Below are 115343 nucleotides of genomic sequence, written 5' to 3' on the forward strand. Positions count from 1 at the left end.
ATATGTAAAATATGTTCCATAACTTTCATCCCTTTCTATACATTTATATTGACTAAGCTATTCCGCTTCCGATAAACTAGAATGCAGGAATAAAAGTCGAATGTTCAAAGCAGCAGTTCGAGACATTGTTTCGGACGGCTGTTTCTTTTCTTTTTAATAAGCAAGGTTGCAACGTTGTAGTCTTGTCGGATGATCCGGCCAATAACAACATGGAATAGGAACAGGTGATACACATGTGTAACAGCGCGTACCGCGTGCTTTTATATTATAAGTTCGTGAAGATTGAAGACCCTGAAACGTTTACGCAAGAGCATCTGCAATACTGTAAGGACCTGGGGGTAAAAGGCCGTATTCTGATTGCCTCGGAAGGCATCAACGGTACTGTATCCGGTACACCAGAGCAAACCGAACAGTATATGAAGGATATGCATGCCAACCCGCTGTTCAGCGATATGGTATTTAAGATTGATGATGTCGAAGAGCATGCGTTCAAAAAAATATTTGTTCGTCACAAAGCCGAGCTGGTTACGTTCCGTGTGGACGAAGAATTGGACCCGAACGTCATTAGCGGTAAACGGTTGTCCCCAAAAGAATTTTACGAGCATCTTCAACAGGAGGATGTTATTGTAATTGACGGCCGTAATGACTACGAGTACGAAATTGGTCATTTCCGAGGTGCGATTCGTCCGGACGTTGAGTCGTTCCGCGAGTTTCCGGAATGGATTCGGGAGAACCTGGGTGACATGAAGGACAAAAAGATCATTACCTACTGTACTGGCGGCATCCGTTGTGAGAAGCTGACTGGGTTCATGATTAACGAAGGTTTCCAGGACGTGGCACAACTTGATGGCGGAATTGTTACCTATGGTAAGGACGATGAGGTACAAGGTCGTCTGTTTGATGGCAAATGTTATGTATTTGACGAGCGTATTTCCGTGCCGATTAACCGGACGGATGAAGATATCGTGATTGCTAGCTGTTATCACTGTGGAACGACACATGACCGTTATATTAATTGTCCAACCTGCAACCTGCAGCATGTATGCTGTGAGGATTGCGAAGAGACGCATAACCGCTTTTGCTCGGATGCCTGCCGGGAGGCAGCACCGGTAACCGCATAAGCAGGGAGAGCAGGTGCTGAACGTGAAGCGCGAAGAGGAACGAACGACGCGTGAACGGATTTTGTTCATGCTGAAGCAGCAAGGCACAATGACCGCAAGGGAAATGACAGCTGAGCTTGGTCTGACCGGCATGGCGATTCGCCGTCACCTCACGGCACTGGAGCAGGATGGATGGATAGAAGTTCGGGAAGCCAGAGCGACAGCAGGACGTCCATCGGCTGTGTACCATCTGACGGTACGCGGGGATAGCTTTTTCCCAAAATCATATTCATCACTAACCCTGGAGCTGCTGGAGGAACTGTCGGATTCAGCGGGCAGCGGTGTCGTGGATGCATTGTTCGAGAGCCGTCGGGACAAGCTGCTTCGCAGCGGACAGCCGCAGATGGAAGGTCAGGATCTGGCCGGACGTGTCGAGGAACTCGCGCGTATACAGAATGCAAACGGATATATGGCGGATGCCTCCAAGGAAGAGGATGGCACCTATGTGCTTACCGAGCTGAACTGCCCCATTGTGCAGGTAGCGAGTGTCTATAAACAGGCTTGCCGTTGTGAACTGGAGCTGTTCCGTTCATTGCTACAGGCTGATGTGGAACGCACCGAATGTTATGCAGAGGGCGGCAAAAAATGCACGTACCAGATTCGCGAAGCGGCTGGGAATTAGCATGTATGGAGATTGTTTCGATCACTCGGAACAGTCTCTTTTTTTGACCAAAAATTACGTAAATACGCTAATTTTATATGGCGATGCGTGTTATAATGAGCTAACATCTAGTTTATGTTCGCATCCTTATATTTGCTAATACTTCAGCAGATATATCCTGTTCATTTTGCACGTAGGAGTGAATAATGATGACAGAGTTGCTTGATCCCAAGAACGATTATGTATTCAAACGAATTTTTGGAAGTGAAGAGAATAAGGATGTGCTTTTGGCTTTTCTGAATCACACCTTCAAAAATGCAGGTGAATCCTTACTGACCGACATTGTGTTGATCAACCCTTATTTGGACAAGGATACCCCGAGAGATAAACAGTCCATTCTGGACATACGGGCCAAAACAGATCAAGGTGAGCTAATTAATGTTGAAATGCAGTTGTTTAATCAGTATGATTTAGAGAAGAGGACTTTGTTCTATTGGGGTAAACAATACTCCGGACAATTACTTGAGGGACAGAGATATAGCCAACTCAAAAAATGCGTTGCGATAAACATTGTTAATTTCAAAATGCTTGCTAATGACCAGTACCACAACGTATTTCATTTAAGAGAAGACCATACCAATATTCCTTTGACGGATGTTATAGAGATTCATTTTATGGAAATACCTAAGCTGAATGATGAAAATATTCTAATGAAGAATGGATTGGTGCGCTGGCTGTTATTTTTGAAAGGAATGACTAGATCAAGCTGGGAGGCGTTATTGATGCACGAACCGGAACCGGCGTTGAAAAAAGCCATGAGTGTATTGGAGTTTCTGAGCCAGGATGAGCAAGCACGTCAACAATATATTGACCGTCAGAAATTTCTGTGGGATGAAGTTTCCATGATTGAGGGCGCGCGAGAAGAGGGGCTCAAGAAAGGCATGGAGGAAGGTATCCAAAAAGGAATCCAAAAAGGAATCCAAAAAGGAATCGAAGAAGGCATCAAAGAAGGCATCAAAGAAGGAATTAAAGAAGGTGAAGCTGAGAGCAAGCGGAAAATCGCAATGAATATGCTCAATTTGGGGCTTGATCAAGATACCATTATCAAAGCTACCGGGCTAACCTCATCTGAATTAGAGGAACTGCAAAAAGAAAAGGAATAAGCACTCTGGAGCTATCTTTTGATTGATATAAGGCGACCATACCCAAAGTACATTGGGAGGGACGCCTCTTTTTATTGAAAATTTTAAATATGAAAAATCTCATCCCGGATGTACACTTGACACATGAATCCACTCATAATAACATACGTTATATAACATATGTTATTAACAAGGGGAGGAGACAGAAATGCCACCCAAATCCGACATTACGCAGGACAAAGTATTATCTGCCGCCTTTGAGCTTGTACGGACCCAAGGCTTGGAGGCGCTAACTGCACGAAACGTTGCTCAGGCGCTCCATTGTTCCACCCAACCGATCTATAGTCTCTATAATAACATCGAAGAGTTGAAATCAAACGTGTATGACAAGGCTGCCGAATTTGCCCGTCACAGTATGGTGGAGTATAAGGACGATGCGAATTCCCCTGCGTTGAACCTGACCATCGGTTTCCTGTACTTTGCACAGAACGAGAAGCAGCTATTTCGAGCCTTGTATCTATCAGGTTATCGGCAATATAACCCTCACACAGATCAGTTTCTGGGCGAAGAGTTAACTACGTTCTATATGCGATATAGCAGACGGTTACAGAATGTATCTGTCGAGCAACTCAAGCGCATTTTCTTAAAGCTCATGATCTATTTAATCGGCATCGGAACACTTCTGAACTCGCACACCTTGGAGCTGGACATAAAGGAAGCGATTGAAATGATCCGGGAAATGTACGAGATGTTGCTGCATAAGGAAGGTCTCACTTAGTAAATCCGTTGAAGGGGTGAGCAGCATGGTCCATAGGCTTGGCCACAAAATTGGTGAAGGTGGATGTGCGGAGGTGTTCGAATGGGAAGATGGAAGCAAGATCGTCAAGCTGGCGAAGCCCAATACCGTTACGGCTGCATTGGAGGCCGAACTTCATCACTGTCGAATAGCTTCCTCGTGTGGGCTGCCGGTTCCCCAGCCATATGACCTGGTGACTGTTGAGGGACGATCAGGTATTGTATTTGAACGGATTGATGGCGAGACGATCATGAAGCGTTTTGTAGACAGATCAGTAGAGCAGTACCGTATGCAGCAGCCTTTGGATATCAGGGAGGACTTTGTAAATGCCCGAATTACAGCACAGCTCTTTCACCAGATTCATTCGCATTCGGTTGCCCATATGCCGAGTCAGCGGGAAAATTTCAAGCATAATATTCTAGCAGCACAATATCTGACTGAAACGGAGAAGGCTGCCGTGATTGACCAATTGGATCGATTACCAATGAAGCAGCAGCTATGTCACGGTGATCCCAATCCGGGTAACATACTTCTTAGGGACAATGATGCAGTCATTATCGACTGGAACAATGCCTCTACCGGAAATCCCGAAGCTGACTTGGCCGAATATATCATTATGATTCGATACGCCATACTGCCACCTCATCTGCCACATGAGGCGATGGTTGCTCTTGATGCTACGAGAGAGGCAAGTATCCACATATTTATGGAAGAATATGAGAATCTTTCCGGTATTGGTTACGCAGACATTGAACCCTGGATTGCTCCTGTTGCAGCGCGTAAACTGATTGCGGATGGGATATCCGATGCGGAGAAAAAAATGCTCATAGATGAAATTAGAAGAAGACTCGATACTCCATATCCATGAATAATAGCCTATCTATTAGCTTTGCCAACGGTACCATCTACAGAACGTTGTGGGTGGTTTTTTGTTTTATGTAATGTTTTCTCTCACGTATCTGCAATGAATCCAAATTGGAAGCGGTTCAACCATTGACGGGAAACATGTCGCACCTTAATATTAGGGAAACAATAAAATACCAACACGAGTCATGGACTTCAGTCGCATGAGAAAAGTCTATATTTGTCTGCTTTTGTCGATCAAAGCAACAATGCGTTGAAGCGTTCGTTTTGTCCCGCCCTATCGTGTCACTTGGATAACGATGAGGGCATCAACATTTTAGAAGATGGAGAGGGGTTCTCACACATGAAAAAGAAATTCTTAATGTCTCTGATGATGGTTGCATCTATGATCGTAGCGGCAGGTTGCGGAAATAACAGCGGCGGTAGCACAACGACCGAGGGATCAGGCAGCACAACAGATGAAGGTACGGCAGAAAAATCGTATCGCATTGCGATCTCGCAAATCGTCGAGCATCCATCGCTGGATGCCACACGTGAAGGATTCATTGCAGCGCTGAAGGATGCTGGTCTTGAAGAGAACAAGAATCTGACGATTGACTACAATAACGCTCAAGGCGATTCAACGAACAACCTGTCCATTGCCCAGAAGATTGCCGGGGATTCCAAAAATGATTTGATCCTGGGGATTGCAACACCATCCGCACTGGCTCTGGCTCAACAAGTGAAGGATAAGCCATTGCTGTTCGCGGCAGTGACGGACCCGCTGGGTGCCAAACTGGTGAGTGACATGGACAAGCCAGGCGGCAATGTAACAGGTGCATCGGATACGAACCCGGAGGCGATTGTGCAATTGGCTGATTTTATCGCCAAATATTTGCCGGATGTGAAGACGGTAGGACTGGTTATTAACGAGGGCGAACCGAATGCGGTTGTGATGGCGAACAATGCAGAAAAAGCACTGGCTACACATAATATCAAGCTGGTCAAAGCACCAGTTACGAACACATCCGAAGTAAAACAGGCAACCGATTCTCTGGTTGGCAAAGTAGATGCCTTCTATATCACACTGGATAACTCGGTAGTTAGCGCAGTGGATACAATCATCCAGACAGCGAACAAAAATAAAATTCCGTTCTTCTCTAGTGACCGGGATACCGTGGAAAAAGGAGCTTTCGCAACTGTAGGTTTCAAATACTACGATCACGGATACCAAGTGGGTGAAATGGCTGCGGACATTTTGAAAAATGGTACGAAACCCGGTGACATGAAAGTCACCGTGCCGGACAAGCTGGATTTGATTCTGAACCTGAAAGCGGCTGAAGCTCAAGGCATTACCGTTACGGATGAGATGAAGGCAGAAGTGAAGGACCAGGATACCAACATTATTCAATAATCTGGCCGGAGATCCTCCGGCAGTAGGGATTCGAGGCGGACGTGCAGACGGGTTCGCCTCATTCTTTTCGATAGACAGGGAGGAAGCAATGTGAATTTGACTTGGGGTTCAATTGAAGGGGCAATCGAGCTTGGATTGTTGTATGCACTGATGGCACTGGGTGTATATATTACATTCCGCATACTGGACTTCCCCGATCTCACCGTAGACGGAAGTTTTACAACTGGAGGCGCAATCGCGGCGGTCATGATATCCAACGACTTCTCTCCTTGGCTCGCTTGCTTGGCAGCAATGGCTGGAGGAATGGTGGCTGGCGCCTGTACGGGTCTGCTGCACACCAAAGGCAAAATTAACGGGCTGTTATCCGGTATTCTGATGATGATTGCCTTGTATTCGATTAATATGCGTATTCTTGGTGCACCTAATAAATCCATTATGGGCATGGATAATCCCTTCTCGGGAGAGCATGTCATGATTATCATTATCGTGGTTGTGCTGGTATTCAAAATCATGCTGGATCTATTCATGAAAACCGATATCGGACTGGCACTGCGTGCTACAGGTGACAACAAACGCATGATTCGCAGCTTCGGCGCGAATACGGATGTGACCACCATCGTTGGTGTCAGTCTGTCCAACGGACTTGTTGCGCTGTCTGGGGCATTTATTGCACAGCAATCCGGTTTTGCAGACATTACGATGGGAATTGGGATGATCGTTATCGGACTGGCCTCCGTTATTATCGGGGAAGCCATTCTGGGTGCAAGAACCGTATTCTGGGCCACGCTTGCGGCCGTCGTCGGTTCAATTATTTACCGGATTGTGGTCGCGATCGCACTCCAGGTCGAATGGTTTGACACATCCGATCTGAAGCTGATCACCGCGGTGATCGTTATTATCGCACTTGTTTTCCCAACTATGCAGCGCTCCATGAAGCAGAAAAGTCTGGCTCGCAAACGAACCGAAGAGCTGATGGGCTCGTCGAGCCAACAGGCGAAGGGAGGCATGTGATCATGCTTGAGATTACACAAGTAACCAAACTGTTTAATCCGGGAACGACGGACGAGAAGACCGCACTGGTTGGTGTAAATCTGACCATGAATCCGGGGGATTTCGTGACGGTGATTGGCAGTAACGGCGCAGGAAAATCAACGTTGATGAACATTATCTCAGGCGTCATGAAGCCCGACATGGGCGATGTGCTGATCAATGACCGTTCTATCAAAAGCCTGCCTGAGCATAAACGCAGCAGTTGGATTGGCCGTGTGTTTCAGGACCCGATGGCGGGTACAGCACCGCATATGTCCATTGAGGAGAATATGGCGATGGCGTACAAACGCGGCAAGGGCCGTGGACTGGGCTTTGGAGTGACCCGTGCCAGACGGGAGATTTTCAACGCTCAATTGGAGAAACTCGGCATTGGACTCGACAAACGCCCCAATGCCAAAGTGGGCCTTCTATCTGGCGGTGAGCGCCAGGCGCTCAGCCTGCTGATGGCAACATTCACCCAGCCGCAAATTTTGCTGCTAGACGAGCATACGGCTGCGCTTGATCCTTCTCGTGCGGAGCTGATCACAGAGCTGACAGAGACGCTTGTACGTGAGATGAGACTCACAACGTTGATGGTCACACACAATATGGAGCAGGCCATACGTTTGGGCAATCGTCTAATTATGATGGACAAAGGCCGGATTATTTTGGACGTTAGTGAAGAGCGCAAGCGCACACTTACCGTACCTGAGCTATTGGGTGAGTTTGAACGTATCAGTGGTAAAAAAATGGCCGATGATCGCGTGGTGCTGGGTTAAATCAAGGAGCATCTTGCGATCAACCAAGAGAGCCAGTACATCTCAGTACAGAAACCTTTTGCGTTCTCGCAAAGGGTTTTTGTGGTATGTTGAACAGAATAAGGACTACAAGTAGTAAGCATACATAGGAGGGCCGAGCATGTCGTTACAATTCGATGAAGGAACATACACCGTAACCCGGCGTACCGATTCGATTCGCCTGCTGGCGAAGGAATTTGCACTGCTGCATTTTTTGTATGAAAACAAGGAAAAAGCCTTTACTCGCAGCCAACTGCTGGACCGGGTATGGCCCCTGGAATATCCGGTTGAACGCACCGTGGACGACCATGTGTATCGACTGCGCAAGAAGCTGAAATGTTGGGAAGAAATTGCACTGGAGACCGTGCGTGGTTATGGTTACCGGCTTAACATTCGATCGAATGTTGCGATATTGCCTTCTAACCCTTCCGCCCAAGATCAGGAGATGCGAGAAGTGATACATGGATTGTTCCGCAAATACCATCTGTATGGGCAGGGCAAATCGATGCTCACGCTGCTGGATCAGCAAGAAGCGCTGGGTATTGAGATTGATCCATTTTATCAGTTGTATATCCACTTTATTCAGGGAGATCTGGAATGGCTGATTACCACAACGGAAATTCCCTTCGAGGAACGTTTGTACTGGCTGCTGATTTTTACACATACCCTGATTGAACCATCGGAGAGCTTGCCCTTGTACGAAAAGGCTCTGAATTCATCCGCATTGTCTGCCGAACAGCTTCGAGAACTTCGTATTCTGAACATTGTTGAAGTCTACGCAGAGGTGGGCCAGTATGAACGAGCCAAAGCTCGACTTATTGAAACGTATCATGTGATGGAACAAGATGAACTGATCCATTTCAGACTTCCGGTAAAACTCTCAGCGTTGTATGTGGAACTGTGGGGTGGCAGCGGAGAAGCGGTAGAGGATAAGATGGCTGCTCTGCGTTCCGGGTTGAAAGATGCGCCATACTTGCGGGAAATCGGACGCTTTCAAGTTATGGAAGGCCTATGGCTGCTTAGACAAGGGAGGATCCGAGAGGCAGAGCCGAGAATGGACGATGGTCTGGACGTATTGAAAATGACATTGAACGCACCGCTATATCTCAATTCGGCCTACCAGATATTGTTGTTCATGGCACACCATCGCATAGAGGGGCGTCTTCGAACTAAATACCGTCAAGTCTATGCGGATATCTCCAAAAGTTACGGCGTGCCTGTTTATGGACAGCAAATTGTGGATGAAATCCGCACATTTTTATCCCCGTTTGCTCCATCCTCTGATCTTCCTCTGATATAACACCCTTATGATTACAGCCAAGGAACATATAAGCCAGCAACAAGGCTGTAATCAGGGGAGGAAGTATAACGTATGACCGTCATTTCAAATGAACCCAATCCATCATCCATTTCGTCCAATGGCTCCTCCAAAAGCCTATGGGCCAACTTCCGCTTTATGCGGATGTTTATTGCGTATTCACTCGCGACATTTGGAGATTGGTTTGACGCGCTCGCCATCCAGGTAATGGTCGCTTATCGTTGGGGTGCTGATCCGCTGATCATTGCCCTTATTCCGGTATGTATGGCTGTTCCGGGTATCGTACTTGGATCGGTGGCAGGTGCATTGGCTGATCGTTTGCAGAAGGTGAACATCATGATGATATGTGATGGGATCACCGTTGTATTAACGGTTGCCATTCTGTTCGCGCCAAGTGCGGCTTGGCTGCTGCCGCTTCTTGCTTTACGAGCGATGATGGGGGTATTCCATGTTCCTGCGCAGCAGGCACTTACGCGCCAAGTGGTAGCAGAGCAGCATTTGTTCCAGGCATCGTCACTGAACGGTTTTGTGAACCAATGCTCCAAAGTAGCGGGGCCGCTGTTAGGTGCAGTCATTGTGGCCGTATTTTCACCACAAGTCTGTATTTTAATCAATGCTTGTACACGTCTGTTGTCCGGAGCCGTATTATGGCCTTTACGGCGTCTAACAGAGAATCCAGAATCATCTTCATCGGACGGAGGTCCTTTGGAAACGGGGGAGACCACGGAATCCCTATTCACTCAATGGCAGAAGGGTTGGCGTTTTATCCAGAGCAGCCGCACCCTTCTGAGTACGATTCTGTTTGGTTGCTTTGGATTAATGGCGATCCTGATGATCGATTACCAGTTTACGACGCTGTTTCGTGAGATCAAGCCGGGCAACGAAGCCCTGATCGGCTGGCTGGGATCATCCGCTGGGGCAGGTGCGGTTGTGATCATTCTACTGTTGAATCGACTTCCCCGAATCGGATATGGCTGGGGGCTGGGTGGAGGATATGTACTGATTGGTGCCGGAATCGCTGCGCTTGGCTGGGTCAGTTCCCAAACGTCCGAGTTCTGGATCATCATCTGGGGCTTATGCATCGGAGTGGGTAATGGCCTGTTTATGGTGACGTTAAATTACTTGCTGCAAAAGGAAACCCCTCCTACCTATGTAGGTCGTGTATTCGGTATTCAAAACTCGCTTTCCAGTGTCGTGCTGGTCGTAGCTCCACTTGCAGGCGGTGCCTTGATTCGGAGCGTGGGACCGAGTCCCACATTTCAATATATCGGAATGGCGACACTGGCTATTGGTTTGGCAGGCATGCTGCTGCAACGAATCTTATGGGAGGGGAAACAACCGCATCCGGCGGAGTCAACTGGAGAACTTGGGCAGAAGTCAGTCTGACAGCCATGATTACCATCGTTACGGTAAAAAGAATATAAACGATCAACAGCCGCTACGGACTTATCCGTAAGCGGCTATTTCGATCGAATAGGGCAGTACATCATACTTCCCACCAGGAGAAATAGGAGGTGGAGGCCATTAGTCCCCCAACAGTGAGGGAACCACTAACGGATAGGTTAATGGACTGACCGGGAGGAATTACGTAGCGTCCTAGTTCATTGGATAAAAAAGGACCTACCTGCAAAGGCATAGCCAATAAGGTTGTGCTACCCGTGGGGGCAGCTGCGGAGAATCGTACTGTTGCAATACTGGTGTTACTGCTTGATAAATTATTGTTTACGGGTGTTAGAGTGGTTGGTGATGTTATCGTTCCGTTTGTGCTTAGACTCATACTGCCGCTAAAGGAAGAGAGCAGATTTAGTGCGATGGTTATTCCGCCGGAGAGCCGTGATATATATACAGTTTTACCGCTCCCGGCGGGGTTTGTCAGTTGTACAGTAGCAATAACACTGCCACCCAGCAATCCTAGTGTCGTGGAGTTGGTTGAACCTGCATTATACAGATTTCCCGTACTGCCGGCATTTGTCTCAGGCGGAGCGACAATGCCGGGTGAAGTAAACGTGTTTGTGATGGAAGTATAGACAGGGCTGTTCTGCGGGTTGAATACGTTATGATTCGGCATTGTACATACACCGCCCTTTCTTCAATATACCATTCAGAATTCCCACCAGGAAAGATTGATTGCCGCGGTTTGGGAACCCGTTCCCACACTAATGGTTAACGTCTGCCCTGGAGGGACGATGATTGAGCCGTTCAGGTTTAACATATAGATGCCTGCCGTAAGGGGGATGCTGATCAGGCTTGTGAATGTTCCCGTTAACGTTCCTGTATTTTGTCTCGTTGTCATTACACTTGTATTGGCATTACCTAGCAATGTGTTGACCGGAGCAGATGTAGTGCCGCCCGTTATGGTTCCACCGGAGTAGACAATAAGCGTTGCCGCTGCCGTTGTGCCTCCGCTAATCCGGGAGACGTAAAGTGTGCGCCCGCTGCCCGTTGCATTCACTACCTGTAACAGGAGATTTAGTCCAGCTCCCACGCTGACACTGCCTGTTGTTAGTGTAAAAGAGCTGCCTGCCGCTGCCGCTCCTCCCTCTGGAGAGGACTCAATGCCGGGGGCGGAGAATGTATTGGTCAGTTGAGTATATAAAGGATCGTTGGATTGATTAAATACATTGGAATTGGTCAACTAATCCACCTCCAATCTGCATGAATAAAGATAACCAAAGCGAATTTTGGAATGGGCTGCTTTTATGGAAATTTTGAAATAGGAACGTGAAGAGGTTGTACTTACAGTGTATGTGGGGGATGAGGTAAGGGTTTGGGATACAAACAGTAAATCCTCAAATAACGGCGTATGCCGTGCCCGTATTTTACATGCAGGCATACGATGCGGAAGCACATTTTTTAAGGGGAAATCGATATGAGTCGAACAGCGAAGCGTAGCAAGAAGAGAACGAACCAACCAACTAAATATGTCAGCCGTCGCCAAACCCGTCGTTCCTGCCGCGCTAAATTGCTGAAACCTCCTTGTTCTCGGATTACTCGTCCCCGGTTCAAGCAGGGTACTTCCTCACGTACGACACTCCCTGGTGCTACTCACTGTTTTACAGAGCATACGTATGTCGGAGCCGAGACAAACGGTAGTATGAATTCTCTTCCGGCTCAAGACACCTCATCGCTCAGTATGTACACATATGGCATTGTAAATCGGGGCGAACATCCGGCTCTTGTGCAGATTCAGATCAGCCCTAATGCCAGGGACTATGCTGTGGACAGCCAGGAGGTGATCGCCGGAGGCCAGACCAAAGCGCTGGTGCCGCTGCGATTCCTGCGTTATACCCGGCTGGTTATCCAATCGGTTGAACCGGATCAGCCGACCCGGCTCGATGTTTATTTTCAGGCGCAGCGTATGCCGTAAGAACGTGGAATACAACTGATTTGACCAGGGAGGAGGACGAGGCATATGCCTAACTTTACAACGTTTAATACGAATCCGGATAATCTCAGAACCTTGATTTTTGGTCAAGATAGTACAGGCACAGCCCAGCCGGTTCACACCGATACAAGCGGTAACGTAATCGGAATTATTTTGGATGGTACGATCAGTAATATATCAGGTCTCACTACCGTTACCATTAATGCCGGAACCATCACAAATATTCTGAACGGAACGATTACCAGCGTCCTCGGAGCAACGATCACGGCGGGTACAATTAACAGCGTGCTTGGCGCAACCATCACAGCTGGAACATTGACGAACCTGCTCAATGGTACGATCACCAGTGTTTTGGGAGCCACCATTACTGCCGGAACGATCACGAGTGTACTCGGGGCAACCGTGACGGCGGGCACATTAACGAACCTGCTCAATGGTACCATCACCAGCGTGCTTGGAGCTACAATCACCGCAGGAACGTTGACCAACTTGTTGAATGGTACCATCACGAGTGTACTCGGAGCGACGATTACCGCAGGAACGATCACCAGCGTGCTTGGAGCCACGGTGACCGCAGGAACGCTGACGAACTTGCTGAACGGTACCATCACGAGTGTACTCGGAGCGACGATTACCGCAGGAACGATCACCAGCGTGCTTGGAGCCACGGTGACCGCAGGAACGCTGACGAACTTGCTGAATGGTACCATCACGAGTGTACTCGGAGCGACGATTACCGCAGGGACGATCACGAGTGTGCTTGGGGCTACGGTGACTGCAGGAACGCTGACGAACTTGCTGAATGGTACCATCACGAGTGTACTCGGAGCGACAATCACAGCCGGAACGATCACGAGTGTGCTTGGAGCAACAATCACTGCGGGTACAATCACCAGTGTCCTGGGAGCTACCGTGACAGCGGGAACGTTAACGAATTTGCTGAACGGTACGATTACCAGTGTACTCGGAGCCACGATTACAGCGGGTACACTCAGCAGCGTAACGTCCATCTCGCAAAAGAGCTTTCAGGAATCACAGCTTCTTAGCACGCCGACGGCAAACACGTTTACACCTCTTCCGGCGGTCACGACGAGTGTGTTTGGCACTTATTCTTTCTTTGTATATAACAGGGGTCCGGGGCTTAACCGGGTTGATGCCCGCGTCGAAATCAGTGCTAACGGTACCAACTGGTACGATGATGTGGACACGGTGACCGGGATTTTGCCAGGTTCGGTGGATGTTCTGGTGCCGCAGCGTTTTCTCAAATATACACGTCTTTCCTACCGCTCCAGTCTGCTGGGAGCACCCAGCACGATTGACGTGTTCTTCAATGGACAAGGCACATAACCAGGTTTATCGTCATATAGGTACATGGAGTCCCTTTGGTGGGCTTCATGTACTTTTTTTTTGCATTGGAGGTGGCTGCATATGCAGAACAGGTTACTCGGAATTCATATGATTGTGCAAAATGAAGAACATCAACTTGCCCGCTGTCTCGACAGCTTCAAGCCGATTGGCAGCGAATGCTTCATTACAGATACCGGCTCAACAGATCGTACACCGGAGATCGCCAGACATTATGGAGCAACGGTGCTTCACGCCCGTTGGGAAGATGATTTTGCACATGCCAGAAATATAAGTTTGCCTCTCGCGGGCACGGAATGGATTCTGTGTCTGGACGCCGATGAGTATGTCATACAGGGATTGGAAGAGCTTTTGGATTATCTACCGAAGGTCCATAAGAGCGTTTCGAGACTGCGGATTACGATAGAGAACCAAATTGGCGAGGGAGCGGGAGAGAGTGTGGTCTTCCAACCTGTGCGTCTTTTTCGCGCCCATCAAGGATATCGGTATGCGGGGCGTATCCATGAGCAATTGGTTCGTGGAGGAGCAAAGGATGATGGCAAACAAGAAGAAGGCGATCCGGACATAAACGACTTCTTTACCCGTGAAGAAGGCTGGATTGCTGAGCATGAACCCCTGGCTCCACTGCGTTTGGTCCATGATGGTTATCTGCCGTCCACGATTGCTCAAGGACATAAACCATTGCGTAATCTAAAGCTTTTGCAGCGGGAATTAGCCGATCATCCGGGGCAGCCTTTCCACCTCTATAATGTGGGGGTGACGTACTGCCAGCTAGGTCATATCAAACAGGCAGCAGAAGCCTTTACTGAATCCTTTCTTCATACACCGCTGCACGCGCCGTATCGCTCCACCCTGGTTCGGGACTACGCCAAGGTTCTTCTGGCGATGGGACGCTATGACGAAGCTCATGGGCTGTTGGCGGGAGAAATACAGCGTTATGCGGAGTATGCCGACCTGCATCTGATATATGGAGAGATTTTGGAGCAACAGGGTCTAGAGGAGAGGGCCTACAAATCCTATGCAAGAGCAACAGATTGCCGGGAGGGCTTCGATGGAGCTGATCTCAAGGGCGAAAGCAAGGCAGAGATTCGAGGCATACATCAGCAGGCAATTGAGCAAACAGGTAAACCGGATAGCGTTGAATTACGTGAGGGCAAGTCCTTTGATGAAGTCCAACAAGAACCGGCCCAAATGGAAAGACATTACGTAACGGACGTAGGTTGCGATAGCTACAAAGCCTATACATCCATGGGAAGGCTTGCACAGAAAAGAGGCTTTCTACAGGAGTCTGCTCATCTGTACAGCCTGGCTCTGAGCAGCGAGATCACGTATGCTCCTGCATGGACAGGGTTAGCCGATGTATTGCAGCAATGCGGAGAGACGGATGAGAGCATAGCAGAGACTTTACTTGCACACTGGAAAGAGCATTCAAAGAAAGAGGGCTCAAAGAAAGAGGATTCAGATCCGAGCGTAATAACATACGAGGATGATCTGGCGCTTGTGGTTTACGCACTTGCCTCCAGCGGTGCATATGGGCAGGCATTGAACTTGCTACATGGAGATGCCCGAAATACGCGTATAGAACATGAAGATTATCTGTATTGGATGTTATGTGCCAACAGGGTTTCAGATGCGCTGCAGTATGTGCAGAATCAGTGGAGTGAGGAGCATCGTGCGGGTGTAAACCTCCAGCCTGAGCAACGATTGGATTTGGCATTGACCTATTGGGCAAATGAGTTATCTGTATCCGAATCATTTATGGCAGCAGCAGAACCACAGGAGAGGGAAGGCTGGAGACTGCTGAATGACCTGTTGGATACGGGGAAAAGGGTGCATGTCGAGGATGACAGAGATGGAAAAATAGTTCACCAGACGCTCCAGGCTGCAACGGAGCTAAGTAAGAACATATGGATTCGGGCAGTGCAGACGGGGCAACTGGCGTTTGCCAGGATGCTGTATGAGAAGGTGGCTGCTATTAACCCTGAACACCACGAAAATGGTGTTCATAGCCGATGGCTGGCCGCGGCTCTTTACCGCCAGGGATACACCATGGCGGCTGCAGAGCTGCTGATTCAATCTATGTCACAAGGCGATATGGATGCGGACAGCCTCTTCTACCTAGGGGAAGCCGTTTATGCCAAAGGGCACTATGATCAGGCCTTAATTCTTTTCCAGCAGGCATTGGAGAAGGATTCAGAACAGCGGCAGGCGAGTGCTGGAGCTGCTGTCTGTTATATGCAGCTGGCGCTGGGGGTTATCAGACAGGAACGAACTCGATCTCCCGCTGATAAGGTGCTTATGGCACAACAGACTGTTTTGGAGCAGCAACTACGCACCGCAGAGGGTATCCCTTGGCGCACGGTGTTCTGTGCAAGGGAGAGGAGGAACCAGCTTGCCGACCAAGCACATTTCATTATGCATGATCGTGAAGGATGAAGAAGAACTGCTGCCTCATTGTCTCGAAAGTGTCCGCGGGGCGGTGGACGAGATTATTGTTGTGGACACCGGTTCGTTGGACCGAAGTGCTGCCATTGCCAGGGAATATGGGGCAGTGGTTGTGCCTTTTAAGTGGAGCGACGATTTTGCCGCGGCACGGAACGCTGGCCTGGAGCGAGCATCGGGCGAATGGATTCTTTTTCTGGATGCGGACGAGGCGCTGGATGAGATTGCACGGGAGCAGATCAGAAGCTGGACGGCAGCCAGCGGATGTGACGGATTGTTTTTAAATATCCATAACTATACAGGTTCGGGTCAGCAAGGGGTGACGGTAAATCCGGTATTGCGCCTCTTCAGGAACGAGCCGGAGCATCGGTTCGAGGGTCGGATTCATGAGCAGATAGCGGTGGCAATCTGTCGGAAGAATCCTCAGGCTGCTTTTCACGTGACAGACATGATCATTCACCATTACGGGTATCAGACAGCCATCGTGGAGCTCAAGGATAAGGTGAACCGGAATTTGCGTTTGCTTCAACAGGCGGTGGAGGAAGAGCCGGAGCAGCCGTTCCATCACTATAACCTGGGCGTCGAGTATCTGCGGATGGGGGAAACGGAACAGGCGCTGAAGACGTTTGGCGTAGCTAAAGCGGGAATTGATCCCACCCTGACAAGTTATGCACATCTGTTGTTCAAATATGAGATTCGCTGTTTCCAGCATTTGAGTCGCTGGCAGGAAGCATTGGATCACATCCATGCTGCTCTTGAACTCTTCCCAGAATACACGGACCTGATGCATCATCGCGGAGTATGTGAGGAAGCGTTGGGCGAGACCGAAAAGGCAGAGCTATCGCTGCGTGAAGCAGTTCGTATGGGACCGCCACCACCCATATTTCATACAGAAGAAGGAATCGGAACCTATCAAACCTGGTATACGCTGGGGAGGCTGCTGGAAGGTCGGGCGGACCTTGAAGGCGCAGTGGATGCTTATGTGGAAGCAGTCCGTGCCAAATCGAGCCTGCTGCCGCCGTTGTACCGGATTTTTCGGATCATGCGGATTTCGGGTCAAGAGCAACATCTGGTGGAGCTGATTAAGGAGCGATTTGCAATCACTTCAGAAGAGGCGATCCAGAAAGTATTGGGCATTCTGGAGCAGTGCCGTTGCTATGATACAGCTGTGCAGTTGTTGCCAGACATGTCTTCACATCCTTCAGCGGAGATGAGGGGGAGGTTATCCATGGCTGAGGCTCTGCTCCAGATTCAACAGGGGAAATGGAACAAGGCACGCCTTAAGCTGGATACGGTACGGCGAAAAAAAGGAGAGCTTTCTGTACCAGCTGCCCATTGGATGGAGCGACTAAACTGGATTGAAGGAAGACCAATAGAGGGGAAAGATCAACTGACTGCGTGGCTGTATCGTCAATCGCAACCGGGTAGGAAGTCGGAGCGATATCAACAGACAGAACGAATCGGGAGTTCACAAGCCGTTGCCCAAAATGACGACTCAAACGTGGCTGCTGGAACAGCGTATAATGGCTGGCAGGCAATAGGACTGATGATGGAGGGGTGTGTGCAATCCGGGAAATGGGGTGTACTGCATGCGCTGGTTCAGCTTGCTCAGGGACAGTTGGCAGAAGGAGTGTCTCCATTGGTGGAAGGCAATCGGCAGGAAGCGGGAGAGCTCTTTGTCGGAGCCTCCGATTCACGTGTGGGAACCAGCTGGCTGGTGAAAGGGCTTGTCAGTGCTGCCGATCATCACCTGGAGGCGTTCGCTCAAGGGACAGAAGGTCAGCGACATCGTTGTTGGCCTGTGGTTCAGCAGATTAGACTGGATTTACCGGGGCCGGATGGTTTTGAGTTTTGAGGGTTGAATGAAAGAGAGCAGAACCCCGTATAGGAAGGACGGAGGATGAACATGCAGACAGGAATCAGCCTGTGCATGATCGTGAAGGATGAGGCCCGGTCGCTTCAGCGGTGTCTGGATGCCATTCAGGATGTTGTGGATGAGATCATCATCGTGGATACGGGATCAACGGACGAGACGATCGACATTGCCCGTCGTTATGGTGCGATTGTCATTAATGCAGCATGGACCGGAGATTTTAGCGCTGCTCGTAACCGGTCCCTTGCCGCTGCGACTCATCCTTGGATTCTGGTACTGGATGCAGATGAAGTCTGGATGCAGACCGAGTACAATCTGGCGGAGATGAAGCGGCTGCTGACCTCAAGTCAGGAAGACGTATGGGGATACTGGATACAGGTCACAAGTTTGCTCGGAATGTCTGGAGAAGAGCGTGTGACGGATGCGGTGTGTCGATTATTTCGGAATGACCCCCGAATTGCTTTTCAAGGGATGATTCATGAAGAAGTGGCATCTTCGATTCTGTCCTTCGCTCCGTGGGGTGTGGTCGATTCCGGGCTTGAGATTATTCATGATGGATATCTGGAGCACGTTATTGTTGGCAAAAATAAACCTGAGCGGAATATGCGGCTGATTCGTTCCGCTCTCCAGCAGTCACCGGATCAACCGGAACTGTTATATGCGATGGCCGCCGAGTGGTTTCAGCAAGCGAGATACGATGAAGCGCTCAGGTTGCTGCAGCCTTTGCTGGCAAAGCTTACGCCGGATTGCGGATATCATTCGGATCTGGTACTCAAAACGGCTTATGCCTGGCGGGAATGCAGCCGCCCAGAGAGAGCATTCGCTATCGTTGAGGAATGGAGGCCGGTGTATGCTGACTTCCCCGATCTGCTGGAGCTTGGTGCTGTGTTGGAGCAGGATCAGGGTCGGGATGCTGCGGCGCTCGACTGGCTCAAGCAGGCCAAAGCGGCAGCTTCCACTGCCAGTCGATATACGTCCGTTTCCGGTGCCGGAACGTATCGCAGCCTGACTTTGGAAGGCATGGCCCATGAACGGCTGGGCTGCGGGCAGGAGGCAGCTAGGGCCTATACCGCTGCGCTCGCCGTACAGCCCGGCAGCTTGCCAGCGTGGCAGCGGCTGTTGCTGCTGGCCGCAGCTACTGGGCGGCCGTATGCCATCGCAAGCGCAGCCCAGCGGATAAGCCTGCCGCCTGCGGCCTGGCAGGCGCTGATCCCGGCCGCGCTGGATGCGCATCGGCCGGAATGGCTGCTGCGCCACGCGGCATCGCTGCCCGCCGCGCTGCGGGCGCAGCCCCTCGCCGCCGGGCTGGCGCTGGCCCAGCTCGGCGAGGACGCCGCTGCCCGGGCGGCTTTGCAGCCCTGGGCGACGCATGCGCAGCACGGGCCAGAGGCGGCGCTGGCGCTGTGGGCGCTCGGCCACAAGCAGCCCGGCGAGCATCGCGCCAGTGCAGCGGCGGGCTCAGCGCAAGGCTTCGCACTGGCGCCAGCGGCGTGGCGTAAGGCGCGCCAGCAGGCAGCCGCGCCCGCCGCAGCCCGCGCAGCCGATGCGCTGCTGCGCGGCGCCACGGCCAGCAGCGCCGCGCCAGCGCCGCAGGCCGTGCACGCCGCGGCGCTGGCGCTCGCGCGCGTAGGCGCCTGGGCCGCATGGCTGCGCCTGCTGCAGGCCCAGGCGCCCGGCCAAGCGCCGGCGCTGCTCGCGGCGCTTCCGCCTGCGGCCCGCTGCGGGCTGCTGCGCGCGCCCGCAAGCGTGCGTGAAGGGCTTCTTGCGCTGTTCGGCACGCCGCATGGCATGCAGCAGCCCTTCACGCACGAAGTGCCCGCCATGGTACTGGCGGGCACGCTCGCTTTGCTCGCCGGGCGGCGGCGCACTGCGCGTGATTGGGCCGAATTGGCCCAAGTCACTGCACGGCAACCTGCCGCCTCCGGCAGCCCGGCGACAATCCCGCCGGGCCTGCACACCCTGCTGCGCCTGACATCACCCGGCGCAGCATCCGCCGAAGCGTACGTAAACCAGTGCAGCATGCTGCTGGTTTATCTCTAACGCTTAGGCAATCCAAGGGGTTTAAGGATTTAAGGATATAGAGTTAATCTCAATCCATGCCCTCATCCGTGATCCCGTTTATTCATCCCAATTACTCCTTACGAATAACAGCACGAAAACAACGGATTACTGGGCCATACATGTCAGACCAGATGGCATCCTCCGGTTCTTTCACGCTTAGCTTGCCCTCGATCGTCAGTCCGGTGACAGCCATAATGGTCTCCAGCAGGTCCGGACGCATCTCGGGCACATCAAACGTGGCGATCAACCGTCCGTCTGGCTTCAGCACCCTGGCGAATTCGCGAAAGGCCCGCAGCATCGTGCCTGTATCCAGATGCTCCAGCACAGAGATACAGAATACGCTGTCAAACATCTCGGATTCATACGGAAGCTGAGCCAGGTTGGCCTGCGCAAGATGCAGTCGGTCCAGGCTCGATTCCGGCAGGTCGCGTGCGGCCTGCTCGCCAAAATCAGAAGCGATATCCAGCCTGATCGCTTCTCTGGACAAAATACGCTCATCCCAATCACAGGCATAAACTTCCCGGCAGTGCTCTGCCAGCCAAAATTTGAATGGATGGGATATACCACAGGCAGCGTCGAGTACGACGTCCTCCTGCTGCGCAAACTGGCGTGCCCATTCGTACTCGTACGGACGGCTCCACCACGCAGGATGCAGTGGAAAAACCAATGTATCCGTTTTGGGATCACCCTCCCGAATGTATCTTGATTCCATGAAATCCGTTGCATTTGGCGTATCCCTCATCCCCGAATTCCCTCCTTTAATCCTGCTTCTGCCAAAAAAGATTCCAATACCGAACTCCACCTGCGCCGCCAGTGGGATATGTCGTAGGACAGCGCTGTCTCGCGGGCATAGATACCCAGCCGCTCCCGTTCGGCCCTATCTTGAACGAGACGCACCAGCGCGGCGGTCAGCGCTTCTTCCCCTGGAGGCACCAGCAGTCCGTTGAAGCCATCCTGAATCAAATCATTCAGTCCGCCAACATTGGAAGCAACAACCGGAAGCCCACAGCTCATCGCCTCCAGACAAGCGTAGGACGTTCCTTCCGAGAAGACGGTCGGGATCACGGCGATATCTGCCTGATGGTAGGCCTCGCGGATATCCCGAAAATCATACGTGCGATGTTTGATTCGATCTGCATGGGGGTGCGTGCGATGCCAATACCGGAAGGAGCGGCCCACCGTGCTGCCTTCAACCAGCTCTCCAGCAAATTCGACCTCCAGATCGGGAAAGGCACCAAGCAGTCGGTCAGCTGCCAGCATCATCGGAATAATGCCCCGTTCCATGCTGATCCGACGCGGATATAAAATACGCAGTGGACGCGAAGGGCTCACTTGAATCGCAGTTGTTACATCTTCATCCTGCTCCTTCAAATAATCATCCGATAGATCATTTGGCTGCCGACCAGCTAGCCCCTGTCTAATATTTGCCGAGTCCAGTTCTTCAGCGATTACTGTCACCTCGGATCTGTCCGCCCGCACCATGCCGTTTCCAACGTTTCTTTCCCCCACGGATGACGCAGCATTCAACCCCGAGATGGCAGCTTCAGCATGCTCTTCATGGCCTGCAAGATCTTTCTTCCATGCTGCCAGCCATTCTTCTTCCTGTTCATGCTCGAACGTACGCCTTGGCGGAGCAGGTGTGAAGTAGGAGGTATCCACTGCATTGGGAATGAGCACGACCTGACCTGGATCGGCAAACGTACAAGCAGCACGGCAAAAGGTCTGAAAATGTGAATCCACCGACACGATGCGTACAAGTCCATCCAGTGCCAGTTGAATATGCTCCGCGACTTGCTGCTTGGTCCCCAGCGGCAGCGCGGGACGATCCCAGTTAATCCCGTGGCAGATGCCGAGGCTGCCCGGCTTGTAGGCAATGGGCTGCCACAGGCAGCTTGCATAGATCACAGGCCCTCGCGCTGCGGCAGCCATTCGGGCAAAAGCTTCGGGCACATCATTCATATCGTAGGCATACCCGTATACATCGATCTGTTCCGTACGAGTCTGAAAAGCTTCAAAATAGGACAACTGATGGACCTCGGGGATGTGTCCCAATCCGCGGATTACACTGCACAAATCCAGGACGTAACGCTCCAGACCGCCCCCGAACACCCGGCTGAATTCCCGGTTATATCCGTCGGTGAAGCTGTGTGTCAATATGCTGACCACGCCCATCTCACTGCTCCTCCTTCCACGGAATCAGCCTTGGCTCCGGATCAAGAATCGATTCATAGTGTTCCAGGCTGCCCCACTCGCCGTGTGGATCAATTCGTTTATAACGCAAATATTTCCGAACCCGATCCTCCAGACTTCCTGCCCAGCCAAGATGCTGGACTTTCAATTCCGTGCTGATTCCGGGCAATACAGTGCAGGGCAAGGGAAGGCGAGGCACATGATGATTTTGCTGCGGGTAAAAGTAAGGGTAACCCGGCATATATCGGACCAGGGAAGCGGTATGACGTCGGTGAAGCCCCCAAAGGTCATCCTCCCGATAGTGGGTTCGTCCGCCCCACATATCGTAGAAACGGAAAGCGATCCAGTCCGCATGGTCCTGGTTAATCAGAGCGCGTATCGCTTTCTTCGCATCTGTGCTGTATAGCTCATCAGCATCAACCGATAGCAGCCAATCCGGCGAGGTACCTGCTGCTGCTTGCCATAGAGCGTTACGTAATCGCCATTCCTCCGCAAATAACGGCTTCTCCAGCACTTCCAGACGAACAACCTTTGGATAGGCTCTGCATATATCGGGTGTTCCATCTGTGCTGGCATCGTCCACAATGACGATCTCATCCACAAATTCACTTAAATCGTCCAGCACCTCCTCCAGATACCGCCCGCGCTCGTTGCGTACCTGAAGCATGGCGGTCAGTTTATTGCCCTGACTTTTACGAACGCGACGAACGGAAAACGGCTCTCTGAATTGGCCTATATCTCTGTGCTTTACAGCATCCTGGTCCCCTGGGTGCTCTGTGCTATATCTTTGATGGGTTTCACTTCGGATATCCAACGGACTCAGCGCATTTTCCAGATGCTTATCGCCAGTTTCCAGTGGCTCAGCGTGTGGTGATTCCGGCGCTTCCGTTAGAGTATGAGTTGTTTCGGATCGTATATCCTTATGCACCATCGGTCCATTCACATGTTGTCTGCGCTTCTTCGGGTCCAGCATCATGGCACCTCCCCCAGCAATTGCTGGACGGCTTGATCCAACAGCTCCATCTCGACGATTCGCGCAAGAACATCTTCATCCTCCAGTGCCGTCTCCAGAAATTGTCTCACCGCCCCGTGACGTTCTCCGCGCAGAGCCAGAGCTAGACCTGATAATTGCCGATAATCCTGTCGGCTGGGGCTATCCTGAATATCCACTGCATGCACCAAATCTAATGCATCTTCCACACGTCCAGTCTCCTGAAAGATACGAAATTTCCAATGCCGTGCCGTTTCGCCTCCGAGTTCATCCAGAATGCGCAATGCGTTTCCATAATCATCATTCAGACGCAGCAGTTCTGCCCGGACAAGCTGTTCCTCCCCGGCCTCCAGCCAGCGACAGAGTTGTTCATAATGGTGCCGTTCCTGCTCGTTACCTGCGCTGATTCCATACACCTGCAGCGCGTTCTCGATTTCCCCGGCCCTTGCATGAATCGCGGAGAGGAATCGATAGTGGGAGCTTACACAATCATTGCGCCCGTTTAATACCGCGTGGGAGAAGGCCTCCTTGAGTGAAGCGGCCGCTCTGGAATCCTCTAGCACATATTCATAGGCTGCCAGCAAAAAGGAAATCGTCTCATGCGCTCCAGCTTTGGACCGAAGCTGACGATAGAAGTCGGCCCGCACACTGCATTGCAGCTGGGTGACCGTATCCTGAACACCCGAGAGGGTCTGTCGCAGCGCATGCAGGAATAGCAGTTCATAGTCCCGGAGAGGGACTTCGAGGTTATCCTTTTGCATGACGCCAGCAGGGGAGGAATCCTCTCCATTCAGCCAGATGGCACGTACACCCTGGAATACCAGCTTCATGTAGCGTGTTTCTGAAGTAGTGCCCACCAGATCGGCGATACCGACCAGTCTTGAAATACAGCTCTCCCATAAGGGGGACTCGGCTTCTTCACCAACCGGCTCGGGAAGAAGTACAATACAGAGCTCCGGATGGAGCGAGGCTGTGGCGGTAAGCCAGTAGGGATGAGCAACCACAGCAACCGTATGGGGCTCCTGCAGCAATTGTTCTGCTTCGGGAAGCGTGATGACGGTGATATTCGCAGGCATTTCCTCGGAGCGCTCCAGACTGCTGACATAGTAGACAGGTCCTTCCGCAACCATCAGAGCAGCGATGTCTGGATAAGGAAAAGCAGACCATCCTCCCTTCCGGGGAAAAAGAATATAACGAAAGGCAGGCAGGTCCGTACTTGGCTGTTCTGCATCTACCCCTTGATGAGGCTCCGGGTCCGGGATCGGAGACAGCTCTTCCATCGATGAATCACCTCACTTGATTTGCATTTTTGTCCGTTCATGGATTGAAGCAGCACTATCTGATGAATATCGGATTGGCGCTGCTTTGAATGATATCAATGAATCGATTGATTCAATATGTAATGCCCATTTTGGCCAGCGTATTTTATGCCTGACACTAACATATGGGCGTTCCGTCCCAAACATGAGCATCTTCCGTGAATAGACGAAGCTGGCAAGCCCAAAGATTAGGTTTAATTTTTTCTATTGTGTGACCATCGTCACTTTTTTTTGCTGTCATGGCAGGGTTTGTGATAATTGTCACATGTATAAAATAGTCTATCTGGCACAATACGTTCATCAATACGTGTTTGGCTGACAGAAACGGAAGAAGGGGCTTCAATGCCAAATACGAAAACTGCGATATGAACAGAAAGAAGGGGTAACGGTATGGATCCGATTATGTTATCGCGTATCCAATATGCGCTCACAACGATTTTCCATTTCTTTTTTGTGCCGCTGTCCATCGGTCTTGTGCTGCTGGTAGCGATTATGGAGACGTTGTACGTAGTGAAGGGTAAGGAAGTTTACAAAACGATGGCCAAATTCTGGGGCAAACTGTTCCTGATTAACTTCGCCGTTGGTGTAGTCACAGGCATTCTGCAAGAATTCCAGTTCGGCATGAACTGGTCGGAGTACTCCCGTTTTGTCGGGGATGTATTTGGTGCGCCACTGGCTGTGGAAGCCTTATTGGCGTTTTTTATGGAGTCTACCTTTATTGGACTCTGGATTTTCGGATGGGATCGTTTGTCCAAAAAAGTGCACCTAGCTTGTATCTGGCTGGTATTTGTCGGCACATTCCTGTCTGCGCTCTGGATTCTGGCAGCCAATTCATTCATGCAGCATCCGGTTGGCTTCGAGATTAATAATGGCCGCGCCGAGATGAATGATTTCTTTGCACTGATTACGAATGGTCAACTGCTGGTAGAGTTCCCGCATACGATTTTTGGTGCCCTGATGACAGGTGCATTCGTCGTAACCGGGATTAGTGCCTACAAGTTGATGAAGAAGCAGGATGTGGAAATATTCCGCAAATCGTTCAACATTGCCATCATTATTGGCCTGGTTTCCTCGCTGGGGGTTGCCTTCTCGGGTCACTTCCAGGCGCAATATCTAGTGGAGACGCAGCCAATGAAAATGGCAGCCAGTGAAGGAACATGGACGACGACGGAAGACCCTGCACCATGGACCGTGGTAGCCTTTATCGACCCGAACAAACAGGAGAATTCCAGAGAAATCAAAATCCCTGGATTGCTCAGTTATCTGTCCTATAGCAAGTTCTCTGGCAGTGTCAAAGGCATGAAGGAGCTGCAAGCGGAGTATGAGCAAACGTATGGACCAGGGGACTATATTCCACCAGTACGGACGACGTTCTGGAGCTTCCGCATTATGATTGCTGCGGGCGGATTGATGATTTTGCTAGCGATATACGGTACATTCCTGGCGATGCGCCGCAAATTGGAGGGAGCAGGCAAGTGGTTTATGCGTCTGATGGTGTTTGCCATTTCCCTTCCGTTTATCGCTAATACGTCGGGCTGGATTATGACAGAGGTGGGAAGGCAGCCGTGGACGGTATTTGGTTATATGACAACTTCAGCCGGGGTATCCCCGAACGTAAGCGCAGGCCAGATTTTGTTCTCCACCATTGCTTTTACAGCAGCGTATACGGTTCTCGGCATTGTGATGGTCTACCTGTTCGTTCGTGAAATCAAGGCAGGGCCATATGCAGTCGAAAAGCCGGAGGAGCATGATGAATCGGCCGATCCGTTCGGCGTGGATGGGGGTTATTCTGTTGTCACTAAGTGAGTTGTGGTTTTTGCTGATTGCCGTCTTGTTTGTTGGTTTTTTCTTTCTGGAAGGTTTTGATTTTGGTGTGGGCATGTCTACTGCAATGATTGGCAAAACGGATCGTGAACGTCGTACCCTGATCAACTCGATCGGTCCGTTCTGGGATGGCAATGAAGTATGGCTGATTACGGCAGGGGGTGCAATGTTTGCAGCCTTCCCGCACTGGTATGCCACGCTGTTTAGCGGGTTTTATCTGCCGCTGGTCGTCGTGCTGCTGGCCTTGATCGGACGCGGAGTTGCCTTTGAATTCCGCAGCAAAATGAGACATGAACGCTGGCGCAAAACATGGGACATCATCATTATAGTCTCCAGTGCGTTACTACCATTCTTGTTCGGCGTTGTTTTCGCTACCTTGATGAAAGGCCTGCCTATTGATGCGCAGATGCAGCTTCGTCCCGGCTTCCTGGACATCGTCAATCCGTATACGGTGGTAGGTGGGTTGAGCGTGACGTTGTTGTGTCTGGTGCATGGTCTGCTGTTTGCTTCCTTGCGGACCGTGGGAGATCTTAGAGAACGTGCCCTGAATTTGGCCCAAAAACTGATGCTGCCGCTCGCCGCGATCCTCGCGATCTACGCTGTGATGACATACTTCATGACCGATGTGTTCGCCGTACGCGGCTGGGCTCTCTGGATTATGGTTGTTCTGGGTGCTGCTTCATTGGGTCTGGCGGCTTACTTCGTGCGTCAGAAACGAGAAGCCTGGGCCTTCGGCATGACGGGAGCTGTAATTGCAATCGCGTTTGCCTCCGTATTTATCGGTCTGTTCCCAAGGGTCATGGTGAGTTCAATGGGTTCGGCGTTTGACCTGACGGTCTACAATGCTTCATCCGGTGCATATTCGCTCAAAGTGATGACGATTGTGGCTTGTACGCTGCTTCCGTTTGTACTCGGCTATCAGATCTGGAGTTATTACATTTTCCGCAAACGTCTGAACGATCACCATCACCTGGAGTACTGACATGGGACGGGGGCTGTTGAAGCTGCCGGGCATCCGGCCAGTACTTGCGCTGACCTCAGCGCTTGTACTGTTGCAGGCGATGACGATTATCATGCAGGCGAAATGGCTGGCACAAGCGATTACGGCATTATTTGAAGGTTCACCCGTAACAGAGCAGTACTCGGTACTGCTGTTGTTCCTGGCCGCTTTTGCCGCCCGCTATGCCCTATCGTTCTGGTTGCAGCTCATCGCTTCGCGGTACGCGGAGAAGACAGGAAACGATCTGCGCAGACAGATGGTGGAGCAGTGGTTCCGGCTGGGACCGCGTTTTGCCAAAACGGAAGGAACAGGGCACCTGGTAACCTTGGCACGCGAAGGAACAGCCCAGTATAAGACGTATCTTGAACTGTTTATTCCCCGAATGCTGGGGATGGCGTTAACGCCAATCGTTATTCTGTTCTATGTCTTCAAGCTGGATATGATGTCCGGGATTGTTTTGACACTGACGCTGCCGATCCTGATCGTGTTTATGATTTTGGTGGGGCTGGCTGCACAACGCAAGATCGATGGACAGTTCAAGTCCTACAAAGCGCTGGCGAACCATTTCGTAGATACGCTCCGTGGACTGGAAACACTCAGAACACTGGGACAGAGCGGCAGGCATGGAGAAACAATCATTCGGGTTAGTCAGCGTTATCGCAAGGCTACGATGTCTACGCTGCGTATGGCTTTTCTGTCCTCCTTCGCACTTGATTTCTTCACCATGCTGTCGGTGGCTTCGGTGGCGGTTGGTTTGGGTCTGCGCCTGACGGAAGGGCATATGCTGCTTGGACCAGCGCTGACCGTACTCATTCTTGCGCCGGAGTACTTTCTGCCTGTACGAATGGTAGGCGCAGATTACCACGCCACACTGGATGGCAAAGAGGCCGGGGAAGCGATCAGCCAGATGATTGAGCGAGGGAAAACGGCCGAACGTAAGCAAAAGGAAGCATACACGAGTGCTGTTATACATGGTGTGTCAGAAAAGAACGGAGAATTCTCTTCGCCTGAGCCTACTTTTGGGCAAGGTGACGTGTCCGCATCCACCATACGGGTGGTTTTACGTGAGGTAAATGCCCGAAGTGGCATGGCTGCTTCCTCATCGAAACCCTCTTGGGAGGCGACGAGTAGACTGGCGCTTACCAACGTACAGGTACGACATCAGGAAGACGGGCCATGCTCGCTGAATGATGTGACGTTTCAGGTTTCTGGTCTTGGCAAAGTAGGGATTATCGGAGCGAGCGGAGCAGGGAAATCAACCCTGATTGATGTACTTGCAGGTTTTCAGCAGCTTACTTCAGGTCAGATTTTATATAACGGCCAGCCCTTATCTCCAGAGATGATGGAAGATTGGAGACAACAAACGGCGGCGATTCCGCAGCATCCAACTATTTTCAGTGGCAGCTTGGCGGATAATGTTCGGTTCTATATTCCTGAAGCTTCGGATGCGGAGGTGGCTGACGCCATTCACGCAGCCGGTTTGCATAAGCTTGCTGCCTCGTTGCCGAACGGGATGCAGGAGTTCATTGGTGCCGGGGGAAGGCAGCTTAGTGGAGGACAGGAGCAGCGGGTGGCTTTGGCGAGGGCCTTGCTTAGCGCGCGCCCGATCCTGCTGCTGGATGAGCCGACTGCGCATCTGGATGTGGAGACCGAGTATGAATTGAAACAGACCATGTTACCGCTGTTTGAGGGTAAGCTGGTTTTTCTGGCAACACATCGACTGCATTGGATGCCCCATATGGATCGCATTATTGTGATGGATGGCGGCACGGTTGCAGAGACAGGAACACATGAGGAATTGTTGGCCCGACAAGGCGTATATTACCAGATGATTCAGGCCCAGATGGAGGCGGTGTAAGATGAAAGCCGGATACGAGCAGACAGAAACAGCCCGGAGCGGGAGCCAAAAGAATAGCTGGATCACTCCGTACGTGGCACAGTACCGCTGGAGACTCGTGGCAGTCATTGCGCTGGGGATATGCGCTACGCTATGTGCCGTTTTGCTGCTCTTCACCTCCGGGTTTCTGATCTCCAAGTCAGCGCTCCGTCCTGAAAATATTTTGATGGTATATGTACCTATCGTGGGTGTTCGTGCATTTGGGATTTTCCGTGCCGTATTCCGGTATGTCGAACGTCTGGCTGGACATGATGTGGTTTTGCGCATACTCGCGGATCAGCGTGTGAAGCTGTATCGGATTTTGGAGCCGCAGGCACTGTTCCTGCGCTCTCGCATGCAGACGGGAGACGTACTTGGTGCTCTCGCAGAGGACGTAGAGAGACTGCAGGATATTTATCTGCGTACGGTATTTCCGGCGTTTACAGCTCTCATGATGTACGGTGGAGCTGTTGTGGCCTTTGGCAGCGTTGATCTGGGATTTGCACTGTGGATAGGGTTGTATATGCTGTTTCTGGTTGCTGTGCTTCCTGTCATTTCCCTCCGAGTGACGTGGAAGTTGCGGGTGCGGCTGAAGCGGGAAAATGCCAAGTTGTACACTCGTCTGACCGATGGTGTGCTTGGCCTCGGGGATTGGATAGCGAGTGGACGAGCTGAAGAATTTATGCGTCGGCAGGATGAGGCTGAAGGTCAGGCAGATATGATTCGACTTCGCTTGCGGCAATGGACGCGCTGGCGTGATCTGGTTGCGCAGTGCGTGATTGGACTAATGGTGGTATCCGTGACCTTATGGGCGGGAAGTGCGGCTTCTGCCGGACAGCTGCCTGCGGTTATGATTGCAGCATTTGTGCTGGTGTTGTTTCCACTCACGGAAGCGCTGCTGCCCGTAGGAGATGCGGTGGAGCATATCCCGCAGTATCGTGAATCGCTGGAACGCTTGCAGAACTTGGAAGGTGGAGAGATTAAACCAGAACAGTCTGGAACCGAAGAAGCGAATGCAGCGGCTGGAGCCAAAGAGGACATGAACTTAGGTGTATCAGGCAGCAATTTGGTAGCTGGACAACAGCGGGGTTCTCTGGAACGTAAGGAAAAAGCTTCGGACCGACGTATCCGCCTGCGCATTCCGCCCAGGCTGCGAGCCGACATTCAGATCGATCAGGTGAGTTATCGTTATACGCCTGATGCTCCGTATGCGGTGCAGGAGGTGTCCCTACATCTTCCTCAGGGTAAACGCTTGGCTGTACTCGGTCGCAGCGGCGGTGGGAAATCAACCCTCATGAAGCTCATTCAGGGAGCGTTACTCCCATCCGCCGGGAATGTATTCATCAATGATCTTCCGGTACAAACGATGGGTGAAAATATAACGGATGTCATTGCGGTGCTGAACCAAAGTCCACATCTATTCGATACTACGGTAGCCAACAATCTGCGGATCGGCCGTCCGAATGCCACAGACGAAGAAATCCAGCGAGTGGCTGCGCAAGTAGGTTTATCCGATCTCATTGAATCTTTGCCGCAGGGTTATCATACCCCGATGCTGGAGACAGGACTTCGTTTCTCTGGTGGAGAAAGACAGCGAATTGCATTAGCCCGGGTGCTTCTTCGCGAAACACCTGTCGTTATTTTCGATGAACCGACGGTAGGACTTGATCCTGTGACGGAACGAGCGCTGATGCGAACCATTCTGGACAGCATGCAGGGCAAAACAATGATCTGGGTCACCCATCACCTGATGGGAGCGGAACGGATGGACGAACTTATTTTTATGGAAAATGGACAGATCACCATGCAGGGTTCTCACGCACAATTGCTGGCCCGGGAAGAGCGTTATCGCCGTCTGCTCGAACTGGATCGACCGGGATGGTCTGATGGGCAGCAACCTGTGGTCCCGCTACCACCTGTAGCCTCCAGATAAATAGCGAATATAAGGTGCAGGTGCAGGCAGGGGCGAGTATCGGAAGGGTATGGGGCGTTTGCAGAGGCTTGTGTACGACATGGTAGCTGTTACCCTCTTATAATGTTAGTTCGATTCATCAGCGGCATAGCAAAGAGACGAGCCACAGGATCAGTAGGCTCGTCTCTTTTTTGCACCTTTTGTTGAAACGTTTGTTTCTAATATTACAGCTCCACCAGCATCAGAATGATGGAGGACAGACAGAGGCAGGTGCTGACGAGGTATAGCACACCGACCACCTGATTTTGATTCAGACCAGCACGCAATAGTCGATAATGAGCCTGACTCGCATCGGCTTGGTAGATCGCTTTGCCTTGAATGAAGCGTTTGATGACCACAAAAATGTTGTCGAAGATCGGCACACCGAGCGCCAGAATCGGGATGAAAATAGACAACATGGTCGCTTGTTTGAAAGCACCATCCAGGGCGATGACCGCCAGGATGAAGCCGAGAAACGTCGCTCCTGCGTCGCCCATGAACACCTTGGCGGGAGCTTTATTATATTTCAGATAACCGAGGGTTACCCCGACCAGAATGATCGACATGAGTGCAGAATCACTTTGACCTTTGGCCAAGGCCACGATGAACAAGGTAATAGCCGAGATGGCCGATAATCCGCCAGCCAGTCCGTCCATGCCGTCCGTGAAGTTAATGACTGTCGTTACACCGAAGATCCACAGGATCGTCAAAATGAATTGCAGCCAGATCGGAAGCATGACATATTCCGCGTTGAAGGGATTCACAAATCCGTTGAACGCAATGCCAGAAGTAAATACGAGCACTGCGGCAGAGACCTGTACGAGCATCTTGGGCAAGGCAGGAAAATCTTTACCTTTCGTTTTGTACCAGTCATCGACTGTACCAATCGTTAATAGAAGCATTCCGCCGGCGACCAGGGCCGCCGTTTCCCATGAAATTTCTTTCGTAAGAGCAATGTATGTCAGGAAGAATCCAGTAAATATCGCGTAACTTGCCGTCAGTGGGATGGGCTGCCTGTGCAGCTTACGCTCCACATCTTCTCGGGGCTTGTCCACAAAATCCAGCCGATGTGCCAGTCGACCAAGCGGCGGAATAAGCAGAACCACGACAGCAAAAGACAGCATAAAAGCCAGTATGTATACCATAACTTCGCTTGATTCACTCCTATCTACCAATTTCCCCCTATTATACGAGCTAAACAGGAAATCTGTCGATGTCATTATTGTAACCTAAGCTTCTTCCCAGGTAGTTTAGTATGTTCTCCCCTTTGTGAAAAACCAACCACCGGCCACGAACACGATGAAAAGCACAAGATTAAATCCAACACCCTTGAGTAGTGAGCTGTTGAATAACAATGCTTCAAAAAAAGAAACAACATGAACGCGTAGCGCAGGAATCGCTGTTCCGGTTGGAATCGCCACAATGAATAGCACCCACAGCAGCCAACCAACAAGGTGGTGGTAGCCGGAGATCAGCATGCTTAGGAGCGCCATCGTCATCAAATAAAAAATGGTTTGATAGAGGAAAGAACCTACAACGCCAAATTCATTCCAATGAAACGCTTCAATAAGATTTACGGTGTTTTTATGGAGTACATTCACTTCAAGCATAGACCATAAAGAATTGAATAAAGCGATGGCCACTGCCCACACGGTATAAACGAATTGAAGCCCGAAAAAATATTGTTTCCGGCTTGCTCCTAAATGTACGATGCGGTTGTAATAGCTAAGCGGAAGTGCGATTGCGAAAATGAGCAAAATAAGCAGCAGCAGGTTGCCATCCGCGATTCCTGTGTTTTGACTGCTGTCTATAAAGAGGCCAACAATGAATTCCGCCAACCTGCCAAGGAGGATTAAAGTAATGACCATCCATATATAAATCCTCATTTGCAAATAGGTCGCCTTTAAATGAACGGTCAATGCACCCAATTTAACGACCTCCTTCGATCAAATACGAAAAAAACTTCTGAAGCGTCAAATTTTCAATAGTTATGTCTAGTTTGCGTGCCTGAAGCCTGTCCTCATCGTTAAATTTTTCGTAGATGGCGGCAAGCTTTCCGTGGCCGTAAGATTCTGTATGTAATACTCGCTTTCCTTTTGTGAACAAAGCTACGGCATCTGAATTTCCACGAATCAAATAAGCTGCCATCCGTATCCGATTCATCTCGTCATGAAGCAGGAGAGAGCCCTCATCAATGATATAGACTCTTTCTGCGATTGGGGCGATTTCATCAATCAAATGCGTAGAAAGTAAAATCGTACGAGGATGATTGGCGTAATCCTCCAAAAGCTCCTTGTAAAACCTTTCCCGCATCAATACATCAAGTCCAAGCAACGGTTCGTCAAATAATGTCAACGACGATCGGCTAGACAGACCGATGATGTTTCCTACGAGTGATTCTGTGCCTCTTGAGAGTTGTTTGATTTTTCTGTTGGGATCAAGCTCAAACGTTTGAAGAAGCTTATGAGCAAACGTCCAGTCCCAATTGGGATAGAAATTTGCAGCGAACTGCAAAATCTCAATCAATCGAGCTCCGCCAAATAGCTTGTTATTCTCCCGTACGAAACAGCAATCTTCCGGTAGGGCTCCTTTACCCAACTTTTTACCTCTTATCTCAATGGTGCCGTCATTCGCGAAGAGTCCACCTGCTATGATGTTTAGCAAGGTTGTTTTGCCTGCGCCGTTTCGTCCGAGCAAGCCATAAATAACGTTTTCCTCGAGCTGTATATCCAGATCCCGTAATGCGTAGGTTCGACCATATTTCTTATTCAATTTGTCGCAACTCACCAAGATGCTCACAATGAATTCATTCCTTCCTTAATTGTTTAATCATCTCAATGATATCCTCGGTTGCCAGTTCAAGTTTGTCAGCTTCACAAATGAGATTGGACAGCAATTCCTTATAAAAACGATTTCTTCGCTTATTCTTAATCTTTTGTTTGGCATCAGACGAGACATACATGCCAAGCCCTCTTTTTTTATACAATATTTCTTCATTTACGAGCAGGCCAATTCCCTTCACAACAGTCGCTGGATTGATTTGAAAGAGCTGAGAAAACTGAGCAACGGAAAGAATTTGCTCGTCCTCTCGGTAAGTTCCGTTGAGAATATCGTCCTCAATGATATCTGCTACTTGTTGAAAAATTGGCTGCTTTTCGTCGAAAGTGACGCTCATTACCTCACCACTCAGCATTGTAGTTTGTTACACATCTAGCAGGAAAACATAACTTATATGCGAAAATTTGTCAATAAACAATTCGGTAGGAGTAGATGATGATTTTTTTTACACGGAGTCCAGTTATTGACAATTTGTTGCGGTGGAATTATAGTATGCTACATGAGTGACATACTCATACACTAACATACTTACATAAATAAAAATATACTTGCCAAAGGGAGCACCAGAAGTATGACAAATAGATAACGGGGAGAGAAGAATTTATGAAAACATTAATCGAATTTAAAAGCGTAACGAAAGAATACAAAATTGGTGAAGTGCCGATCAAAGCGCTGAACGGTGTTGACTTTACCATTAACGAGGGTGAATTCGTTGTTGTTCTAGGTGCAAGCGGAGCCGGTAAAAGCACGATTCTCAATATACTTGGTGGCATGGATACAGCAACCTCGGGTAAAGTGACTGTTGGCGATAAGGATATTACTAGCTTCAACGAAAAGAAGCTTACGGGATATCGCGCCGAGAAGGTAGGTTTTGTCTTTCAATTCTATAACTTAATCCCCAATTTGAATGCCTTAGAGAACGTTGAATTCGCCACTGAAGTATGCAAAGACCATTTGGATGCCAAAGAGATATTAAATAAAGTCGGCTTGAAGAATCGGATAAAAAACTTCCCGTCTCAGCTCTCCGGAGGAGAACAGCAGCGAGTTGCAATAGCACGTGCTGTTGCAAAGAACCCTCTGCTATTGCTATGCGATGAGCCCACTGGTGCGTTGGATTATGTAACTGGCAAGTCGGTTTTGAAGCTGCTTCAGGATTTGAATACGGAAACGAAAAAATGTGTTGTGCTGGTCACGCATAACTCTGCGATTGTGCCGATGGCGGATAAAATCATTCGGGTGAAAAGCGGAAAAATTGAAAGCGTAACGGTCAATGAGCATAAACAAAGCGTTGAAGGGATTGAGTGGTGATGAAATTATTCAAAAAATTGATAAGGGATATCAAGCAATCCATCGGTCAATTTCTGGCCTTTGTGTTGGTTATCACCATAGGCGCTTTTTTCTACACGGGGCTGGTAACGTTAAGTGATAACCTTAGCTCTTATTCAAAGAATTACTTTCAAACTCATAATTTAAGTGACTTAAACGTTTACTACGACCAAGTATCCAAGCAGGATATGTCGAAGTTGAGTGGAATTGAAGGGATAAAGAAGGTGGAGGGACGGTATACCTTTGATGCGACGCAATCATTTGGCGATACGAAAGCAACTTTAAAGATCCACTCCATCCCCGAAATCAATAGCATTAATACGCCTACTATAATTGAGGGCAACATTCCGTCTCGCCAGGATCAAATCTTGCTTGATTCCCATTACGCCAAGGAGCACCAGTACAGAGTCGGGGATCAAATGAAGTTAAGCGTCAATAACGAGAATGTGGTATTCACCATTAGCGGCTTGGGCGAAAATGTGGAATATGCCAAAAAGAACGAAACCCAGGATCATAAAACTTCGGGATTTGCATATATGGCTGAAGCGGGAATTCCTCGAATCGCAGGTAACCTTTATTATAATGAGGTTTTGATTGACGCTGAAGAAGGGTACGATATAGACCGATTAGGCCAAAATGTTGAAGCGCAGTCTCAACAACTTTCTTATGTAAGTCAAATAAGTAAAGAGCGAACATTCAATTACTCGCAGCTTCAACAAACAGTCTATAACAATAAATTGATGAGCAAGGTTATTCCGCTGGTTCTCTTTATCATCGAAGCGATCATTCTCTTCCTAACCATGTCTCGAATCATCGATTCGCAAAGGAACCAGGTAGGAATTATGAAGGCATTAGGCGTGAAGAACAGCAGCATTATGCTCCATTACATGGGGTTCCCGATACTTGTCGGTATTATAGGTTCCATTCTTGGTTGTATCATTTCGGCAATCATATTTGTTCCAATGATTGAGGCTTCAAATGCTAGATCCTACTCGTTGCCGAACATAACATTCTCCTTATCCCCCTTCTCGATCATTATGCCTATCCTGTTTTCAAGTGCATTCGGCATGCTTGCATGTTACTTGAGCGGCATAGGTATCCTTCGAGAACATGCAGCACAGGCGATGAGGCCTAAACCGCCGAAGAAGATGAAAAAACTGCTCATTGAACAGCTTCCGAAAATTTGGGGACGTATTCCCTATAGCAATAAACTCATTTTGAGAAACATCTTTCTTAATAAGCAAAAGGCGATAGCAAGTTCCGTTGGCGTTGTGGTGAGCACAGTGTTGTTGATCACTGCGTTCGGGACACAAACGTCCTTACAAAGGGTCGCCGACCAGATCGAAGAGGTGAATACCTATGATCTGAAGGTTGAATACACGAGTGGGGCAGAGCTAGAAAAGGTGGAATTACCCACTGGGATTGAAAGCAGTTATTATCAATCAACCTTTCCTGTGGAGTTTACCAAGGGCGATGAACATGAGAATGCCACGTTGACCGTTACGGAGAAGGACAATACTCTTATCCAATTTTTCGACGAAAAAGATAATCCCATGACACTCATGGACAATGGTGTGCTGGTACCAAAATCATATGCGGATCACTATAAGGTTGCGATAGGGGATACGATCCGAATTCGATTCACTGATCCTTCGTTTGCGAATAAAACGGTCGATATGAAGGTTGCACAAATATCCAATCAGTATTCCAATCCATCTTTCTTTTGCTCGATAGCGTATCTGGAGAGTTTTGGGATCGATTACAACCCAACCACAATTCTAGTGAAAGCTAGCAATGCCACAGACCTTACTAACGTACGACAGTTCTTTGAGCAAGACAATCTGGTAGATACAATCGCGGACAAGGATGATTTGAAAAAATCTGCACAATTTATTATGAAGCAAAATAGTTTTATCTTCATTATGTTTATCATTAGTGCTGTTATTCTTTCGTTTGGCGCCATCTACACCATATCCTCCATCAACATTTACGAAAGGAATCGTGAGCTGGCTACTCTTAAGGTACTGGGTTATCAAAAATATAAAATAAATCGACTTATCTTTTCCGAGAATATGATACTCACCACCTTTGCGGTCATTATAGCTCTGCCGATTAGCGTATACATGTATTCGATTATTATTGAGGCGTTGTCGAGTACCCATCAACAAATCCCAGATCAAATAAATATTTTGGTTATGCTGGTATCAATCATGATTGCATTTTTACTTACAACGCTCTCTAACTTGATGCTTCAGAGAAAGGTCTCTCGAATTAATATGATTGAATCGTTAAAAAGTTTAGAATAAATCGGGCAATAAAGAGTGAATTATTTCCAATTATATAAAAACGACAAGTGTGATTGATTCCACACATAGTAAGTTGTCCTTCAAATATGTCTTGATTCTTGATGCCTATCGGAAAATTATCGGTCAGTTTTCAGTAAAACACTGCAAGCCTTCGAGCTACAGTGTTTTTACTATATCCACCTAAGTATTTGTTTGTCATTCATATAACCAGGTTTAAGCAGACCTAGGGCTGGTTAAGGTCTTAGAGTTTCTGGGGCAGATAGGAGCCAAAGATGGAAATTGCCGCATCTGCGCTATAACCGTCATCGCCCTGCCAGGTTGCGGCAAAGTGGAAGTCGCTGTACCCACCTCGGCTTTTCCGTGGCGTATCCTGCGGCTCAAGAAGACCGGATGCACCCCAGATTTCGAGGATGGCGTCGCGTTCCTGTTTGCTCGAAGGAAACAAGCCTTTCCACCGTTTTTCTAGCCCGCGTGCGCTCTCATGAGGCTCGCAGGTCTGCGCTGCTTCAAGCATGCTCACAAGTATTGCGATGTCTGCGTCAGTGACTTCATAGGTGGCTTCCTTGCTAGCCAGCAGTAGCTCCAGATCCATCAGGCAGTATAACAGGTTATTATGGCGGACCCCGCCCCATTTCACCCGTTCAAAGTTCAATACGTTCAGATCGACGTCCGTGTACGTCTTGTCCGATTGCAGGTGAAGGAAGTTGCAATCCCCGCAGGAGCTGGTGTTGGCATGCAGTGCACGGCGTTCCTCGTAGGTATGTAAAGGCAGTTGTGATGTTAGAGCCCAGCTGGAAAGAGCGCTCCGCAGATATACTTTTTTGGTAGACAAACTGTGTAAAAATGCCGATACTACCCGTCGCTTGATGGAGTTGTCCTGATGAATCTCATGCAAACGTGCGACAATCTCATCATGGGTAATGGTTAGCGGATCGAACATAACGCCTTTGCTTTTGGCATATTCAAAGTCATCCCCCGAGAAGGGAAGAGATGCTGTTTTCCAGCCGCCGCTTCCCCAGAAGGTGCCCAGCAGAATTTTTGCCGCTTTTTTATCCAAGAAATCATCCTCCTCTATGCAATCCATAAGATGATGTATCGCATGATTCAAGCTTCGTTTTCCTTAATGTACATATTCCTCGGTTGTATTCAGAATCAGTTCAACGAGACCGGGGAAACGGGTGCTCAAGTCTTCCTTTCGCAGAGAATAAAAGTGCTGTTTACCTTCAATGCGAGGCCGGATAAGGCCTGCTTCACGTAAGATTTTGATGTGATGAGACAACGTTGACTTGGAAATATGGTCTACTTCGAAGGCGGAACAGTTTTTCTCGCCAGAGCTGGCCAGACAGTGTGCAATTTTCATCCGTACCGGATCGCCCAGTGCGTTGCAGACCGCGGTCAAATTCAATTCCGAAGCCATAGGTATCGTGGGAGTTTTCATATCTATGACGGTAGCATATTCGACAATCTCTTTCAATGTTTGATTTTTTTCGAACTGAGGGTTGTTCTGGGGACGGAAAGTGTGGTACATTTCATCTCAGTTAGTTTGAAATTTTTCGAACTGAAATCCAAATTGGCTTATACATCTCAGGAGGAATACCCATGACTACCTTGTTAAACAACTATTTCCGTTTATTTGACGCTTCCCGTACAGACGAACGTGCGATGCAGGATCTGTTGTCCCTGTTTACACCGGATGCCGAGATTGTGCTGAACGGCACCAGCAGAACAGGATTCGATGGTTTTATGAAGGCTTTCTACGAGTACAATAAGGACGTAAAACATATGTGGGACGGGTGGGTGCTACAGACTGACGGCAGCTACCAAACGAACTGGGCGGTATGCGGACAAGCGGGGGACGGAACGGTGTATGCCAAAACAGGCATCGATATCGCTCGTGTGAACGAGGCGGGGCAGATAGTATATTTGGAAAATGTGCAGGCAGACAAGGATGCATTCAGTAAATATAACCAGTAATTCGCAGATAACCTGAAGACAACCTGTAACTTCACAGCAGCTCCATGCTGTGGAGTTTTGTTATGCCCATATATATTAATCATTATTTTTTTTCAGCATGCTGATTGCACTACTTTGCTTAAGATGCTCATCGGCACGTTATGAAGTGTGAAGGGAGCGAAGGAGTAACGTGGATCATTCTTGATTATACGTTGTGGAAAAAAGCCTGCATGAAAAAGGCCGTCCCCCATTGCACCAGGGGGACGGCCCTCATGAATGTTCATCTGACGGGTCATCGGGATGTCATATGTTATTACGAGCGGGCACAGCCCCCCAGAAGCCATCCTAGAATGGATAGGATGAACGGCTGCTTCCAACGAAGCTCACACACGCTATTGGAGGGTATTCGGCATAATCAGGTTTTTTAACGAATCTCAGGCACGCTATTGCCCTGTATTTTCAAATTATAGGCAGATATATGCTGCGATCAGCCGATATAAGGTGGCTGGAGTTCATTAGAATGCTAAACCAAGCTTTAAACCTCTAATAAGGTGCGTGTGGTTCGTTAGCGTATGGCGTTTGGCAGCAGGAAGGGTGGCCTATGATGAACTCGCCTACTGGCCTACCCAATCACTCACTTCTGCATCGTTTTATTCTGAAATGCAGCGATATCAGCATACTCCTCTTCAAACTTGCGGGAGATGCGGATGAAGATCGGCAGGAGTTCGCGATAGATGCGAACGCTATTCGGGTCTGGCTGATGCCGATGCGTTGATCCAATCATGCCGGAGACGGCACTGAGGGAATCGATGCGGCCAAGGGCATATAGCCCCAACACAGCTGCCCCGAGGCAGGAGCTCTCGATACTTTCGGGAATGATAACATCCTGATCGAAAATATCAGCCATCATCTGCCGCCATAGCTCGGAACGGGCGAAGCCGCCCGTAGCCTGAATTTTTTTGGGGCGCCCGATTTTCTCTTCAATTGCCAGCATGACGGTATACAGGTTAAACAAGACACCCTCAAGAGCAGCGCGAATCATATGCTCCTTCTTGTGATGCAGCGTCAGGCCAAAAAATGAGCCGCGTGCATTCGGATTCCATAGTGGAGCCCGCTCACCGGTCATGTACGGATGGAACAGCAGGCCTTCCGAGCCTGGGGGTACATTTTCGGCGACACGGGTCAATACTTCATACGGATCAATCCCGAGTCGTTTCGCTGTTTCTACCTCGGACGCTGCAAATTCATCCCGTATCCAGCGGAAAATGACTCCGCCATTGTTGACTGGACCGCCAATCACCCACGCATCCTCCGTGAGCGCATAACAGAAGAAGCGTCCTTTCGGATCAGTGACCGGCTTGTCCACGACGGTACGAATCGCTCCGCTGGTCCCGATCGTAACGGCCACAACGCCTGGATCAATGGCGTTAACACCCAGATTGGAGAGCACGCCGTCACTTGCCCCGATGACAAATGGCGTCGTATCCGCAATACCCATCTGCTTGGCATACTCCGGATTCAAACCTTTCTTGAGTACATGTGTCGTCGGCACAAGGCGGGACAGATGATCCGGGGTGATGCCTGCGACATGAAGAGCTTCCTCGTCCCAGTCGAGCTTTTCGAGATTCATCATTCCCGTGGCAGAGGCCATGGAGTGGTCAATCACATACTCGGAGAACAATTTATAAAAGACGTATTCTTTCATTGAAATAAATTTATGCGTCTGTTTGAACAGTTCCGGTTCATCGCGCGTCAGCCACATGATTTTGGTCAGAGGTGACATTGGATGAATCGGTGTACCGGTTCTCGAATAGATCTCGTGACCGTTCATTTCGGTTTTGAGCGCTTCCGTCCACTCGGCACTGCGATTGTCTGCCCAAGTCATCGCCCGCATTAGTGGTTTGCCATGTTCATCAACAGGCAGAATGCTGTGCATGGCCGAACTGAACGAGACGAACAGGATTTCATCCGGTTTGATGCCCGCCTTGGAGGTCGCTTGTTTAACCGATTCTACGACCGCTTTGAAAATATCTTCTGCATCCTGCTCTGCAATCGCAGGAGTAGGGGTATACAGCGGGTAATCGGCACCGCCTTGAGCCACAATCGTCCCGTTCTCTTCAAACAGGACGGCCTTGGTGGAGGTGGTGCCGATATCTACGCCGATCATATAGGGTGAAGAAGCCATTTTGTCATCCCTCTTTCTTGAATATATAAGTGAAATGAATGTGGTTACACGTTTACACTCCGGGTACAGAAAGCCCCTCCGCCCACGTGACGCTATTCACCCAACTTATATGGCATCTGGTATTTATCTATAGATAAGAATATCAGACTTGAGGGATGGATCAAAATGCGCTATCCGCCAGCTCTAATCCTTTACAGCTCCTGCGGCAATATCGGAGATAAACTGGCGGCTGATGAACAGGAACATCACAATCAGCGGAATTACTGCCAGCAGAGTACCGGCGATAACCATCGCGTAGTCCGTATTGTACAGTCCGTTTAATTGAGACAGCGCAATCTGCAGCGTATACTTTCGCGCATCCGTCAGGACGATCAGGGGCCAGAGATAATCATTCCATACGCCAATAAACGTGAACGCACCGAGGAAAGCAAACGCAGGTCGCAGAATAGGCAATGCCACGTTCCAATAGAGCCGGAAAAAATTACAGCCATCGATTCGTCCGGCATCCAGCAGGTCATTCGGTATAGACTCCGTGGCATATTGGCGAATCCAGAAGATGCCGAAGGCGTTCACCATGCCCGGAATAATGAGGGCTTTGAAGGAACCGACCCATCCGAACGTCGCCATAAGCACGAAGGAAGGAACCAGCGACAGCTGGGAAGGCACCATCATGGTGGCGAGCAGCAGGACGAAGAGCCATTTTTTACCCGGGAATTCAAACTTCGCAAACGCAAACCCTGCCAGTGAGTCAAAAAACAGCACCAGTACCGTCACCAGGCCCGACACAAACAACGTATTCATAAATGCGCCCCAGAAATCAATCTGCTGAAGCACCCGACTGATATTGTTCCACAGTTCGCCCCCGAACCAGAGCTGAGGTGGGAACTTATAAATGTCGGACGTCGTCCGGGTAGACATGACAATCAGCCAATAGAACGGGAACATGGAAATAAGCATGCCCCCGATAAGACCGATATACAACACCAGCGATTTGAGAGATTTGGACGTCATGAGCGTTCCCCCCTTGTCACATCAGGATGACTTGCCTTGAACAAGCTTCCAGTTCACAATCGAGAACAGGGCGATAATGAGGAACATGCCCCAACCAACCGCAGCACCGTAGCCAAAATAGTTGTTAATGAATGATTCGCGGTAAAGGTACAATACAATGGTCATCCCGGCTGCACCTGCGCCGCCATCGTTACCCACGAGAATTTGTGGCTCGGTAAATAGCTGCATGCCGCCGATCGTCGATGTGATCACAGTGAACAGAATGACGGGACGCAGCATCGGAATTGTAATTCGGAAAAAGGACTGTATTCCGGATGCACCGTCAATCTTGGCTGCCTCGTACAATGTCTGCGGGATGCTTTGAAGTCCGGCCAGATAGATGACTGCGTTGTATCCTGTCCAGCGCCAGACCACCATGGAGGAGATCGCCACTTTGATGCCCCATGGTGCATTCAGCCATTCCACCACTGGTAGCCCGACGGACTGGAGCAGATAGTTGAGGAAGCCATAATTGTTAGCAAACAAGGCACCGAAGATAATGGCGACGGCTACGATGGACGTCACGTTCGGCAGGAAATACCCCACCCGAAACAGCGTACGGAACTTCACAAAAGGGGCATGCAGTAAAAACGCAATGATCAGGGCAAAGAACAACATGGGGATGGTGGAATAGATCCAGATCATGAACGTGTTGCCCACCGCTTGCCAGAATTCAGCGTCAGTCAGCATATATTTAAAGTTGTTTAGTCCGTTATAGGTCATCACACCAATGCCATCCCATTTGTGGAAGGCCAGATATAAGGAAAAGCCGATCGGAAACAGTCCAAACACGGCAAACAGAATGTAAAACGGGGAGATCGCCACATAGAGTGCACGATGTTCCCACATCCTGGACAAGAGTGATTTCTGCCGATCCAAATCCGGACTTACCTTCCCCGGATTCGGAGTGAGGCGAGGTTCGGTTACAGCCATATGAATTCCTCCTTTGCGGATTGCCATCTCATTAGAGTGTCTGAATTAACGCTGTAACTCCCGCTCAACACGGTGAACCGTATCAGGCCAGACCTGCTCCGGGTTGGCATTTTGCTTCGCAATATCATTCAGCCGCCGAGTAATGATGTTGTGTACCGAAGGGTATCGTTCGCCAAAGAAAGCCTCTGGCACATGCTGTGCCGATTCGGCAAATACAGGTCCTGTTGCCTGCCCGCCGAAGAAGGGTTCTTCTTCTTTTATCGCCGGTGTATCAAACACACCAGGTGCCGAAGGAAACAGGTTCAACGTTTTATATTGTTCAAGCTGGTTATCCGGGCTTTGCAGCCACTGAATGACTTCGAACGCTTCTTTTGGGTGTTTGCTCGACTTCAAAATGGACAGAAATGATCCACCGTTATTGCCGTCTCCACCAGGAGCGCGAGTGACTCGCCACTTGCCAGATGTATCCGGCGCGGCTTCCTGCAGTACCTGCTTCATCCAGACCGCCCCCACAAAGGAAGCGATCTCACCATTATTCATCGCTGCGTTCCAGCCCGGGGTCCAGCCGTCTGCATTAGCAAGCAGCCCTTTTTGCTTGAAGGATACGGCGGTATCCCAGCTCTGCTTGACGAGTGGAGAATCCATGCCGATAAACGAGCCGTCAGGACGGAAATACCGTTCGGTTCCTTGGGATAACTCTTGATTGTAAACGGTTCCAATATTGTCGGTTAGAAAAACCTTGCCTCCGAACTTTTCCTTGATCTTTTCTCCTGCAGCAGAATAGGCATTCCAGTTGTTGATCTGACGAGCCACTTCTTCAGGCTCGGAAGGCAATCCGGCTTCCTTAAACAGATCTGCACGGTAGAAGAGGGCTGTCGGTCCCGTATCCATGGGGAAGCCGATCATCTGTCCGTCCGGTGTAACGCCTTGTTTCCATTTCCACGCCAGGTATTGGTCTTCGACGTCACCTGCGCCGAGATCATACAGATTATAGAAACGGTCCTCGCTGGGAAAGAGCTCCATGATCCAATCGTTCAATGCGACAATGTCGGGCTCACCTGAGCGCGCAGCGAGTGTCGTTTTGAGTTTTGCCTTGAAATCACCACCGATTTTCTGGGCGGTCAGTTCAATATTGGGGAACTTTTCCTTGGCCTTGGCAATCAGCTTATCATCGATGGAACGATTCCAGTACCATAATGTAAGCGTTACCTTTTTGTTGCTCGATGAATCGTTCTGTCCCGGCCAGATGGAGCATCCGCTCACCAGCATGACACAGACTAGCAGAATGGCTGTCCAGCATGTTCTTTTCCGGCGGATCATGTGATAACCCCCTCATCGTTAAGTTCGAGGCATGAAGTGCGATGGACTACAACATAAGTGTATGAGCAGTTTATAAACTCATACCCAATATTCCTGAAATGAAACACAAATTTGTGTCGGTTGCGTATCATAAATTTATTAGTTACTTTAGAAACAAAAGTTACTTGACACAACATAATTTTTATTTTAAACTTGCTTACATAAAGTAACTAATGATGATGACAATAATATAGATACGTATGATATGCAATTCAGTGATCCATTTTCCGTCTGGATGCGAATCAATTCATAACAAGATGGCTTAACAGGAGGAACTTACTAATGATTAATTCACATATTATTCAACTGCTTGCCCCCAAAATTCAGACTTTTCCGAGTGGAAAAGAATTCATTTATCTCGTTGGGCCGATTAAACTCCCAGTGAATCTGGATGGAGAGACACATACCTTCCAGTGGTACAGCTGGATGAAATCGGAGAAAGTCATGGAAAGCCGCGAGTTGATTGAATCTCTCGCTACTGCCGAACTGGCTGAACGTCAGCAATCCAGCGTATTGGTGTACGGTGAGTTTGCCGAAGCACAGGAAGCGCTGATTCGGATGCACAGCATCTGTCATACAGGCGACATCTTTGGTAGCAAACGCTGTGACTGCGGTTTCCAACTCGAGCAATCGATGAAGATGATTGCTGCCCATGGAGCAGGTGCACTCTTCTATCTGGCGAACCATGAGGGTCGTGGCATCGGTCTGTTCAGCAAAGCGATGGCGTACCTGCTGCAAGAGGAAGGTCTGGATACCGTTGACGCGAACCTGCAACTTGGGTTCACAGACGATGCGCGTAATTATGATGATGCCATTGCCGTATTGCGTGCGCTTCGTACAGCACCCGTTACATTGATCACCAACAATCCACGCAAGCTCGCTGCTTTGCAGGAAGCGGGACTGAATGTGGGTGGACGTGTGCCACTGTGGGGAGATCGCTCGTCCTTCAACGAAAAATATTTGCAGACCAAAGTGAGCCGTTCCGGTCACTTGGCAGAAAATGATGCATGGGCTGGTGAAGAGACCTTGCTTCCGCATGCCCAAGCCTAAAAGGTTGATCCCGATCCCGATCGATTGTTCAATATGATTTTGGCATAAAGCCTGTTTGCCATACGGTCCAATAAACAAGACAATTTAAGCTGTTTGTGTATACTCCTCCGGGTATACATGAACAGCTTTTTTGAGTTTAGAGAATGGAATGGCCCCGTCTCACGCCAAGAATTAATCTGACGGTCCTGACTTTGCTTGCCGTTCATACCATACGAACTATACAATATAGGCATCTGATTTATGCGGGAGGAACGAAGGTGCCATTTGAGGGACAGTATGTGTTACCGGCTGCCAAGAGCATGAAGCAGTTCGAAGCAATGATTGAAGGCCCTTTCACCTATGGGGTTATGCTGGATACGCACATCGCGCAGCTTCACAGTGTGATGGAGGAAGCGCGGCGGCGTGAGAAGAAAATATTACTGCATGCCGATCTGGTACAGGGGCTGAAGAACGATGAATATGCAGCAGAGTATTTATGCCAGCATATTCGCCCGGCAGGACTGATTTCGACGCGGGCCAGTGTAATTCAGAAGGCGAAGCAAAAAGGGATCACGGCCATTCAGCGCGTTTTCTTGCTGGATACAAATGCACTGGAGAAAAGTTATCTTTTGCTGTCCAAGACCCAGCCGGATTATATTGAAGTACTGCCCGGTGTTATCCCGCATATTATTGCAGAAGTATCCATACGGACAGGTATACCCATTATTGCAGGTGGGTTGATCCGCTCAACGGAAGAGGTTGGACTGGCGCTGGAAGCCGGGGCTACCGCAGTAACCACTTCCAACGTGGATCTGATTCGGCACTACAAGAACTCGCATACAGAATATAAGCAGTAATCCCACAACAGGAGGTTGTCTGTATGGAAAAATATATTATGGCACTGGATCAGGGGACGACGAGTTCCCGGGCGATTTTATTTAACCGGAGCGGGGAGATTGTGCATATTGCACAGCAGGAATTTCCGCAGTATTTTCCCAAGCCGGGCTGGGTGGAGCAGAACGCCAATGAAATTTGGAGCTCCATTCTGGCAGTGATGGCTTCATGTCTGGCCGAAAGTGGAATCAAGCCGGTCCAGATTGCCGGCATCGGCATTACGAACCAGCGGGAAACGGTTGTGGTATGGGACAAAGAAACGGGCCGGCCCATCTATAATGCAGTGGTCTGGCAGTCCAGACAAACGGCTGACATTTGTGATGAGTTGAAGGCGAAGGGCCTGGGTGACCTTTTTCATCGCAAAACGGGCTTACTCATTGACCCTTACTTCTCGGGAACCAAGGTAAAGTGGATTCTGGATCATGTGCCAGATGCTCGCGAGCGTGCCGAGAAGGGTGAGCTCCTGTTTGGTACGATCGATAGTTGGCTGATCTGGAAGCTGAGCGGTGGTACACATGTCACTGATGTATCCAATGCTTCTCGCACTTTAATGTACAACATCTATGATCTGCAATGGGATGAGGAATTGCTGCACATTCTGGATATTCCCAAAGCCATGCTGCCGGAAGTGCGCGGTTCATCCGAGGTTTACGCACATACGGTTGACTACCACTTCTTCGGTCATCGGATTCCGATTGCCGGAGCAGCAGGAGATCAGCAGTCGGCATTATTCGGTCAGGGCTGTTATACGAAGGGGAGCATGAAAAATACGTATGGCACCGGATGTTTTATGCTCATGAATACTGGAGAACAACCCGTACAGTCCAACCATGGGCTGATTACAACCATCGCCTGGGGCATTCATGGCAAGATCGAGTATGCGCTGGAAGGCAGTATTTTTGTCGCAGGTTCGGCGGTACAGTGGCTGCGTGACGGCTTACGGATGCTTCGTTCCTCAAAAGACAGTGAGGACTATGCGGCACGTGTACCCTCTACAGACGGTGTTTATATGGTGCCTGCATTTGTGGGTCTGGGCAGCCCTTACTGGGACAGTGAAGTTAAGGGAGCGGTGTTTGGTTTGACGCGTGGAACCACCAAAGAACACTTTATCCGTGCAACTCTGGAAGCACTGGCGTATCAGACCAAGGATGTACTGGAGGCAATGGAATCCGATTCAGGTATGCCGGTGAATGCCTTGCGTGTGGATGGGGGAGCGGCTGCCAATGATTTTCTGATGCAATTCCAAAGTGATATTCTGAATATTCCTGTGGAGCGCCCCAATGTGAACGAAACGACGGCATTAGGTGCGGCTTATCTGGCAGGACTGGCAGTAGGATATTGGGACAGCGCGGATGAATTGGCGAATCACGAGAATACGGAGCGTGTCTTCCATCCGGTTATGGCGGAGGAAGAGCGTACAGAACGGTATGCAGGGTGGCAACGTGCTGTGAAGGCAGCGATGGTGTTCAAATGAGTGGATTATATTTCAAATGGGCATTTGTACTTTTTCGATAAAGTTCTACAATAAATGATATTTATTGGTGGAAAATGATGCATAACTTACAGGGGTTATTTTCCTGGAGAAGAGAAAACATATACCCACTATAAGGAAAAATAAATGATTAGTGGATCAGTTTGAAATTCCATCCGCAGGCAGAACAACTTTTTGAAATTTTTTTGAATAATGTGTCATTTCAGGCCTTCACGCCGCCTTAAATGTGTGATAGGATTAAGTCACAAGTTAAAAAAATGATGTCTGGAGATCGGGAGAGACCACGTACCGCTCAGCAATTGCTGAAGCGAATGACGTGGTCTTTTTTTGTGCTTTTGTGGGTAAAACAAAGGTAATGAATGGGAGGGATCGGCATGACAGCATCGTTCTCGGCGGAAAAGCGTACGGAATATTTGGATCGGATGGCGAATGCACATTTTGACATATTGATTATTGGTGGGGGAATCACGGGAGCCGGGATTGCGCTCGATGCAGCTTCCCGCGGATTGAAGACAGCACTGGTGGAAATGCAGGATTTTGCGGCAGGCACATCCAGTCGTTCGACCAAACTGGTGCATGGCGGTCTACGGTATCTGAAGCAGTTTGAAGTGAAAATGGTGGCTGAGGTGGGACGGGAGCGAGCGGTGGTGTACGAGAATGGACCGCATGTGACGACACCCGAACCGATGCTGCTCCCCATCTATACGGCGGGTACCTTTGGCCGCTTCAGCACATCCATTGGCCTGATGGTGTATGACCGACTTGCCGGAGTAAAACGTAGTGAACGACGTCAGATGTTAAAAGCCGGGGCCGTCTCAGACAGTGAACCTTTGCTGCGCAAGGACGGACTGCTGGGTGGTGGACGCTATGTGGAATACCGAACGGATGATGCCCGGCTTACCATGGAAGTGATGAAGGAAGCAGTACAGCGCGGTGCACAGGCCGTGAACTATGTAAAAGCAGCAGCATTCCTGAAGGATAATGGGGTTATTACAGGTATTCAGGCTGTGGACCAGATCAGCGGTCAATCTTATGATTTGCAGGCAACAAAGGTGATTAATGCTTCCGGTCCATGGGTGGATGAGCTGCGCAAGATCGATGGTCCCCGCCAGGGCAAAACGTTGCAGATGACGAAAGGTATTCATCTGGTATTCGACGGTACGCGGTTCCCGTTAAGGCAGGCTGTATATTTTGATACACCGGATGGACGAATGGTCTTTGCTGTTCCGAGGGATGGGAAAACCTATGTAGGAACCACAGATACCGTCTTCGAAGATGATCCCGCACACCCGCTAATCTCCGAGGCAGACCGTGATTATGTCATCGATGCCGTCAACGGCATGTTTCCGGGTGTTCGGATTCGAGCCGAGGACGTGGAGTCCGGTTGGGCAGGCGTGCGTCCGTTAATCCATGAGGAGGGTAAAGGGCCTTCCGAAATTTCGCGCAAGGACGAAGTGTGGGTAGCCCATTCGGGGTTGATCACGATTGCCGGGGGTAAATTAACAGGGTACCGGAAAATGGCCGAGATGGTTGTTGATCTCGCTGCTAGCCAATTGGAGCAGGAGACGGGGAGATCCGTTGGACCATGTATAACGAAAAAGATGCCGATCTCTGGAGGTCATGTTGGCGGTTCCGCCGGATTTGGTGCGTATGCTGAACGCAAGATTAAGGATGGCGTCGCACTTGGACTTGATCGATCTGCTGCTGAGCGATTAGCACGAGTATATGGTTCCAATGTGGACGCATTGTATGAGCGGATGCCTGATCCGCGGGCAAAGGCCGAGCTGCATGCTATGCCACAGGAACTGCTGCTAATGCTGCGTTATGCCATTGACGAGGAGATGGCTGTGACACCGGCGGACTTTTTTGTGAGACGCACCGGAGACCTGTTTTTCCGCATTGACGAAGTCCGTCAGTATAAGGCAGCGGTTATTCAGTATATGGCTGAACGCCTGGATTGGCCGGAGGAACAAGCGATACGGTTTGCGAATGAACTGGATCAGCTGCTCTGGGAAGCATCGGGCAAAATGTAATGCAGGATTTCGCATCTGGGGGTCGAATGGAACATGTAAGCGTGTAACAAGGAGAGGGGATTACATCTATGACTTTACAGATTGGCATCATTGGAACAGGTTGGTTCAGCAAGGTACATGCAGATATTCTGGCACGAATGGAAGGCGTTCGTGTAGCAGCTGTCTGTGGAACAACGCTGGAGAAGGCGGAGGCTATGGCTTCCGTCTATGATGCTGTTGGCTACGGTGAACTTGAACATATGCTGGATGGTGAAAAGCTGGATGCAGTCTATATCTGTGTGCCTCCGATGTCTCATGGATCGATTGAAACTGAATTGATTCGTCGGGGTATCCCGTTCCTGGTGGAGAAACCGCTAAGTACAGGCATGGATATCCCTCGTCAGGTGCTGGATCAGGTACAAAAGTCTGGATTGTTGACCTCGGTAGGTTATCATTTCCGTTATCAGGAGGCTGCACTGGTACTGAAAGAAGCGATGAAAGAGCAGACCGTCGGCATGGCGCTTGGGCGCTGGATGGGCGGAATGCCAGGAGTCGCCTGGTGGCGCCGTCAGGAAGGCTCCGGGGGACAGTTTGTGGAACAGACGACCCATATCGTGGATTTGCTGCGGTATTGTGCGGGTGAAGTGACAGAGGTATACGCTGTAGCGGCCCAACGCAGTATGCATGAAAAGCATGAGCATGTCACGGTAGCTGATGTGGCGAATGTAACGCTTAAGCTGGAGAATGGAGCGATCGCAAGCATTGCCAACACCTGCCTGCTGCCAGATGGTGAGGGCGGTGCAGGGCTCCAGTTCTACACGGATGCCGGAGTATGGGACTGGACACCTGAACGTCTTCTTCTGCCAAGTGCTGCCCCTCATGCGATGGCAGGTCTGGAGATTCCCGCAGGGCATAACCCGTATGAGCGGGAAAATGAAGCGTTTATTCACGCCCTTCGTACCGGAGATCGTTCACGGATTTTGTCCGATTATGCGGATGCCTGCCGTACGCAGGAAATTACAACGGCGGCATTGGTGTCGGCAGATTCGGGATTGCCGGTACAGCTTCAGCCATCCAAACACCTCTCGCATTAATCCTTTTTATAACTTAAACAAGAAATATAAATGCGTGAAAAAGACGCCTGAATCTGGACTGATCCGAAGATCAGTTCAATTCAGGCGTCTTTGTGTTGTACATGAATCAGAATCTGGCTACTTAGTAGACTGCTGCTGTTTCAACCAGTCTGAGGACCAGTTGTAAATCTGATTGATGACGGGTTCAATAGCTCTGCCTTTGGGCGTCAATTCATACTCTACGCGAGGCGGAATTTCAGGATACATATGCCGGGTTACGATACCTTCCATTTCCATTTCCTTCAGACGTTCGGATAACAACCGACCGCTAATCGCCATTTCTGCTTCCAGCTCTGTGAATCGTTTGGGTCCGGATAACAGTTGGTACATGATGAGCAGCACCCATTTCTTACCGATGATATCCATGGCCTGAGTAATGAGACAAGGACTTGGTGATTTTACTTTTCTCAGCTTCAACGTGTTCACCTCGATTCAATTAAGTATGGATGGATTTCCTCGTATATATAAAAGTGCGTGGCTTTCTGCCGCTCTGACCAAAGTAAGGGACAATGAAGTCAACATGTTACTACAAAATGTACTGTAACATACCTTTTGTATGTATTATACACTATTCGTCAAAAAATTACTTGAATAAATAATGTTATTATTATATACTCACTTCATAAAAGTAAGTTAATGATTATTAATATGTATAATATCAGCACATATCAATTTCGCAGTGCAAATTACCCATTTTAAAAATAGAGTTACGTTGTAACTTTTACATAGATTGCTTTTTATACAACAGATGGATATGGACATTCACTTTCAGGAGGATTATACATATGAACAAAGGCATAAGAATTTTAGGATATATTGCGTTGGTTGTGCTTGCAGGTATGTTTGTAATGGCAGGCTTAAACAAGGTTAGTGGAGCAGAGATGATGGTACAGACTTTCGAAGGTTTCTCCTATCCTATATGGACGATGTATCTCATTGGTGCAGTAGAGCTGCTCAGTGCGGTGGGTCTGTTGATTCCACGTACTCGTATTCTGGCTTCAGGCGTATTGACGTTCATTCTGATTGGTGCTGTGGGGAGTCATCTAATTTACGGGCAATATACGGCTGTTCCTTTCCCGGCGGTATTGCTGGTTGCCAACATTGTCGTTCTGATTATGGGGATGCGTAAACTGGAAGCAGAAGAAATGGATATGGATCTCGTGCAGGTCTAAGAGTTTGATTGATTTGGATTCAAATGTTCCAATATGAAGAAGATGACCACTGCAATGGAGCGGTAGTCATCTTTTTTATTATCGAAGGGGCTGTCCCTCGAAAGGAATGCTTTGAGATTACAGGCTTCTTTGGCCACGGGTGATAATCCGCAGCGTATGCTTGGTATCCGATTGCTCGATCCAGGTGTCGCACACCTGACGAACCCAATCCGGGTTGGTTTTGGCGGCGTCGTTCAGCCAGTTGCTGACAGAGTCCTGTACATATTTATGAGCATCAGAGTTCACATGGTTCAGCAGAGGCAGAGCTATCGCAGGGTTTTCTTTCAACTCCTGAATATGTTTGGCCCACACACCGTGCGGTCTTGTCGATTCTATGGCAAACCGCCGAACCAGTGGGTCGGGATCGATCGCCCAGTCCATGAGAAACGCCAGCGCTTCCGACAATTCAGCCGTAATCGGCTGTCGAACAGCCATCCAGGCAATTTCTCGTACACCAAAGTGATGATCTGCGGCAAAGGGACGGATACGATCCAGTTTTTCAATCAAGCTTAAGCGGGAATCCAATCCGATGATATAGGCTGCCCAGCAGCGTACACTGTCTGAACGGTGCTCTGCAAAGGAACGAAAATGACGTACTCGCTCCTTTTCCTCCATTCGTTCCAGAAGGTTGAGCCAGTTCGCGGCGATGGTCGGAATGATTTTCATGATTCGCTGCTCATTCATCTGTGTTAGCTGTTCCTTCATTTCCCGGGTATCGACATCCATTCCCCGTTCATGAGCGACCTGCTGAAAAAGGAGAATGTGATCAACGGCGAGCCACTCCGTCAAATTTACGGATTCGATATGCCCCGATTGAAGTAGGTTGCGGATATGATCCGGGATCTCAATCCCTTTACGGGCGCCTTTGCGAAGCAGAACATCCTCGGGTATATGCAGTTCTTTCTGTACATCCATCGCCGTACTCCTCCTTGCATGTATGTGGATTCATCATCTACACGATACAATTGGCAGCAGGATAGAGATGTAATGTGGCTTACAACTGGGTGTTAGCTGTGCATGAAGCGGATAGTTCATTACGATGCAGAGCGACGGATTTGAATCCGGTACGAATACGGCCAACCCGTGCAAGATCTTGCAGGGCAACACTGACAGACTCACGCGTGGCCCCAGCCATCCAGGCAATCTCCTGATGGGTCAGTACAAGGTTGATCCGACCATAATCTCCTTCGTTCACCCACCCCATCTGATCCGCCAGTCGAGTAAGATTATGCATAATTTTGTCATGCAGATTACCCAAGGCCAGCTGTTGTGTCAATGCACTCATGCCCTTGATCCGTTCGCTGAGTACTTTCATCAGATTCAACATAAACTCGGGGTGTTCAATCAGAAATTGTTCGAAACGCTGCCTGTTCATCAGGCAAATATCGCATTCCTCCAGGGTTTCGATATATACGGAACGTGTGCCAAGTGAAATGCCGTTCATTTCCCCAAACACATTTCCTTCCTTCAAAATATCGAGAGTAAACTGTTTCCCTTCTTCCGATAATGTGTACAGGCGGACTTTCCCTTTTTTCACAAAATAAAAACCTTCCGAATATGTATCCGGTGTCTGGATCAGCGTATTCCTGGCCAAGGTCGTGATGGACGTCATGCTGTCCATTTCGATCAGGTCTGCCTCGGACAAAGAGGACATCAGATTGAATTGTGATAAATAGAGGATTTTATCCATAGCATTCCTTTCCCTTACCGAATGAAAATAAAAAAAAGAAGAACCCACGGAGTTCAACGGGTTCTCTTGCAACGGGACTTCTTGAAACGGAAGGTCTCCTGATTATAAATAATCGAATTAATTCCTATTATAGTAGTTTTTTAAGTTGGGAGACGCGTCCTTGGCTAATGCCAAGCTTTTCCGCAATTTGCTGTTGAGCCAAACCGGGATTCTGTTCAACGATTTCCTTCATTTGTTGCAGCATGCGTGCCGTCTTCGGCCGCAGGTCCGGGTACTCTTGGTTGGCAGCTGTAGCCCCTTCTTCCCATGCGGGAGACGAGACTGTGGCGGATTCGGTAGCAGGACGCTCCACGGGTGCAGGAGCCTGTTTGTTCTGAGGAACGAACCATTCGGGAGTGTCATCCGGGTGTTTTAATTGAATTGCACACGTCCGGCAGATGAATTGCTCTTTGAAATACATTTCCGTATCCACATCACCGCAAAACACACACAACGTTGATTTGTACTTTCTCAAAATCAACTCTTTCCCTTCAATGAAAAACTCGAGCGGATCGCCGATATGGATTTCCATCGTATCCCGCATTTCTTTGGGAAGGACAATTCGTCCAAGGCGGTCCAGAGATCTCTTCATTCCGGTTCTTTTCATCGCATCTCCCCCGCAATATTCACAATTAAAACCTGTCCTTATTGTAAGGAAGAAAGGGCTTTAATACAACAATAATATTTCAAGAAATAGGGTTAATTCCATCTATTATGGGAAAATAAGTTTAGATAGTAGGGGTGCAACCGCCAATGTGAACAATGCAGCCAGTACCATGGAGATGCTGGAGATGCTTCCAGTCAGTGAACTGAGCTCAAATGCTTTGGATGTGCCTGTTCCGTGGGCACCGGTTCCAAGCAGCGTACCACGTGCAATCTCGCCATCAATACGCAGCATTTTTACAATGGATGGCCCCATAATCGCCCCCAGCAGACCGGTCATGATGACAAAAACCGCGGTAACGGCCGGAATGCCTCCAATGGTAGCCGATACGTTCATCGCAATAGGGGTCGTGATCGATCTCGGAATCAGACTATGAATGAGTCCGGAGTCGAGGCGCAGCCATTTGGCGAGCAGGGCAGACGAGAGGACCGCTACCACGGAGCCTGTCATAACGCTGAAGACGATCTCGGAAATATGTTTTTTGAGTACATGGAAAAACGTATAAAGCGGTATGGCGAAGGCCACCGTTGCCGGTTGAAGCAGCAAACTTAGCCATTTACCACCACTGCTGTAGGCAGCGTAATCCGTACCTGTTGCGAGCAGCACACCGACGACAAGAAGTGGCGTAATCAGCAGCGGAGACAGATACACTTTGGGAAGGTTGCGATACATGCGTTTGGCGACCCAGTAAATACCGACGGTTAACAAGAGACAGAGGAACCCAATCATCCGGTGTGACGCTCCTTTCGTTTGGCGATTCGGGTGGCAACAAGGCCCGTACAGGCCATGACCAGAAATGTGCTAAGCAGAACAATAAATAGAATTTGCAATCCGTCTTGCTCCAGCATGGGCATGTAGTTCATAATTCCAACGGCTGACGGGATGAAGAACAGCAGCAGCTCACCGAGCAGCCAGGCGGCTCCAATTTCGATCCAGCGCAGCTTCACGACATGGGTCTGAAGCAAAATGAACAGTACGATCATGCCAAGTATGGAACCTGGTATAGGTAGATGGAGAGCACGGGCCAACTGGTCCATGAGCAGTGAAAAGGCCATCAAGAGCGCAACTTGCAAAATGCCAAGGCCCCATTTCTTCACTTCAATCCCTCCTTGTATAATGAACGTGATGATTTTGAGTTGTTTATGAAAATGTTTCACTTGATATCACAAATTTTACATCGCATTCTTTCATGAGTAAAATGCATATTAAGAATGTTTACCATTCCATTTATCTATGAGAGACGGGGATCAGACGATGGATATCCGCCATTTGCAATATTTTCTGGAAGTCGCTCGGCAGCAAAGCTTCACCAAAGCGGCCGAAGTGCTGTTCATTACACAACCGACCATTAGTAAAACCGTCAAAAGCTTGGAAGACGAATTGGGCGTAACGCTGCTGGATCGGTATGGCAAGAAGGTAGCGCTGACGGATGCTGGGCATGTCTTTTTCCGGCAGGCGCTGGAGATTGAAAAGTCATTCCGCAGCTTATCGTCCGAGCTGGACGATCTAATGAATCTGAAGAAAGGACATCTTCGGATTGGTCTGCCACCGATGGTGGGGTCCAGCTTTTTCCCAATGATTATCGGTGAGTTTCACAAAGCCTATCCGCAGGTGACCATTCAGCTGTTCGAGGATGGTGCGAAAAAAGTGGAGGCCGACGTGATCAGCGGTGCACTGGATATTGGTGTTGCCGTTCTTCCGACGGTGGATGAATTGGTGGATCATTTTGTTTTTGTAAAAGAGAAGCTGAATCTGCTCGTACATCCTTCGCACCCGCTTGCGGGTAAAGAGTCGATCGCGCTGCGTGAACTGGAGCATGACTCATTTGTGCTGTTCCGGGAGGATTTTGCGCTGCATGACCGGATTATCGCCGCTTGTCAGCATGTGGGATTTCAACCTCGGGTAGTGTATGAGAGCTCCCAGTGGGATCTGCTCAGTGCGATGGTAGCGGCCAATCTGGGCGTGGCGTTGCTGCCAGAGACGATCTGCCGTGAGGTGGATCATATGCGTGTGCGCATTATACCCGTGATGGAACCTGTGATTCCTTGGCAGCTCGGCATGATCTGGCGGAAAGACCGATATTTATCCTTCGCAACCCGGGAGTGGATCAGTTTTACACAGTCCATGCTGAGTGAGTAAACTCTTTTGTTGACCCCGGATCGTTGTTACAATGGAAGCATAATTATAGTGGAGGTGTACGAACATGAAACTGCGGGTATCCGCTGTACAATACCAATTGCACACAATCAGCTCGTTTGAGCAGTTCGCCGCTCAGGCTGAGCATTACATACGGACAGCGAGTGAATACGGAACCGAATTTGTGCTGTTCCCGGAATTTTTCACAACGCAGTTAATGTCCATTGGGGACAAACAAGGTAATGCGCTGACAATTGAGGATCTGCCGAACTTTACGGAGCAATATGAGCAACTATTCACATCACTTGCTGCCCAGTACAGCATGCATGTCATTGGGGGAACCCACGTCATTCGCCGTGAAGGGAAGCTGTTCAACACAGCCCATCTCTTCTATCCGGATGGTCGCATCGCGCGCCAGGACAAGATTCACATTACACCAACCGAAGTACAGGAATGGAATATGGCTCCCGGAGATGGACTTGAGGTGTTCGACACGGATAAAGGCCGTATTGCCATGCTGACCTGTTACGATATTGAATTCCCGGAAATTGTACGGATGGCCAAAGCCAAAGGCGCTGACGTGATCTTCTGTCCTTCCTGTACGGACGATCGTCACGGATTCTACCGTGTGCGTTATACGAGTCATGCCCGCGCGGTGGAGAATCAGGTGTATGTTGTGTTAACCGGAACGGTAGGCAACTTGCCGACGGTTGATTTCATGCGTGCCAACTACGGACAGGCTGCAATTATTACGCCGAATGATATCCCATTCCCGCCACGTGGCATTCTGGCCGAGGGTGAGATTAACAATGATATGATCGTGACCGCCGATCTGGATTTGGACTTGTTGTATGAGGTGCGCGAACGTGGATCGGTAACGACCTGGCGTGACCGCCGCACTGATCTGTATACCGATTGGAAGTAGCGAGCTACTTTTATAACCGAACGAAACAGAGCTTGGAATTTATTTGTCAGTGGAAAGGGGCGATCCGGCAACATGTATACCAAAGAAATGCTGATTACCGACCCAGACCAGAGTGGCAAAAGGGTAAAGGCAGTCGTTCGCAATTATGTTGCAGCCGACTATGAGGAACTCATTCGCATTCAGGCGGAGAGTTTCCCTCCACCTTATCCGGAAGAGCTGCTCTGGAGTCACGAGCAGCTCACCAGTCATGTGCAGCATTACCCGGAAGGTGCCATCTGTATTGAAGTGGATGGAGAATTGGCCGGCTCGATGACTTCGCTGCGGATGCAGTGGGACCCTGCACATCCAGCAAGTCATACCTGGGCCGAAGTAACGGATGACGGCTATATTCGTAACCACAACCCGGATGGCAACACGCTGTATATTGTCGATCTCAATGTTCGTCCAAAGTACCGCAAATGGGGACTGGCTCAGCTTATGATGCAGGCGATGTACCACCTAGTGATTGCACAGGGTATGGATCGGTTACTAGGTGCTGGTAGAATGCCCGGTTATCATTTGGTTGCAGACCAACTGTCTGCGCAGGAATATTTGGACCAAGTGGCGGCGGGCGAGAGGCGTGATCCGGTGATATCGTTCCTGCTTCGCTGTGGCCGCATGCCGGTTGGTGTGACCGCAGACTATCTGGACGATGAGGAATCCTGCAACTATGCAGCCCTGATGGAGTGGCGGAATCCGTTTAAATAAAAAATATCAAATGAAATACATCATCAATTGAGGAGGCATTTTTCCATGGAATTCACGCGCATTACATCCATCAACGATCCACTGTTTGCCCAGATGCACAAGCTGATGCAGGAGATCTTCCCGCGAGAAGAAGTGCTGGACTTCCCCCTGTGGGCAGAACCGTTGGAAGATCCGGGTATTCGGGTGTTCGTGGCTGTGCATGAAGGACAAGTTGTGGGAGCGACAGAGTACCGTTATTACGAGGATTGGAACGTAGCCATGACAGACTTTACCATTATTAGTCGCGAAGGACTGGGGATCGGCAGTTTCCTGGCGAATCACCGCAAGCGTGATCTGCAAAAGTTGGCTGCGGCAAACGGAAAAGAGCTGTTCGGCATGTTTGCCGAAATCTATAACCCTTATCTGAGTCAAGATCACGAGTTTGGCGGCATCAAGCCAATGGACCCGTATGTACGTCGCGAAGTATTGTCTCATCTGGGATACCAGCGTCTGGACTTCCCGTATGTTCATCCATCCTGGCAAGGGGACGGGGAAGCGGTTGGCGGCTTGGACCTGTGCTTTATGCCAGGAGATGAGTCGCTTGGTGAACTGCCAGCCAGTCTGGTGGCTGATTTCCTGAATCGATATTATGCGGTGCTACCGAACAAACCGCAAGAATGGCTTGCCATGGTAGAGAAATTGACTGCTCGCAAGTCGGTTGCACTACTGCCGTTGTAAACGGGAGCAGGACCGTCACTGGTGATTGTAATGTTCTGAGCAGCAATAAAACCAAGAAAAGGCCCGTTAATCAGACCGTGATCGGTTCTGTTCAATGGGCCTTTCCGGTTTCATTAAGGTTATTGCCCTAACGAATCTGAGGTGCCTTATTCAGGGATTTGAAACGTCTGCCGAAATCTAAGGAACCTGAGACACGCTATATCAGAATAAACAGCTGTTTGCAGCGTTTTTTCGGGGTATTTTGGAAAATAACGTGTCTGATGTTCTTAACAATGTATAAAGAGGACCTAAAGGTCAAATAAGACGTCCCGAGTTCCTTAGAAAATCGTCTACCCATTCGCCAGTATCGGCAAGATCGTACCTCAGAGGGGCGAAACATTACTTTCGGTATGCTGACATCCTGACATCTCTCATCATATCGCTTACCTGAATTTGAGGACATACCCTAGATAATTAGTTCATTGTTAATAAAGTCTATAAACAAATATTTAACGATTAATTTTTATTTAACGTCATTTCGATTCGGTAACTGACTCAGATAACTGTTGGACAAGTGTAGAAGATCCAAAGCCCGTTCGTACTGTTCCTTCGTAATATATTCGGAAGAGGTTGATTCCTCTTCAGATGGTATGGCAGATGCGGGCACGGACGATTCATCCTTCAGACTGTCCGGATTCGTCCCCTTCTTCTGATTAAGCTCTGCCGAAACGACATCCTGTCTCCCGGCATCCGCAAGAGAGTAATGTGTACCATCACCGTACCCCGTCTCAGGAACGAACAGTGAAGCGTCGTTCAGTACGGAACCGGAGGGCAGATAATAGCGCTCTGGCAGCAGATTATTTCCCTCACGCAGCAAATCCTGCCCGAAATGCAGTTGGTTCTGGAGAGAGGCACCGGTCAACCCGGCGATCGTTGGCAGAATATCCACCTGTCCTCCGATCTGTTCCAGCTGAGCTGCCGGCGTGATGCCAGGAGCCGTGATGATGAGTGGAATATTGATCATGTCCGCAGATGTGTACTCCCGACCGTAGATTTCCTGCATCAGCTTCTCGTCAGTCCGATCCAGCGAGTAGATAGGCAGACCCAGATGGTCACCGTAAACGACCAGCAAGCTATTTTCCCATAGTCCACGTTCCTTAAGTCCCTCAATAAATTGCCCCACCGCCTGATCGGCATAATGCTGGGACACAAGATAATCCCCTGGCAACGTATTAACGTACCGTTTCGGCAACGTCAGACTTTTTTTATCTTCTGGCAAATGGTAAGGATGGTGTGCAGACATAGATATAATTTGTGCATAGAAAGGTGACCCTGATGCCTGCATGGCCTCGAGTTTGTCGAGTGTTTTGCTGTACAACACTTCATCCGATGCCGAGAAGGCGATGGAATCCTCTGTTCCGAAATAATTGATGTCATAATACTGGTCGAATCCAAGCGCCTTGTATAACTGATCGCGATTCCAGAAGTGCACATCATTCGTATGGAATGTGGCTGTCTGATAACCGTTCGCGGACATCAGTCTGGGCAGACTTGGCAATTCCTTATTGGCATAGACAGTAGCTGCGGCTCCGTTAGGCGGTGTATAAAACGATGTATTCACCACAAACTCGGCATCCGACGTATTTCCCTGTCCCACTTGCTGATAAAAGTTCGGGAAATACAGGCTTTGACCAGCGAGCTTATTCAGATGGGGTGTGACTTCCTGTCCATCCACCTGCAATCCGATCAGGAAGTTCTGAAATGATTCGAGCTGGAGGACAATGACGTTGCGTCCTTTGGCTGCACCTTCCTCCACAACAGCGGGTAGTGCTGTCGTTTGTTTAATCTCGTCGATATGATTCTGATCGATTTGATCGAGGGGCACGGGTTTGTCAGGCCGATCAGCCAGGATGGTGTACGCTTCGTAACCGAGAATCCCCATCTGCTCCGCCTGTGTAATCTCGCTCATACTCGCCCGATTGGGGTATATGTTGAGCATGCACAGCATCATCGACAGAACCAGAATGACCGAGGCGATCCGTCTTCTGGCGCTTCGTTCAAGCGGCACTCTGCCTGGACGTTCAGTCCCGCCGAGCTTGATCCGCCGACGAATCAGAATTCCCGCGATAACCAGAACATCTGCAAAAATAAACAAATAATACGGATCGAGCAAAGAGAACATGCTGCTCTTGACAGAGGTTACCTGATTAACCTGTGCGAGCGCGTGATAATTGACAATGACACCATAATATTTGTAATACATGATCGCTGCGAAGAAGATGCCCGATAACACCAGATTTAGTCCGAGATAGAGCCACATCCGGCGTTTGGCTGCGAACCATTCAATCAGACAGAAGCAGATCCAGATCAGCGGCAACTCTGTCAGCAGCGGTTTCCAGACGGGGATGTCATCGAAGATCACAATCCAGGCCAGAGAGCTTTTGATCATCATAATAACGGTGAACACGATAAACGGTCCGCTTAGAAACCGGGTGAGTGAATTGCGTGACAAGTTACCACCTTCCTTCCTTTCCGAAGTTTCATTTAACAAGTATTATGCTATCTCATGGCATGTCGTGTCAAAAGCACCGAACTTCTTGGTTGCTCAATTTTTTAAATTATTGGAAAAAAGCAGAGAGGAATTTGGGTCATTCATGACCTCACGTATACAAAAAGCCCCTTCCATTGAGGAAGAGGCGGAAGGGGAATCATTTTAAAGTATAAATAATTAAATGATGCTTGTCCAAATGTGATCACAGTATATCTGCAAATTTGTACACAAATCCTGGACCATTAGATCAGGTTTGCTCCCGTTCGTTACTCTATGGTGAATGTCGTGACGAAAGAAGGTCTTGGAAACATGGTGGGCTTCTGTGCGGTCAGCCCTTCACTCGTGCTGCGGTTGCGGTGAGCATGGTTATAAGCTTGAGACTGCTGCCAGTTTTTGAAATGATCTTCGGACTGCCACAATGTAAGTACGACATACGTATCGTCCTTTAGCGGACGAAGCACACGAATGCCAACAAAGCCGGGTTCGTCTTCCACTTTGCGCGCACGGTTCTTGAAGCGTTCCTCGAAGTCGTTCCGTCCATCTTCGGTTACGGGTATATTGTTGAGAACGGCATAACCGCCGCCTGTCCAGGAGCCTGCGGCATCGAAGGCTTCATACGCCGCTACGTTGTCATCGGACTCGATATTCATCAGACGTTCTGTCGATTCAAAGGCCAATCGAACCTGCTCCTCGCTGCGCAACGTCAGATGCGGATATGCAGCAAGTGCATCCGGAATGGGTGAAGGGACCAAATAGATATACATAGAAGATGCCTCCTTATTTACGTACATTCTCCCCCTCAACATAGCATATGAAAAGGAGCGAGTCCAATCCGCTGATTGGCTGGTTTGAGCACTGCTTTTCATGATAAAGTATAGTCACTACAAACAGAACGGGTGATCGCATGACAACCGCAATTCGAATATCAGTCAGGCCATTGGTGGAATATGTGTATCGCAGTGGCAGCATACGTCCAGGGTTTCGCACCAATGCATCAATGCAGGAGGGAACCCGGATACACCAGCGGGTGCAGAAGGATTACACAGAAGAGGATCTGAAGGAAGTGGTTCTCGAAGTGGAATTGCAGCATGGAGACTTGACCTACGTGGTGGAGGGACGATGTGACGGGCTGATTCGTCTGGATGGGCAGCTGACGGTGGATGAGATCAAATCAACTGCGGGCAATCTGGACGATCTGGGCGATGGAGCCCCCGTACACTGGGCACAGGCCATGATGTATGCCTATATGTACGCCGTTCAGCATGATGAACCCCGTATGCAGGTACAGCTTACATACGTGCACACCGTGAGTAATGAAGAAAGGCGGTTTCGGCGGATGCTGGAACGGCAGGAGCTGGAACAGTTTGCAGCAGAGCTGGTCGCTGGTTACGCGCCATACGCAGAGATGATTGTGGCTTATGAAGAAAAGCGCGATATAAGCGTGCGAGAGCTGCCTTTTCCTTTTCGCAAATACAGAGAGGGACAGCGCAAGCTGGCAGGAGCCGTATATAAGACAATCCGCGAGGGGCAGGGACTGATGGCGAAGGCGCCAACGGGTATTGGCAAAACGATGTCCGTACTGTTTCCCACGGTTAAGGCCATTGGTGAAGGAGAAGCCAAACGATTATTCTATCTGACCGCAAGAACGACGACGCGAGTGGCGGCAGAAGAGGCTTTTGCCCGGATGCAGGCGGAAGGATTGAAGATGCATGTGATCAGTCTGACCGCGAAGGACAAGATCTGTTTCAAGGAAGAGGAAGCCTGTGATACGGGACAGTGTGGCATGTGCGAAGGATATTATGATCGTATTAACGGAGCTGTGCTGGATATGCTGGAACATGAGACGTTAATGACACGCCCGGTTATTGAACAGTACGCACGCAAGCATCGGGTATGTCCATTTGAGTTTTCACTGGATGCTGCGTATGCAGCCGATGCGGTGATCTGCGACTATAACTATATTTTCGACCCGCGTATCTCGCTCAAACGCATGCTGGAGGAGCAGAAGCGCAAGACGGTATTATTGGTCGATGAGGCACATAATCTGGTTGATCGGGGCCGAATGATGTTTTCGGCAGAGCTGGAGAAGGCCGTCTTTCTGGATGTCAAAAGGGAATTCCAAACCCTGGGCAGCAGTGTGACCGCCGCTAAAGCCATCGCGGATCGTACGGGCGCTATCGACAAATACCTGATTACGCTTCGCAAAAACGGTGGGGAAGAGGGCAAATTGCTGCAACAGGAGGCACCGGAGGAACTGATTGAACTGCTGGAGCCTTTTGTCATGGTTGCGGAGCAATGCCTTGTTGAAGGCGGTTCGGGGAATGCGGAGACGGATGAATTGCTGCTGGCAGCCTATTTCACCGCACAGAATTTCCTGCGTATTGCCAAGCTGTACGATGAACGCTTCATTACCTATGCGGAATGTGTACGAAGTGAAGTACGAGTGAAGCTGTTCTGCCTTGATCCGTCCGTGCTGCTGCGCCAGACTGCCAAAGGGTTCCGTTCCACCATTCATTTCTCTGCGACATTGTCACCTCTTGGTTATTACCGGGATATGTTAGGTGCGGAGGAAGAGGATTATACCTTGCGTATTCCTTCGCCTTTCCAGCGAGAGCAGCTGGATGTGAGATTGATGCCATTATCGATTCGCTATCGGGATCGTGAACGTTCCAGACAGCCTATTGCCAATATGCTGCGCCAATTGGTTGCCGAGTGGCCGCATAGCAACCTGCTGGTCTTTTTCCCATCCTATCCATATATGCGCGAAGTCCATGGGACGTATATGGAACAGCCGGGCGAGGCAGAAGTCGTGATGCAGGAGCAGGGCATGAGTGAAGAGGAACGGGAGGCGTTTCTGAACGCGTTCCAGCCACATCCGGAACGAACACGATTGGTATTTGCCGTTATGGGCGGTGTGTTTTCCGAAGGTGTGGATCTGCCGGGTGATCGTCTGAATGGAGTTGTGGTGGTCGGTGCCGGACTTCCCCAGATTGGTCTGGAGAACAACGTACTCCGCGATTATTATAGTCGTACTGGGCGCAACGGATTCAATTATGCCTATGTTTTCCCCGGGATGAACAAGGTATTGCAGGCGGGTGGAAGGCTGATACGTACAGAAGAGGACAAGGGCGTACTGGTACTGGTCGACGATCGTTTCACCGAGGAACCGTATCGTTCATTGCTGCCCGAGGAATGGCAGGACTACACACGGATTTCACCCCAATAATGATATTTAGCTAAAGAACGATCATAGACTTTTTTCAGCTTTCTTTTCTGTGCATGATTGAAGGATAGGCCGAAAAGGGTATTACTTGGATAGCATACGAACGAACAAGGACGATACAGATGCGTGCCGTGGTCCGCTTCGAAAGCAATCAAGGAGGTCGGTTGGGAATGAAGAGAAATCATACGATGATGCAGTTTTTTGAATGGCACCTGGCCGCAGACGGAAAGCACTGGAAAAGATTGGCCGAAATGGCGCCAGAGCTAAAAGCCAAAGGCATCGACTCGGTGTGGGTGCCTCCGGTGACCAAAGCCGTATCTGCCGAGGATACCGGTTACGGCGTATATGACCTGTACGATCTGGGCGAATTTGACCAGAAAGGCAGTGTGCGTACCAAATATGGCACCAAGCAGGAACTGGTCGATGCGATTGCCGAGTGCCAGAAGAATGGTGTTGCCGTCTATGTGGATCTGGTGATGAACCATAAGGCGGGTGCGGATGAGACGGAAGTCTTCAAGGTGATTGAGGTTGATCCCAATGATCGATTGAAGGAAATCTCCAAACCGTTCGAGATTGAGGGCTGGACCAAATTCACATTTCCGGGCCGCGGGGATCAGTACTCCTCCTTCAAATGGAACGCCGAACATTTCAACGGTACCGACTTTAATGCCAAGGAAGAACGAAATGGTGTGTTCCGCATTGTAGGGGAGAACAAGAACTGGAATCAGAACGTCGACGATGAGTTTGGCAACTATGATTACCTGATGTTCGCCAATATTGATTACAATCACCCGGATGTCCGGCAGGAAATGCTACAATGGGGAAAATGGCTCATCGATACGCTGCAATGCAGCGGTTTTCGACTGGATGCGATCAAACATATCAATCACGAATTCATTAAGGAATTCGCAGCTGAGATGCTCCGCAAACGGGGGCAGGATTTCTACATTGTAGGCGAGTTCTGGAACTCCAATCTCGATGCATGCCGTGAATTTCTGGATACGGTGGACTATCAGATTGATCTGTTCGATGTGTCCCTGCATTACAAACTTCATGAAGCCTCTCTGGCTGGCCGGGACTTTGATCTTTCCAAAATTTTTGATGACACCTTGGTGCAGACACATCCAACGCATGCCGTAACGTTTGTTGATAATCATGATTCCCAGCCGCATGAAGCGCTGGAATCCTGGGTGGGCGATTGGTTCAAGCCGAGCGCCTATGCGCTGACGCTGCTGCGTCGTGACGGTTATCCGGTTGTCTTTTACGGTGATTATTACGGCATTGGAGGTCCCGAACCTGTTGAGGGTAAGAAGGACATTCTCGACATTCTGATGTCAGCCCGTTACGACAAAGCTTATGGAGAGCAGGAGGATTACTTCGATCACGCGAACACGATTGGGTGGGTACGCCGCGGGGTGGACGAAATCGAAGGCTCCGGTTGTGCAGTAGTTATCTCGAATGGGGATGATGGTGAGAAAAGGATGTTTGTTGGCGAACACCGTGCTGGCGAAGTCTGGACCGATCTGACGCACAGCTGTGAGGACAGCATTACTATTGAGAAAGACGGCTGGGCCACTTTTCATGTATGTGGTGGGGGCGTCTCCGTGTGGGCTCTCCCGGATCAGAGTGAGGAATCTGCCGCTCAATAATACGTTGAGGGATCATTGATTAGTGAATCTTCATATAGACAGTTAAACCATCTGAACTGGTGATCATCTGCCAGGCAGGTGGTTTTTTTATGTTAGGTGGAGTGAGTCTACTCGTGTTATCCTTATATGGAATAATAAACCAATATTATGATTGCAATTAGAATCGATTAGGGATCATTTTAGATAGATCATACCGAGGGGGGAAATCGGATGAGGAGATTAGTACACTTGGGGGTGTGGCTGCTTGTAATGGCGGTCTGTCTGGGGGCTTGCGGTTTGGGAACAAACCAAGGGCCAAGGGGAGAACCGAAGCGAACGGATGATTATACGTTGAATACCGAGCGAAGAGATTTGACCCAGCGTTTGCTGAAAAATCCGGATTCCTTTCAGGAGCGTTTGCCAGATGATTATAGCTTGACTGCTACTGTTAGCGTTCATCATGAATCGGATCTGGACCGCATTATATATGAGATTTCTGTTAACGAGGCCAAGGTGCCGATGGTCAATGTGATACAGTCTTTTACACTTGATCCATCCTTGATGAATAGCATTAACGCCACAGAGCTCCTTAACTCCAATACGGGAAATACGCACGAGACGACTCTGGGTCCTGGAAAAGAACCGTTGGGATTGAGTTTACTCCGAGATTATATTTTGAAGCCCAAAGCGGAGATCCATAGCAATATCATTCATACTTATCAGGATATGTATATCAAAATTTCCTACGGACCAAATGATCAGCGAACGGAAGATTACATTCATGTGAAAGCTGAACCATCTCCTGAAACTATTGAATATATGAAATCATGGAAAACAGATCAATAAAAAGGCAGCACCCCGAAAAGCTCCTTCAAAGGAACCTGAATGGATGCTGCCTCTTCATTTTGGTAATACATATAGGTCGAGTTACGTACTACACTTCCAGTTCAAACGATTCCAGCGTGCCCACCATTCTTAGATCATGTTCTTGGTTGAACTGTGTCCGTTTATCCGCATCTGCGAATTCATCATGATAATGCATGAGCACGGTTTTCTGTCTCACTTCGGCAGGCAGTTGTTGCAGATCCTTCAGTGAGGTGTGTGATTTGATCACCAGATCATGCATATGACATTCATGGAAAATCAGCTGTACATCTGCGGCAGCCTGCTCTACCCGTTCCTGATCCAGCGTGCTGTCTGCGCTATAGTAGAAGAAGGGTTTTGCAAGAAGGCCATTGCTGACCATACCCGGCACGTGCTGTGTTCGAAAAGTCTCAAGCGTCACGCCCCCCAGCTCAAATGTGCCTCCATCCGGTAAAGGTACGATATCATAATAGTCGCTCATCGTGCGCTCCCCATCGGTTGTATAACGCATGCCTGGGGATAAAATGCTCCATAACGGATCAACCAGTTCCTCGTGGATAAACAGACGTGGCTTGCGGTCGCCCACAATCTGTGAATAATAACCGAGCATCTGTACCCCGTTAATATGATCTTCATGCAGATGGGTAATAAACACATTGTGAATATCCGTCAAGGGATAGCCGTATTCCTTTAATGCTTTTGCGTTGGATTCCGGAAAATCAATCACCAGATGGGTATCGCCGAATTCGGCTAGCATACTGTTGTGGTGTTGCTCCACACTGAACATGTCCCCTGTACCAAGAAATGTTATTTTCATCCATTTCATCTCCTTCTATCATCTTCAGATCAGCATCAATTAGATTAAAACCAGTATACCTCGTTCCAGGAAATATGCCTAAATCAACCTTTTGTGATAACGCTATCATTTTATATTGAACTTTGTGGGCAAACAGTGTAGCGTAAAGATTGGGAAGTGAACCCATATGAACGTAAACTCACCTAAAGGGAGCGTGCGAGGCGAATGAAGTCTTTTCTGGATGAACAATTTTTGCTGCACAGTGAAACGGCGATCAAGTTATATGAGGACTATGCGAAGGACATGCCGATTATTGACTATCACTGCCACTTGAGTCCACAGGAGATCTACGAGAATAAAACCTTTGGCAATATTACAGAGGCCTGGTTATACGGTGATCACTACAAATGGCGGCTGATGCGCGCAAACGGAATTGAGGAGCAGTACATTACGGGTGGAGAGGGCGTAACCGATTACGATCGTTTTCTGGCGTATGCCAAAACCGTCCCGATGATGATTGGTAACCCGCTGTACGCGTGGTCTCATTTGGAATTACAGCGTTATTTCGGTGTCTATGAAGTGTTGAATGAGACGAGCGCCCCGGCGATCTGGGAAAAAGTAAATGCCAAGCTGAACAGTGACGGATTCGGTGCACGTGATCTCATTACCAAATCCAATGTTACCGTGGTATGCACGACGGATGATCCATGTGATTCCCTGGAATATCACCTGAAGATTCAGGAGATTGAAGGATTCGATACAGCTGTACTGCCTTCATTCCGTCCGGATAAAGGGCTGGAACTAAACCGCGATACCTTCTCGGAATGGGTAGGCAAGCTGTCGCAGGCAGCCGGAACGGCCATTTCCGATTATGACTCGTTCCTCTCCGCTCTGGAATCACGGGTAGAGTTCTTCCATTCCGTAGGAGGCCGGGTATCTGACCATGCACTGGATTATGTACCTTTCGGTGTCGCTACACGGGAGGAAGCAGGGGCAATATTTGCGAAGGCTCTCGCTGGGCAGAAGGTTAGCCGTGAGGAAGAGAACAAGTACAAGACGGTAACGCTGACTTTCCTCGGCAAGCTGTACGCAGATCGGGGCTGGGTCATGCAGTTTCATATTAATGCGGCCCGCAACAATAACAGCCGGATGTTTGCCCAGCTTGGTCCGGATACCGGCTATGATTCCGTTAATGATACGCCGCTTTCCTCAGCTATAATCGGTTTGCTCGATGCACTGGAGCAGCAGCAAGCGCTGCCGAAAACGATCCTGTATTCCTTAAATCCTCGGGACAATGAAGTGCTCGCAGCGATTATCGGCAGTTTCCAGGGCGGCGGCATTCCAGGCAAAATTCAGCTTGGTGCAGCATGGTGGTTCAATGATACGAAGGATGGCATGCTCGCTCAAATGAAAGCGCTGGCGAATGTAGGTTTAATTAGCCGTTTCGTCGGCATGTTAACCGATTCACGCAGTTTTCTCTCCTATACACGACATGAGTATTTCCGCCGCCTGGTCTGCAACCTTATCGGTGAATGGGCCGAACAAGGCGAGGTACCGCATGATATGGATCTACTTGGACAGATCGTGCAGGGCATTGCCTACAACAATGCGAAGGAGTATTTCCCTTTTGCTTCCGCGCTCAAAACTGTATCTGCTTCGCAGTCTTAATTCTTCTATATTTGGTTCAAAACCGTGGCTTTAAAGTCACGGTTTTTTGTTGTGCATTTGCTGTTTGACATTCAACTTTTGCAGGAATATACTTAGTACACCTAATTAATTGATTGGCTATTTAATTGGAATGCTATTTAATAGATGTCCTATGATGTTGGACGTCTATGGAATGATAATGAAAATAAGGGGGGGACAATAATGACTGGCATAGATCCGGTTGCCCAGAAGCTTTTGTATTCCATCATGCAGTTTAATAAAGGCAAATGGAGGCAGCATAAACCACATGGGCGTAATCACAATGAGATTATGGTTCTGGGTTGTTTGCTCCACGGCATGCATCCGGGAGAACAATTGAATTGGCAGGATAATCCTCCTAATTTCGAAGACACACTGCATTCAAATCATCCAGGACTGAAAGTATCGGAAATTAGTGCATTGTTGCGTGTGAAATCACCGACGATTACTCCCGTCATTCGAGGCCTTGAAGACGAGGGCCTGGTTGAACGAACTATGGACCCAGAGGATCGTCGCGCAGTCCGCATTACGATTACCGAAGCAGGTCGTGAAATTATCCGGGCGGCTCATCAGGAGCGCATGGAGATATTTAATAAGCTCGTTGAGCATCTGGGTGAGGAAGACAGTCTTCAATTAGCGGAATTGTTGACCAAGGTGTACACCTTTTTTGATACAAAGGTTTCCCAACAGATGGATGCGTCCACACAAGGAGATGATAAGCCATGATGAAATTGTTTCGCATGCTTAAGCCTTACCGAGTCCCCATTTTCTTCATACTGGGTCTGGTGCTGTTACAGTCGCTGGCTGAACTGTATTTGCCAACCCTGATGGCGGACATCGTTAATGGCGGCATAGTAAAAGGAGATGTTCCATACATTTGGCAGATTGGTGGCTGGATGCTATTAATTGCCGTAGCAGGCACGGCCTGTTCTGTAACAGCCAGTTATCTCTCCTCCCGTACAGCGGGTGGATTTGCCAAACAGCTGCGCAGCAGAGTGTTCCGCCATGTGGAGAACTTTTCGCTGCAGGAATTTGATAAATTGGGTACAGCCTCGCTGATTACCCGTACCACCAATGATATTACGCAGGTTCAAAACGTATTAACAATGATGCTGCGCATGATGGTTATGGCACCGATGATGTGTATCGGTGGTATCTTCATGGCGGTATCCCAGGATGCCAAATTATCAACCATTTTCCTGGTTGTCCTGCCTGTACTGGCCGGGGCCATCGCACTGATTGGTGCGAAGGGTCTGCCTTTGTTCAAACAAATTCAGAAAAAGCTCGACCGACTCAATCTGGTCCTGCGTGAGCAACTAACAGGGATTCGCGTGGTTCGTTCCTTTAATCGTGGGGAACATGAGCGTGTTCGTTTTAATGGAGCCAATACGGATCTGAGAGACGTTTCCATTAAAGTGAATGTGCTCATGGCAACATTAATGCCTGTGATGATGCTGGTTATGAACTTTTCAATGATTGCCATCCTTTATTTCGGTGGACAGCGTATCGACAGCGGGAATATGAATATTGGTTCATTGATTGCCTTTATTCAGTATGCGATGCAAATCATGTTCTCCCTCATTATGGTTTCCATTATCTTTGTGATGATTCCAAGAGCTTCGGCTTCGGCAGAACGGATCAACGAAGTATTGGATATGCATCCCGATCTTAGCAATCCAGAGCAGCCTCGTGATATGAAGTCGCTGCAAGGCACCATTGAATTCGATAATGTGACATTCCGTTATCCGGGTGCAGAAAATGCTGCGTTGTCAGGCATTTCATTTACGGCACGCCCGGGTGAAACCACAGCTATTATCGGGGGTACGGGCTCAGGGAAATCCACATTGCTCAGTCTCATTCCACGTTTCTATGATGTAACGGAGGGCAGTGTACGGGTCAATGGTACAGATGTCCGTGAGCTGCGGCAGGAAGATCTGCGGGCCAAAATCGGATTTGTACCGCAAAAAGCGGTTCTTTTCACCGGAACGATTGCGGAGAATATCCGCCACGGGAAGGATGACGCCACGATGGAGGAGATTGTTCGAGCCGCTCAAACGGCTCAGGCAGAGAACTTCATTACGGAGATGAAAGACGGTTACGACAGCGTCATTGCACAGGGAGGTAACAACGTATCCGGTGGACAGAAGCAGCGTTTGTCCATTGCACGCGCACTGGTTCGCCGTCCGGAAGTATATATTTTTGACGACAGCTTCTCGGCTCTCGATTTCAAAACCGATGCCAATCTTCGTGCTGCCCTGAAGTCCGAAACGACTGAAGCAGCAGTGCTAATTGTAGCTCAGCGTGTAAGTACGGTTATGGATGCGGATCGCATTCTGGTTATGGATGAAGGACGGATTGTCGGTTCAGGAACACATAAAGAGCTGATGGAGCACAATGAAGTGTATCGCGAGATTGTATCCTCCCAGCTGACAGAGGAGGAGATCGCATGAGTGAACGTACAGAACGCAAGTCACCTCGTCCCCCTGGCGGACCGGGGCATCCCGGAGGCGGAATGGGCATGCGGCCTCCTGTGGAGAAAGCGAAGGATTTCAAAGGTACACTGCGGCGTTTGATGCGGTATCTTCAGCCCCACAGCTATCGATTGCTGGGTGTGCTGGTCGCTGCAATTCTAAGTACCGTGTTCAGCATTATCAGTCCTAAGATTATGGCGGAAGGCACGGATATTCTCAGTAAAGGCGCTATTGCCATCCTTCAGGGTGTACAGGGGGCCGGGATTGATTTTCCTGCCTTGATAAAAGTATTGTATCTGCTTGGGGGACTCTACCTGTTTAGTGCAGCTTTCATGTACATTCAGCAATACCTGATGGCTGGTGTAGCTCAGCGGGTTGTGTACGACATGCGTGAGCAGATCAGTGCCAAGGTTGGACGTCTGCCGCTGAAATATTTTGACTCCCGTACTCACGGGGAAACATTAAGCCGGGCGACAAACGATGTGGACAACATCAGTAATACACTCCAGCAAAGTTTGGCGCAATTTATTACGTCTGTAGTCACCATTGTCGGGGTTATCATCATGATGTTGACCATTAGTCCATGGATGACCCTGATTACCATTTTGACTCTGCCATTAAGCGTGGTAGTGGTTATGCTGGTGGCATCCCGCTCGCAAAAACACTTTGCAGGCCAGCAGAAATCACTTGGTGAATTGAACGGCCATGTCGAGGAAATGTACACCGGACACAAGGTAGTCAAAGCCTTTGGACGGGAAGAACATTCGGTTGAACAGTTCGAAAAAGTGAACGAAGAACTGTATGAATCCGGTTGGAAAGCCCAGTTTATCTCGGGGATTATCATGCCACTGATGACGTTTGTAGGTAACCTTGGTTATGTGCTGATCTGTGTGGTCGGCGGGATCTTTGTTACACGTGGTGCTATCTCCATCGGGGATATCCTTGCATTCACACAGTACTCCCGTCAGTTCACTCAGCCGATTAACCAGATTGCCAACATCTCGAATATCATTCAGTCCACCATCGCTTCGGCGGAGCGGGTATTTGAATTGCTGGATGAAGAGGAAGAGGTTCCAGAGTCTTCGAAACCAGTACAATTGCAGCAACCACAGGGTGCCGTTGCATTCCATGGTGTGAATTTTGGATATAAAGCGGATGAGTTACTCATTCAAAATATGAATATTGATGTAAAACCGGGACAGACGGTAGCCATTGTCGGGCCGACTGGAGCGGGGAAAACAACGCTGATCAACCTCCTGATGCGTTTCTACGAAATTCAGGACGGCCAAATTACCATTGACGGTGTTAATATCGTGGACATGGAACGCGGCAAGCTGCGCAGCCTGTTTGGGATGGTGCTTCAGGACACATGGTTGTTCAACGGAACGATCCGTGACAACATTGCCTATGGCCGAGAAGGCGCAACGGAAGCGGAAGTCATCAAGGCAGCCGATGCGGCCCATGCCGATCACTTCATTCGTACCTTGCCTGATGGATATGATACGGTGCTGAATGAAGAAGCCTCGAACATTTCACAGGGGCAGAAGCAATTGCTGACGATTGCGAGAGCAATTCTGGCGAATCCGGCCATTCTGATTCTGGATGAGGCAACGAGCAGTGTCGATACACGGACCGAAGTGTTCATCCAGAAAGCGATGAATGATCTGATGAAGGATCGCACCAGCTTTGTCATTGCCCACAGATTGTCCACCATTCGCGGAGCCGACCTGATTCTCGTCATGGATCATGGTAACGTGATTGAGCAGGGTAATCATGAGGAACTGATGGAGAAACAAGGCTTCTATGCTGATCTGTACAACAGCCAATTTACGGAGCAACAGCCACAGGCAATCTGATCCTAGATGGCGTTAACATAATAGCCGGGTGCACCCTTTGGGTGCACCCGGCTATTTGTTTGCTACCGCGGCAAGTCCACGATATCGTTTCTTCTTTCCTTAATGCTCTTTCGAATCTTCTGGAGCTTTACCTTCGTTGACGTCGGATGACGTCTTTACCTCCAGCTTTGGCTCTTCGTTTGTCTCATCAAGCGCAGAAGGTGCCGACTCACCTGGTATCACCTCACCCTGCTCAATCATGCGTTTCACGACCTCATAACAGTCCTCGACATGTTTGTTGCCGACATACCGCATGGCCGTGAAGCTGAGCGCGGCTGCCAATCCCTGACCTGCAAAAGGGACAAATTTGGCAACCGATTTGGTAGCTACGCGCACTCCGACCCTTTTCAGCACCTGAACGACCAGTTCTTTGGTTACCATACGTCCAATGACTTTACTTCCGATGGACATGACGAATCCGTAGATCATGGATTTGGTCTCAGGGTCCATACCGTCGAGCTGCTTTTGCGATAATCCGAATTTATTGTTAATGGCGGGCAGTAGCTGCATGAGCATTCCCACATCAGCCAGGACGTCTGTACCTGGAAGAGGAACGAGTGTTGTACCTGCGGAAGCGGTAGCTCTCTTTTTGACCATGGTGCGGCATTCCTTGCGAACTTGCTCCAATTGTTCCAACGTTGCCGGAATCATAGAGAATCCCTCCATTCGTATATGGTATAGATATAACCGTTTTGACTCGTTTTGAATGGTGTTTGTTACAGTAGAAATTGGTGACCTTGGCATATGAGTGTAAAGTAACCTTTTTCCTCAACCGTACGTCTAGTAAAAAAAGGAAATAAATGAATTGCTATGACGGTATCTGAGTATTACGGATGAGGGGGCATTTCGATGCATGCACGGTTAAGAGTGTTACTGTTATTATGCTGTTTAAGTGGGCTGATCATTACGAGCTGTTCAGCAAAGGAGGACCCAAACAAGATGCAATTTAATTCGAATCAGGAGTTATCCGAGTCAGAACGAAAAGCTGCTCTGAAAGAGATCGAACCCAAAAGAATCCAAGCCATGAACACCATGGGGCTGCATATTCTTCAACAGATGGGTACAAAAGAAAAAGCTGACGGGAATAATCTGCTGATCTCTCCTTACAGCATTGCGGCGGCGATTGGCATGGCATATAACGGCAGCGTAGGTGAGACTAGGCGGGAAATGGCAGAGGTCATGGGGTGGTCGGAGCTAGAAATGGAGCAAGTGAATGCTTCTCAAGCGGCTTTGCAGCAGTTGTTGACCCATCCGGGAAAAGGAATACAGATCGGTATTGCGAACTCCATGTGGATGAAGGACGGAATCTCGGTAGAGGAAACGTACCAAACATCCCTACAGCAAACGTATGAAGCTGAAATTAGGACACTCAATGGACAACCAGCACAAGCAAAGGAAGAGATCAATCAATGGGTGAAGCAGCAAACCGAAGGTATGATTCCAAACTTGATGCAGGAGCCCCCCGAAAAGGAAGCCCTAATGATTCTGGTGAATGCCATTGCATTTGATGGTAACTGGATGGATGAGTTTGACCCGGAGTACACGACGGACGAAGAATTCAAGCTGGCAAATGGAAAGGAGCTGTCTGTGCGGATGATGCATCAGAAGAAGCAGTTCCAATACTCGGAGAATGAGGACTGGCAGGCGGTTAGGCTTCCTTACGGAGATGGCCAGATGCATCTGCTTGTCGTTTTGCCGCGAGAGGGACGTACGCTGGATGAGATTCAGCAGCAGTTGCTGGATGACCCTGAACGGCTAGATACTGGCTCCGAATACAGCTTAGTTGAGCTGTCCTTGCCGCGTTTTCGTGCGGAGTATGGCATGAACCTGAAAGAGACGTTGCAGCAGATGGGGATGGAAATGGCCTTTGATCCTTATGCCGCTAATTTCACGGAAATGATTTCTCCCGGGCCGAACTTGCAAGTATACATTGGTCAGGTACTGCATCGTGCCGTGATGGAAGTGAGCGAACAAGGCACTGTAGCTGCTGCTTCAACATTAGTGGGAATGGCGGCTGGAAGTGCTCCGCCCACAGATTGGACCAAGATGGAGGTTAATCGTCCATTTATGGTTGCTGTAGTGGATAAATCCACTGGAGCATGGTTATTTGCCGGGAACGTAAACCAACCGGAAGAGATTCCCTCCCGGTAGCGCGTAGTTTACGTTATCCAAGTCTGCTGACATGTTGCTCTCGGAATTCATTCTCCAGCATGCTCATCTGAATGGCGTCGTGGTATTGATGATTGTAATACAAGGCATCTCGCCGTACGCCTTCGCGTTGAAATCCGAGCTTCTCATATGTACGAATCGCACGTTGGTTGAAGGCATACACTTCAAGCTCGATTCGGTGCAGATTGCAGATACCGAAACCATAATCCAGCATAAGCAGCAGTGCCTCGCTGCCATAGCCTTTTCCTTGATGCTCTATTTGATCAATGGCGATCCGGATGTGCGCACTTCGATTTTTGGTATGCATGTCCATCAGTGCAATCTCTCCGATAACCTGGTCATTCTCCTGCAAGGCAATCAGCAGCATCAAGCGTGAGTCATCTTGGGCCGCGTTTTCGATGTAACGTTCTACTTGGGTACGGGTGAAGCTGTTTTGTGTTCCAGTAAGTCTGCGCAGCTCGGCGTCAAACAATCCGGGGAAATAGGTATCAACGTCAGTCGATTCAAATGGACGCAGATAGATGCGGTTCGTTTCCAACAGACGTGGGATGCGCGGAGATGGTGTTGGTTGAGACATGGGTTATTCCTCCTGTGAGTTCTAATCGTCATGCCATCAGTATAGCTGAATACTGTATACTTCCAAATATGCAGTTTGGACAAATTCAACAGGACAGATGAGGTGCAAGTCATGAATCAATTACCGAAACTGATGGGAAACGACAGCATCCCAATCTACGTACAGCTCTCGGATCACATCAAAAAGGAAATCATTCAGAGGGAGCTGGTGGAACATAGCAAAATGCCTTCTGTACGCAAGTTGGCCGAGATGCTGGGCATAAGTACAACTCCCGTAGAATGGGCATATCAACAATTAATTGCCGAAGGTTATGTATACAGTCAGCCGCGAAGAGGATATCGGGTACGTCCCATCACGGATCGTTATAGTGAAATTCAAATTCCGGCGAGAACCGAGCCTAAGGATATGCAAGTTCATGAACACCACCATCATGAACGTAAAATAGAGGGAAATGCAATTCGTCCAATAAGAGTGGTCGGATTTGATTTTCACATGTCACGTAATGACTTCAGCCTGTTCCCGTTTGGCAAGTGGCACCAGTATGCGAACCGGATCTGGCGTGAAGAGGCAGAGGAATTATTGTTCTACGGAGATCCACAGGGCGAGTGGGGCCTGCGATGTGAGATTGCCAGTTATCTTGGACAGTTCAGGGGCGTAAACTGTTCTCCAGAGCAGGTTGTATTGGGTGCAGAGCAGCACTTGTTAATGTGTTTGCTTGTGCAGACGTTAACTCACAAGAATGGACTACAAACCATTGGGGTAGAAAATCCTGGCTATCGACTGCTGCCGGGCACATTCCGGAATTATGGTTATCAAGTGGTTCCAATCTCCCTAGATGATGAAGGATTAGATATATCAGAACTGGATCGTGTGGGAGTGAAAATAATAAGTGTCTCACCTTCGCACCAATTTCCTCTGGGCATGACTATGCCCATTGCCAGAAGATTGGCTTTGCTGGAATGGGCGGAGCGAACGGGTGCATACATCATTGAGGATGATTATGACGGCGAATTTCGGTATCATGGACGGCCTATTCCGTCCATGCAGGGTTTGCGAGAGGGCAGCAGGGTGATTTATATGGGCGGATTTTCCCAAGTTCTCGCTCCTGCTCTGTGTGTTCATTATATGGTACTTCCCAAGGAGATAATGGGTTCCTTTCGGGAGATGTACAAGACGATCCTGTTTGAACAGTCCGCCTCCCGTCTTCATCAGCGCACGTTGGAAATGTTTATGCATGAGGGAGAGTTGGGTAAACACATTCGTAAAATGCGTAATGTTTATAAGCGCAAACATGACTTGATTGTTCAGGCAATTCGGCAGTATTTCGGAGAAAAGGTTGAGATAATTGGCCAGAATGCCGGATTTCATCTGGTGCTTAGAATTGCTTCAACACAAACAGCCGCGGAGCTGGTAGCTGCGGCGTTAAGCGCTGGTATACAGATTAGTTCAACAGAATACCTGTGGACGGATGGGAGTGAACCAGCAGATGGCAAAAGGGAATTCATTATAGGGTTTGCTGGTATTGAAGCGGAACGCATTGGACCGGGTATCGCCGCATTGGCAAAAGCATGGAGAGATCTTTACGCCTTGTGAGCGGCTCCGTCCAAAAATAAAGCTACCAGCTCACGTGCCAGATCGGCAATCGTTGCATACATGTCGCGTACGCCTTCGCGGTTTGCCAGCATCAGCAAGGAAGTGAACGCGTGGGCAAGCAGTATCGGATTGGCAGATCGCAAATAACCGTTGTCCATCTCCCGCTTGAAGTGGGTGGCAAGGACTTCATAAATGCGGACTTCGGCTTCACGGATCTGGGCCAGCTGATCTGCATCCAGATAGGTATTGGCTTCACGCATCATGGTCTCGGTATCGACGTGGGAGTGTTGCATCCGTCCTTCCGCAACTTTCTCCAGCCGCTCTTGCAATGTACCGGGTGCATCCATACGAAGAGCTGTTTGCTGCATGCTCATGGCCATCATACTGGTGATGGCGACGGTGAACAGCTGTGGCTTGCTGGAAAAATGATAATAGATCGATGCTTTGGTCACGCCGCATAGCGAGGCAATTTGCTGAAGAGAGACGGGCTCATACCCGTATTCCATAAATAGCCGCGAGGCGGTCATCAGTATTTTCGACTGGGCTGATGCCTGATCAGCGCCTGCTTTGGGCCTGCCGGGCGAGCGGGGCGGGTTCTTTTTTTTGCTCATGATTGCATACCTCTTTACTTATTCATGTTGGCTGTACAAAATTGTTCACAAAATTAGTATTTGCAATATTAACCTTCTGGTATATATAATTAAGTCAATTATACTATGACCCGTGGTTCATTTCTATATTTATCACATAAAAACGGCTTCATAGAACCAAAATAGGGAGATGAAGAGACAATGCAAGAACGTTCGGGCTACGGCCGCTGGGTTGCCGGCAAACGAAGCAAATGGATTACATTGTTGGTATGGATCATCATCGCGGTTGTTCTTGGTGTAGTGTGGCCTGCGGTAGGTGACCGTGAAACGAATAACGCACAGGATCTGAGTGATTCCAAGCCATCGGTGCAGGCGGCAGCAGTTGCCCAGAAAGAGTTCCCCGGAGGCGAAGGTGTTCCTGCGCTCATCGTATGGCGTCAAGCCGGGGGGCTGACGGATGAACAGATTGAGAACATTCAGGCGTTAACCGAGCGACTGGATCAAGATCCGGTGGAGCAGCAGCAATCTGTTGTACCACTATATCAGTTGCCGCCACAGGCCCTGAAAGGTCAGCTTTCGGAAGACGGAAGCACCTTGGTTATGCCGCTCTTTTTCAATCAGGAAGCTGATTCGTCACAGCTGAAGGAAGGCATTGAAGCACTGGAGCAGAAAACGAAAGACATTTTTGGCTCCGACCCATTTGATGTTGCCATTGATGATGTCAGCGCACTAAGTGCACGGGTTACTGGTCCGGTTGGGATATCGATTGATGCGAGCGGATTGTTCTCATCTGCGGATGTATCCCTGCTGATTGCAACCGTTGTGCTGGTACTCGTGCTGTTGCTGTTGATCTACCGTTCGCCAGTACTGGCGATTATCCCGATTATTGCAGTTGGGTTCGCTTATATGGTCACCAGTCCGATTCTCGGATTTATGGCGGATCAGGGCTGGATTACAGTGGACGCGCAGTCCATCTCGATTATGACGGTGCTGTTGTTCGGTGCAGGAACGGACTATTGCCTGTTCATGATCTCCAGATTCCGTCAAATGCTCTATCAAGAGCCGGATAAAAAGAAAGCACTCTTCCAGGCGATTACCGGATCGTCCGGTGCGATTGCGATGAGTGGATTTACAGTTGTTGCAGCACTGCTTGTACTGCTGTTCGCAGAGTATGGTGCCTATCATCGATTTGCCGTACCATTCAGTTTATCCATCTTCATCATGTTTATTGCGAGCCTGACGCTGGTTCCGGCATTGCTGGCGATCTTCGGTCGGGGTTCATTCTACCCGTTTGTACCTCGGACGCATGATATGGAAGTAGAACGTGCGAAGAAAAAAGGCAAACCAGCGCCTGCTCCGCGTAAAATCAAGGAAAGCTGGATTGGCCGTACAGTAGTCACCAAACCGTGGACGGTTCTGGTAATTACGCTGGTGTTGTTGGGTGGACTGGCTGCTTTCTCTAGCCAAATTAAATTCACGTATGACCTGTTATCGTCCTTCCCGGAGAATGTTGCATCTCGTGAAGGTTTCAAAGTTATTGGAGAACAGTTCTCGGAAGGTGAACTCGCTCCGGCGAAAGTGATTATCGATACAGAAGGTAACGAGACTGATCTGAAGCAGCGTCTGGAATCGCTGGATTACGTAAGCAAAGTAGGTGAAGCGCAGCAGGGTGCTGAGAATGCGAACATCACCGCTTACGATGTGGAATTCAATCTGAATCCATACTCGATGGAGGCGATGCAGCATATCCCGGATCTGCGGGCAACGGCTGAACAGGCATTGAAAGATGCTGGCATAACAAGCGTGGACAGCCATGTCTGGATCGACGGTCAGACGGCTGAGCAGTATGACATCGAAGTCACCGGAGAGCGGGATGCCAGCATCATTATCCCGGTGGTGATCGGGATGATCACGTTGCTGCTGCTGTTATACCTGCGTTCCGTTGTAGCAACGGCGTATCTGATCGCGACAGTAGTACTATCCTACTTCTCTGCATTGGGCTTGGGATGGCTCATTATTCACTATGGACTAGGAGCAGACGCCATTCAGGGAGCGATTCCGCTGTATTCCTTCGTATTCCTCGTGGCGCTGGGTGAGGACTACAACATCTTCATGATCTCGAGCATTTGGCAAAAACGCAAAACGATGCCACTTCGCCAAGCGATCAAGGAAGGTGTGGGGGAAACCGGATCTGTTATTACTTCCGCAGGTCTGATTCTCGCAGGTACGTTTGCCGTACTGGCAACACTGCCTATACAGGTACTGGTGCAGTTCGGTATTATCACGGCTGCGGGTGTCTTGCTCGATACGTTCCTTGTTCGACCGTTCATGGTGCCAGCCATTACCACGTTGCTGGGCAAATGGGCTTTCTGGCCAGGCAAGTACGTGCCTGTTCCAGAGAAAGCCAAAAAGAGACAAAAACAATCCATGTAAACGATGGATGGATTCAGACAAGGACAGTGGGAGCTCAAGCCTGCTGTCCTTGTTTTTTACCATTTTCCTATTGGAGTGCAGGCTGCTTCGGGCAAATGCTGAGATGGAATGGGGGAACTGTAAAATATCCGCAGAATGAGGCGTGTTTCCTACTTTCTTTAGTTATGGAAGGTTTACGTGGCCAAGGGTTTTGGGACATAATAGAGGTAACGTCAGCCACAGGCAGACGGACGGGATGAACATCAATGGGACAACCAGGGGGAAGGATGAAAACAAGCATGACGAACCAACTTAGTGTGTACTTTAACCATGACGGCGGCGTGGATGACCTCGTATCGCTGTTCATGCTTCTACAAATGGACAATGTAAATGTAACCGGTGTATCGGTTATTCCGGCAGACGGATATCTGGAGCCAGCTACAGATGCCAGCCGTAAAATTATCGATCGCTTCGGCACATATTCCGTAGAGGTAGCGAAATCCAACTCCAGAGGGAAGAATCCGTTTCCTGCGGCGTGGAGATTGCATTCCTTCTATGTAGATGCACTTCCAGTACTGAACGAATCCGGCAAAATGGAAGCTCCTTTGTCTGCCGTTCCGGCCCACCAGCATCTGATTGAGAAAGTGCGCAGCACCGAAGGCAAAACGCTGCTCCTGTTCACAGGACCGCTGACTGACCTCGCGCGTGCACTGGATGAAGCACCAGACATTGAAGAGAAAATTGACAAGCTTGTATGGATGGGTGGAACGTTCGAAAGAGGGAACGTTGAAGAGCCTGAGCATGATGGTACAGCAGAATGGAACGTATTCTGGGACCCGGAAGCGGCTTACCGTGTATGGCAGAGCGGTATCCAGATTGATCTGGTAGCCCTGGAAAGCACGAACAAAGTACCTCTGACACCTGCTGTACGTAACCGTTGGGCTGCAGAGCGTCGCTTTGAAGGCGTTGACTTCCTGGGTAACTGTTATGCAGGATGTCCGCCACTGGTATACAGCGAAACGAATTCCACGTACTATCTGTGGGATGTGTTGACTACGGCTTCCGTTGGACGTGAAGACATCGTGAAGAAGAAAACGGTGAACTGTATTGTTATCCCGGATGGTCCAAGCCAGGGGCGTACGGTGGAACAAGCAGACGGACGTCCAGTACAACTCGTGTATGATACCGATCCAGAAGCGTTCTTCACATACATGACGGATTTGGGCAAAAAAGCTGCTCCGCAGCGTTATTAATTCAGGCGGCCGCAAGGCCAGCCTCCATTAAAGGTACAACCAAAAAAAAGCCGCAGGCAGAGTGAACAGGAATGGGGTAATCCCCATGTTTCCGTTCCCTGCCTTGCGGCTTTTTTTGTATTCATCTGGTGGGCTATTGATTGCCCATTTGCAGTCAGATTTATATTTTGAATCGGCTTATCAACCCGTTCAATTCACTGGACAACACACGAAGGGATTCCGCAGATGTACTCATCTCATCCATCGATTGCAGCTGCCCGTCAGTTGCAGCGGAAACCTCCTGAATGCTGGAAGAAGACTTGCGCGAGATATGTTCCATATCCTCAACGGAGGCGGATACTTCTTCGGCACTGGCGGAGAGCTGCTCGGAAGCGGCAGACACTTCGTGCAGACGTTCATTCATCGTCTCAATGCCGGAATGAATGGACGTGAACGAGCGTCCTGCTTCCTGAACAACAGCCAGACCGGCCTGAACTTCTGAGGTACTGGCCGACATATGCGAAGATAAAACGGCAGTCTGACGCGTCATTTCGGCGATCAGTTCAGTCACATGCTGGGACGATTGCTCGGATTCCCCTGCAAGCTTCCGAACCTCGGAAGCAACAACGGCAAATCCGCTGCCATGTTCCCCGGCCCGAGCAGCTTCAATGCTTGCATTCAATGCCAGCAGACTGGTCTGGGAAGCGATGCCCTTCATCATGTGGGCTACCGATTCAATTTTGCTGGAGTATTGTGCAAGCTGGGAGGTAGTTGCTTCCATCTGGGCGTTGGCCTGATGAATTTTGTCCATGCGGTCGATTGCTGTGTTGATGTTGGTCTGACCCTGCATCGCGTTATGGGTCGTCTCCTCGGATACATCAGCCACCATGGAAGATGAATTCGCAATATGCTGCATGCTGCGTGTAATTTCCTCCATCGCTACAGTTACTTCGCCTGCCCGTGCAACCTGCTCCGCAGCGCCTTTGGCTGTGTGGTCTGTGTGCTCAGCAATGCGCTGGCTGGCTTCCGCTGTCGCCTGCGAGTGTCTGGATACCCCTTCGGCTGCTTGCAGCAGGGAATCGGAGCTTTTGCGGATGCCTGTCATGACATCTCGTGTATCCGTGACCAGATGTTTGAACTCCGAAGCCAGTTGTCCAACCTCGTCCTTCCGTCCAAGCTCGACATCGACGGTCAGATCACCTTTGCCTACCTCAGCAATGATCTTCTTCAGTTTCACCAGAGGACGGGTCAAATAATGAGCAAATCCATAGACCAGCAGCACGCTGAGTAATACGATGGCAAAGGCAGTCCAGATCATGGTCATCCGATTGCGTGTCATTAGCTCGTAGACGGCAGTAGAGTCGAGGTCGGCACCAACCAGACCAAGCAGTTCCCCATTAGCCCCATGAATGGGTACATAAGCTGTAATCGTTGCGCCGTATTCATCCTGGGTCAGATCGCCCCGGAAAGGTTCGTTTTGTGCAAAGGCTTGCAGCATTCCCGCATATTGGTTCTCTTCAGGAGACCCGTAAGGCGAGAAATCATCCTCTTCCACATCTGGAGCAGCGCCATCCACCACGTAATAATACGATGCGGCTCCGTTCTCTTCACGCTTACCAAGCGTGTATAGATACTTCAACCCATTGGCCTGGCGAAGCTGGCTGAGTTGTTCGCGCAATATGTCGTAATACTCGGTTTGATCCTGTCCTGTACTGAGCGGTGCATACAGGGAGGTGTCGATGGATTGCGCTGCTCGTTCGGCAACAGCCTGCGCCTGCATGCCCATTGATTGTTCAACCAGCTGTGCAGATGAGCGATACATGGTAATGCCAAGAACGGCTCCTGCCGCTAGCATCAGACAGGAAAAAAATAAAAAGATACGCATAAACAAACTGTTCATTAGTAGAAATGTTCCCCCTTGATATGTAGGACTGTTAGCCTTTCTCAATTGCATACGAACGTATATGTATTCATTTCTATCTGAAATATCGGCATCGGGAGGGTAAAGAATTAGCTCCTGAATCAAGATGATCCGGGAGCTCTAGTGGATGAGGCATGGATCTTTTACGGTCCATGAAAAAATCGCAAAGGCTTTTTAAGGAATTGGCACTAGTTGGTCATCTTCAATCTTCCATTGTGACATCTCATCTTTAGTCACTTCTGCTTTAAAAGTGTTGGATTCCTGGTCATACATCACTATAGCGGCATTCATGACTTTATTCAGATTTGCGCTTACCAGGTATTCCTTATCCATTTTATAGATGGATGTTTCCGCTGCTGTACCAATGGTAGCAACAATCTCCTTAATCCCGTCCTGATCTACATCAGCCTCCACAGTATGTGCTTCTATATGTAGCACCGTTGGGGGGGAAGTGCTGAGAGACACATAATTAGAAATTGGTGCATTAGCTCCAACAGAGCTGCTCACTTTTACGTAAGATTGCCCCAAAACATCAACTGTACTTGTCGAATAGTCGTTGGCTCCTTCATACCCGATCTGTCCCATATCATAAGTTCCGTCTTTAAATTGAAGTGCAGCATAAACTTTCTCTACATCATCATTCTTTTTATACGTTAAAACCTTGGACTCATCAACTGCTTGCCTCTTCAATTGTTTAGATTGCTCCACTGCATTGATTTTGGTTAGTGGCTCGGCAGTTAAGGACGTTGTATACTTCAACTGAAACTGCTTTGCTTCTGGTGTTACTACATTCGCAGCAGGCTGCTCCGTTGCACTGGTAGTATTATTCGTTGGTGAAGGAGCATCTGAAGACGTGGTGCTGCATCCCGTAACAACTCCCAATAAGATTAATGCTGTTACTGTTTTTTTCATTGAAAACCAACCCACTTTCATTTTTGCTTGGATCTTGGACACAGATTTCAAGCATTATTGTCTCGTCTTTCTAGACGATAACAATCGCATATTTGTTGTTAAAATATTACATCGTCCCGCCACCTTGGCGGATGGAGGCAGGAATCTTCTCTGGTCCCTGGTTAATATATTTATTAATAAAAGTGCCTACTTTGGCATCATCGAATTGGTCCAGCTTCATCGTTTTGGTCCATGCCGTCACAACGACCTCACTGCCCTCAGGGATGTCCTTGTTCGGCACAGCGAGAATACCTGATCCAGCTTTGCGGAACTTGGCAAGGTATTTCAGATGCTGCTTCAGCTCATCACTTGCGTTCTCACGATAATAAATAATGATATCCCCATGTTCCAGATTATGTACCAGGTATGGATAGCCGGGAAAATCGGTGTAAAATCCAAACTTGATATCATGCGGGTTATGAGGCCCCGACGTTGGGATGGTCATCTCATATTGAATCGGTTCTTCCGTATGATCTGCTCCGTAGTAGTTATCGTCAGTCACGTCGATCGCAGCACCAGCATTCAGATCTGCTACATCATACTTGGTAAGTGCCCCCTGCATGAAGAAAAGAACAAACGCAATGATCGACACCCCCAGTAGTGCATGAGCAGCCATGCGGATGGATCGGGTTTTCTTTTTAATCACAGCTCGTTCATTCTTCTTCATATGTGCCAGTACAGACTTCTGGGTGCGTGAAGACCAGATATAAGCTGCGATGGAGAACAATAGAACGATTGCCCCAACGATAAGCCACAGGTAGGATGTGCCTGCCTCGTGGTCCATTTGCATATGATTCATATTCATGTCCATATCGATTTCCTCTACCCTTCGTAATAAAATGAATGATCATAACAATACACTACATAATGTAGTGTTAATGAAAATGGTACAGATCCCATATAAGCATGGGGGGGTTCTCACCTCATATCCTTACGTAAAAAAGAACATACCTTTACACTACACATTATAGTGTATGGAATGTAACGAGTGCAATCTGCTGACGCTGAAACAAAAGAAGACCCTCCTCGGATAAGGAGGGAGAGCCTTCGTAAGAGCTTTTAAATTAGATGCTACAGACGACCGTATGGAGAATACATCAGGCTAATCAATCCAATGATTGTAGTGCCCAGAAAGCGAGAGAGAATAAAAAACAATACCACATTGGCAATCAACACGCTGTACATGCTATCGATGGCTGCCTTCGTACGATTCAGCGGATACTGGAACAGCACCGTGTTAAGAGATACAAAGATAATCAAATACGAGACAATGAGGAAGAAGATAGCGATGGAATACGAGATAACAATAAACAGATTTGCCAGAACGAGCGACGCTACAGCGGGCACAAGCAATGTACCGAACTGGGCAACCAGTGTTTTGGGACGGAACGTTATTTTTTCAATCTTAAGTATGGCATACATCAACGCGATCGCTACGACCAATGAAATGGCGGTGAACAACAGTGGTCTGATAAACCCACCAATGAACAATCCGTCCATATCCATCCGGGCGAATGTAATCAAAAAGTATGTAGAGGATAGAACCGCAATCAGAGCCATCGTGATCCAACCGTTAAGAGAATGCTGTTCACCAACGGTTTTCATGGTTTGATAAGGGCGGGTGAGCACACTAAGGAAATAGGATAGATACTGTTTGCTTACTTCTTTGGCTTGCTGAACTTTCTCATTTTGTACAATGTTGTTCCACTGATTGGTGTTGTTGTTTCCTGAAGCTGAAGCGCCCTCTGTGCTGGAAGAGTCGGATGCATGTTGTACAGGTCTGGAAGCAGAAGGTGTGTTGGGAGAAATGGGAGCGTGAGGAGGTGTCGCCTGTGTGCTCGACCAACGGGTATATTCAGGTTCGGCAGCAGCGGATTGTTGCTCCTGAGCGGAATTTGCAGTAGGGGAAGAAGGAGTTAGATTAGCGCCGCACCTCTCGCAAAAGCTGGCATTTCCATTTTCATGATTACATACTGGGCATTTCATGGCATGAGCCTCCAATTTCATAAAATTAAGATAATATAGACATTTTGTCTCATTTTAACGGGTGATGACGAAGTTTGTCTATGTTTTCAGGGGAATTAATACCCGGTATTTTCCACCTGAGTATTGATTAAACAGGTCCTCTTATTTTCATATTGACATAAGTATGCGCCGGAATTATGATGTCTTTACCGAAATTGATAATCATTATCATTAAATGAACGTTAATCTAAGGGTTTGTACTCATCGACATATTTATCGCAGGTGTACAACCATATCAGTTTAACCAATGGGGAGTGTATCGTGTTGAAAAAAATATTGGCACTGCCGGCTGTTGTGCTGGCAACTTCGGTTTTACTCGCCGCTTGCGGCAATAATGAAGCGGCTACGGACAAGGCAGAAACACCTGCTGCTCAAAGCGAAAATCAAACTTCCACAGAAACTACGGATGTAGCAGATCAGGAAGCGGCCGGGAGCGATTATACAACCGCAGTGGATGGCTATCGCACGTTTGCAATTGAGCAGATTGATGAATTCGTGAAGCAAACGGAGAAGTTTACGGATGCCGTGAAAGCTGGTGATCTGGAGACTGCCAAATCATTATATGCACCAGCTCGTATGTATTATGAACGTATTGAACCGGTAGCCGAGGCACTTGGGGATCTGGACCCGAATATCGATGCACGTGACGGAGATGTGGAGGCTGCCGACTGGCGCGGATTCCACCGGATTGAGAAGGCACTTTGGGAAGACAAGACGACCGAAGGCATGACTGACTTTGCGGATACCTTGTTAAGTGATGCGAAGCTCCTGCGTGCCAAAGTGGAGACGATGGACATCGATGCGAGTCTGATGGTAACGGGTGCGGTAGAACTGTTGAATGAGGTTTCCTCCAGCAAGGTAACCGGTGAAGAAGAACGTTATTCCCATACGGATCTGTATGATTTTGCAGCGAATGTAGAGGGAGCACGCGAGATTTATAACCTGCTCAAGGATGATCTGGCTGCCAAAGACAAGGATCTGAATCAGCAAATTGCGGACCGATTCGATGCACTGGAGAAAGAGCTTGCTCCATTCAAGGATGGAGACGGATACGTTTCCTATGAGAAGCTGAAGGATGAAGACGTGAAGAAGTTGAGTCAGAACCTGGATGCATTGGCCGAGCCGCTGTCGAATATGGGACAAGTACTGGGAGTGTAGAACGATGACCGAGCAGAAAAAGGATTCGCTGAAAAAGCCGTTGTCACGGCGTGAAATGCTGAAGCTGACCGGCGTGGCCGGATTGGGTCTGCTTTTGGGCGGAGGCGGTGCCAGCGGTCTGATGGCGCTGGGCCGCAAAAAGAGTCCGGCGTCCGCTGTGGAGCAAGCCTCGCCGAATGACAAAGGCCTGCCCTTTTATGGCAAGCACCAGGCGGGAATCATTACCCCGGCTCAGGATTTCATCTGCTTTGCCGCCTTTGATGTGACGGCGGGAAGTGCGGATGATCTCCGCCGTCTGTTCAAGAACTGGACGGCCGCTGCCGCTCCCATGGCCGCCGGAGAGATGATTGGCGAACATAATACAACGCTGAATACGCCCCCTACCGATACGGGCGAAGCGGCAGGCCTGACACCGTCACGAACCACGTTGACGTTTGGTGTGGGGCCCTCTTTGTTTGACGGGCGCTTCGGGCTGCAGGGCCGGAAGCCCAAGGGCCTGCGCGATCTGCCGGCATTCGCCGGAGATGCGCTGGACCCGCAGTGGTGTGGTGGCGACCTGTGCGTGCAAGTCTGCGCAGACGATATGCAGGTCGCCTTCCATGCCATCCGCAATCTCGCGCGCATCGCACGCGGGCATGCGGTATTGCGCTGGACGCAGGAAGGTTTCCAGCGCACAGGCCGAGCTGACCCTGCGGGTGGAACACCGCGCAACTTGCTCGGCTTCAAGGATGGCACCGGCAATCCGGATACAACGGATGCGGTGCTGATGGACCAGACCGTCTGGGCGCAGCCGGCTGACGGTCCGGGGTGGATGGCTGGCGGCAGCTATATGGCCGTCCGCCGGGTTCGCATGCGTGTGGAGGTGTGGGACCGCTCCACACTGAAGGACCAGGAGGCGACATTTGGACGCCACCGGGACAGCGGAGCGCCGCTCGGCAGCCGCGGCGAGTTCGATCCGGTAGATTTGAAGGCCAAGTCTGCCGATGGGCAGCCTGTAATTCCGGCAACGTCACATCTGCGTCTCGCGAAGGGGGACGGCAGTCAGCAAATTTTACGCCGCTCCTACTCGTATTCGAGTGGGCTCGATGCCAAGACCGGGCAGCTGGATGCAGGTTTGCTGTTCATTAGCTATCAACGGGACCTGGAGAAACAGTTTATTCCGATTCAGAAACGACTGGCAAAGAACGACAAGCTGAACGAATATACCGTGCACACAGGCAGTGCTGTATTTGCCTGTTTCCCGGGAATTATGAATGGCGGATATATTGGGGACACCTTAATTTAATGGGGAGGATGACAATGATGGGCAGGATCGCAGATCGGAAGGCGCAGAAGCGGCGGATGTACAAAGGAAGGTTGATGCGCTCCTTGCTGATGCTGCTGGTGTTCCTGATGGTGGGGTCCGGGGTAATTCGCTTACCTGGCATGGCACATGCTTCTGGAGAAGGGCTCCAAAACAATGAGCAGTCTGTGCAAAAACAACTGGATAGTCTATTGCCGCCTGTGGGCAGCGCCTTGGTTGAAGCGGGACAGGGCAAGCTGACAGAAGCGACGGAGGATGTCGCTGAGTTCCGGCAACTGTGGGATGCTGCCAGCACGTTGGTGCCGGAACAGAACGCAGATCAGGTTGCGACGGCCGCCAGCGTTGTAGGTGAAGCCTTGTCCAAAGCGGAACAGGCACTGTCGAGCAATGATTCTGATGCTGCCAAGAAAGCATTGGCGGATCTTGCCCGTGCGACCAATCAGTACATTGAGGCGTTTCAGGTGGCAGAAGAGAGCGACGATGCAGGCCGTAAAGCGGCTGAAAGGCTGCTGCCAGACGCACGTAAAAGCTTGAGTGCAATGGAACAGGGCGATTGGACCCAGGCAGAGCTTGCCTATAAACGGATTGTTACGGCCTGGAAAGGCACCGAAGCTCCGATTCGTCAGGATCATTTTGGCGTATACAGCCAGTTGGAGAAAGACATCAGTCTGGTTCGCATTGCAATGCAGGCCGAGCCCCGCAAGGAAGAACAGGCAACAGCGCGTATGCAGGAACTGGTCACGTTGCTCACAGATTACATTGCAGGGACCCTCAAGGAAGGGGAAGTTGAGGATACGTCAGCATCCTCCGATGTTTCTTCATTGTCCGACCTGCTGAAATTATTGGAGCAAATAGAGCAGCAGATTCAAGCCGGGGATACCACTACTGCTGCAACCGGATTGGAGCAGTTTATCGTGGCCTGGCCTTTGGTTGAAGGTCAGGTGCAGATATCATCTCCAGCTTCATATACGGCCATTGAGAATGAAATGGCCGAAGCATCGGGATATGTCGTCTCCAATCCGCCAAATACGGCGAAGGCAACCGAGGTTATAACCCGAATGATCAATCGGCTGGCGCCGTTAACGGCTACCACCTCATACACGGCATGGGATGCGGCATTGATTTTGCTTCGCGAAGGATTGGAAGCCATTCTGGTACTCTCTGCATTGCTCGCTTATGCCAAGAAGAGTGGCGAGACTGCGGCCCGGCGCTGGATCTGGGCTGGTGCCGGTAGTGGTCTGCTGCTTAGTGCGGCGTTAGCCGTTGTACTGTCGCTGACTCTTGCTGTGGCATCATCGGGCAGCACACGGGAGATGATTGAGGGGTATACGGGGCTTGCAGCCGTTGTACTAATGTTGACGGTTGGGCATTGGATGCATAGCAAATCAAATACCCGCTCCTGGAATAGCTATGTACAGCGACAGGTAGGTGGTGCACTGGCCCGGGGAAGTCTATGGTCACTCTTCGCTGTGGCGGGTCTTGCCATATTGCGGGAAGGTGCGGAGACGGCGATCTTTTATATCGGCATGGCGCCTGCAATTGAGACCTCGCAGATGTTGATCGGTATGGGGGCAGCGTTGCTCATCCTGATTGTATTAGCTGTAGCCATTATTCAGTTCAGTGTACGTCTGCCTGTACGATGGTTTTTCCTGACCGCTACGCTGCTGATCTATTATCTGGTATTTCGTTTCCTTGGAGAGAGTATTCACTCCCTTCAAGTCTCAGCAGCGCTGGGGGCTCATGTCGCACCGAGTCTGCCGACGATTGGCTGGCTTGGTATGTATCCGACATGGGAGACCTTTATTCCACAACTCGTTGTGCTCGTCTTTATGATCTTCAATTTGATTCGTACAGAGGTACGTTCAACCAAAGGAGCATCCAAGGCCTCCGTGTAGCACAGAGCTACGAATCCCGATTAGAGGCTGCGTCCTGCTCGCGTCATATTTTGACCGCATCATAAAAAGGGCATCTATAAGTCCCTATAGAAAAAGCCGTATCCTTCACGTTCTATTCTGCGTGAAAGATACGGCTATTTATTTTTTTAGAGATCTATGAGATAAGTTAAACGGTCTGTGGATTGGCTTTCATAAGTGTGGGTGTGGACTCCCGTATGATCGGTTTGGTTACGATATGCGAGACCTGATAAGGCTGTGACGGATGATCAATCCGGGATAACAGCATCTCCGCAGCCTTAATGCCCATTTCGTTGCTGTAGATATGAACCGTCGTTAATGCAGGCTCAATAATTCGTGATTCAGGTGCGTTATCGAATCCGCATATGACGATATCCTGGGGCACTTTAACATTCCTCGCTCTCAAAGCTCTGATCAAGTCGACTGCGATAAAGTCGTTGGCACACACATACGCATCAGGCAGCGACTTCAGCTCTGCCACGCGTTCGTTCAACCAGCCAGGCTTTGAGAAAAACAGGCGGTCATCATCCACAATGCAATGGGATGGATCGACCTGCAGCCTCGCTTCCAGCATCGCCCGCTGATATCCTACCCAACGTTCATTGAAGCTTTTGCAATGATTGTAATCCCCGGCAAATCCAACATGGTTGTAGCCGCTCTCAATTAATTTTCTGGTTAACTGATACGTGCTGTGCTCATTCTCCATGAGCAGCAAATCTGCATGAAATTCCGGATAACAGATGTCGGAAGCGCAATCGATGAAGATCGTGGGAATTCCGAGATCGGTAATAAGCTGAGTATATTTCAGATTGAACAACTCAATGCAAATGATACCGTCCACGTTGGAAATATCAAAATTGTTGGGAAGTGTAAGTGAGTCCTGATCAACCTCACGTACGATATGAATGGAGAGATTGTATCCCTCTGCGCTGATTCTTTTCTCCAGACCACTGATTAACATCGAACCAAAGTGAGATGTATTGGGCAGATTCTCCGTTAACAGGGCGATATTGTTTGGAGCTTTGGTTAGAACATGCTCATTTTCCATATAGGCAAACTGTTTATATTTAAGTTCAATTGCTTTTTTAATTACACGATTACGTGTCTCATCCGGGATATTTCCGCTATCATTCAAGGCTTTGGAAGCTGTATTCCGGGAGATGCCCAAAGCATCTGCGATGTCCTGTATCGTAACTTTTTCTTTTGCCATCTAGTGCTTCACCTCTAATGATCATATCGTCGTCCATAGTATTATCTTAGTCAAATGTATAATAGATCGGAACAAATAGCAATCTCGATTTTACATATGCACAATTAAGTTTACATTTTTAATTTAAATTAAGCGCTTTTATATGTATTCAGAAGTTTTGTTACAAATGATCATTAGTTTGAAATATCCTACTGCTGATAAGGGGAATGACAGGTTGAAGGGAAATAAACAAACGTTATATATACAATGAAATGCACATTTAGAACTTGGAAAACACACTAAATGTTATCAAATGCACAATTATTTTTTACATAATGTATTGACTAATGCCTAGATTACCTGATAAATTGTAAATTATTAAATGAGCAATTGTAAATATTGAAAGCCCTTACTGCAAACAATTGTCAACTTCAGGAATGAACGGAGGTAATGTGTTGGATAACACAGTGGATACCAAAAAGGGTACAGGAAGGGCGTTGAAAGAGAGGGCATCTACAGTTCACAGGATGCAGCAGTTCAAAAAGAATTATTTTTTGTACTTGTTACTCGCACCAGCTCTGATCCTGACCCTTGTCTTCAAATACATCCCGATGTACGGAGCCATTATCGCATTTAAGGATTTTAGTCCGATCAAAGGTATTATGGGCAGTGAGTGGGTAGGCTTGAAGCATTTTGAGAAGTTTTTGGCTTCGCCCAATTTTGACGTCATCTTTATGAATACGCTTAAACTCAGTTTTTTTGGATTGATATTCAGCTTTCCGGTCCCGATTTTGCTTGCTCTCATGCTCAATCAGGTACGTAAAGCCGGAGTGAAGAAAAACATCCAATTGTTTCTGTATGCACCCAACTTTATCTCGGTAGTTGTCGTTGTGGGTATGCTGTTTATCTTTCTATCCCCAACAGGGCCGATCAATCAGATAGCCACAGCAATTACAGGGCATCCTATTATGTTTATGTCCGAACCGGAATACTTCCGCTGGATATACATTTTGTCGGATATTTGGACCGGGGCGGGCTGGGCTTCCATCATTTATGTCGCTGCTTTGGCCAATGTCGATCCGGAACTTCACAATGCAGCCAACCTGGATGGAGCGAATCTCATTCAGCGTATTCGCCATATCGACCTTCCGACGATTCGACCGATTATGGCCATCGTATTTATTCTTGCCGCTGGCGGGATCATGTCGATTGGATTTGAGAAGGCCTACCTGATGCAGACATCCATGAACTTGCCTTCCTCCGAAATCATTGCCACGTATGTGTACAAGGTGGGCTTGCAGTCCGGAGATTACGCTTATTCTGCGGCAGTAGGATTATTTAACTCCGTCATCAATGTCATTTTGCTGGTGACTGTGAATCTGATCGTGAAGAAATTGAATGAAGGCGAAGGCCTCTATTAGGAAAGGAGTGTTATCCATGGTAGTCAAACATACGGGACTGGATCGACTGATCCTCACGCTGAACGCGATTTTTCTCACCTGTGCCGTACTGGTTGTGGTTGTCCCCCTGATTTATATCGTCGTTGCCTCATTCATGGACCCGACGGTACTGCTGAACCGCGGGCTGTCCTTCAATGTATCCGACTGGAGTCTGGATGGGTATCAGATGATTCTATCCAATCCGGCCATGATTCGAGGGTTTGCCAATGCGGTGCTGTACTCGGTTTCTTTTGCACTAGTGACGGTGACCGTCTCGATATTTGCAGGGTATGCCTTGTCTGATGAAAGGCTGGCTGGGCGAGGATTTTTCATGATTATTTTTATCATCACGATGTTCTTCGGTGGCGGTTTGATCCCGACCTATCTGCTTGTTCGTAATCTAGGCATGCTGGATACGGTATGGGCCATTATCATCCCAGGCGCAGTCAATGTCTGGAACATCATTCTCTCCAGAACCTTCTTCAAAGGGGTGCCGCGAGAACTGAAAGAAGCCGCCAATGTGGATGGTGCCTCCGAGATGAAGATTTTCTTCCAGATCGTCATTCCGTTATCGAAACCTATCATTTTTGTTCTCGCGTTGTACGCGTTTGTAGGCCAGTGGAATTCCTATTTTGACGCCATGATCTATCTGGACAATCCGAACCTCCATCCGCTCCAGCTTGTTCTGCGCTCCATTCTGATTCAGAATCAGGCTGCACCGGGCATGATCAGTGATCAGCTTGCGATGGCGGAACTGAAACGTCTCTCGGAAATGATCAAATATTCAGCCATTGTCATTTCGAGTCTGCCACTCATTATCATGTATCCGTTCTTTCAGAAATACTTCGAAAAAGGTGTCATGGTAGGTTCGCTCAAATAGTGAACAGTCTGAAATATAGCGCGCTCGACCCAACATAATCCACGGAGGTCATTATCATGAAAAAAGTGAACAAGTCCAGAAAAGCCGCTACAACGGCATCCATCTCCATGTTGTCAGCCATGCTCCTGCTCTCGGCGTGTGGCGGGGGAGGAGGCGGTGCGGCAAGTGAAGCCCAGTCACCTGATGGCAAAGTGACATTGAATTTTATAACACAGAGTTCTCCGCTGGCCCCTGCTGATCCGAACGAGAAGCTGATTAACAAGAGACTCGAAGAGAAAACCAATGTGCATATCAACTGGAAGAACTATACGAGTGATGTGTTTGCGGAGAAAAGAAACCTGGCGATAGCCAGCGGTGATTTGCCGGATGCCATTTTTGACGCAGGTTATGGGGATTATGATCTCCTGAAACTGGCGAAGGACGGTGCCATCATTCCACTGGAGGACATGATTGAGCAATACATGCCGAACCTGAAAAAGGTGCTGGAGGAAGCTCCCGAATACAAGAGCATGATTACGGCTCCAGACGGACATATTTATTCCTTTCCCTGGATTGAGGAGCTCGGAAGTGGCAAGCAGCGCATACAGGCGGTTGATGACTTACCTTGGATCAACGTGGAGTGGCTGAACAAGCTCGGACTGAAGATGCCAACGACAACCGAAGAACTGAAACAAGTGCTGATTGCGTTCAAAACCCAGGACCCGAACGGCAATGGCAAGGCTGACGAAATTCCGTTGTCCTTCATTAACAAGCCGGGCGGAGAAGATCTGACATTTCTATTTGCAGCATTTGGACTCGGGGAGAACTGGGACCACACCGTGGTGACCAACGATGGAAAAGTAGTCTTTACGGCAGCTGATGAAGGCTACAAGGAAGCGGTCAAATACATTCACGAACTGGTTCAGGAAGGTCTTGTGGATGTGGAAGCATATCAGCAGGATTGGAATACGTATCTGGCCAAGGGCAAAGACAACAAATATGGTATGTACTTCACTTGGGATAAGGCCAACATTACAGGCATGAATGATACCTATGATGTTCTGCCTCCTGTCGCCGGACCGAATGGAGAAATTAATGTCGCGCGTACAAACGGTATCGGTCTAGACCGAGGACGCATGGTTGTTACGAGCAGCAATAAAAATCTGGAATCCACAGCGAAGTGGGTCGACCAATTGTACGATCCGCTCCAATCCGTGCAGAACAACTGGGGAACTTACGGTGATGAGACACAACAGAATATTTTTGAATTGGATGAAGCCAAAGGCATGCTGAAGCATCTTCCGCTGGAAGGCGCTGCACCTGTTGAGCTCAGACAGAAAACGAGCATTGCAGGACCGCTGGCTATTCTAGACAGTTACTATGACAAATACACAACCAAACCGGAAGATGCTGCATGGCGTATGGAACTGCTCGATAAATATATGGTTCCACACATGAAAGCAGAAAACGTCTATCCAAGCGTGTTCTTCTCGATCGATGAACTCGACCGCCTTTCCACCATTGAGACGGATTTGTTCGCCTATGTGCTGCGTATGCGCACGGAATGGTATCAGAATGGAAAGATCGATCAGGAGTGGGACGCTTATCTGAAAGAGCTGGATCGTCTTGGCTTGCAAGAGTGGCTGCAGATTAAACAAGCGGGATATGACCGCAACACCCAATAAAACAAACTGGATGAGGAGCTTTGCCTTACTAGCATTAAGGTGCGTGAGTGAAGCAAAGTGTCCTCTTCAAAGGTTTGATCCAAAGGAGAAACCAATATGTCTACCATTTCAACAACCGATTACCGGGGCGTCTATCACTTCTCACCCAAGGAGAAGTGGATGAATGACCCCAACGGCATGGTATTTTTCAAAGGTGAGTATCACTTGTTCTATCAGCATCATCCGTTTGGCACCACATGGGGACCGATGCATTGGGGACACGCGGTGACCAAGGATTTGGTTACCTGGGAAGAGCTTCCTGTGGCTTTGGCGCCGGATGAACATGGCATGATATTCTCTGGCAGTGCCGTGGTGGACTGGAACAATACGTCTGGATTCTTTGACGATGAGCCAGGACTGGTGGCTATTTTTACCCATCATCAGGAGGTGCCAAACGATCATCCGATTCAGCGGCAGAGCCTCGCATATAGCAAGGATAGCGGCAGAACTTGGATGAAATACGAGGGCAATCCGGTACTGGAGCATGAGTCATTCGTGGATTTCCGTGATCCCAAAGTGTTCTGGCATGAGCAGACCAAGGAATGGATTATGATTATCGCTTGTGGTCAGACGGTATGTCTGTACCATTCTCCCGATCTGAAGGAGTGGACATTGGGCAGTGAATTCGGCGCCGGGATCGGTTCGCATGATGGCGTCTGGGAGTGCCCTGATCTGTTCCCTCTATCCGTGGATGGGGATGCAAGCCAGGAGAAATGGGTGATGCTTGTCAGCATTGGTGCAGATCCGGCCTTCAAGGAAGGCTCCAGAACGCAATACTTCACCGGAGATTTTAATGGGATTACATTTGTTCCTGATGAAGCTTCCCATACCGTTCGCTGGCTTGATCATGGTCGGGATAACTACGCAGGGGTCAGTTGGTCTGACATTCCGGCAGAAGACGGCAGACGCCTGTTTATGGGTTGGATGAGCAACTGGATGTATGCCAATCAGACACCAACCGAAGCATACCGCGGCGCGATGACCATTGCGAGAGAGCTGACATTGGAGAAAAGGGACGGGGAAGTCCTGCTGGTTCAGCGTCCTGCACGCGAGTTGGAGCAAGCCCGCACCCCAGTACTGTCCTTACAGAATGCTTCTATTAGACAAGTGAGTGAACAGTTGAATACTTTGCGCCTTGTAAACTATGAGATATATGCGGAATGGGCTTCTGATCAATCTGTTCAATTTGCATTACGAAGTGGTGCAGGCAACGAAACGCTCATCGGCGTGGACGCTAGCCAGAATGAGGTATATGTTGATCGCAGTCGATCGGGTATTAGCGATTTCCATGAACATTTCCTGGGCCGCCATGCAGCGGGATTAAAAGCAGTGGACAGCAACCAACATATGCGTATTTATGTGGATTACTCATCTGTAGAGGTATTTGCCAATGACGGTCAAGCGGTTATTACCGATCTGATCTATCCGGATGCGGGTTCCAAGGGAATCTCTGTTCAGTCCCAAAATAAGGATTTAGTATTTGCTTCGTTTCATATCTACGAGCTATCCCCCATCCGAGTTGAAGGTCAGTCAGAATGATCGTGGGGGGGACAGTAAGATGCGTATAGGAGCAATAGAAGCCGGTGGAACGAAGTTTGTATGTGGTGTAGGTAACGAACGAGGGGAAATTGAAGATTGGTGCAGCTTTCCAACGGAACATCCCGAGACCACACTGGCGAAGGTGATCGACTATTTCAGGGACAAAGGAGTGGTGGCGATCGGGATCGGCTCCTTTGGTCCGATTGATCTGCAACCGGATAGCCCCACCTATGGTTACATTACGACAACGCCCAAGCCAGGGTGGGAAAACTGTAATGTTATTGGGTCATTGAAGCGTGAATTCCCGATTCCCTTCGGATGGGATACGGATGTGAATGCAGCGGCCCTTGGAGAAGTCACTTGGGGAGCAGCAAAGGGACTGGACAATTGTGTGTATTATACGATTGGCACAGGTGTTGGGATTGGGCTTGTGGCGGGAGGTAAACGTGTGCATGGAATGCTGCACCCGGAAGGTGGACACATCCGGACGAGACGGCACCCGGAGGATCATTTTGCCGGATTATGTCCGTATCATGGCGATTGCCTGGAGGGAATGGCTGCGGGGCCAGCCATTCAAGCCCGCTGGCAGAGCCCTGGCAGCGAACTGCCGGCAGACCACCCGGCCTGGGAGATCGAATCCTTTTACATTGCGGAGTCCATCACAACGGGCATTCTGCTTCACTCCCCTCAAAAGGTCATCTTGGGCGGAGGGGTGATGCAGCAAAGTCATCTGTTTCCCATGATCCGGCATCAGGTTGTACGGAATCTGAATGGTTATGTGAATGCAGCCCCAATAACGCAACATATTGACCAATATATTGTCCAGCCTGGATTGGGCCAGCACGCAGGACTATGCGGTGCCCTCGCATTGGGTTTAGAAGCATTGCAGCATGAAACATATGTTTCATAGCGTTTGATATGTATGGACGTCCCAGAAGGGGCGGATGCAGGTTCACTTATCTAAGAGACTGCGCCGCCCTTTGTGGGATTTTTGTCTCATCTACTATATGAAAAGAGGGAATGCTCATGAAAATCATCTTCCGTTCCATTGGTTGTGTTCTATTATCATGTGTCCTTGGATCTTCTGCTGCTGGAGCCTATTTCACAACATCTGTTATGGAGACAACTGCCTCGCAAAGGATAGAACAGACCTCCAAGGAATCAGCAAAACAGGGGGAGGTGGTTCAAATGTTAACCAAAGTGTCTAAGGCAATAACGAATTTGTCAGATTGGACATTGCAAGGTAGAGGCAATCTGGAAGATACGGATGATGGACTTCGTCTGACTTCGGACGCCGGGGAGAATGTGATGGCCATATCGGCTACACGAGCCGATAATTTTATCTTTGAAGCTGATTTGATGATTCAGAATATGAAAGCGGATACAAGTCTTGTTTTTCGATCCAATGATACAGGTTGGTCTTCATATATGCTGCAAGTGGTTCCTCAGGCTGGTGTAATACGTCTAAGAGATGCCAGTGGACAGCCGGGAACGTTAAATGTAGAACATAAAGAAAACCTGGAATCTGGGAGTATCTATCATCTGAAAGTGAAGGCGGACGGAGAAAGCCTTCAGGTATATTGGGATAATCGGTATGACCCGGTGATTGATGTGAAAGACAGTGCCTACTCGTCAGGGAATCTGGGGCTCCATGTATGGGATGGGTCGGCTTTGTTCCAGAATGTGCAGGTTAGTACAATGAATGGCAATATCGGCAAAACGATTAGCAGCGTAGGTGAATGGCAGCCGGATTTGAAAGGATATAAAGGGAAAGCAAACGCGCAGGGGAAAGGAAGGGTCATTTACGAGAAAGCGACATCTGATTTTGTATATGAAGGAAATATATCTCTTGCCAATGCGAGTACCTCAGCAGCGCTGCTATTCAGGGCAAATGCAGATGGAACGAAGGGATATGAAGCAGCCCTGATTCGGGAAGGAGAAGAAGTTCGGGTGCAACTTCGAAAAGCGGACGGTACCGTGCTCGCCAGCTCGAATAGCAAGGTTCCAAGCCAACCGGGAGCGAGGCATCACATCGAAGTTATAGCCTCGGGCAGCTTGATTCAAATCTATGTAGATGGGTACACGCCTGCGGCTGTTGAGGTAACAGATAAAAGCTACGCTAATGGAAATGCTGGACTTGTCGTGCAACAAGGCATCGCTTATTTTCAGGATATCTATGTAACGGAAGAGTCGGTGTACTATAAAGAAAACTATCGTCCCCAGTACCATTATTCTCCGATTCGAGGATCGGCAAGTGATCCAAACGGGCTGGTCTATTACGAAGGAGAATATCATCTGTTTCATCAGGATGGAGGCACCTGGGCTCATGCCGTCAGTTCTGATCTGGTAAATTGGAAGCGTTTACCTATTGCGTTACCTTGGAATGATCAGGGCCATGTATGGTCGGGATCAGCAATTGCTGATCTGAATAATGCCTCCGGTCTGTTCACGGATTCGGGCGGAAAAGGTCTGATTGCGTACTACACTTCCTATCATCCAGATAAACCTGGTGGCAATCAGCGTATCGGCCTCGCCTATAGTACTGATCAAGGCCGGAATTGGCAATACGCCAAAGATCGTCCGATTGTCATTGAGAATCCGGGCAAGAATGGTGATGATCCGGGAAGCTGGGATTTCCGTGATCCGAAGGTCGTCCGGGATGAAGATCACAACCGTTGGGTGATGGTGGTGTCCGGCGGGGATCACATCCGGTTCTTTACTTCAACCAATCTGCTCGATTGGACCTTAACCGATAACTTCGGATATGGCGATTATGTTCGAGGTGGTGTGTGGGAGTGTCCCGATCTGATTCAGCTGCCTGTAGATGGAACGGGGCAACGTAAGTGGGTGCTAATGATCAGTACAGGGGCCAATCCGAAAACTCAGGGATCAGATGCGGAATATTTTGTAGGCCAGCTAACAGCTGATGGGAAATTCCTGAACGATCATCCGTCGGGGCAAGTGTTGAGAACGGACTTCGGTAAGGAGTTCTACGCATCGATGTCCTTTGCGAATATGCAGGACCAGCGGAAAATCATGCTGGCATGGATGACGAACTGGGATTATCCGTTTGAATTCCCAACTTCCTCATGGAAAGGGCAACTGACCATACCAAGAGAAATCTCTCTTCGAACCACGGATGAAGGAGTACGTTTGGTACAAACACCAATCACTGAACTCCAGACACTGCGGCATAACCTGTATAGTGCACAACAAATGATCGTTGGCCCAAAAACAAAAAATCCGCTTGATGGGCTAACGGCAGGGGCATATGAGATTGAAGCTGAAGTGGAAATTCCGGCTAACAGCTCTGTAACCGAGTTTGGCTTTCAACTGCGTCAAAGAGAAGGGCAGAAGACCACCGTAGGATACAGAGTAAATACGCAGAACATGTTCGTGGATCGCACCGCTTCGGGGGACGTAAGCTTCTCCGACTTATTCACCAAGGTACACGAGGCCCCGTTACAACCTGAAAATCGAAAGGTGAAGTTACGTATATTCGTCGATGAATCCTCTATAGAGGTCTTTGGTAATGATGGCAAGGTTGCCTTCTCAGATGTCATTTTTCCAGATCCGGCGGGAAGGGCAATGGCTTTCTATAGCCTGGGTGGGGAAGTGAAGGTGAGCTCCATGAAGGTGTACGCCTTAGATAACATCTGGAGAAAGAGCACTTCCTCCAAGGCTCAGGTTATTGCAGATATACAAAGAAGAACGGCGAATGTTGGGCAGACACAAACGCTGTACGCCACGGTGGAAGGCAGACCCGGAAAAGGTGCCACTCAAACGTTGAAATGGAAGGTAAGCAATCCTAAAGTGGTGCAAATCGTTCATTCTGATAAAACGAAAGCGACGGTTCGAGCTGTGGGTGGAGGCGAAGCAGTAGTAACGGTATCAACGGCAGACGGCAAAGCTTCTGCCCAAATACCGATAACGGTATCCAGTGGCATATTCCATACCAACTTGTCCGGCTGGAAGTCGGATAAGTCATCGGCCCAATGGCTTATTTCCAAACAAGGCATACAGGGCAACTATAGTGGAGATACACAATATATCGCACAGGAAACGGCAGGGGATTTTCAATATGATGCTGATCTGACGCTGGGAGCACAGGGGGGAGCAGGTTCTATTGTATTCCGTGCAAGTGAGGATGGACGAAGCGGCTACTATTTGAATATGGACCCGAACCTGAAGTCCATCCGGCTATTTTATAAAGTGGATGGAAAAATCGAAAATCGACAGGTACTTGCTCAAATCCCGAGATTCGTTCGTAAAGATCATACGTATCACATCCAGATTCAGGCGAACGGTCCTCGAATCCAGGTTGATGTAGACGGTGAGCGAGTCCTGGATCTTCAGGATGGAACGTTTGCCGAAGGACATTTTGGACTTCATGTGTTCGGTGGGAATGCGTCCTTCCAGAATGTGAATGCAATCCATAGGAAGAAAGCAGAATTGGAGCAGGTGATGATTTATAACGCAGGACGTCCCGTTACGGTGCAGGCTGTTCCATCTGAAGCAGGAGAAGTGATAAAGGTTGCTGAGGAGACAGAGAATGCAAGTGAAGGCTTCAGATGGGTACTTGTACCGACAGGCGATGATTCCGGCTCTTACTCCATTCGAACCTTGAGCGGAATGTCTCTTGATTGGGATGTAGGACAGAATCGTATTCAGCTCTATTCGTATCTTGGTTATGCGAATCAACGCTGGAACATTTCAAAGAATGAGGACGGGACGATGCGCATTACAAGTTCTCATAACGGGAAAGCACTTGGCATATCCGAGGATGGGGCTGAGCTGGTAATGGATGAGTATCGTCAAGAGAATGAGTATCAAAAGTGGGTTATTAAGCAACAATAATAGAGAAAAGGGGTGCAGTTATCTCCAAGCACGCTTACGGTGAACATTTACGAATTGTTTTCGCTAGTTTAAACCTATCGTTCGCTTTTATGTGTTATTTGCATGTTAACTATATCTTTTGGGTTGCCTAAAATCGTAGATATATGTATAATCAATCGTGTTAACACGTCGAACGTACGGTAGTAAATGATGTGGGTGAGTTCATGGAACTGCTGGACAGCAATGAGAGCAAGAAGAAGATGTGCCAGTATTATAACGAAATTTCGAAGGAACTGTTCGGCTTTGGCACCACTCTCCTGAGAGTGACCATTGATCAGAACATTGTGACCTTCTACGCGAAGCACCGACGTTCACCGCGCTCTGACGCCCTGGAAGGGGAGGCCCCTGGCTTGAAGCTGGAAGTGGACTTCCGCATGTCTGTCTTGTATAAGAAGAAATTCAGGGAGAAGTTGGAGCAGCACATGGGTTTGCCAATCGAAGCTGTATTACGGGATTACGATGCGTCCACGCAGTGGGCCATTACGAATGTGATATTGGAACAAGCATAGGATGGATCGACAGGTTCGATGCATGTGTTGCGAACGATTCTAATTCATCATTCTGATTCCGAACAATTTCATATGATGGCGTCTGACTTCGGATTGATTCTGAAGCAGAAACCGATGATGTACCGGCAGCGGGTGTCGCTTTCCTTTGTTTACGAAGAAAAGTGTTCTTGTTTATACAAGAATGCTTTTCTTTTTGTTTTTTTAAGTTGAACTATATGAGCCCAACTAACAAATATTCACACTGGCACTCCGATGACAGAACAACCTTCCGATCGCTGTTAATCCCAGATTTCTTTGATTGTATTTAGAAAAGGTGAAATCCGGGAATAAAGGCGAAGCGTATGCTTTCGATGCAGCTTTCTTTCAGAAAGCTTTTAGCTCCGCTACTTCAGGTTTCTTCTGTCCTCTACGTTATTGTGTAAAATTTTTAGTTGAGAATATCAAGCTAGTTCAACTTAATGGTTTGGGTTGTAATATCACACATATCAGGGGGAATCAGGATCATGATGAAAAAGTGGATTAGCGGTTTGGCGGCAGTGGCAATGACATCGGTATTACTTGCAGGATGCGGTAGCAGTACAGAGAGCGCAACAGGCGGATCAGGCAGCGGAGGCACAGCGCCAACCAAACTGGTCGTCTCTACTTGGGGATTCTCGGAAGATTTCTTTAATGAAGAAGTATTTGGTCCATTTGAAAAAGAACATAATGTAGACATTGTGCTTGAAGTGGGTAACAACGCTGAGCGTCTGAACAAAATCCGCCAAGGTACATCCAATGTTGATGTGATCTATTTGTCCGATTACTATGCACAACAAGGTATCGATGAAGGTCTGTTTGAGAAAATCGACCGTTCCAAAATTCCAAATGTAAATGACATTTATGATATTGCCAAAGCACCACTTGGTGAAGATTATGGCCCGGCCTACACGGTTGGCCAGCTCGGAATCGCTTATAACCCGGACCTCGTTAACAAAGAAGTCACTTCATGGGCAGATCTGTGGGACCCGGCTTTTGCCAATAACTTGACCATTCCGAACATTACGGCAACCGCAGGCCCAATGGTATTGGATGCAGCTTCCCGTGTAGCCGGTAACGAAACGTTTAATGAAGATGCCGCATTTGCGGAACTGAAAAAATTAAGCAGCAACGTTGTTAAATTTTACACGCAAACTTCCGAATTCGTGAATATGTTCTCCCAGGAAGAGATTGCTGGCGGACCGATTATGGAAATGTACTTCAAAGATTTGAAAGCGGCAGTGCCAAATGCGAAGTTTGTTACACCTAGCGAAGGTGCGTATGCCGTTATGAATACGATCAATGTCGTGAAAGGCAGCAAGAACAAAGAACTCGCCGAAGAATTCATCAACTGGCAGCTCAGCCAGGATGTACAAAGCAAATCTGCCAAAGCTAAAGTGGATTCCCCGGTAAATACGAAGGTTGAATTGAATGCCGAAGAAGCAGAAGGCGTAACGTATGGTGCTGACGTAGTCGGCAAGCTGAACAAGCTGGATATGGAATTTGTGAATCAACAGGCTAAAGCATGGACAGATCGTTGGAACCGCGAGATTGCACAATAAGCTTAATTATCGTTAGAACGATAAGGTTTAGAGACAGGTATGATTGTACTCGACAAACAAAAATTTGCAGCAAGCAATCATTTAACGGCAGAGGAGTTGGGAATGTATGAGTGAAACAGGGAATCGCATCATTCTGGATGTGGATACCGGTATTGATGACGCGCTGGCGATCTTGCTGGCCGTCAAGATTCGGAAGCTGGACATTCTCGGGATTACCACGGTCTGCGGGAACGTATCGCTTCAGCAGGCAACGGATAATACTTGCAAAATTCTCGAGCTGGTGGGAGCACCCTCCATTCCGGTCATTGCCGGAGCGGCTGGGCCACTCACACGCAAGTCTCACTATGAGCACCGGGTACATGGACAAGACGGATTGGGTGGTGCGCTGCCTGATCCGGCCGTGTCCAAGCAGGCGGATGAAGGTTTTGCCCCTGAATTTATCGTTGAACAAGCGAAGTTGCACCCAGGCGAACTAACACTGATCATGACTGCGCCGTTAACGAATCTGGCTCTGGCTTTAATGAAGTGTCCTGAACTACCTACATTATTGAAGGAAGTCATCTTCATGGGTGGTGTCGTTCGTGGGCATGGCAACATTACACCTACTGCGGAGTACAACACGTACGCTGATCCCGAAGCCGCACGCATTGTATTACATGCAGGTTTCGAGAAGCTTACGCAGGTGGGCTTGGATGTTACCCGCCAAACGCTGCTGAATGAAGAAGCCATCGGACGATTGACTGATCCAGTATTGCGCGATTACGTGGCACAGAGCACAGAGATTTACATCAAGCGGTATGAAGAAATGAACGGCATACGCGCCTGTGCCCTGCATGATCCATTGGCCGTTGGCGTCGCTCTTGCCCCGGAACTGGTTGGACGCAAATCGTATTACGTCGATGTAGAGACGGCCAGCCGCCTGTGTGATGGTCAGATGGTATGTGACTTCCAAAACCGTTTGGGCGAACAACCCAACACATTGGTATGCGAAACGGTAGATGCCGAAGCATTCCTTGAACTGTTTATTAACGCATTAAATGCGTAGCCATGATCTTCACGGCATTGGGGTACAGTCTAAAAATCAATCCTTACGTATTTCGCTGGTAGTGGAGGGGACGAAATCGATTCTGTAGAAGCGAAGCGTTCGCCTTTATCCTTGGATTTTTCCTTCTAAACAGAAGGAGATCAAGAAAATCCAAGGATAACAGCGATCGAAAGAACGATTCGTAACCGTAACGGCTGGTGCGACTAACGTGTAGCATTTATTTTGAAATGTGCTCCAATGAAACGTGTGAATAAAACCATTTTATAAGTCAGGAGTACCGCGATGAAGAAATCAGTATACTGGCTATTGCTGCCGGGATTTGTGTTTTTGGCGGCATTTATGATCATTCCGATTGTCCTGACGATCGGATCGACGTTTTTTCAGGAAAACTCCTTCACGTTTGAAGGATACATGCATTTTTTCAGAGACCCTTACTTTTTGAAAATATTGCTTACGACGCTGCAGGTCAGCGTGGTCACCACCATCGTCTGCGTGGTGCTCGGATTCCCGACAGCTTATTATATTTCACGGAAAGCGCCGCGCCGCAAAGGCATTTTGCTCGCGCTGGCCATCTTCCCGCTGCTGACGAGCCCGGTTGTGCGCTCGTTTAGCTGGATGATTATTCTCGGACGCAAAGGGCTGATCAACAACGCCCTCGTTGGGCTTGGTATCGTGGACAAGCCGCTGGATATTCTGTATACGCCGGCAGCCATGATGATTGGTTTGACCCATCTGTTCCTGCCGCTCATGATCATTTCCCTGGTCGGTGTGCTTGAGAACATCGATGGTGATCTGCTTAAGGCAGCGCAGAGCCTCGGTGCATCCCGCTTTACGGCATTCCGCCGGGTGGTGTTCCCGCTGGCTGTGCCAGGGCTTGTGATCGGAGCCGTACTTGTTTTTGTCGGAAGCCTGACGGCTTATACGACGCCTGCACTATTGGGAGGCAAACAGCGCGTAATTGCGACGTTCCTCTATCAGAACGCCATGACCCTGAACGACTGGTATCTGGCCTCAGTCGTTGCTGCGATTATGATTGTCATTACGTTTGTCGTGGTCGGTGTCATGAACAAAATGGCCAAAACTTTAAATCCGAAGGGGTAGACATATGCGGGAGAAACATATCGGGCTGGGCCTGTTCAGTCTGCTGGTCTTTATCTTTCTGCTGGGCCCGCTTCTGATCATCTCGGTGACTTCGTTTGAACCGGGGACGGTACTCAAATTTCCGCCGGAGGGCTTCTCCCTCCGCTGGTACGAGAATATTTTCAACACAGGCGGTTTCCTCCGCACGTTCCAGACGTCCATCATCATTTCCCTACTGGGAAACTTGTTGGCGCTGTTGCTCGGGGTTCCGGCTGCGTACGCACTTAGTCGTTATGATTTCAAAGGCAAGTCGGTGCTGAATGCATTGTTCCTGTCTCCGGTACTCATTCCGGGAATCGTGCTTGGTTTTACATTGATGAAATACCTGATCGTGATCTATCATTTGCCGATGTATCTAGGTCTGCTAATCGGTCACACGATTATTATGCTTCCATTTATCATTCGCGTTATCGCATCGAGTCTGTCGAGCTTTGACTTTGCGGTAGAAGAAGCAGCCCTGAGTCTCGGCGCAGGACGGGTTAGAACGTTCTTCCAGATCGTGCTGCCTAACATTCGCTCAGGGATTCTCGCGGCGGTGCTGATTGCCTTTCTGGAGTCGTTCAACAACGTGGACATTTCCGTGTTTATGACCGGACCAGGGGTAAGCACATTGCCAATTCAGATGCTGACCTATGTAGAAAATTATTTTGACCCAACCATTGCAGCCATTTCCGTGCTTTTGATGGTATTGACTGGACTTTTAATGTTCGTGATCGAACGGATCATGGGCGGATTCTCATACTTTACTAAACGTTAATTGGAGGCGCAGAACGCTATGGCATTGCTGACATTGGATCGCGTATCGGTGGCTTACGATAACCAGACGATCCTGAAGGATTTTCAATTGGAGCTGGAAAAAGGTAAGCTGCTCTCCCTGCTCGGACCGAGCGGTTGCGGCAAAACAACTACGCTGCGCCTCATCGCCGGATTCCTGGAAGCAACACAGGGCAAGTTTATGTTCGGCGGCAAGGATTACACGAAGGTTCCGGTAAACAAGCGGAATTTCGGATTTGTATTTCAGAGTTATGCGCTGTTCCCGCATCTGTCTGTCTATGACAACGTGGCCTTCGGCCTGCGGATGCGCAAGGTAAAAGATAAGGATATTTCTTCACGCGTAATGCGCATCCTTGAAGTGGTGAACCTGAACGGCTTCGAGAAACGCTTCCCGCAGGAACTTTCCGGTGGACAGCGTCAGCGTGTGGCGATTGCCCGCGCACTCGTCATTGAACCGGATTTGCTGTTGTTCGATGAACCACTCAGTAACCTGGATGCCAACCTGCGGCTGAATATGCGGGTGGAGATCCGCCGGATTCAGCAGGAACTGGGCATTACGACACTTTATGTCTCTCATGATCAGGAGGAGTGCTTCTCCATTTCGGATCAGGTAGCGATTATGAACAAAGGCGTTGTCGAGCAGCTCGACCGTCCGGAAACCATTTTTAAATACCCGGCCACGGAATTTGTAGCCCAATTTATCGGCTTCCACAATTTTATTGAATTCGCAGAGCGCAGTGATGCAGGAGAGGTGATCACGCTGAAAGCGGGTGGTCGTTTGTTCACGGCAACAGCGCATCCCGGAACAGCACGTCCCGGTGCACGCAAAGGTGCGATTCGCCCGGATGATCTGATGGTTAGTGGAGATACCTCCGGGGACATGGCAAATGCTTTGCCAGGGATTATCAAAGTAAGCACGTACCTTGGACGCAGTTATCAGTACGTCATTGAGACAGAACTTGGCGACTTCACAGCCAATCAGGAGATGGAGACACCTTATCTCAGCGGACAGCGGGTTAATCTGATTTTCCCGCAGGATAAACTTGTTCTTGTGGAATAGCAGCAGGAAGCAGAAGCAGCAAAAGAGGCATTTATCAGCTGAATCCAGAGCAATATAGCTAGTTGTAGCTGCTGCTCTGGATCGCTGTAAGATGCTCATGAAGAAGGAGATTATGCCCCATGCGTGCAGATCAACTAATTAAGAATGTACATGTGTATAACAGTTATTATAAACGATTCGAAATAAACAACGTGGCTGTACTGGACGGTAGATTTATGTATGTTGGTCCAGGCGGCCCGGAGATGATTGAAGCTGATGAAGTGATTGATGCACGCGGACGTTACATGATTCCGGGCCTTATTGATATTCATCTGCACATTGAGAGTACGATGGTGACACCGACAACCTTTTCCCATGGCCTGATCCGCTGCGGAGTAACGTCCATTGTGGCGGAACCGCATGAGATGGCGAACGTGTTTGGGCTGGAAGGTGTGCAGGAGATGATGTCGGCCAGTCGCGAGACAACGGTAGACATGTTCTACGCTATCCCAAGCTCCGTTCCAGCGACACCGATGGAAACAACAGGTGGTTCAATCGAAATCGAAGACATGGATGTGCTGCTCGCTACTGGAGAGATCATCTGTCTCGGTGAGATCATGAACTATGTGGACGTCATCCGTGATCCGGAATGCAAGACCAATCAGATTCTTCAGCATATTCGCAAAAACTATCCAGATCTTGTGATCGAAGGTCATACACCGAAATTGCTTGGGCTGGATCTGCACCGACTGATCTATGCGGGCATCGATTCCGATCATACGCATCAGAGTATTGAAGGCTTGCAGGCTCGAATTGCGGCAGGTATGTTCATTGAAATCCAGGAAAAATCGATGACGCCTGAAGTTATGGAATATCTGATTCAGCATGATGTCGCTCAGCATTTCTGCTTCGTAACGGACGATGTTATGCCGGATTCGCTGGTGGAACGGGGACATCTGGATCATATCGTGCGTAAGGCCATTCGGATGGGTATGCGCCCGGAAGATGCGATTTACGCTGCAACCTCAACCCCTGCATCCCGGATGAAAATGACCGATCGCGGTAGCATTGCCCCAGGCAAAGTGGCGGACTATGTGCTGCTGTCCAACTTAGATACACTTGCAGTAGAGCAGGTATACAAAAATGGCCGTAAAGCTTATGACGACTACGAACCGTACAAGCAGGACCGAATTAGTGGACAGTTCCCACCTCACTTTTACAAGAGCGTGCAGTTGGATCTGCTGGGAGCCGAGGATTTTGCAATCCGTTTGTCTGATCCAAAGGTGAATGGGCAAAGTGAAGCATCTGACTCAGACGCGCAGTTATCTGAAAATGGTTTAAACAACTGCCGGGTTATGATGGTTAAGGATGGTTCAACCTTTGTGGAAGAGCATATTGCGCAGGTTCAGGCTGCGAATGGTGAACTGCTCTGGGAAGAGAGCGAATATGGACAGATTGCGACCTTTGAACGTTATGGAGTGAACGGTAACCGAGCACATGGTTTGATTGGTGGAGACTCGATCAAGCGTGGTGCCATTGCAACAACATATTCACATGATAACCACAACCTATTGGTCGTAGGGCGCAATCGTGAAGATATGATCTTGGCGGCTAACACGGTAATTTCGAGCCAGGGTGGGTTCTGTGTGGTGGAAGACGGGAAAGTGTTGTCCCATCTCGAACTTCCTGTTGGTGGTATATTGACGGAGGAACCGCTGGCGGTGGTGTCACACCAAGTAAAAGAGCTCCGTGCAGCGATGTTGTCTCTTGGTTACGTGCACTATAACCCGATCATGTCCATCAGTACCCACTCCCTTGCGGTAAGTCCGGCTCTGAAAATTACCGATCACGGCCTGATTGATGTGAATGCAGGCAAGGTTGTTCCGTTGATACTTTAATTCGAATACACACATTTTGTGATGTATCTCCAATTAGATTGTTGATCGTGAATTAATGTTAAATTAAAAAATTGGTGACACCCCATCTCACTATCATCATGTTGTGAGACGGGGTGTTTTTTTTGTGCAGGATCAAACAGAGAGGAATTGGAAGTGATTCATTATTTGGACGAAGCAAATGAATACATATATAGTAAGAAGAGAATGTTCGGAGCCAACGCCAGGAGGATAAGTAGCATTTATGAAAAAATTAAATAAAACAAAAGCCATCTTTTTCGATGTAGACGATACCCTGTATGACCACTTGCAACCGTTGAAAGGAGCACTACAGGAGGTTCTTGGTTTATCAGATGATTTTCCGTATGATCAGGCATACCATCGCTTCCGTTATTATAGCGACTGGCTGTCTGCCCAAGAAGACTTGTCTGCTGTACCCGAACCGGAAGCGGTGGAACGGATGCGACATCGCAGATTTGAGCTGACCATGGCGGAGTTTGGACATCCGCTACAACCGGGGCAGGCTGAAGAACTGCAAGCACAGTATTTGAGTAGACAGTTTCAGATTCAGCCCTTTGATGGAGCATATGAACTTATCCGAAGACTTCTTGCAGAAGGGCATGTGGTGGGATTAATTACCAATGGAGAAGGAAAACATCAGCAGCGGAAGCTCGAAGCGCTGGATGTACTCAGTCTTATTCCCGAGGAACGCATTTTCATATCGGGTACCCTTGGTTACGCCAAGCCGGATCGCAGATTGTTTGAGCATGTAAGCGGGCAGACGGGATCGGATTCCGGTTCCAGTTATTACATCGGCGATTCCTGGCGCAATGATGTTGTCGGTGCAGTGGATGCCGGATGGAAAGTGATCTGGTTCAACCATCGTGGTGCTTTGCCAGAATCAGAGCATCAGCCACATCATGTAGCGCGCAGTTATGAAGAGGTAAGCCGTATCCTTACATCCGAGTTGATTCAACAATAAAGCGTACGCTATGTGCGTTGGTGCAGTCCTGACCCTCCATGAGGATTAGGGCTGTTTTTTGTTATATACGACGTGAGGATTGTTATTGTACATCGGTGAAAATCGAGGTATAGATACTGTGTGTAAAGGTGCTTAAAAGGGTCTTCCTACCCAAGCCAAATATGAAGCGTAGCTTCATGGAATCTTCATTCGAAAGAGTAGGCTAAAGCCTTCACAAAGGATAAGGGCAGTGTTATAATTAAAACAAGATTTAGATTAAGTCTAAATTAAAAAAACGGAAGCAAGTTAAATTACGTTATCAAAATCAAAACTATATCGTATTCGAGAGGGGATAAATTCCATGAGCACAATCCAAACTAGAAACAATACTTTTGCAAACCATGCCACTGAACTTCAAGAGGTCCTGAACCGCCAGATCGCAGGTTGGTCTGTACTGTACACCAAACTGCACCACTTCCACTGGTATGTGAAAGGTCCTCATTTCTTCACACTGCATGCCAAATTCGAAGAGTTGTATAACTTGGCTACGGCGAATATGGACGAAGCCGCAGAACGTCTGTTGGCCATTGGTGGACGTCCGGTCGCAACGATGGCTGAACAACTGCGGTTGTCACCTGTTGAGGAAGCACAGGGACAGTTGTCGGCTGAAAAAATGGTAGAAACCGTAGTTGCTGATCTGCAAGCGATGGTGGGTGTTATTAACCAGGGTATTCAAGCAGCAGGCGAAGCTGAGGATCATGCGACTGAAGATATGCTGATTGGATTCACCGCTGCCTTGGATAAAGAGGTCTGGATGTTAAACGCATTTCTGGGCAAATAAGCTAAGTTAGCATGCATCCTGAACAAACGATATGTAGAGTCCGTGAACAAAGTGCCCGTTCGCTTACAAATCCGGTGTGCTTGCCGTATAATGATGGCATTCAAGATGTATAGATTGGTGGAGTGAATAATGCGGACAGACCTGGATGAACTGCGGGAAGAAGCTGAACGGTTTATATATAGATGTTATGAAGAGCTGGGCCATTCGCGTGAAGACGCGCAGGCCCGGCTTGTTGCCGTTTTGAACGAGATTGAGCACACAGGCACATATGTGCATACTGCGGATGAATTGGAGCATGGCTGTAAAATGGCATGGCGGAACAGCAATCGCTGCATCGGGCGGCTATTCTGGGATAAACTGCGCATCGTTGATGCACGTCATGCAGATACGGTTGGAACGGCAGCGGATGCTGTGATGACGCACATCAGAGCGGCCTCCAACAAAGGGAAGATTATTCCCATGATTACGATCCTTCCACCTGATGGACCGAATGGAGCCCCCGTGCGAATCTGGAATCACCAGTTGATCCGTTATGCCGGATATGAGACGACGGAAGGCATTGTAGGTGACCCTGCATCCGTTGAGCTCACGAAGACAGCAATGTCGCTTGGCTGGCAGGGGGAAGGTACGCCTTATGATGTGCTTCCATTGATTATCCAGGCTCAGGGACAAGCTCCCGAGTGGTATCCTGTGCCCGAGGAAGACATCGTGGAAGTGAGGATTGAACATCCGGAACGTCCAGAAATTGCCGAACTGGGCATGCGCTGGTACGGTGTGCCGATGATTGCCGATATGCGGCTGGAGATTGGTGGCATATCCTATCCGGCAGCACCATTCAACGGCTGGTATATGGGGACTGAGATTGGCGCACGCAATCTGGCGGATACGTTTCGGTATAATAAACTACCAGCGGTAGCGGCAGCACTTGGTCTGAATACGTCGAGTGAAACGACACTTTGGAAG

At 49.0% G+C, this 115343-nt stretch carries 95 protein-coding genes (1 of these 95 running past the window's edge); 62 read left to right on the forward strand and 33 right to left on the reverse strand.

The genetic code is table 11. From position 1 onward, the window contains the following. The first annotated feature begins 233 nt into the window (after nt 1–233). The 10 genes from HW560_RS07230 to HW560_RS07275 all read left to right on the forward strand — a co-directional run bounded on the left by HW560_RS07230 (nt 234) and on the right by HW560_RS07275 (nt 10486). Nucleotides 234–1121, forward strand: a complete 888-nt coding sequence (locus HW560_RS07230; protein ID WP_062321303.1) for an oxygen-dependent tRNA uridine(34) hydroxylase TrhO — start codon at nt 234–236, stop codon at nt 1119–1121. 13 nt (nt 1122–1134) lie between these two features. Next, nucleotides 1135–1782 carry a helix-turn-helix transcriptional regulator gene (locus HW560_RS07235; protein ID WP_177185822.1) on the forward strand — a complete coding sequence of 216 codons (648 nt, stop codon included), beginning with the start codon at nt 1135–1137 and terminating at the stop codon, nt 1780–1782. Between the two features lie 188 nt (nt 1783–1970). Beyond that, nucleotides 1971–2924 carry an Rpn family recombination-promoting nuclease/putative transposase gene (locus HW560_RS07240; RefSeq protein ID WP_179265751.1) on the forward strand — a complete coding sequence of 318 codons (954 nt, stop codon included), beginning with the start codon at nt 1971–1973 and terminating at the stop codon, nt 2922–2924. A gap of 187 nt (nt 2925–3111) precedes the next feature. Then, on the forward strand, nt 3112–3681 hold the full coding sequence (locus tag HW560_RS07245) for a TetR/AcrR family transcriptional regulator (RefSeq protein ID WP_179262557.1): 570 nt from the start codon (nt 3112–3114) through the stop codon (nt 3679–3681). Nucleotides 3682–3706: 25 nt separating this feature from the next. Beyond that, entirely contained in the window at nt 3707–4567 is an 861-nt protein-coding gene (locus HW560_RS07250) for a phosphotransferase family protein (protein WP_090903224.1), read from the forward strand. Nucleotides 4568–4906: 339 nt separating this feature from the next. After that, nucleotides 4907–5956 carry an ABC transporter substrate-binding protein gene (locus HW560_RS07255; protein WP_090903226.1) on the forward strand — a complete coding sequence of 350 codons (1050 nt, stop codon included), beginning with the start codon at nt 4907–4909 and terminating at the stop codon, nt 5954–5956. Nucleotides 5957–6106: 150 nt separating this feature from the next. Continuing rightward, entirely contained in the window at nt 6107–6967 is an 861-nt protein-coding gene (locus HW560_RS07260; protein ID WP_064642035.1) for an ABC transporter permease, read from the forward strand. A 2-nt stretch (nt 6968–6969) separates the two neighbouring features. Continuing rightward, nucleotides 6970–7764 carry an ABC transporter ATP-binding protein gene (locus tag HW560_RS07265; protein ID WP_063567603.1) on the forward strand — a complete coding sequence of 265 codons (795 nt, stop codon included), beginning with the start codon at nt 6970–6972 and terminating at the stop codon, nt 7762–7764. A 139-nt stretch (nt 7765–7903) separates the two neighbouring features. Continuing rightward, nucleotides 7904–9082: a winged helix-turn-helix domain-containing protein gene (locus HW560_RS07270; RefSeq protein WP_090903230.1), complete on the forward strand. Its 1179-nt coding sequence runs from the start codon at nt 7904–7906 to the stop codon at nt 9080–9082. Nucleotides 9083–9154: 72 nt separating this feature from the next. Beyond that, nucleotides 9155–10486 (forward strand): MFS transporter, encoded by a 1332-nt coding sequence (locus HW560_RS07275; RefSeq protein ID WP_179262560.1) that lies wholly within the window; start codon nt 9155–9157, stop codon nt 10484–10486. A 100-nt stretch (nt 10487–10586) separates the two neighbouring features. Here HW560_RS07275 and HW560_RS07280 read toward each other — a convergent pair whose 3' ends face one another. Continuing rightward, a complete protein-coding gene (locus HW560_RS07280; RefSeq protein WP_143067062.1) occupies nt 10587–11168 on the reverse strand; it encodes a hypothetical protein in 582 nt (193 codons plus the stop codon). Between the two features lie 33 nt (nt 11169–11201). Then, the gene (locus HW560_RS07285; protein WP_090903237.1) at nt 11202–11735 is read right to left on the reverse strand and encodes a hypothetical protein; all 534 of its coding nucleotides are present in this window, start codon (nt 11733–11735) and stop codon (nt 11202–11204) included. Between the two features lie 234 nt (nt 11736–11969). Here HW560_RS07285 and HW560_RS07290 point away from each other — a divergent pair, with 234 nt between their 5' ends. From HW560_RS07290 to HW560_RS33480, 5 genes are all read left to right on the forward strand, one after another. Beyond that, a complete protein-coding gene (locus HW560_RS07290) occupies nt 11970–12467 on the forward strand; it encodes a DUF6385 domain-containing protein (RefSeq protein ID WP_179262562.1) in 498 nt (165 codons plus the stop codon). A 45-nt stretch (nt 12468–12512) separates the two neighbouring features. Then, nucleotides 12513–13832: a DUF6385 domain-containing protein gene (locus tag HW560_RS07295; RefSeq protein WP_179262563.1), complete on the forward strand. Its 1320-nt coding sequence runs from the start codon at nt 12513–12515 to the stop codon at nt 13830–13832. A gap of 81 nt (nt 13833–13913) precedes the next feature. Beyond that, nucleotides 13914–16286 (forward strand): TPR domain-containing glycosyltransferase, encoded by a 2373-nt coding sequence (locus tag HW560_RS07300; protein WP_179262565.1) that lies wholly within the window; start codon nt 13914–13916, stop codon nt 16284–16286. Beyond that, on the forward strand, nt 16243–18147 hold the full coding sequence (locus HW560_RS07305; protein ID WP_143067063.1) for a glycosyltransferase: 1905 nt from the start codon (nt 16243–16245) through the stop codon (nt 18145–18147). Before HW560_RS07300 ends, HW560_RS07305 begins: the two co-directional genes overlap by 44 nt. Before the next feature lie 45 nt (nt 18148–18192). Next, complete coding sequence (locus tag HW560_RS33480) at nt 18193–20205, forward strand: glycosyltransferase (RefSeq protein WP_218834988.1); 2013 nt, start codon at nt 18193–18195, stop codon at nt 20203–20205. 91 nt (nt 20206–20296) lie between these two features. On the opposite strand, the gene HW560_RS07315 is transcribed toward HW560_RS33480, so the two are convergent. The 4 genes from HW560_RS07315 to HW560_RS07330 are packed head-to-tail and all read right to left on the reverse strand — an operon-like array spanning nt 20297 to nt 24687. Beyond that, nucleotides 20297–20968 carry a class I SAM-dependent methyltransferase gene (locus tag HW560_RS07315; protein WP_090903245.1) on the reverse strand — a complete coding sequence of 224 codons (672 nt, stop codon included), beginning with the start codon at nt 20966–20968 and terminating at the stop codon, nt 20297–20299. Beyond that, the gene (locus HW560_RS07320; RefSeq protein ID WP_090903247.1) at nt 20965–22398 is read right to left on the reverse strand and encodes a glycosyltransferase family 4 protein; all 1434 of its coding nucleotides are present in this window, start codon (nt 22396–22398) and stop codon (nt 20965–20967) included. The genes HW560_RS07315 and HW560_RS07320 overlap by 4 nt, the downstream gene beginning before the upstream one ends. Before the next feature lies 1 nt (nt 22399). Further along, nucleotides 22400–23392: a glycosyltransferase gene (locus HW560_RS07325; RefSeq protein WP_257031798.1), complete on the reverse strand. Its 993-nt coding sequence runs from the start codon at nt 23390–23392 to the stop codon at nt 22400–22402. Beyond that, on the reverse strand, nt 23389–24687 hold the full coding sequence (locus tag HW560_RS07330; protein WP_179262567.1) for a hypothetical protein: 1299 nt from the start codon (nt 24685–24687) through the stop codon (nt 23389–23391). The genes HW560_RS07325 and HW560_RS07330 overlap by 4 nt, the downstream gene beginning before the upstream one ends. A gap of 429 nt (nt 24688–25116) precedes the next feature. On the opposite strand from HW560_RS07330, the gene HW560_RS07335 reads away from it, so the two are divergent. The 4 genes from HW560_RS07335 to cydC are packed head-to-tail and all read left to right on the forward strand — an operon-like array spanning nt 25117 to nt 31359. Continuing rightward, the gene (locus tag HW560_RS07335) at nt 25117–26532 is read left to right on the forward strand and encodes a cytochrome ubiquinol oxidase subunit I (RefSeq protein WP_090903253.1); all 1416 of its coding nucleotides are present in this window, start codon (nt 25117–25119) and stop codon (nt 26530–26532) included. After that, nucleotides 26516–27532 (forward strand): cytochrome d ubiquinol oxidase subunit II, encoded by a 1017-nt coding sequence (gene cydB / locus HW560_RS07340; RefSeq protein WP_179265753.1) that lies wholly within the window; start codon nt 26516–26518, stop codon nt 27530–27532. Before HW560_RS07335 ends, cydB begins: the two co-directional genes overlap by 17 nt. A 1-nt stretch (nt 27533) precedes the next feature. After that, entirely contained in the window at nt 27534–29408 is a 1875-nt protein-coding gene (gene cydD / locus HW560_RS07345; protein ID WP_179262569.1) for a thiol reductant ABC exporter subunit CydD, read from the forward strand. A gap of 1 nt (nt 29409) precedes the next feature. Beyond that, nucleotides 29410–31359 (forward strand): thiol reductant ABC exporter subunit CydC, encoded by a 1950-nt coding sequence (gene cydC, locus HW560_RS07350; protein WP_179262571.1) that lies wholly within the window; start codon nt 29410–29412, stop codon nt 31357–31359. Between the two features lie 203 nt (nt 31360–31562). Here the strand turns inward: cydC and HW560_RS07355 are convergent, their stop codons facing one another. The 4 genes from HW560_RS07355 to HW560_RS07370 all read right to left on the reverse strand — a co-directional run bounded on the left by HW560_RS07355 (nt 31563) and on the right by HW560_RS07370 (nt 34552). Next, nucleotides 31563–32522: an MraY family glycosyltransferase gene (locus tag HW560_RS07355; RefSeq protein ID WP_179265754.1), complete on the reverse strand. Its 960-nt coding sequence runs from the start codon at nt 32520–32522 to the stop codon at nt 31563–31565. Between the two features lie 105 nt (nt 32523–32627). Then, a complete protein-coding gene (locus HW560_RS07360) occupies nt 32628–33305 on the reverse strand; it encodes a hypothetical protein (protein ID WP_179262573.1) in 678 nt (225 codons plus the stop codon). Nucleotide 33306: 1 nt separating this feature from the next. Next, nucleotides 33307–34176 (reverse strand): ATP-binding cassette domain-containing protein, encoded by an 870-nt coding sequence (locus tag HW560_RS07365; protein WP_179262575.1) that lies wholly within the window; start codon nt 34174–34176, stop codon nt 33307–33309. A gap of 7 nt (nt 34177–34183) precedes the next feature. Then, nucleotides 34184–34552 (reverse strand): GntR family transcriptional regulator, encoded by a 369-nt coding sequence (locus HW560_RS07370; RefSeq protein ID WP_257031799.1) that lies wholly within the window; start codon nt 34550–34552, stop codon nt 34184–34186. Between the two features lie 266 nt (nt 34553–34818). Here HW560_RS07370 and HW560_RS07375 point away from each other — a divergent pair, with 266 nt between their 5' ends. Together HW560_RS07375 and HW560_RS07380 are read left to right on the forward strand one after the other, a co-directional pair. Continuing rightward, nucleotides 34819–35523, forward strand: a complete 705-nt coding sequence (locus HW560_RS07375) for an ABC transporter ATP-binding protein (protein ID WP_179262577.1) — start codon at nt 34819–34821, stop codon at nt 35521–35523. After that, nucleotides 35523–37847 (forward strand): ABC transporter permease, encoded by a 2325-nt coding sequence (locus HW560_RS07380; RefSeq protein WP_179262579.1) that lies wholly within the window; start codon nt 35523–35525, stop codon nt 37845–37847. The genes HW560_RS07375 and HW560_RS07380 overlap by 1 nt, the downstream gene beginning before the upstream one ends. A gap of 241 nt (nt 37848–38088) precedes the next feature. Here the strand turns inward: HW560_RS07380 and HW560_RS07385 are convergent, their stop codons facing one another. Further along, nucleotides 38089–38904, reverse strand: a complete 816-nt coding sequence (locus HW560_RS07385) for a hypothetical protein (RefSeq protein WP_090903271.1) — start codon at nt 38902–38904, stop codon at nt 38089–38091. 63 nt (nt 38905–38967) lie between these two features. After that, a complete protein-coding gene (locus tag HW560_RS07390) occupies nt 38968–39321 on the reverse strand; it encodes an ArsR/SmtB family transcription factor (RefSeq protein WP_371129179.1) in 354 nt (117 codons plus the stop codon). Nucleotides 39322–39446: 125 nt separating this feature from the next. Between HW560_RS07390 and HW560_RS07395 the strand changes: the two genes are divergently transcribed. Further along, nucleotides 39447–39821: a nuclear transport factor 2 family protein gene (locus tag HW560_RS07395; RefSeq protein ID WP_179262581.1), complete on the forward strand. Its 375-nt coding sequence runs from the start codon at nt 39447–39449 to the stop codon at nt 39819–39821. A gap of 613 nt (nt 39822–40434) precedes the next feature. Here the strand turns inward: HW560_RS07395 and gntK are convergent. The 4 genes from gntK to HW560_RS07415 form a co-directional block, all read right to left on the reverse strand. Beyond that, the gene (gene gntK, locus HW560_RS07400) at nt 40435–41985 is read right to left on the reverse strand and encodes a gluconokinase (RefSeq protein WP_179262583.1); all 1551 of its coding nucleotides are present in this window, start codon (nt 41983–41985) and stop codon (nt 40435–40437) included. Between the two features lie 183 nt (nt 41986–42168). Next, nucleotides 42169–42996 carry a carbohydrate ABC transporter permease gene (locus tag HW560_RS07405; protein WP_072733733.1) on the reverse strand — a complete coding sequence of 276 codons (828 nt, stop codon included), beginning with the start codon at nt 42994–42996 and terminating at the stop codon, nt 42169–42171. Between the two features lie 21 nt (nt 42997–43017). Continuing rightward, nucleotides 43018–43884, reverse strand: a complete 867-nt coding sequence (locus tag HW560_RS07410; RefSeq protein ID WP_076287712.1) for a carbohydrate ABC transporter permease — start codon at nt 43882–43884, stop codon at nt 43018–43020. Between the two features lie 129 nt (nt 43885–44013). Next, nucleotides 44014–45288, reverse strand: a complete 1275-nt coding sequence (locus HW560_RS07415) for an ABC transporter substrate-binding protein (RefSeq protein ID WP_179262585.1) — start codon at nt 45286–45288, stop codon at nt 44014–44016. A gap of 321 nt (nt 45289–45609) precedes the next feature. Here HW560_RS07415 and HW560_RS07420 point away from each other — a divergent pair, with 321 nt between their 5' ends. The 5 genes from HW560_RS07420 to HW560_RS07440 all read left to right on the forward strand — a co-directional run bounded on the left by HW560_RS07420 (nt 45610) and on the right by HW560_RS07440 (nt 51848). Beyond that, a complete protein-coding gene (locus HW560_RS07420; protein WP_090903282.1) occupies nt 45610–46377 on the forward strand; it encodes a GTP cyclohydrolase II in 768 nt (255 codons plus the stop codon). Between the two features lie 257 nt (nt 46378–46634). Then, nucleotides 46635–47213 (forward strand): glycerol-3-phosphate responsive antiterminator, encoded by a 579-nt coding sequence (locus tag HW560_RS07425; protein ID WP_179262587.1) that lies wholly within the window; start codon nt 46635–46637, stop codon nt 47211–47213. A 23-nt stretch (nt 47214–47236) separates the two neighbouring features. Then, nucleotides 47237–48724, forward strand: a complete 1488-nt coding sequence (glpK, locus tag HW560_RS07430) for a glycerol kinase GlpK (RefSeq protein ID WP_090903286.1) — start codon at nt 47237–47239, stop codon at nt 48722–48724. A gap of 392 nt (nt 48725–49116) precedes the next feature. After that, entirely contained in the window at nt 49117–50775 is a 1659-nt protein-coding gene (locus HW560_RS07435; RefSeq protein WP_179262589.1) for a glycerol-3-phosphate dehydrogenase/oxidase, read from the forward strand. Between the two features lie 68 nt (nt 50776–50843). Further along, on the forward strand, nt 50844–51848 hold the full coding sequence (locus HW560_RS07440; RefSeq protein WP_090903290.1) for a Gfo/Idh/MocA family protein: 1005 nt from the start codon (nt 50844–50846) through the stop codon (nt 51846–51848). A gap of 117 nt (nt 51849–51965) precedes the next feature. Here the strand turns inward: HW560_RS07440 and HW560_RS07445 are convergent, their stop codons facing one another. After that, nucleotides 51966–52253 (reverse strand): winged helix-turn-helix transcriptional regulator, encoded by a 288-nt coding sequence (locus tag HW560_RS07445; RefSeq protein WP_062321783.1) that lies wholly within the window; start codon nt 52251–52253, stop codon nt 51966–51968. A 419-nt stretch (nt 52254–52672) separates the two neighbouring features. On the opposite strand from HW560_RS07445, the gene HW560_RS07450 reads away from it, so the two are divergent. Next, a complete protein-coding gene (locus HW560_RS07450) occupies nt 52673–53059 on the forward strand; it encodes a DoxX family protein (RefSeq protein ID WP_090903292.1) in 387 nt (128 codons plus the stop codon). A 117-nt stretch (nt 53060–53176) separates the two neighbouring features. On the opposite strand, the gene HW560_RS07455 is transcribed toward HW560_RS07450, so the two are convergent. The 5 genes from HW560_RS07455 to HW560_RS07475 form a co-directional block, all read right to left on the reverse strand. Next, nucleotides 53177–54013 (reverse strand): DNA alkylation repair protein, encoded by an 837-nt coding sequence (locus tag HW560_RS07455; protein ID WP_090903293.1) that lies wholly within the window; start codon nt 54011–54013, stop codon nt 53177–53179. A 79-nt stretch (nt 54014–54092) separates the two neighbouring features. Beyond that, the gene (locus HW560_RS07460; protein WP_090903295.1) at nt 54093–54788 is read right to left on the reverse strand and encodes a Crp/Fnr family transcriptional regulator; all 696 of its coding nucleotides are present in this window, start codon (nt 54786–54788) and stop codon (nt 54093–54095) included. 127 nt (nt 54789–54915) lie between these two features. Further along, nucleotides 54916–55434, reverse strand: a complete 519-nt coding sequence (locus HW560_RS07465; protein WP_090903297.1) for an AbrB/MazE/SpoVT family DNA-binding domain-containing protein — start codon at nt 55432–55434, stop codon at nt 54916–54918. A 105-nt stretch (nt 55435–55539) separates the two neighbouring features. Then, nucleotides 55540–56220, reverse strand: coding sequence for a CidB/LrgB family autolysis modulator (locus HW560_RS07470; RefSeq protein ID WP_090903299.1), 681 nt, complete (start codon nt 56218–56220; stop codon nt 55540–55542). Next, nucleotides 56217–56588: a CidA/LrgA family protein gene (locus HW560_RS07475; RefSeq protein ID WP_090903301.1), complete on the reverse strand. Its 372-nt coding sequence runs from the start codon at nt 56586–56588 to the stop codon at nt 56217–56219. Before HW560_RS07475 ends, HW560_RS07470 begins: the two co-directional genes overlap by 4 nt. Nucleotides 56589–56745: 157 nt before the next feature. Between HW560_RS07475 and HW560_RS07480 the strand changes: the two genes are divergently transcribed. The 4 genes from HW560_RS07480 (at nt 56746) to HW560_RS07495 (ending at nt 60016) form a co-directional block, all read left to right on the forward strand. Next, nucleotides 56746–57630: a cidABC operon transcriptional activator CidR gene (locus tag HW560_RS07480; protein ID WP_090903303.1), complete on the forward strand. Its 885-nt coding sequence runs from the start codon at nt 56746–56748 to the stop codon at nt 57628–57630. Nucleotides 57631–57694: 64 nt separating this feature from the next. After that, nucleotides 57695–58552: a carbon-nitrogen hydrolase family protein gene (locus HW560_RS07485; RefSeq protein WP_090903305.1), complete on the forward strand. Its 858-nt coding sequence runs from the start codon at nt 57695–57697 to the stop codon at nt 58550–58552. Nucleotides 58553–58624: 72 nt separating this feature from the next. Beyond that, entirely contained in the window at nt 58625–59299 is a 675-nt protein-coding gene (locus HW560_RS07490; RefSeq protein ID WP_090903307.1) for a GNAT family N-acetyltransferase, read from the forward strand. A 45-nt stretch (nt 59300–59344) separates the two neighbouring features. Further along, nucleotides 59345–60016 carry a GNAT family protein gene (locus tag HW560_RS07495; RefSeq protein ID WP_090903309.1) on the forward strand — a complete coding sequence of 224 codons (672 nt, stop codon included), beginning with the start codon at nt 59345–59347 and terminating at the stop codon, nt 60014–60016. A gap of 502 nt (nt 60017–60518) precedes the next feature. On the opposite strand, the gene HW560_RS07500 is transcribed toward HW560_RS07495, so the two are convergent. Continuing rightward, on the reverse strand, nt 60519–62447 hold the full coding sequence (locus tag HW560_RS07500; RefSeq protein ID WP_090903631.1) for an LTA synthase family protein: 1929 nt from the start codon (nt 62445–62447) through the stop codon (nt 60519–60521). A 365-nt stretch (nt 62448–62812) separates the two neighbouring features. Then, nucleotides 62813–63310 (reverse strand): antibiotic biosynthesis monooxygenase family protein, encoded by a 498-nt coding sequence (locus tag HW560_RS34210; protein WP_179262591.1) that lies wholly within the window; start codon nt 63308–63310, stop codon nt 62813–62815. Nucleotides 63311–63450: 140 nt separating this feature from the next. Between HW560_RS34210 and HW560_RS07510 the strand changes: the two genes are divergently transcribed. From HW560_RS07510 to HW560_RS07520, 3 genes are all read left to right on the forward strand, one after another. Beyond that, nucleotides 63451–65772 (forward strand): helicase C-terminal domain-containing protein, encoded by a 2322-nt coding sequence (locus HW560_RS07510; protein ID WP_179262593.1) that lies wholly within the window; start codon nt 63451–63453, stop codon nt 65770–65772. Between the two features lie 167 nt (nt 65773–65939). After that, nucleotides 65940–67418, forward strand: coding sequence for an alpha-amylase (locus tag HW560_RS07515; protein WP_179262595.1), 1479 nt, complete (start codon nt 65940–65942; stop codon nt 67416–67418). Between the two features lie 210 nt (nt 67419–67628). Further along, on the forward strand, nt 67629–68243 hold the full coding sequence (locus HW560_RS07520; protein ID WP_179262597.1) for a hypothetical protein: 615 nt from the start codon (nt 67629–67631) through the stop codon (nt 68241–68243). 88 nt (nt 68244–68331) lie between these two features. On the opposite strand, the gene HW560_RS07525 is transcribed toward HW560_RS07520, so the two are convergent. Beyond that, nucleotides 68332–69078: an MBL fold metallo-hydrolase gene (locus tag HW560_RS07525; protein ID WP_179262599.1), complete on the reverse strand. Its 747-nt coding sequence runs from the start codon at nt 69076–69078 to the stop codon at nt 68332–68334. 204 nt (nt 69079–69282) lie between these two features. On the opposite strand from HW560_RS07525, the gene uxaC reads away from it, so the two are divergent. From uxaC to HW560_RS07545, 4 genes are all read left to right on the forward strand, one after another. Next, the gene (uxaC, locus tag HW560_RS07530) at nt 69283–70725 is read left to right on the forward strand and encodes a glucuronate isomerase (protein ID WP_179262601.1); all 1443 of its coding nucleotides are present in this window, start codon (nt 69283–69285) and stop codon (nt 70723–70725) included. Between the two features lie 201 nt (nt 70726–70926). Beyond that, nucleotides 70927–71469 carry a MarR family winged helix-turn-helix transcriptional regulator gene (locus HW560_RS07535; RefSeq protein ID WP_090903325.1) on the forward strand — a complete coding sequence of 181 codons (543 nt, stop codon included), beginning with the start codon at nt 70927–70929 and terminating at the stop codon, nt 71467–71469. Next, complete coding sequence (locus HW560_RS07540) at nt 71466–73193, forward strand: ABC transporter ATP-binding protein (protein ID WP_090903327.1); 1728 nt, start codon at nt 71466–71468, stop codon at nt 73191–73193. Before HW560_RS07535 ends, HW560_RS07540 begins: the two co-directional genes overlap by 4 nt. Continuing rightward, a complete protein-coding gene (locus tag HW560_RS07545; protein ID WP_090903329.1) occupies nt 73190–75070 on the forward strand; it encodes an ABC transporter ATP-binding protein in 1881 nt (626 codons plus the stop codon). Before HW560_RS07540 ends, HW560_RS07545 begins: the two co-directional genes overlap by 4 nt. Nucleotides 75071–75169: 99 nt before the next feature. Here HW560_RS07545 and HW560_RS07550 read toward each other — a convergent pair whose 3' ends face one another. Further along, the gene (locus tag HW560_RS07550) at nt 75170–75760 is read right to left on the reverse strand and encodes a hypothetical protein (RefSeq protein WP_090903331.1); all 591 of its coding nucleotides are present in this window, start codon (nt 75758–75760) and stop codon (nt 75170–75172) included. 288 nt (nt 75761–76048) lie between these two features. Here HW560_RS07550 and HW560_RS07555 point away from each other — a divergent pair, with 288 nt between their 5' ends. Further along, nucleotides 76049–77260: a serpin family protein gene (locus HW560_RS07555; RefSeq protein ID WP_179262603.1), complete on the forward strand. Its 1212-nt coding sequence runs from the start codon at nt 76049–76051 to the stop codon at nt 77258–77260. Nucleotides 77261–77273: 13 nt separating this feature from the next. On the opposite strand, the gene HW560_RS07560 is transcribed toward HW560_RS07555, so the two are convergent. Continuing rightward, nucleotides 77274–77855: a GNAT family N-acetyltransferase gene (locus HW560_RS07560; protein ID WP_179262606.1), complete on the reverse strand. Its 582-nt coding sequence runs from the start codon at nt 77853–77855 to the stop codon at nt 77274–77276. A gap of 111 nt (nt 77856–77966) precedes the next feature. On the opposite strand from HW560_RS07560, the gene HW560_RS07565 reads away from it, so the two are divergent. Next, on the forward strand, nt 77967–79448 hold the full coding sequence (locus HW560_RS07565; protein ID WP_179262608.1) for a MocR-like pyridoxine biosynthesis transcription factor PdxR: 1482 nt from the start codon (nt 77967–77969) through the stop codon (nt 79446–79448). Here the strand turns inward: HW560_RS07565 and HW560_RS07570 are convergent. Then, on the reverse strand, nt 79436–80059 hold the full coding sequence (locus tag HW560_RS07570) for a TetR/AcrR family transcriptional regulator (protein ID WP_090903339.1): 624 nt from the start codon (nt 80057–80059) through the stop codon (nt 79436–79438). The two genes, HW560_RS07565 and HW560_RS07570, sit on opposite strands and share 13 nt — an antisense overlap. 180 nt (nt 80060–80239) lie before the next feature. On the opposite strand from HW560_RS07570, the gene HW560_RS07575 reads away from it, so the two are divergent. Together HW560_RS07575 and HW560_RS07580 are read left to right on the forward strand one after the other, a co-directional pair. Beyond that, the gene (locus HW560_RS07575) at nt 80240–82471 is read left to right on the forward strand and encodes an MMPL family transporter (RefSeq protein WP_179262611.1); all 2232 of its coding nucleotides are present in this window, start codon (nt 80240–80242) and stop codon (nt 82469–82471) included. A gap of 278 nt (nt 82472–82749) precedes the next feature. Beyond that, nucleotides 82750–83703 carry a nucleoside hydrolase gene (locus tag HW560_RS07580; RefSeq protein WP_179262613.1) on the forward strand — a complete coding sequence of 318 codons (954 nt, stop codon included), beginning with the start codon at nt 82750–82752 and terminating at the stop codon, nt 83701–83703. A 160-nt stretch (nt 83704–83863) separates the two neighbouring features. On the opposite strand, the gene HW560_RS07585 is transcribed toward HW560_RS07580, so the two are convergent. From HW560_RS07585 to HW560_RS07600, 4 genes are all read right to left on the reverse strand, one after another. Next, entirely contained in the window at nt 83864–85582 is a 1719-nt protein-coding gene (locus tag HW560_RS07585) for a methyl-accepting chemotaxis protein (RefSeq protein WP_179262615.1), read from the reverse strand. Between the two features lie 195 nt (nt 85583–85777). Next, a complete protein-coding gene (locus tag HW560_RS07590) occupies nt 85778–86566 on the reverse strand; it encodes a hypothetical protein (protein WP_179262617.1) in 789 nt (262 codons plus the stop codon). Nucleotides 86567–86621: 55 nt separating this feature from the next. Further along, entirely contained in the window at nt 86622–87359 is a 738-nt protein-coding gene (locus HW560_RS07595; RefSeq protein WP_179262619.1) for a DUF3105 domain-containing protein, read from the reverse strand. A gap of 266 nt (nt 87360–87625) precedes the next feature. Further along, complete coding sequence (locus tag HW560_RS07600; RefSeq protein ID WP_090903351.1) at nt 87626–88540, reverse strand: zinc ribbon domain-containing protein; 915 nt, start codon at nt 88538–88540, stop codon at nt 87626–87628. Between the two features lie 303 nt (nt 88541–88843). Here HW560_RS07600 and efeO point away from each other — a divergent pair, with 303 nt between their 5' ends. From efeO to HW560_RS07615, 3 genes are read left to right on the forward strand one after another with little or no spacing between them, the layout of a single operon-like run. Beyond that, a complete protein-coding gene (efeO, locus tag HW560_RS07605; RefSeq protein ID WP_179262621.1) occupies nt 88844–89737 on the forward strand; it encodes an iron uptake system protein EfeO in 894 nt (297 codons plus the stop codon). A gap of 4 nt (nt 89738–89741) precedes the next feature. Beyond that, the gene (gene efeB, locus HW560_RS07610) at nt 89742–91022 is read left to right on the forward strand and encodes an iron uptake transporter deferrochelatase/peroxidase subunit (protein ID WP_257031801.1); all 1281 of its coding nucleotides are present in this window, start codon (nt 89742–89744) and stop codon (nt 91020–91022) included. Between the two features lie 14 nt (nt 91023–91036). Further along, entirely contained in the window at nt 91037–92935 is a 1899-nt protein-coding gene (locus tag HW560_RS07615) for an FTR1 family iron permease (RefSeq protein WP_257031802.1), read from the forward strand. Between the two features lie 166 nt (nt 92936–93101). Here HW560_RS07615 and HW560_RS07620 read toward each other — a convergent pair whose 3' ends face one another. Next, nucleotides 93102–94163, reverse strand: a complete 1062-nt coding sequence (locus HW560_RS07620) for a LacI family DNA-binding transcriptional regulator (protein WP_090903357.1) — start codon at nt 94161–94163, stop codon at nt 93102–93104. Between the two features lie 506 nt (nt 94164–94669). On the opposite strand from HW560_RS07620, the gene HW560_RS07625 reads away from it, so the two are divergent. From HW560_RS07625 to HW560_RS07700, 16 genes are all read left to right on the forward strand, one after another. Further along, nucleotides 94670–95563 carry an ABC transporter permease gene (locus HW560_RS07625; RefSeq protein WP_240342996.1) on the forward strand — a complete coding sequence of 298 codons (894 nt, stop codon included), beginning with the start codon at nt 94670–94672 and terminating at the stop codon, nt 95561–95563. 16 nt (nt 95564–95579) lie between these two features. After that, on the forward strand, nt 95580–96461 hold the full coding sequence (locus HW560_RS07630; protein ID WP_062321441.1) for a carbohydrate ABC transporter permease: 882 nt from the start codon (nt 95580–95582) through the stop codon (nt 96459–96461). Nucleotides 96462–96517: 56 nt separating this feature from the next. Then, on the forward strand, nt 96518–98125 hold the full coding sequence (locus HW560_RS07635; protein WP_090903361.1) for an ABC transporter substrate-binding protein: 1608 nt from the start codon (nt 96518–96520) through the stop codon (nt 98123–98125). 96 nt (nt 98126–98221) lie between these two features. Further along, nucleotides 98222–99703 carry a glycoside hydrolase family 32 protein gene (locus HW560_RS07640; RefSeq protein ID WP_179262627.1) on the forward strand — a complete coding sequence of 494 codons (1482 nt, stop codon included), beginning with the start codon at nt 98222–98224 and terminating at the stop codon, nt 99701–99703. A 19-nt stretch (nt 99704–99722) separates the two neighbouring features. Then, complete coding sequence (locus HW560_RS07645) at nt 99723–100613, forward strand: ROK family protein (RefSeq protein ID WP_090903365.1); 891 nt, start codon at nt 99723–99725, stop codon at nt 100611–100613. A gap of 278 nt (nt 100614–100891) precedes the next feature. Then, nucleotides 100892–104560, forward strand: a complete 3669-nt coding sequence (locus HW560_RS07650; protein ID WP_257031803.1) for a GH32 C-terminal domain-containing protein — start codon at nt 100892–100894, stop codon at nt 104558–104560. Nucleotides 104561–104763: 203 nt separating this feature from the next. Beyond that, nucleotides 104764–105108 (forward strand): Na-translocating system protein MpsC family protein, encoded by a 345-nt coding sequence (locus tag HW560_RS07655; protein ID WP_024632855.1) that lies wholly within the window; start codon nt 104764–104766, stop codon nt 105106–105108. 506 nt (nt 105109–105614) lie between these two features. Further along, nucleotides 105615–106685 carry an ABC transporter substrate-binding protein gene (locus HW560_RS07660; RefSeq protein WP_110000891.1) on the forward strand — a complete coding sequence of 357 codons (1071 nt, stop codon included), beginning with the start codon at nt 105615–105617 and terminating at the stop codon, nt 106683–106685. 106 nt (nt 106686–106791) lie between these two features. Further along, nucleotides 106792–107730: a nucleoside hydrolase gene (locus HW560_RS07665; protein ID WP_179262631.1), complete on the forward strand. Its 939-nt coding sequence runs from the start codon at nt 106792–106794 to the stop codon at nt 107728–107730. A 282-nt stretch (nt 107731–108012) separates the two neighbouring features. Further along, nucleotides 108013–108831 (forward strand): ABC transporter permease, encoded by an 819-nt coding sequence (locus tag HW560_RS07670; protein ID WP_090903370.1) that lies wholly within the window; start codon nt 108013–108015, stop codon nt 108829–108831. Nucleotides 108832–108835: 4 nt separating this feature from the next. Beyond that, a complete protein-coding gene (locus HW560_RS07675) occupies nt 108836–109627 on the forward strand; it encodes an ABC transporter permease (RefSeq protein WP_024632851.1) in 792 nt (263 codons plus the stop codon). A gap of 18 nt (nt 109628–109645) precedes the next feature. Continuing rightward, nucleotides 109646–110704, forward strand: a complete 1059-nt coding sequence (locus HW560_RS07680; protein WP_063567191.1) for an ABC transporter ATP-binding protein — start codon at nt 109646–109648, stop codon at nt 110702–110704. Between the two features lie 119 nt (nt 110705–110823). Further along, entirely contained in the window at nt 110824–112581 is a 1758-nt protein-coding gene (locus HW560_RS07685; RefSeq protein ID WP_179262633.1) for an adenine deaminase, read from the forward strand. A 241-nt stretch (nt 112582–112822) separates the two neighbouring features. Next, entirely contained in the window at nt 112823–113560 is a 738-nt protein-coding gene (locus tag HW560_RS07690; protein ID WP_179262635.1) for an HAD family hydrolase, read from the forward strand. Nucleotides 113561–113900: 340 nt separating this feature from the next. After that, nucleotides 113901–114380 (forward strand): Dps family protein, encoded by a 480-nt coding sequence (locus HW560_RS07695; RefSeq protein WP_179262638.1) that lies wholly within the window; start codon nt 113901–113903, stop codon nt 114378–114380. Nucleotides 114381–114509: 129 nt separating this feature from the next. Then, nucleotides 114510–115343: the 5' portion of a nitric oxide synthase oxygenase gene (locus HW560_RS07700; protein ID WP_090903377.1), read on the forward strand. 372 nt of this gene lie beyond the right edge of the window; the window shows 834 of its 1206 coding nt (coding positions 1–834); it begins with the start codon at nt 114510–114512; its stop codon lies beyond the right edge, outside the window.

The organism is Paenibacillus sp. E222 (assembly GCF_013401555.1).
In the GTDB taxonomy this organism is placed as follows: domain Bacteria; phylum Bacillota; class Bacilli; order Paenibacillales; family Paenibacillaceae; genus Paenibacillus.

Excerpts from the sequence above, each read along its gene's own strand:
- HW560_RS07230 (WP_062321303.1), top strand. The coding sequence starts at position 234 with ATGTGTAACAGCGCGTACCGCGTGCTTTTATATTATAAGTTCGTGAAG.
- HW560_RS07240 (WP_179265751.1), top strand. The coding sequence starts at position 1,971 with ATGACAGAGTTGCTTGATCCCAAGAACGATTATGTATTCAAACGAATT.
- HW560_RS07245 (WP_179262557.1), top strand. The coding sequence starts at position 3,112 with ATGCCACCCAAATCCGACATTACGCAGGACAAAGTATTATCTGCCGCC.
- HW560_RS07250 (WP_090903224.1), top strand. The coding sequence starts at position 3,707 with ATGGTCCATAGGCTTGGCCACAAAATTGGTGAAGGTGGATGTGCGGAG.
- HW560_RS07255 (WP_090903226.1), top strand. The coding sequence starts at position 4,907 with ATGAAAAAGAAATTCTTAATGTCTCTGATGATGGTTGCATCTATGATC.
- HW560_RS07260 (WP_064642035.1), top strand. The coding sequence starts at position 6,107 with ATGGCACTGGGTGTATATATTACATTCCGCATACTGGACTTCCCCGAT.
- HW560_RS07265 (WP_063567603.1), top strand. The coding sequence starts at position 6,970 with ATGCTTGAGATTACACAAGTAACCAAACTGTTTAATCCGGGAACGACG.
- HW560_RS07270 (WP_090903230.1), top strand. The coding sequence starts at position 7,904 with ATGTCGTTACAATTCGATGAAGGAACATACACCGTAACCCGGCGTACC.
- HW560_RS07275 (WP_179262560.1), top strand. The coding sequence starts at position 9,155 with ATGACCGTCATTTCAAATGAACCCAATCCATCATCCATTTCGTCCAAT.
- HW560_RS07280 (WP_143067062.1), bottom strand. The coding sequence starts at position 11,168 with ATGCCGAATCATAACGTATTCAACCCGCAGAACAGCCCTGTCTATACT.
- HW560_RS07290 (WP_179262562.1), top strand. The coding sequence starts at position 11,970 with ATGAGTCGAACAGCGAAGCGTAGCAAGAAGAGAACGAACCAACCAACT.
- HW560_RS07295 (WP_179262563.1), top strand. The coding sequence starts at position 12,513 with ATGCCTAACTTTACAACGTTTAATACGAATCCGGATAATCTCAGAACC.
- HW560_RS07300 (WP_179262565.1), top strand. The coding sequence starts at position 13,914 with ATGCAGAACAGGTTACTCGGAATTCATATGATTGTGCAAAATGAAGAA.
- HW560_RS33480 (WP_218834988.1), top strand. The coding sequence starts at position 18,193 with ATGAACATGCAGACAGGAATCAGCCTGTGCATGATCGTGAAGGATGAG.
- HW560_RS07315 (WP_090903245.1), bottom strand. The coding sequence starts at position 20,968 with ATGAGGGATACGCCAAATGCAACGGATTTCATGGAATCAAGATACATT.
- HW560_RS07320 (WP_090903247.1), bottom strand. The coding sequence starts at position 22,398 with ATGGGCGTGGTCAGCATATTGACACACAGCTTCACCGACGGATATAAC.
- HW560_RS07325 (WP_257031798.1), bottom strand. The coding sequence starts at position 23,392 with ATGATGCTGGACCCGAAGAAGCGCAGACAACATGTGAATGGACCGATG.
- HW560_RS07330 (WP_179262567.1), bottom strand. The coding sequence starts at position 24,687 with ATGGAAGAGCTGTCTCCGATCCCGGACCCGGAGCCTCATCAAGGGGTA.
- HW560_RS07335 (WP_090903253.1), top strand. The coding sequence starts at position 25,117 with ATGGATCCGATTATGTTATCGCGTATCCAATATGCGCTCACAACGATT.
- cydD (WP_179262569.1), top strand. The coding sequence starts at position 27,534 with ATGGGACGGGGGCTGTTGAAGCTGCCGGGCATCCGGCCAGTACTTGCG.
- cydC (WP_179262571.1), top strand. The coding sequence starts at position 29,410 with ATGAAAGCCGGATACGAGCAGACAGAAACAGCCCGGAGCGGGAGCCAA.
- HW560_RS07355 (WP_179265754.1), bottom strand. The coding sequence starts at position 32,522 with ATGGTATACATACTGGCTTTTATGCTGTCTTTTGCTGTCGTGGTTCTG.
- HW560_RS07370 (WP_257031799.1), bottom strand. The coding sequence starts at position 34,552 with ATGAGCGTCACTTTCGACGAAAAGCAGCCAATTTTTCAACAAGTAGCA.
- HW560_RS07375 (WP_179262577.1), top strand. The coding sequence starts at position 34,819 with ATGAAAACATTAATCGAATTTAAAAGCGTAACGAAAGAATACAAAATT.
- HW560_RS07380 (WP_179262579.1), top strand. The coding sequence starts at position 35,523 with ATGAAATTATTCAAAAAATTGATAAGGGATATCAAGCAATCCATCGGT.
- HW560_RS07395 (WP_179262581.1), top strand. The coding sequence starts at position 39,447 with ATGACTACCTTGTTAAACAACTATTTCCGTTTATTTGACGCTTCCCGT.
- gntK (WP_179262583.1), bottom strand. The coding sequence starts at position 41,985 with ATGGCTTCTTCACCCTATATGATCGGCGTAGATATCGGCACCACCTCC.
- HW560_RS07405 (WP_072733733.1), bottom strand. The coding sequence starts at position 42,996 with ATGACGTCCAAATCTCTCAAATCGCTGGTGTTGTATATCGGTCTTATC.
- HW560_RS07410 (WP_076287712.1), bottom strand. The coding sequence starts at position 43,884 with ATGTGGGAACATCGTGCACTCTATGTGGCGATCTCCCCGTTTTACATT.
- HW560_RS07415 (WP_179262585.1), bottom strand. The coding sequence starts at position 45,288 with ATGATCCGCCGGAAAAGAACATGCTGGACAGCCATTCTGCTAGTCTGT.
- HW560_RS07420 (WP_090903282.1), top strand. The coding sequence starts at position 45,610 with ATGATTAATTCACATATTATTCAACTGCTTGCCCCCAAAATTCAGACT.
- glpK (WP_090903286.1), top strand. The coding sequence starts at position 47,237 with ATGGAAAAATATATTATGGCACTGGATCAGGGGACGACGAGTTCCCGG.
- HW560_RS07435 (WP_179262589.1), top strand. The coding sequence starts at position 49,117 with ATGACAGCATCGTTCTCGGCGGAAAAGCGTACGGAATATTTGGATCGG.
- HW560_RS07440 (WP_090903290.1), top strand. The coding sequence starts at position 50,844 with ATGACTTTACAGATTGGCATCATTGGAACAGGTTGGTTCAGCAAGGTA.
- HW560_RS07445 (WP_062321783.1), bottom strand. The coding sequence starts at position 52,253 with ATGGATATCATCGGTAAGAAATGGGTGCTGCTCATCATGTACCAACTG.
- HW560_RS07450 (WP_090903292.1), top strand. The coding sequence starts at position 52,673 with ATGAACAAAGGCATAAGAATTTTAGGATATATTGCGTTGGTTGTGCTT.
- HW560_RS07455 (WP_090903293.1), bottom strand. The coding sequence starts at position 54,013 with ATGGATGTACAGAAAGAACTGCATATACCCGAGGATGTTCTGCTTCGC.
- HW560_RS07460 (WP_090903295.1), bottom strand. The coding sequence starts at position 54,788 with ATGGATAAAATCCTCTATTTATCACAATTCAATCTGATGTCCTCTTTG.
- HW560_RS07465 (WP_090903297.1), bottom strand. The coding sequence starts at position 55,434 with ATGAAAAGAACCGGAATGAAGAGATCTCTGGACCGCCTTGGACGAATT.
- HW560_RS07470 (WP_090903299.1), bottom strand. The coding sequence starts at position 56,220 with ATGATTGGGTTCCTCTGTCTCTTGTTAACCGTCGGTATTTACTGGGTC.
- HW560_RS07480 (WP_090903303.1), top strand. The coding sequence starts at position 56,746 with ATGGATATCCGCCATTTGCAATATTTTCTGGAAGTCGCTCGGCAGCAA.
- HW560_RS07485 (WP_090903305.1), top strand. The coding sequence starts at position 57,695 with ATGAAACTGCGGGTATCCGCTGTACAATACCAATTGCACACAATCAGC.
- HW560_RS07490 (WP_090903307.1), top strand. The coding sequence starts at position 58,625 with ATGTATACCAAAGAAATGCTGATTACCGACCCAGACCAGAGTGGCAAA.
- HW560_RS07495 (WP_090903309.1), top strand. The coding sequence starts at position 59,345 with ATGGAATTCACGCGCATTACATCCATCAACGATCCACTGTTTGCCCAG.
- HW560_RS07500 (WP_090903631.1), bottom strand. The coding sequence starts at position 62,447 with ATGATGATCAAAAGCTCTCTGGCCTGGATTGTGATCTTCGATGACATC.
- HW560_RS34210 (WP_179262591.1), bottom strand. The coding sequence starts at position 63,310 with ATGTATATCTATTTGGTCCCTTCACCCATTCCGGATGCACTTGCTGCA.
- HW560_RS07510 (WP_179262593.1), top strand. The coding sequence starts at position 63,451 with ATGACAACCGCAATTCGAATATCAGTCAGGCCATTGGTGGAATATGTG.
- HW560_RS07515 (WP_179262595.1), top strand. The coding sequence starts at position 65,940 with ATGAAGAGAAATCATACGATGATGCAGTTTTTTGAATGGCACCTGGCC.
- HW560_RS07520 (WP_179262597.1), top strand. The coding sequence starts at position 67,629 with ATGAGGAGATTAGTACACTTGGGGGTGTGGCTGCTTGTAATGGCGGTC.
- HW560_RS07525 (WP_179262599.1), bottom strand. The coding sequence starts at position 69,078 with ATGAAAATAACATTTCTTGGTACAGGGGACATGTTCAGTGTGGAGCAA.
- uxaC (WP_179262601.1), top strand. The coding sequence starts at position 69,283 with ATGAAGTCTTTTCTGGATGAACAATTTTTGCTGCACAGTGAAACGGCG.
- HW560_RS07535 (WP_090903325.1), top strand. The coding sequence starts at position 70,927 with ATGACTGGCATAGATCCGGTTGCCCAGAAGCTTTTGTATTCCATCATG.
- HW560_RS07540 (WP_090903327.1), top strand. The coding sequence starts at position 71,466 with ATGATGAAATTGTTTCGCATGCTTAAGCCTTACCGAGTCCCCATTTTC.
- HW560_RS07545 (WP_090903329.1), top strand. The coding sequence starts at position 73,190 with ATGAGTGAACGTACAGAACGCAAGTCACCTCGTCCCCCTGGCGGACCG.
- HW560_RS07550 (WP_090903331.1), bottom strand. The coding sequence starts at position 75,760 with ATGATTCCGGCAACGTTGGAACAATTGGAGCAAGTTCGCAAGGAATGC.
- HW560_RS07555 (WP_179262603.1), top strand. The coding sequence starts at position 76,049 with ATGCAATTTAATTCGAATCAGGAGTTATCCGAGTCAGAACGAAAAGCT.
- HW560_RS07560 (WP_179262606.1), bottom strand. The coding sequence starts at position 77,855 with ATGTCTCAACCAACACCATCTCCGCGCATCCCACGTCTGTTGGAAACG.
- HW560_RS07565 (WP_179262608.1), top strand. The coding sequence starts at position 77,967 with ATGAATCAATTACCGAAACTGATGGGAAACGACAGCATCCCAATCTAC.
- HW560_RS07570 (WP_090903339.1), bottom strand. The coding sequence starts at position 80,059 with ATGAGCAAAAAAAAGAACCCGCCCCGCTCGCCCGGCAGGCCCAAAGCA.
- HW560_RS07575 (WP_179262611.1), top strand. The coding sequence starts at position 80,240 with ATGCAAGAACGTTCGGGCTACGGCCGCTGGGTTGCCGGCAAACGAAGC.
- HW560_RS07580 (WP_179262613.1), top strand. The coding sequence starts at position 82,750 with ATGACGAACCAACTTAGTGTGTACTTTAACCATGACGGCGGCGTGGAT.
- HW560_RS07585 (WP_179262615.1), bottom strand. The coding sequence starts at position 85,582 with ATGAACAGTTTGTTTATGCGTATCTTTTTATTTTTTTCCTGTCTGATG.
- HW560_RS07595 (WP_179262619.1), bottom strand. The coding sequence starts at position 87,359 with ATGAATATGAATCATATGCAAATGGACCACGAGGCAGGCACATCCTAC.
- HW560_RS07600 (WP_090903351.1), bottom strand. The coding sequence starts at position 88,540 with ATGAAATGCCCAGTATGTAATCATGAAAATGGAAATGCCAGCTTTTGC.
- efeB (WP_257031801.1), top strand. The coding sequence starts at position 89,742 with ATGACCGAGCAGAAAAAGGATTCGCTGAAAAAGCCGTTGTCACGGCGT.
- HW560_RS07615 (WP_257031802.1), top strand. The coding sequence starts at position 91,037 with ATGATGGGCAGGATCGCAGATCGGAAGGCGCAGAAGCGGCGGATGTAC.
- HW560_RS07620 (WP_090903357.1), bottom strand. The coding sequence starts at position 94,163 with ATGGCAAAAGAAAAAGTTACGATACAGGACATCGCAGATGCTTTGGGC.
- HW560_RS07625 (WP_240342996.1), top strand. The coding sequence starts at position 94,670 with ATGCAGCAGTTCAAAAAGAATTATTTTTTGTACTTGTTACTCGCACCA.
- HW560_RS07630 (WP_062321441.1), top strand. The coding sequence starts at position 95,580 with ATGGTAGTCAAACATACGGGACTGGATCGACTGATCCTCACGCTGAAC.
- HW560_RS07635 (WP_090903361.1), top strand. The coding sequence starts at position 96,518 with ATGAAAAAAGTGAACAAGTCCAGAAAAGCCGCTACAACGGCATCCATC.
- HW560_RS07640 (WP_179262627.1), top strand. The coding sequence starts at position 98,222 with ATGTCTACCATTTCAACAACCGATTACCGGGGCGTCTATCACTTCTCA.
- HW560_RS07645 (WP_090903365.1), top strand. The coding sequence starts at position 99,723 with ATGCGTATAGGAGCAATAGAAGCCGGTGGAACGAAGTTTGTATGTGGT.
- HW560_RS07650 (WP_257031803.1), top strand. The coding sequence starts at position 100,892 with ATGTTAACCAAAGTGTCTAAGGCAATAACGAATTTGTCAGATTGGACA.
- HW560_RS07655 (WP_024632855.1), top strand. The coding sequence starts at position 104,764 with ATGGAACTGCTGGACAGCAATGAGAGCAAGAAGAAGATGTGCCAGTAT.
- HW560_RS07660 (WP_110000891.1), top strand. The coding sequence starts at position 105,615 with ATGAAAAAGTGGATTAGCGGTTTGGCGGCAGTGGCAATGACATCGGTA.
- HW560_RS07665 (WP_179262631.1), top strand. The coding sequence starts at position 106,792 with ATGAGTGAAACAGGGAATCGCATCATTCTGGATGTGGATACCGGTATT.
- HW560_RS07670 (WP_090903370.1), top strand. The coding sequence starts at position 108,013 with ATGAAGAAATCAGTATACTGGCTATTGCTGCCGGGATTTGTGTTTTTG.
- HW560_RS07675 (WP_024632851.1), top strand. The coding sequence starts at position 108,836 with ATGCGGGAGAAACATATCGGGCTGGGCCTGTTCAGTCTGCTGGTCTTT.
- HW560_RS07680 (WP_063567191.1), top strand. The coding sequence starts at position 109,646 with ATGGCATTGCTGACATTGGATCGCGTATCGGTGGCTTACGATAACCAG.
- HW560_RS07685 (WP_179262633.1), top strand. The coding sequence starts at position 110,824 with ATGCGTGCAGATCAACTAATTAAGAATGTACATGTGTATAACAGTTAT.
- HW560_RS07690 (WP_179262635.1), top strand. The coding sequence starts at position 112,823 with ATGAAAAAATTAAATAAAACAAAAGCCATCTTTTTCGATGTAGACGAT.
- HW560_RS07695 (WP_179262638.1), top strand. The coding sequence starts at position 113,901 with ATGAGCACAATCCAAACTAGAAACAATACTTTTGCAAACCATGCCACT.